General features: G+C 71.1%; 103 protein-coding genes and 1 pseudogene. 54 read left to right on the top strand and 50 right to left on the bottom strand.

Annotated elements, in window-relative coordinates; genetic code table 11:
• The 4 genes from EV684_RS18660 to recA all read right to left on the bottom strand — a co-directional run.
• Positions 1-146: ATP-grasp domain-containing protein (locus tag EV684_RS18660; RefSeq protein WP_310733570.1), on the bottom strand; the 146-nt coding region annotated here is incomplete at its 3' end.
• Complete coding sequence (locus EV684_RS18665; RefSeq protein WP_132648803.1) at positions 143-721, bottom strand: DUF2889 domain-containing protein; 579 nt, start codon at positions 719-721, stop codon at positions 143-145. The genes EV684_RS18665 and EV684_RS18660, both read right to left, overlap by 4 nt.
• Before the next feature lie 124 nt (positions 722-845).
• Entirely contained in the window at positions 846-1,340 is a 495-nt protein-coding gene (gene recX, locus EV684_RS18670; RefSeq protein ID WP_132648804.1) for a recombination regulator RecX, read from the bottom strand.
• An 83-nt stretch (positions 1,341-1,423) separates the two neighbouring features.
• On the bottom strand, positions 1,424-2,470 hold the full coding sequence (gene recA, locus EV684_RS18675; protein ID WP_132648805.1) for a recombinase RecA: 1,047 nt from the start codon (positions 2,468-2,470) through the stop codon (positions 1,424-1,426).
• A gap of 172 nt (positions 2,471-2,642) precedes the next feature.
• Between recA and EV684_RS18680 the strand changes: the two genes are divergently transcribed.
• Positions 2,643-3,314, top strand: a complete 672-nt coding sequence (locus EV684_RS18680) for a response regulator (RefSeq protein WP_009857919.1) — start codon at positions 2,643-2,645, stop codon at positions 3,312-3,314.
• A gap of 104 nt (positions 3,315-3,418) precedes the next feature.
• A complete protein-coding gene (locus EV684_RS18685) occupies positions 3,419-4,891 on the top strand; it encodes a sensor histidine kinase (RefSeq protein WP_132648806.1) in 1,473 nt (490 codons plus the stop codon).
• 87 nt (positions 4,892-4,978) lie between these two features.
• Here the strand turns inward: EV684_RS18685 and rodA are convergent, their stop codons facing one another.
• The 5 genes from rodA to EV684_RS18710 all read right to left on the bottom strand — a co-directional run bounded on the left by rodA (position 4,979) and on the right by EV684_RS18710 (position 10,815).
• On the bottom strand, positions 4,979-6,139 hold the full coding sequence (rodA, locus tag EV684_RS18690) for a rod shape-determining protein RodA (protein ID WP_132648807.1): 1,161 nt from the start codon (positions 6,137-6,139) through the stop codon (positions 4,979-4,981).
• Positions 6,136-8,253, bottom strand: a complete 2,118-nt coding sequence (mrdA, locus tag EV684_RS18695) for a penicillin-binding protein 2 (protein ID WP_132648808.1) — start codon at positions 8,251-8,253, stop codon at positions 6,136-6,138. The genes rodA and mrdA overlap by 4 nt, the downstream gene beginning before the upstream one ends.
• Entirely contained in the window at positions 8,250-8,771 is a 522-nt protein-coding gene (mreD, locus tag EV684_RS18700; protein WP_132648809.1) for a rod shape-determining protein MreD, read from the bottom strand. Before mreD ends, mrdA begins: the two co-directional genes overlap by 4 nt.
• Positions 8,768-9,685 (bottom strand): rod shape-determining protein MreC, encoded by a 918-nt coding sequence (gene mreC, locus EV684_RS18705; protein ID WP_132648810.1) that lies wholly within the window; start codon positions 9,683-9,685, stop codon positions 8,768-8,770. The genes mreD and mreC overlap by 4 nt, the downstream gene beginning before the upstream one ends.
• An 86-nt stretch (positions 9,686-9,771) precedes the next feature.
• Positions 9,772-10,815, bottom strand: a complete 1,044-nt coding sequence (locus EV684_RS18710) for a rod shape-determining protein (RefSeq protein ID WP_009856758.1) — start codon at positions 10,813-10,815, stop codon at positions 9,772-9,774.
• 174 nt (positions 10,816-10,989) lie between these two features.
• Between EV684_RS18710 and gatC the strand changes: the two genes are divergently transcribed.
• The 3 genes from gatC to gatB are packed head-to-tail and all read left to right on the top strand — an operon-like array spanning position 10,990 to position 14,229.
• Positions 10,990-11,289: an Asp-tRNA(Asn)/Glu-tRNA(Gln) amidotransferase subunit GatC gene (gene gatC / locus EV684_RS18715; protein WP_132648811.1), complete on the top strand. Its 300-nt coding sequence runs from the start codon at positions 10,990-10,992 to the stop codon at positions 11,287-11,289.
• The gene (gene gatA / locus EV684_RS18720; RefSeq protein WP_132648812.1) at positions 11,286-12,773 is read left to right on the top strand and encodes an Asp-tRNA(Asn)/Glu-tRNA(Gln) amidotransferase subunit GatA; all 1,488 of its coding nucleotides are present in this window, start codon (positions 11,286-11,288) and stop codon (positions 12,771-12,773) included. Before gatC ends, gatA begins: the two co-directional genes overlap by 4 nt.
• 4 nt (positions 12,774-12,777) lie before the next feature.
• The gene (gene gatB / locus EV684_RS18725) at positions 12,778-14,229 is read left to right on the top strand and encodes an Asp-tRNA(Asn)/Glu-tRNA(Gln) amidotransferase subunit GatB (protein ID WP_132648813.1); all 1,452 of its coding nucleotides are present in this window, start codon (positions 12,778-12,780) and stop codon (positions 14,227-14,229) included.
• A 14-nt stretch (positions 14,230-14,243) separates the two neighbouring features.
• Here the strand turns inward: gatB and EV684_RS18730 are convergent, their stop codons facing one another.
• Positions 14,244-14,951, bottom strand: coding sequence for a DUF4124 domain-containing protein (locus EV684_RS18730; protein WP_132648814.1), 708 nt, complete (start codon positions 14,949-14,951; stop codon positions 14,244-14,246).
• A complete protein-coding gene (gene pyrE, locus EV684_RS18735) occupies positions 14,952-15,623 on the bottom strand; it encodes an orotate phosphoribosyltransferase (RefSeq protein WP_200222450.1) in 672 nt (223 codons plus the stop codon).
• Between the two features lie 12 nt (positions 15,624-15,635).
• Between pyrE and EV684_RS18740 the strand changes: the two genes are divergently transcribed.
• Together EV684_RS18740 and EV684_RS18745 are read left to right on the top strand one after the other, a co-directional pair.
• A complete protein-coding gene (locus tag EV684_RS18740; RefSeq protein WP_132648816.1) occupies positions 15,636-16,421 on the top strand; it encodes an exodeoxyribonuclease III in 786 nt (261 codons plus the stop codon).
• Positions 16,422-16,630: 209 nt separating this feature from the next.
• Complete coding sequence (locus EV684_RS18745) at positions 16,631-17,356, top strand: helix-turn-helix transcriptional regulator (protein ID WP_132648817.1); 726 nt, start codon at positions 16,631-16,633, stop codon at positions 17,354-17,356.
• A gap of 19 nt (positions 17,357-17,375) precedes the next feature.
• On the opposite strand, the gene EV684_RS18750 is transcribed toward EV684_RS18745, so the two are convergent.
• Together EV684_RS18750 and EV684_RS18755 are read right to left on the bottom strand one after the other, a co-directional pair.
• Positions 17,376-18,302: a M48 family metallopeptidase gene (locus EV684_RS18750; protein ID WP_132648818.1), complete on the bottom strand. Its 927-nt coding sequence runs from the start codon at positions 18,300-18,302 to the stop codon at positions 17,376-17,378.
• A 62-nt stretch (positions 18,303-18,364) separates the two neighbouring features.
• Complete coding sequence (locus tag EV684_RS18755) at positions 18,365-19,942, bottom strand: AmpG family muropeptide MFS transporter (protein ID WP_132648819.1); 1,578 nt, start codon at positions 19,940-19,942, stop codon at positions 18,365-18,367.
• 66 nt (positions 19,943-20,008) lie between these two features.
• Here EV684_RS18755 and trxC point away from each other — a divergent pair, with 66 nt between their 5' ends.
• Positions 20,009-20,443, top strand: coding sequence for a thioredoxin TrxC (trxC, locus tag EV684_RS18760; RefSeq protein ID WP_132648820.1), 435 nt, complete (start codon positions 20,009-20,011; stop codon positions 20,441-20,443).
• Between the two features lie 12 nt (positions 20,444-20,455).
• On the opposite strand, the gene EV684_RS18765 is transcribed toward trxC, so the two are convergent.
• From EV684_RS18765 to EV684_RS18775, 3 genes are all read right to left on the bottom strand, one after another.
• Entirely contained in the window at positions 20,456-21,229 is a 774-nt protein-coding gene (locus EV684_RS18765) for an N-acyl amino acid synthase FeeM domain-containing protein (RefSeq protein WP_132648821.1), read from the bottom strand.
• 233 nt (positions 21,230-21,462) lie between these two features.
• Positions 21,463-23,298, bottom strand: coding sequence for an ABC transporter substrate-binding protein (locus EV684_RS18770; protein WP_132648822.1), 1,836 nt, complete (start codon positions 23,296-23,298; stop codon positions 21,463-21,465).
• 14 nt (positions 23,299-23,312) lie between these two features.
• Positions 23,313-25,130: an ABC transporter substrate-binding protein gene (locus EV684_RS18775; RefSeq protein WP_132648823.1), complete on the bottom strand. Its 1,818-nt coding sequence runs from the start codon at positions 25,128-25,130 to the stop codon at positions 23,313-23,315.
• Between the two features lie 258 nt (positions 25,131-25,388).
• Here EV684_RS18775 and EV684_RS18780 point away from each other — a divergent pair, with 258 nt between their 5' ends.
• From EV684_RS18780 to EV684_RS18790, 3 genes are read left to right on the top strand one after another with little or no spacing between them, the layout of a single operon-like run.
• Positions 25,389-26,327: an ABC transporter permease gene (locus EV684_RS18780; RefSeq protein ID WP_132648824.1), complete on the top strand. Its 939-nt coding sequence runs from the start codon at positions 25,389-25,391 to the stop codon at positions 26,325-26,327.
• An 8-nt stretch (positions 26,328-26,335) separates the two neighbouring features.
• Positions 26,336-27,379, top strand: coding sequence for an ABC transporter permease (locus tag EV684_RS18785; RefSeq protein ID WP_132648825.1), 1,044 nt, complete (start codon positions 26,336-26,338; stop codon positions 27,377-27,379).
• A 26-nt stretch (positions 27,380-27,405) separates the two neighbouring features.
• On the top strand, positions 27,406-29,073 hold the full coding sequence (locus EV684_RS18790) for an ABC transporter ATP-binding protein (RefSeq protein ID WP_132648826.1): 1,668 nt from the start codon (positions 27,406-27,408) through the stop codon (positions 29,071-29,073).
• Between the two features lie 3 nt (positions 29,074-29,076).
• Here the strand turns inward: EV684_RS18790 and EV684_RS18795 are convergent, their stop codons facing one another.
• Positions 29,077-29,550, bottom strand: coding sequence for an SET domain-containing protein (locus tag EV684_RS18795; protein WP_132648827.1), 474 nt, complete (start codon positions 29,548-29,550; stop codon positions 29,077-29,079).
• A gap of 62 nt (positions 29,551-29,612) precedes the next feature.
• Here EV684_RS18795 and mnmA point away from each other — a divergent pair, with 62 nt between their 5' ends.
• Genes mnmA through EV684_RS18820 form a run of 5 tightly spaced genes read left to right on the top strand, consistent with a single transcriptional unit; the run spans position 29,613 to position 35,007 of the window.
• Positions 29,613-30,704, top strand: a complete 1,092-nt coding sequence (gene mnmA / locus EV684_RS18800) for a tRNA 2-thiouridine(34) synthase MnmA (protein ID WP_132648828.1) — start codon at positions 29,613-29,615, stop codon at positions 30,702-30,704.
• Positions 30,705-30,759: 55 nt separating this feature from the next.
• On the top strand, positions 30,760-31,950 hold the full coding sequence (locus EV684_RS18805) for an efflux RND transporter periplasmic adaptor subunit (RefSeq protein WP_132648995.1): 1,191 nt from the start codon (positions 30,760-30,762) through the stop codon (positions 31,948-31,950).
• A complete protein-coding gene (locus tag EV684_RS18810) occupies positions 31,947-32,660 on the top strand; it encodes an ABC transporter ATP-binding protein (protein ID WP_132648829.1) in 714 nt (237 codons plus the stop codon). The genes EV684_RS18805 and EV684_RS18810 overlap by 4 nt, the downstream gene beginning before the upstream one ends.
• A 13-nt stretch (positions 32,661-32,673) precedes the next feature.
• Positions 32,674-33,831, top strand: a complete 1,158-nt coding sequence (locus tag EV684_RS18815) for an ABC transporter permease (protein ID WP_132648830.1) — start codon at positions 32,674-32,676, stop codon at positions 33,829-33,831.
• A gap of 6 nt (positions 33,832-33,837) precedes the next feature.
• Complete coding sequence (locus EV684_RS18820; RefSeq protein ID WP_132648831.1) at positions 33,838-35,007, top strand: ABC transporter permease; 1,170 nt, start codon at positions 33,838-33,840, stop codon at positions 35,005-35,007.
• Here EV684_RS18820 and EV684_RS18825 read toward each other — a convergent pair whose 3' ends face one another.
• From EV684_RS18825 to EV684_RS18840, 4 genes are all read right to left on the bottom strand, one after another.
• Entirely contained in the window at positions 35,008-36,714 is a 1,707-nt protein-coding gene (locus EV684_RS18825) for an AMP-binding protein (protein WP_165908535.1), read from the bottom strand.
• Between the two features lie 144 nt (positions 36,715-36,858).
• Positions 36,859-37,683 (bottom strand): HDOD domain-containing protein, encoded by an 825-nt coding sequence (locus EV684_RS18830; protein WP_132648833.1) that lies wholly within the window; start codon positions 37,681-37,683, stop codon positions 36,859-36,861.
• Between the two features lie 329 nt (positions 37,684-38,012).
• On the bottom strand, positions 38,013-39,626 hold the full coding sequence (locus EV684_RS18835; protein ID WP_132648834.1) for a GMC family oxidoreductase: 1,614 nt from the start codon (positions 39,624-39,626) through the stop codon (positions 38,013-38,015).
• 94 nt (positions 39,627-39,720) lie between these two features.
• On the bottom strand, positions 39,721-40,359 hold the full coding sequence (locus EV684_RS18840) for a MarC family protein (RefSeq protein WP_132648835.1): 639 nt from the start codon (positions 40,357-40,359) through the stop codon (positions 39,721-39,723).
• A gap of 339 nt (positions 40,360-40,698) precedes the next feature.
• Here EV684_RS18840 and EV684_RS18845 point away from each other — a divergent pair, with 339 nt between their 5' ends.
• Positions 40,699-41,202, top strand: coding sequence for an RNA recognition motif domain-containing protein (locus tag EV684_RS18845; RefSeq protein ID WP_132648836.1), 504 nt, complete (start codon positions 40,699-40,701; stop codon positions 41,200-41,202).
• Between the two features lie 178 nt (positions 41,203-41,380).
• On the opposite strand, the gene EV684_RS18850 is transcribed toward EV684_RS18845, so the two are convergent.
• The 4 genes from EV684_RS18850 to EV684_RS18865 are packed head-to-tail and all read right to left on the bottom strand — an operon-like array spanning position 41,381 to position 44,419.
• Positions 41,381-42,166 (bottom strand): SDR family oxidoreductase, encoded by a 786-nt coding sequence (locus tag EV684_RS18850; protein ID WP_132648837.1) that lies wholly within the window; start codon positions 42,164-42,166, stop codon positions 41,381-41,383.
• Complete coding sequence (gene lptC / locus EV684_RS18855; protein ID WP_132648838.1) at positions 42,163-42,852, bottom strand: LPS export ABC transporter periplasmic protein LptC; 690 nt, start codon at positions 42,850-42,852, stop codon at positions 42,163-42,165. The genes EV684_RS18850 and lptC overlap by 4 nt, the downstream gene beginning before the upstream one ends.
• A gap of 6 nt (positions 42,853-42,858) precedes the next feature.
• Entirely contained in the window at positions 42,859-43,428 is a 570-nt protein-coding gene (locus EV684_RS18860; protein ID WP_132648839.1) for a KdsC family phosphatase, read from the bottom strand.
• Position 43,429: 1 nt separating this feature from the next.
• Positions 43,430-44,419: a KpsF/GutQ family sugar-phosphate isomerase gene (locus tag EV684_RS18865; RefSeq protein ID WP_132648840.1), complete on the bottom strand. Its 990-nt coding sequence runs from the start codon at positions 44,417-44,419 to the stop codon at positions 43,430-43,432.
• A gap of 37 nt (positions 44,420-44,456) precedes the next feature.
• Here EV684_RS18865 and EV684_RS18870 point away from each other — a divergent pair, with 37 nt between their 5' ends.
• The gene (locus tag EV684_RS18870; RefSeq protein ID WP_132648841.1) at positions 44,457-46,457 is read left to right on the top strand and encodes a monovalent cation:proton antiporter family protein; all 2,001 of its coding nucleotides are present in this window, start codon (positions 44,457-44,459) and stop codon (positions 46,455-46,457) included.
• Between the two features lie 93 nt (positions 46,458-46,550).
• Positions 46,551-47,090 (top strand): adenine phosphoribosyltransferase, encoded by a 540-nt coding sequence (locus tag EV684_RS18875; RefSeq protein ID WP_132648842.1) that lies wholly within the window; start codon positions 46,551-46,553, stop codon positions 47,088-47,090.
• Positions 47,091-47,112: 22 nt separating this feature from the next.
• Here EV684_RS18875 and EV684_RS18880 read toward each other — a convergent pair whose 3' ends face one another.
• From EV684_RS18880 to rpmH, 6 genes are all read right to left on the bottom strand, one after another.
• On the bottom strand, positions 47,113-49,290 hold the full coding sequence (locus EV684_RS18880; RefSeq protein ID WP_165908536.1) for a prolyl oligopeptidase family serine peptidase: 2,178 nt from the start codon (positions 49,288-49,290) through the stop codon (positions 47,113-47,115).
• A gap of 107 nt (positions 49,291-49,397) precedes the next feature.
• Entirely contained in the window at positions 49,398-50,762 is a 1,365-nt protein-coding gene (gene mnmE, locus EV684_RS18885; protein ID WP_132648844.1) for a tRNA uridine-5-carboxymethylaminomethyl(34) synthesis GTPase MnmE, read from the bottom strand.
• A gap of 82 nt (positions 50,763-50,844) precedes the next feature.
• Positions 50,845-52,503, bottom strand: a complete 1,659-nt coding sequence (gene yidC, locus EV684_RS18890; protein ID WP_132648845.1) for a membrane protein insertase YidC — start codon at positions 52,501-52,503, stop codon at positions 50,845-50,847.
• A 9-nt stretch (positions 52,504-52,512) separates the two neighbouring features.
• Positions 52,513-52,815 (bottom strand): membrane protein insertion efficiency factor YidD, encoded by a 303-nt coding sequence (yidD, locus tag EV684_RS18895; protein WP_132648846.1) that lies wholly within the window; start codon positions 52,813-52,815, stop codon positions 52,513-52,515.
• A gap of 1 nt (position 52,816) precedes the next feature.
• Positions 52,817-53,287: a ribonuclease P protein component gene (locus EV684_RS18900; protein WP_132648847.1), complete on the bottom strand. Its 471-nt coding sequence runs from the start codon at positions 53,285-53,287 to the stop codon at positions 52,817-52,819.
• Between the two features lie 67 nt (positions 53,288-53,354).
• The gene (gene rpmH / locus EV684_RS18905; RefSeq protein ID WP_006299042.1) at positions 53,355-53,489 is read right to left on the bottom strand and encodes a 50S ribosomal protein L34; all 135 of its coding nucleotides are present in this window, start codon (positions 53,487-53,489) and stop codon (positions 53,355-53,357) included.
• Between the two features lie 211 nt (positions 53,490-53,700).
• On the opposite strand from rpmH, the gene dnaA reads away from it, so the two are divergent.
• From dnaA to EV684_RS18935, 6 genes are all read left to right on the top strand, one after another.
• Complete coding sequence (dnaA, locus tag EV684_RS18910; RefSeq protein ID WP_242478723.1) at positions 53,701-55,131, top strand: chromosomal replication initiator protein DnaA; 1,431 nt, start codon at positions 53,701-53,703, stop codon at positions 55,129-55,131.
• A 225-nt stretch (positions 55,132-55,356) separates the two neighbouring features.
• Positions 55,357-56,466, top strand: a complete 1,110-nt coding sequence (dnaN, locus tag EV684_RS18915; protein WP_132648997.1) for a DNA polymerase III subunit beta — start codon at positions 55,357-55,359, stop codon at positions 56,464-56,466.
• Between the two features lie 131 nt (positions 56,467-56,597).
• A complete protein-coding gene (gyrB, locus tag EV684_RS18920) occupies positions 56,598-59,087 on the top strand; it encodes a DNA topoisomerase (ATP-hydrolyzing) subunit B (protein ID WP_132648849.1) in 2,490 nt (829 codons plus the stop codon).
• 415 nt (positions 59,088-59,502) lie between these two features.
• Complete coding sequence (gene fic / locus EV684_RS18925) at positions 59,503-60,597, top strand: protein adenylyltransferase Fic (protein ID WP_132648850.1); 1,095 nt, start codon at positions 59,503-59,505, stop codon at positions 60,595-60,597.
• Positions 60,598-60,642: 45 nt separating this feature from the next.
• Positions 60,643-61,371, top strand: coding sequence for a 7-cyano-7-deazaguanine synthase QueC (gene queC / locus EV684_RS18930; RefSeq protein WP_132648851.1), 729 nt, complete (start codon positions 60,643-60,645; stop codon positions 61,369-61,371).
• Positions 61,372-61,514: 143 nt separating this feature from the next.
• A complete protein-coding gene (locus EV684_RS18935) occupies positions 61,515-62,207 on the top strand; it encodes a hypothetical protein (protein WP_132648852.1) in 693 nt (230 codons plus the stop codon).
• A 28-nt stretch (positions 62,208-62,235) separates the two neighbouring features.
• Here EV684_RS18935 and EV684_RS18940 read toward each other — a convergent pair whose 3' ends face one another.
• The 4 genes from EV684_RS18940 to EV684_RS18955 form a co-directional block, all read right to left on the bottom strand.
• A complete protein-coding gene (locus EV684_RS18940; protein WP_132648853.1) occupies positions 62,236-63,645 on the bottom strand; it encodes an efflux transporter outer membrane subunit in 1,410 nt (469 codons plus the stop codon).
• Between the two features lie 26 nt (positions 63,646-63,671).
• Entirely contained in the window at positions 63,672-66,914 is a 3,243-nt protein-coding gene (locus EV684_RS18945; RefSeq protein WP_132648854.1) for an efflux RND transporter permease subunit, read from the bottom strand.
• A gap of 26 nt (positions 66,915-66,940) precedes the next feature.
• The gene (locus tag EV684_RS18950; protein ID WP_132648855.1) at positions 66,941-68,119 is read right to left on the bottom strand and encodes an efflux RND transporter periplasmic adaptor subunit; all 1,179 of its coding nucleotides are present in this window, start codon (positions 68,117-68,119) and stop codon (positions 66,941-66,943) included.
• 116 nt (positions 68,120-68,235) lie between these two features.
• Positions 68,236-69,126 carry an alpha/beta hydrolase fold domain-containing protein gene (locus EV684_RS18955; protein ID WP_132648856.1) on the bottom strand — a complete coding sequence of 297 codons (891 nt, stop codon included), beginning with the start codon at positions 69,124-69,126 and terminating at the stop codon, positions 68,236-68,238.
• A gap of 148 nt (positions 69,127-69,274) precedes the next feature.
• Here EV684_RS18955 and EV684_RS18960 point away from each other — a divergent pair.
• Positions 69,275-70,171: pseudogene (locus EV684_RS18960) on the top strand (LysR substrate-binding domain-containing protein); the annotation flags it as partial.
• Positions 70,172-70,375: 204 nt separating this feature from the next.
• Here the strand turns inward: EV684_RS18960 and EV684_RS18965 are convergent.
• Together EV684_RS18965 and EV684_RS18970 are read right to left on the bottom strand one after the other, a co-directional pair.
• The gene (locus EV684_RS18965) at positions 70,376-71,239 is read right to left on the bottom strand and encodes a lipase chaperone (protein WP_132648858.1); all 864 of its coding nucleotides are present in this window, start codon (positions 71,237-71,239) and stop codon (positions 70,376-70,378) included.
• The gene (locus EV684_RS18970) at positions 71,236-72,171 is read right to left on the bottom strand and encodes an esterase/lipase family protein (protein ID WP_200222326.1); all 936 of its coding nucleotides are present in this window, start codon (positions 72,169-72,171) and stop codon (positions 71,236-71,238) included. Before EV684_RS18970 ends, EV684_RS18965 begins: the two co-directional genes overlap by 4 nt.
• Positions 72,172-72,346: 175 nt before the next feature.
• Between EV684_RS18970 and EV684_RS18975 the strand changes: the two genes are divergently transcribed.
• The gene (locus EV684_RS18975; RefSeq protein WP_132648859.1) at positions 72,347-72,517 is read left to right on the top strand and encodes a DUF2256 domain-containing protein; all 171 of its coding nucleotides are present in this window, start codon (positions 72,347-72,349) and stop codon (positions 72,515-72,517) included.
• Complete coding sequence (locus EV684_RS18980; protein ID WP_132648860.1) at positions 72,514-74,055, top strand: cryptochrome/photolyase family protein; 1,542 nt, start codon at positions 72,514-72,516, stop codon at positions 74,053-74,055. Before EV684_RS18975 ends, EV684_RS18980 begins: the two co-directional genes overlap by 4 nt.
• Here the strand turns inward: EV684_RS18980 and EV684_RS18985 are convergent, their stop codons facing one another.
• On the bottom strand, positions 74,056-75,360 hold the full coding sequence (locus tag EV684_RS18985) for a glycerate kinase type-2 family protein (RefSeq protein ID WP_132648861.1): 1,305 nt from the start codon (positions 75,358-75,360) through the stop codon (positions 74,056-74,058).
• Positions 75,361-75,443: 83 nt separating this feature from the next.
• On the opposite strand from EV684_RS18985, the gene EV684_RS18990 reads away from it, so the two are divergent.
• Positions 75,444-76,724, top strand: a complete 1,281-nt coding sequence (locus tag EV684_RS18990) for a M16 family metallopeptidase (RefSeq protein WP_207184417.1) — start codon at positions 75,444-75,446, stop codon at positions 76,722-76,724.
• 58 nt (positions 76,725-76,782) lie between these two features.
• Here EV684_RS18990 and EV684_RS18995 read toward each other — a convergent pair whose 3' ends face one another.
• Positions 76,783-77,628, bottom strand: coding sequence for a ProQ/FINO family protein (locus tag EV684_RS18995; RefSeq protein ID WP_132648862.1), 846 nt, complete (start codon positions 77,626-77,628; stop codon positions 76,783-76,785).
• 134 nt (positions 77,629-77,762) lie between these two features.
• On the opposite strand from EV684_RS18995, the gene EV684_RS19000 reads away from it, so the two are divergent.
• The gene (locus EV684_RS19000; protein WP_243651216.1) at positions 77,763-80,423 is read left to right on the top strand and encodes a M1 family metallopeptidase; all 2,661 of its coding nucleotides are present in this window, start codon (positions 77,763-77,765) and stop codon (positions 80,421-80,423) included.
• Between the two features lie 2 nt (positions 80,424-80,425).
• On the opposite strand, the gene EV684_RS19005 is transcribed toward EV684_RS19000, so the two are convergent.
• A complete protein-coding gene (locus EV684_RS19005) occupies positions 80,426-81,916 on the bottom strand; it encodes a diguanylate cyclase (RefSeq protein ID WP_132648864.1) in 1,491 nt (496 codons plus the stop codon).
• Positions 81,917-82,330: 414 nt separating this feature from the next.
• On the opposite strand from EV684_RS19005, the gene EV684_RS19010 reads away from it, so the two are divergent.
• Positions 82,331-83,113, top strand: a complete 783-nt coding sequence (locus EV684_RS19010; protein ID WP_243651219.1) for an alpha/beta hydrolase — start codon at positions 82,331-82,333, stop codon at positions 83,111-83,113.
• A 584-nt stretch (positions 83,114-83,697) separates the two neighbouring features.
• A complete protein-coding gene (locus EV684_RS19015; RefSeq protein ID WP_200222325.1) occupies positions 83,698-84,024 on the top strand; it encodes a hypothetical protein in 327 nt (108 codons plus the stop codon).
• Positions 84,025-84,031: 7 nt separating this feature from the next.
• Here the strand turns inward: EV684_RS19015 and EV684_RS19020 are convergent, their stop codons facing one another.
• The 3 genes from EV684_RS19020 to EV684_RS19030 are packed head-to-tail and all read right to left on the bottom strand — an operon-like array spanning position 84,032 to position 86,224.
• Positions 84,032-84,592, bottom strand: a complete 561-nt coding sequence (locus EV684_RS19020; RefSeq protein ID WP_132649004.1) for a DUF924 family protein — start codon at positions 84,590-84,592, stop codon at positions 84,032-84,034.
• Positions 84,589-85,707, bottom strand: coding sequence for a polyamine ABC transporter substrate-binding protein (locus tag EV684_RS19025; RefSeq protein ID WP_132648866.1), 1,119 nt, complete (start codon positions 85,705-85,707; stop codon positions 84,589-84,591). The genes EV684_RS19020 and EV684_RS19025 overlap by 4 nt, the downstream gene beginning before the upstream one ends.
• A gap of 43 nt (positions 85,708-85,750) precedes the next feature.
• Positions 85,751-86,224: a MaoC family dehydratase gene (locus tag EV684_RS19030; protein WP_132648867.1), complete on the bottom strand. Its 474-nt coding sequence runs from the start codon at positions 86,222-86,224 to the stop codon at positions 85,751-85,753.
• 63 nt (positions 86,225-86,287) lie between these two features.
• Here EV684_RS19030 and EV684_RS19035 point away from each other — a divergent pair, with 63 nt between their 5' ends.
• The 6 genes from EV684_RS19035 (at position 86,288) to EV684_RS19055 (ending at position 90,414) form a co-directional block, all read left to right on the top strand.
• Positions 86,288-86,866: an NnrU family protein gene (locus EV684_RS19035; RefSeq protein ID WP_132648868.1), complete on the top strand. Its 579-nt coding sequence runs from the start codon at positions 86,288-86,290 to the stop codon at positions 86,864-86,866.
• Between the two features lie 216 nt (positions 86,867-87,082).
• Positions 87,083-87,253, top strand: a complete 171-nt coding sequence (locus EV684_RS19040; RefSeq protein WP_242478491.1) for a hypothetical protein — start codon at positions 87,083-87,085, stop codon at positions 87,251-87,253.
• Between the two features lie 124 nt (positions 87,254-87,377).
• Positions 87,378-87,527, top strand: a complete 150-nt coding sequence (locus EV684_RS24080; RefSeq protein ID WP_165908537.1) for a hypothetical protein — start codon at positions 87,378-87,380, stop codon at positions 87,525-87,527.
• Between the two features lie 134 nt (positions 87,528-87,661).
• Positions 87,662-88,549: an amino acid ABC transporter substrate-binding protein gene (locus tag EV684_RS19045; RefSeq protein WP_132648870.1), complete on the top strand. Its 888-nt coding sequence runs from the start codon at positions 87,662-87,664 to the stop codon at positions 88,547-88,549.
• Positions 88,550-88,657: 108 nt separating this feature from the next.
• Positions 88,658-89,947, top strand: coding sequence for a DUF4397 domain-containing protein (locus tag EV684_RS19050; protein ID WP_132649005.1), 1,290 nt, complete (start codon positions 88,658-88,660; stop codon positions 89,945-89,947).
• Positions 89,947-90,414, top strand: a complete 468-nt coding sequence (locus tag EV684_RS19055) for a CreA family protein (RefSeq protein ID WP_132648871.1) — start codon at positions 89,947-89,949, stop codon at positions 90,412-90,414. The genes EV684_RS19050 and EV684_RS19055 overlap by 1 nt, the downstream gene beginning before the upstream one ends.
• A 25-nt stretch (positions 90,415-90,439) precedes the next feature.
• Here EV684_RS19055 and EV684_RS19060 read toward each other — a convergent pair whose 3' ends face one another.
• Positions 90,440-91,300 carry a pirin family protein gene (locus EV684_RS19060; protein WP_132648872.1) on the bottom strand — a complete coding sequence of 287 codons (861 nt, stop codon included), beginning with the start codon at positions 91,298-91,300 and terminating at the stop codon, positions 90,440-90,442.
• A 164-nt stretch (positions 91,301-91,464) separates the two neighbouring features.
• Between EV684_RS19060 and egtB the strand changes: the two genes are divergently transcribed.
• Genes egtB through EV684_RS19080 form a run of 4 tightly spaced genes read left to right on the top strand, consistent with a single transcriptional unit; the run spans position 91,465 to position 94,563 of the window.
• Positions 91,465-92,646 carry an ergothioneine biosynthesis protein EgtB gene (egtB, locus tag EV684_RS19065; protein ID WP_132648873.1) on the top strand — a complete coding sequence of 394 codons (1,182 nt, stop codon included), beginning with the start codon at positions 91,465-91,467 and terminating at the stop codon, positions 92,644-92,646.
• Positions 92,643-93,572 (top strand): L-histidine N(alpha)-methyltransferase, encoded by a 930-nt coding sequence (gene egtD, locus EV684_RS19070; protein WP_132648874.1) that lies wholly within the window; start codon positions 92,643-92,645, stop codon positions 93,570-93,572. The genes egtB and egtD overlap by 4 nt, the downstream gene beginning before the upstream one ends.
• The gene (locus EV684_RS19075; RefSeq protein WP_132648875.1) at positions 93,569-93,850 is read left to right on the top strand and encodes a DUF427 domain-containing protein; all 282 of its coding nucleotides are present in this window, start codon (positions 93,569-93,571) and stop codon (positions 93,848-93,850) included. Before egtD ends, EV684_RS19075 begins: the two co-directional genes overlap by 4 nt.
• Positions 93,847-94,563, top strand: coding sequence for a hypothetical protein (locus EV684_RS19080; protein WP_132648876.1), 717 nt, complete (start codon positions 93,847-93,849; stop codon positions 94,561-94,563). Before EV684_RS19075 ends, EV684_RS19080 begins: the two co-directional genes overlap by 4 nt.
• A 51-nt stretch (positions 94,564-94,614) precedes the next feature.
• Here the strand turns inward: EV684_RS19080 and xdp1 are convergent, their stop codons facing one another.
• Together xdp1 and prsT are read right to left on the bottom strand one after the other, a co-directional pair.
• Entirely contained in the window at positions 94,615-95,445 is an 831-nt protein-coding gene (gene xdp1, locus EV684_RS19085; RefSeq protein WP_132648877.1) for an exosortase-dependent surface protein XDP1, read from the bottom strand.
• A gap of 170 nt (positions 95,446-95,615) precedes the next feature.
• Complete coding sequence (gene prsT, locus EV684_RS19090; RefSeq protein ID WP_132648878.1) at positions 95,616-98,393, bottom strand: XrtA/PEP-CTERM system TPR-repeat protein PrsT; 2,778 nt, start codon at positions 98,391-98,393, stop codon at positions 95,616-95,618.
• 186 nt (positions 98,394-98,579) lie between these two features.
• On the opposite strand from prsT, the gene EV684_RS19095 reads away from it, so the two are divergent.
• From EV684_RS19095 to EV684_RS19115, 5 genes are read left to right on the top strand one after another with little or no spacing between them, the layout of a single operon-like run.
• On the top strand, positions 98,580-100,133 hold the full coding sequence (locus tag EV684_RS19095) for a thioredoxin family protein (RefSeq protein ID WP_132648879.1): 1,554 nt from the start codon (positions 98,580-98,582) through the stop codon (positions 100,131-100,133).
• 27 nt (positions 100,134-100,160) lie between these two features.
• Complete coding sequence (locus tag EV684_RS19100; RefSeq protein WP_132648880.1) at positions 100,161-100,526, top strand: glutaredoxin; 366 nt, start codon at positions 100,161-100,163, stop codon at positions 100,524-100,526.
• Entirely contained in the window at positions 100,523-101,968 is a 1,446-nt protein-coding gene (locus EV684_RS19105; RefSeq protein WP_132648881.1) for an alpha/beta hydrolase, read from the top strand. The genes EV684_RS19100 and EV684_RS19105 overlap by 4 nt, the downstream gene beginning before the upstream one ends.
• The gene (locus tag EV684_RS19110) at positions 101,965-102,729 is read left to right on the top strand and encodes an ABC transporter ATP-binding protein (protein WP_132648882.1); all 765 of its coding nucleotides are present in this window, start codon (positions 101,965-101,967) and stop codon (positions 102,727-102,729) included. Before EV684_RS19105 ends, EV684_RS19110 begins: the two co-directional genes overlap by 4 nt.
• Entirely contained in the window at positions 102,726-103,901 is a 1,176-nt protein-coding gene (locus tag EV684_RS19115; RefSeq protein WP_132648883.1) for an ABC transporter permease, read from the top strand. The genes EV684_RS19110 and EV684_RS19115 overlap by 4 nt, the downstream gene beginning before the upstream one ends.
• On the opposite strand, the gene EV684_RS19120 is transcribed toward EV684_RS19115, so the two are convergent.
• The 3 genes from EV684_RS19120 to EV684_RS19130 all read right to left on the bottom strand — a co-directional run bounded on the left by EV684_RS19120 (position 103,902) and on the right by EV684_RS19130 (position 105,134).
• Positions 103,902-104,093, bottom strand: a complete 192-nt coding sequence (locus EV684_RS19120) for a YgaP family membrane protein (RefSeq protein ID WP_132648884.1) — start codon at positions 104,091-104,093, stop codon at positions 103,902-103,904.
• 82 nt (positions 104,094-104,175) lie between these two features.
• Positions 104,176-104,868: a Crp/Fnr family transcriptional regulator gene (locus tag EV684_RS19125; protein ID WP_132648885.1), complete on the bottom strand. Its 693-nt coding sequence runs from the start codon at positions 104,866-104,868 to the stop codon at positions 104,176-104,178.
• Positions 104,865-105,134 carry a YkgJ family cysteine cluster protein gene (locus tag EV684_RS19130; protein WP_132648886.1) on the bottom strand — a complete coding sequence of 90 codons (270 nt, stop codon included), beginning with the start codon at positions 105,132-105,134 and terminating at the stop codon, positions 104,865-104,867. Before EV684_RS19130 ends, EV684_RS19125 begins: the two co-directional genes overlap by 4 nt.
• Positions 105,135-105,225: 91 nt before the next feature.
• Between EV684_RS19130 and EV684_RS19135 the strand changes: the two genes are divergently transcribed.
• The 5 genes from EV684_RS19135 to EV684_RS19155 all read left to right on the top strand — a co-directional run bounded on the left by EV684_RS19135 (position 105,226) and on the right by EV684_RS19155 (position 109,652).
• Entirely contained in the window at positions 105,226-105,420 is a 195-nt protein-coding gene (locus EV684_RS19135) for a DUF2061 domain-containing protein (RefSeq protein WP_132648887.1), read from the top strand.
• Between the two features lie 13 nt (positions 105,421-105,433).
• The gene (mnmG, locus tag EV684_RS19140) at positions 105,434-107,386 is read left to right on the top strand and encodes a tRNA uridine-5-carboxymethylaminomethyl(34) synthesis enzyme MnmG (RefSeq protein WP_132648888.1); all 1,953 of its coding nucleotides are present in this window, start codon (positions 105,434-105,436) and stop codon (positions 107,384-107,386) included.
• Positions 107,383-108,006 (top strand): 16S rRNA (guanine(527)-N(7))-methyltransferase RsmG, encoded by a 624-nt coding sequence (rsmG, locus tag EV684_RS19145; RefSeq protein ID WP_132648889.1) that lies wholly within the window; start codon positions 107,383-107,385, stop codon positions 108,004-108,006. The genes mnmG and rsmG overlap by 4 nt, the downstream gene beginning before the upstream one ends.
• Positions 108,007-108,118: 112 nt before the next feature.
• Positions 108,119-108,883, top strand: coding sequence for a ParA family protein (locus EV684_RS19150; protein ID WP_310733569.1), 765 nt, complete (start codon positions 108,119-108,121; stop codon positions 108,881-108,883).
• Positions 108,876-109,652 carry a GNAT family N-acetyltransferase gene (locus tag EV684_RS19155; RefSeq protein WP_132648890.1) on the top strand — a complete coding sequence of 259 codons (777 nt, stop codon included), beginning with the start codon at positions 108,876-108,878 and terminating at the stop codon, positions 109,650-109,652. Before EV684_RS19150 ends, EV684_RS19155 begins: the two co-directional genes overlap by 8 nt.
• Before the next feature lie 45 nt (positions 109,653-109,697).
• Here EV684_RS19155 and argC read toward each other — a convergent pair whose 3' ends face one another.
• Positions 109,698-110,636: an N-acetyl-gamma-glutamyl-phosphate reductase gene (gene argC, locus EV684_RS19160; RefSeq protein ID WP_132648891.1), complete on the bottom strand. Its 939-nt coding sequence runs from the start codon at positions 110,634-110,636 to the stop codon at positions 109,698-109,700.
• A 54-nt stretch (positions 110,637-110,690) separates the two neighbouring features.
• On the opposite strand from argC, the gene EV684_RS19165 reads away from it, so the two are divergent.
• Both EV684_RS19165 and EV684_RS19170 read left to right on the top strand, forming a co-directional pair.
• Entirely contained in the window at positions 110,691-111,242 is a 552-nt protein-coding gene (locus EV684_RS19165) for an RBBP9/YdeN family alpha/beta hydrolase (RefSeq protein ID WP_132648892.1), read from the top strand.
• 11 nt (positions 111,243-111,253) lie between these two features.
• Positions 111,254-112,138, top strand: a complete 885-nt coding sequence (locus tag EV684_RS19170; RefSeq protein WP_132648893.1) for a ParB/RepB/Spo0J family partition protein — start codon at positions 111,254-111,256, stop codon at positions 112,136-112,138.
• Positions 112,139-112,387: the final 249 nt, after the last annotated feature.

The raw sequence follows: 112,387 nt of genomic DNA on the forward strand, positions 1-112,387 counted from the left end.
ATCTGGGCCTTGACCACCCACACCGAGCCGCCGAGCTTCTGCGCCGCCTCCAGCGCCTCCTGCACCGTGAACGCCGCATAACCCCGCGGCACGGGTACTCCGTGCGCGCGCAGCAGTTCCTTGGCCTGGTATTCGTGGATCTTCATTCGGGACTCCCGGAAGTGTCGAGAACCGCGCCGGGCCGACGGAACCAGCGCGGGTAGTGGAGGCGGGCGACCTCGCCGTCGCTGCGCAAGGCATGACAGCGGTCGAGCTGGAAGGGTTTGACGCCGCTGTCGCCGCGCGTGTCGATGACCTCGCCGGCGAAGGCCTGGATGACCGCCGTCGGCAGCACCTGGGCGAGTTCGGTGATGTGGGTGCAGCCGAGCACGCCACCGACACGCTCCTGCAGCCCCTTGCGGAAGCCGCGCGCGAGGTTCAGGCCGATCAGCGAGCGGTAGGCTTCGCCGTGGTCGTCGCAGTGGCCGGCGTAGGGCATCCAGCGTGTCCTGGCGCCGGCGTCGACGACGTTCAGCGAGGTGTCGACGACGAGCCGGATCAGCATGTCGTGGATCGGCGTGCCGGCGGTGCGCACTTCGCTGGCCAGGCGGGCGTCGCGCGTCTTGGTGTCGACGAGCGTCGCGTCGACCTCCCACAAACCGTCGTCCCGGGCAAAGACCTGCACGTCGATCTGACGACGGTGCTTGAGCTGGCGTCGGGCCGCGGCGGGAGGAAGACTCATGGAGGAGGACAGGGCCGGCGGCTGGCCGCTGAAAAAGCGGCGGCAATGTAGCACGCGGCGGCGCAGCCGGCAGGCGGCGGCTGGACAAGCCCTGGACGGCGCTCGGATGCGCGCCGCCGGCACCTCAGTCGAGGTCGATCTCGGTCTCGCCGTCGTCGGCGGCGCCGATCGAGGGCACGACACGCCGGATCACCTCGCCGTCGAAACCCCGGCCGGCGAGGAAACGCATCTGCTTGGCTCGTTCGGCAGCATCGGCGGGCGCGGCGCCGAAACGCCGGCACCAGACCTCGCGGGCGCGCTGCTGTTCGGTGGTGCGGGCCTGTTCGAGCGCCTGGGAGACCAGTTCGGGCGCCAGGCCCTTGGACTGCAGGGTCTGGCGCAGGCGACGGCTGCCGAAACGCGCGCCCTGCGCGAGCACCGATTCGGCGACCCGCGCCTCGCTCAGCAGCCCGGCGGCCTGCAACTCGTCGAGTGCACGCGCGATCTGATCGGCGGCACTGGCCTCGGGCTGGTCCTCGGCGTGGCGCGCGAGCTTGCGTTCGAGTTCGGCGCGCGAATGCTCACGCTGCGCCAGGAAACGCAGCGCGCGGCCTTTCAGCGAGGGGGCGGCGAAAGCCATCGGGGTGCTGGCAGGGCCGGGCAACAGGGTGTCACCCGGCCTCGCAAAGCCACCGGAGCGCGCTCACGCCCCGGCGGCCGGCATCAGGCGCCGGCTTCGGCGCCGTCTGCGGGAGGCAGTTGCGGGATGCCCAGCGAATCACGCACCTTGTTCTCGATGTCGCGCGCGATGTCGGGGTTCTCGCGCAGGAACTCGCGTGCGTTGTCCTTGCCCTGGCCGATCTTCTCGCCGTTGTAGGCGTACCAGGCACCGGACTTCTCGACGAGGCGCGCGTTCACACCCATGTCGATGATCTCGCCTTCGCGGCTGATGCCTTCGCCGTAAAGGATGTCGAACTCGGCGGTCTTGAACGGCGGCGAGACCTTGTTCTTGACGACCTTGACCTTGGTCTCGCTGCCGATGACCTCGTCGCCCTTCTTGATGTTGCCGGTGCGGCGGATGTCCAGGCGCACCGAGGCGTAGAACTTCAGCGCGTTGCCGCCGGTGGTCGTTTCGGGGTTGCCGAACATGACGCCGATCTTCATCCGGATCTGGTTGATGAAGATGACCATCGTGTTGGTCTTCTTGATCGTCGCCGTCAGCTTGCGCAGCGCCTGGCTCATCAGCCGCGCCTGCAGGCCGGGCAGCGAGTCGCCCATCTCGCCTTCGATTTCGGCCTTGGGCGTCAGCGCGGCGACCGAGTCGACGACGATCAGGTCGATCGAGCCCGAACGCACCAGCGCGTCGACGATCTCCAGCGCCTGCTCGCCGGTGTCGGGCTGGCTGATCAGCAGGTCCTGCAGGTTGACGCCCAGCTTCTGCGCGTACTGGATGTCCAGCGCGTGTTCGGCGTCGATGAAAGCGCAGGTGCCGCCGGTCTTCTGCATCTCGGCGATGACCTGCAGCGTCAGCGTCGTCTTGCCCGACGATTCAGGGCCGTAGATCTCGACGACGCGGCCACGCGGCAGACCGCCGACACCGAGCGCGACGTCCAGGCCCAGCGAGCCAGTGGACACGACCTGGATGTCCTCGATCACCTCGCCTTCGCCCAGGCGCATGATCGAGCCCTTGCCGAACTGTTTCTCGATCTGGGCAAGAGCGGCCTGCAGGGCCTTGGCTTTCTCGGCGTTCAGCGGTTTCGGGGCATCCATCGGGTTCTCCTTGATTGGCGCCGATTATTGCAGAAACTGGATATTCGTACAGTTCTTCCGGGGGCCCTCGCCTTGGGGTTGCCGGGCTGACACCCTGCCCCGTATCAACGCGGCGGGCCGCTAAAATCCCGCCCGCCAGAGCCCCGCGACGGGCCCGCCGACGGAGACAGTCATGCGCATCCTCATCGCCGAAGACGACCAGGTCCTGGCCGACGGCCTGCTGCGCTCCTTGCGCGCCTCGGGTTACGCGGTCGACCAGGTCGGCAGCGGCACCGAGGCCGACGCCGCACTGTCGGCGCACGAGTTCGATCTCGTCATCCTCGACCTCGGCCTGCCCAAGCTGCACGGCTTCGACGTGCTCAAGCGCCTGCGGGCACGCGGCGCCTCGGTGCCGGTGCTGATCCTCACCGCGGCCGACAGCGTCGAGCAGCGTGTCAAGGGCCTGGACCTGGGCGCCGACGACTACATGGCCAAGCCCTTCTCGCTGCAGGAACTGGAGGCACGTGTGCGCGCGCTCACGCGCCGCGGCCTGGGCACCGCCTCCAGCGTGATCAAGCACGGCCCGCTCACGTTCGACGCCACCGGCCGCGTGGCCTACCTCAACGACCAGATGATCGAGCTGTCGGCACGCGAGCTGTCGCTGCTGGAGGTGCTGCTGCAGCGCTCGGGACGCCTGGTCAGCAAGGACCAGCTCGTCGAGCGCCTGTGCGAGTGGGGCGAGGAGGTCAGCAACAACGCGATCGAGGTCTACATCCACCGCCTGCGCAAGAAGATCGAGCAGGGCCCGGTCAGGATCGCCACGGTTCGCGGCCTGGGTTACTGCCTGGAGAAGATCGCGGCCTGACGGCACGCGTCCCGCCCCAGCCCCTCGAGGGGGCGACGCCAGTGAACCGGCAGAGCCGGATCCTCGGCGTCCGCCTGGGAAGACCAGCGGTATCCTGAAGACGCATGGCGACGCGCGACCAACGCTCCCTTTTCGGCGAAATCCTCGACTGGATGCTCGCGCCGCTGCTGCTGCTGTGGCCGATGAGCGTCGCGCTGACCTGGCTGGTGGCGCAGAACATCGCCAACCGTCCCTACGACCGCGAGCTGGGCGTCATGGTGCGCGTGATCGCGCGTCAGGCCGCGGCCGAGCACACGATGCCGGCGCGCGCCAGCGACGCGGCGCGCCGCAGCCTGGAGCAGGCGGCCACGCAGCTGCTGCGCCCGGACGACAACGACAGCCTGTTCTTCCAGGTGCGCGGCGCGCGCGGCGAACTCGTCGCCGGCGACGCCGACCTGCCGGTGCCCAACGACGGCCCGCCGACCGTGGAGCCGCGGTTTCGCGACGACGTGATCCGCGACGAGCCGGTGCGCGTGGCCTACCTCTGGACCGGCGAGGACGCCGGCGGCAACGCCGGGCTGATCCAGATCGCCGAGACGGTGGACAAACGTTCGCGCCTGGCCACCGAGATCATCAAGGGCGTGATCCTGCCGCAGTTCGTCATCCTGCCGGTGGCGGTGCTGCTGGTGTGGCTGGCGCTGGCGCGCGGCATCCGGCCGCTGTCGGACCTGCAGCAGCGCATCCGCCAGCGCGAGAGCACCGACCTGTCGCCGATCGAGGACCGCCACGTGCCCGAGGAGGTGGCGCCGCTGGTCGGCGCGATCAACGACCTGCTGGGCCGGCTCGACCAGTCGATCGCCGCGCAGCGCCACTTCCTCGCCGACGCGGCGCACCAGCTGAAGACGCCGCTGGCGGGGCTGCGCACGCAGGCCGAACTGGCCGAGCGTGAACTGGACGGCGGCCAGGGCGACACGCTGTCGATGAAACACTCGCTGCGCCAGATCGCGCTGTCGAGCCAGCGCGCCGCGCACATGGTCAACCAGCTGCTGTCGATGGCGCGTGCCGAGGACAAGGAGCAGGCGCTGCGCAAGCAGGACGTGGACCTCGCCGCCACGGTGGTCGAGACGGTGCGCGACTTCGTGCCCAAGGCGATGGAGAAGCACATCGACCTGGGCTACGAGGGCCCGGAACCGGGCGTCGAAGGTGCGCGCCTGTGGGGCCAGCCGGTGCTGGTGCGCGAGATGGTGCGCAACCTCGTCGACAACGCGCTGCAGTACACGCCCGCCGGCGGCACCGTCACCGCCCGCGTGATGCCCGACCCCTTCGGCCAGGTGCTGGTGCTGCAGGTCGAGGACACCGGCCCCGGGATCGCGCCGGCCGAGCGCGAGATGATCTTCCAGCCCTTCTACCGCGCGCTGGGCACCGACGTCGACGGCAGCGGCCTGGGCCTGGCGATCGTGCAGGAGATCGCCAACGTGCACGGCGCCGAGATCGCCGTCACCGACGCCGAGCTGCGCCCCGGCAGCACGCAGGGCACGCCGGGCGCGGTGTTCACGGTGCGGTTCCCGCTGGGCAGCGAGGAGCCGCCGCAGAGCTGATGCGTCCCCTCGGGGGACCGGTCGCCGCAGGCGACCAGCGGAGACGGTGCGCGTGCCGGGCCGCCAGGCGGCCGGGGCTGCGGCCCTTCAGCTCATCATGAGCCGTCGGCTGCGCGCCACGGACATCAGGATCCCCAGCCCCAGCCCCAGCGTCACCATCGCCGTGCCACCGTAGCTGACGAAGGGCAGCGGCACGCCGACCACCGGCAGGATGCCGCTGACCATGCCCATGTTGACGAAGGCGTAGGTGAAGACGCTCAGCGACATCGCGCCGGCGAGCAGGCGCGAGAACACCGTCGGCGCCTCGCCGGCGATCATCAGGCCGCGGAAGATCAGGAAGACGAAGGCGAACAGCAGCAGCAGCACGCCGGCGAGGCCGAACTCCTCGCAGAAGGCGGCGAAGATGAAGTCGGTCGTGCGCTCGGGGATGAACTCCAGGTGCGTCTGGGTGCCGTTCATGAAGCCCTTGCCGGTGACGCCGCCGGAGCCGATGGCGATCATGCCCTGGATGATGTGGAAGCCCTTGCCCAGCGGGTCCTGGGTCGGGTCGAGCAGCGTGCAGACGCGGTGGCGCTGGTACTCGCGCAGGATCGGCCACTCGACGCCGGGCTGGCAGATCGTCGGCTCGGCGACGACCAGCGCGACGATGCCGACGACGCCCAGCGCCAGCACCGGCAGGATCAGCTTCCACGACAGCCCGGCGAAGAAGATGACGTACAGGCCGCCGGCCAGGATCAGCAGCGAGGTGCCGAGGTCGGGCTGGTGCATCACCAGCAGCACCGGCACACCCAGCAGCGCGGCGGCGACGAGGAAGTCGGGCACGCGCAGCAGGCCTTCGCGCTTCTGGAACCACCAGGCCAGCATCAGCGGCATCGCGATCTTCAGGATCTCGCTGGGCTGGATCACGATGCCCAGGTTGAGCCAGCGCGTCGCGCCCTTCTTCGTGATGCCGATGCCCGGCAGCGCGGTCATCAGCAACAGCACCACGCCGATGACGTACAGCGGCACCGCGATCTGCTGCAGACGCTGCGGCGGCACCTGCGCCACCGCGAACATGACGAAGAAGGCCAGCAGCATGTTGCGGCCATGGTCGACGAAACGCGTGCCATGGTCGTAGCCGGCGGAGTACATCGTCACCAGGCCGATCGTCGCCAGCAGCAGCAGCGCCGCGGCCAGCGGGCCGTCGAAGCCGCTGAAAACGCCGCGCAGGCGCTGCCACAGCGAGGGCCGTTCGAACACCGCGTTCATCGCCGGGCCACCTTCTGGGCCTGGACGTCGGAGGCGGCGCCGACCGGGGGCGCCAGGGCCGGCACCGGGTCGCGCCGTGACGGCGTGGACGGGGGCGGGGCGGCGGGCGTCGCCACGACCGTCGCAGCCGCGGAGGCCGCGAGTTCGGCGGCGCTCGGTGCCTGGCCCGGCAGCGGCACGTCGACCGCACGGCGCGGGGCGCCGATCGGCGGCCCGGCGCGGCCGATGCGTACCGCGGCCAGATCCTCCTCGCTCGGGTACTGGCCCAGCAGCAGGTAGTCGATGACGCGGCGCGCGATCGGCGCCGCCGACGCAGCGCCGAAGCCGGCGTTCTCGACAACCACCGCCAGCGCGACACGCGGCTGATCCATCGGCGCCACCGCGGTGTACAGCGAATGGTCGCGCTTGTGCTCCTCGAGCTTGGCGGCGTTGTACTTCTCGTTGGCGCGGATCGTCACCGCCTGCGCGGTGCCGGTCTTGCCGCCGCTGGTGTACGGCGCGCCAGCGAAGACTCCGGCGCCGGTCCCCTCGAGCACGACGCCCTGCAGCGCGCGCATCACCACCGCCACGTTCTCGGGCTTGAGCGGCAGCGGCTCGCGCGGCCGGGCCGCGATCTGGCGCCGCTCACGCGAGATCACGTCCTCGACCTCGCGCACCAGGTGCGGCGTGTAGCGCTGGCCGCCCGAAGCCAGCGTGGCCATCGCGCTGGCCATCTGCAGCATCGTGAAATGGTTGTAGCCCTGGCCGATGCCCAGGGAGATGGTTTCGCCGGCGTACCAGCGCTGCTGCTCGGCACGCTTGTAGGCACGGCGCTTCCAGTCGGTGGACGGCAGCACGCCGGTGACCTCGCCTTCCAGGTCGATGCCGGTGCGCTGGCCGAAGCCGAAGGGCGCCATCAGGTCGTGGATCAGGTCCACGCCCATCTCGTTGGCGAGCGAATAGAAGTAGACGTTGCTCGACTTGACGATCGCCCGGTGCATGTCCACCGGCCCGAGCGCGATGTCGCCGTGGCTGCGGAACGTGTGGTTGCCGAAGGTCCAGCTGGCGTTGTCCTGGATGATCGTGGAGGCGCTGCGTTTGCCCGACTGCAGCGCGTTGATCGCCATGAAGGGCTTGTAGGTCGAGCCCGGCGGATAGGTGCCGCGCAGCGCGCGGTTGAGCAGCGGCCGGTCGAGGCTGTCGTTGAGTTCGCGCCAGCTCTCGACGTCGATGCCGTCGACGAACAGGTTGGGGTCGAAGGTCGGCTTGCTGACGAAGGCCAGGATCTCGCCGCTGCGCGGGTCGATCGCCACCAGTGCGCCGCGGCGCTCGCCGAACATCTGCTCGACCAGCGCCTGCAGCTTGATGTCGATGGACAGCACGAGCTTGTTGCCCGGCGTCGGCGGGTGGCTCGCGAGGCGGCGCACGGCGCGCCCGTTGGCGCCGGTTTCCACCTCCTCGAAGCCGGTGGTGCCGTGAAGCTCCTGTTCGTAGCTCTGTTCCAGGCCGAGCTTGCCGATGTACTCGGTGCCGCGGTAGTTGTCCTGCCGCTCCTCGGGCCAGTCGGACATCGCCTTCTTCTCGGCCTGGTTGATGCGGCCGATGTAGCCCAGCAGGTGGCTGCCGACCTCGCCCAGCGGGTACTGGCGGAACAGCCGCGCCTTGACGTCCACGCCAGGGAAGCGGAAACGCTGCGCCATGAAACGCGCCACCTCCTCGTCGCTGAGCTTGGTGCGGATCGGCAGCGACTCGAAGCCCTTGCTCTCCTCGAGCTGGCGCTTGAAGCGGCGGCGGTCGCGCGTCTGGATCTCGACGTAGCGGCCGAGCTGGTCGATCAGCGCATCCAGGTCGACCTCGCCGATGCGCGAAGGCGTGATCTCCAGCGTGTAGGCCGAGTAGTTGGTGGCCAGCACCACGCCGTTGCGGTCGACGATCAGCCCGCGGTTGGGCACGATCGGCACGATGGCGATGCGGTTGTTCTCGGCCTGCGTCGCCAGCTCGTCGTGGCGCACGACCTGCAGGTACACCAGGCGTGCCGCCAGCAGCCCGAAGGCGATGAGCACGAAGGCCGCGGCCGCGAACAGCCGGGCGCGGAAACGCCCGAGCTCGCGTTCGAGGTCCTTGATCTCGGTCACAGCGGCCGATTCTCGTCCGGATCCGGGGCGCGGCGCTGCGGCGCCAGCAGCACGATCGTGACGAGCGGCCAGGCCAGCGCCTCGATCACCGGCGCGAGCAGCAGCCACCAGCCGGGGAACATGCCGCCGGCGGCCAGGCGCACGACGAGCGCGACGAGGTGCGCGGCGAAGAACAGCGGCGCGATCTGCACGGCCTGCTCGACGACGCCGAACCACAGCAGGCGGCGGTGCACGATGATCGCAGCGTAGGCCAGCAGCGAGTACGCCAGCGCATGCTGGCCGAGCAGCGCCCCTTGGTGCACGTCCAGCAGCAGGCCGAACACGAAGCCGACGCCGACGCCGACACGCCGCGGCTGGTGCACCGCCCAGAACACCAGCACGACGGCCAGCAGGTCCGGGATCGCCGGATGCCGCCCCAGCGGCAGCAGCATGAAGGCAAACGCCAGCAGCAGCGTGAGCGCGATGAAGAAGGGGTTGACCGGCAGCAGCAGCTGGTCGGAACCGCGCGGCATGATCATCGGCGACCGCTCCCCTTGCGCCGTGCGATCTCCGGCGCCACCGGCACCGGTTCGGGGCGCGGCGGCAGCAGCGCGGCCAGCGGCTCGAGCACCAGCACGTGGCGCACGCCGTCGCTGCGCGCCGTCGGCGCCAGCGCGATGCGCGCGAAACCCGACTCCGAGCGCCGCTCGACCGACACCACGCGCGCCACCGGCAGGCCCGGCGGGTAGACGCCGTCGACGCCGCTGGTCTGCAGCTCGTCGCCGGCGCGCACGTCGTCGTTGGCCGAGGTGAAGCGCAGCTCCATGCCGCCGGCGACGCCGAAGGCCGCGCCGCGCTGCTGCGTGCGCATGTTGAGCACCGGGATCGCCGCGTCCTTGTCGACGAGCAGCGTGACCTCCGAGGTCAGCGCGAACACGCGCGTGACCTGGCCGAGCACGCCGTCCTGGTTGACGACCGGCGAGCCGGCGACGACGCCCTGGGTCTGGCCGCGGTCGATGAAGATCTTGCGCGAATACGGGTCGGCGGCTTCGTACAGCACCTCGGCGGCCTGCGAGCGCACCGCCAGCGCGGGCTTCAGCTCCAGCAGCGCACGCAGCTGCGCGTTCTCGGCGGCCAGCGCGCCGGCACGCGCGAGCTTGTCGGCGCTCTGCGCGAGCTGGCGCAGCGCGTCCTGCTCGGAGGCCCGTGCCGCCTCCAGGCCGCGCAGGTAGTCGGCGCCGCCGAACACCAGGTCCACCGGCACCGCCAGCGCGCGCTGCAGCGGCAGCAGCACGATCGCGACCGCCTCGCGCAGCGGCCCGGCGATGCGCAGCCGCGCGTCGGCGACCATCAGGAAGAAGGCCAGCGCGGCGAAGAAGACGAGCTTGGTGAGCGCCGAGGTGCCCTGGCGGAAGAAGGGCGGCGGCGTGCGGTCGAGCGTACCGAGCGGCATGGCGGCTCGCGGCGGGTCAGGACAGGCGGCGCGCGCCCACCGGCCGGCCGGCCGTGCTCGGGCACGCGTCGCAGCGGTTCACGCCGTCACTCGGACGTGAAGATGCTTCCCAGGCGCTCCATGCGCTCCAGCGCCATCCCGCAGCCGCGCACGACGCAGGTCAGCGGGTCTTCGGCGACGAGCACCGGCAGGCCGGTCTCCTCGGCGAGCAGGCGGTCCAGGTCGCGCAGCAGCGCGCCGCCGCCGGTGAGCATCATGCCGCGCTCGGCGATGTCGGCGCCCAGTTCCGGCGGCGTCTGCTCGAGCGCGTTCTTCACCGCGCTGACCATCTGGTTCAGCGGGTCGGTCAGCGCCTCGAGGATCTCGTTGGAGCTGATCGTGAAGCTGCGCGGCACGCCTTCGGAGAGGTTGCGGCCCTTGACCTCCATCTCCTTGACCTCGGAGCCGGGGAAGGCGCTGCCGATGTTCTTCTTGATCGCCTCGGCCGTGGGCTCGCCGATCAACATGCCGTAGTTGCGGCGGATGTAGTTGATGATCGACTCGTCGAACTTGTCGCCGCCGACGCGGATCGAGCCCTTGTAGACCATGCCGCCGAGCGAGATGACGCCGACTTCGGTGGTGCCGCCGCCGATGTCGACGACCATCGAGCCCGAGGCTTCGGACACCGGCAGGCCGGCGCCGATGGCCGCGGCCATCGGTTCTTCGATCAGGTAGACGTCCGAGGCACCGGCGCCGAGCGCCGACTCGCGGATCGCGCGGCGCTCGACCTGGGTCGAGCCGCAGGGCACGCAGATGATGATCCGGGGGCTGGGCCGCGTCATCGAACGCGGATGGACCATCTTGATGAACTGCTTCAACATCTGCTCGGTCACCGTGAAGTCGGCGATCACGCCGTCCTTCATGGGCCGGATGGCCTCGATGTTGCCGGGCACCTTGCCGAGCATGGCCTTGGCTTCGGCGCCGACGGCCTGGATGGTCTTCTTGCCATTCGGGCCGCCTTCGTGGCGGATGGCGACGACGGACGGCTCGTCGAGCACGATCCCCTTGCCGCGCACGTAGATCAGCGTGTTGGCGGTGCCGAGGTCGATCGCGAGGTCCGTCGAGAAATAGCGACGCAGGGAGGCGAACATGTGGGGAGACGGCGGTCGGTAGGCGGCTGGATCGAAGGGCTCGAGCCCGGCGCCTGGAGCGCGGGCGACGCATCGCTCGGCCGGCTACCGACGAGGCATGTGGGGTAACCATAGATAATACCTGATCGCCCCCCGCGCTTGCCCTTGGGCAAGCGCCCATTTGCACCTGTTTCCATGGCCCTCACACCGCAGGACGTGAGCCGCATCGCGCATCTGGCGCGGCTCGAGCTTCAGCCCGACGAAGAGCAGCGCATGCTCGCGCAACTCAACGACTTCTTCGGCATCGTCGAGAAGATGAGCGCGGTCGACACCAGCGGCGTGGAGCCGCTGTACACGCCGCTGTCGGCGGTACAGGAGGTCGCGCTGCGCCTGCGCGAAGACCGCGTCACCGAGACCGACGAGCGCGAGGCCAACCAGCGCAGCGCCCCGGCCGTCGACGACGGCCTGTTTCTCGTGCCGAAGGTGATCGAATGAGCGCCGCGCTGCACCGGCTGGGCGTGGCCGAAACCGCCCGCGCGCTGCGCGCCAGGGACTTCTCCAGCGTCGAGCTGGTGCAGGAACTGCTGGCCCGCGCCGACGCCCACCGCGCGCTCGGCGCCTTCCTGTCGCTGGACGCCGAGGGCGCACTGGCCACCGCCCGCGCCGCCGACGCCGCGCTCGCCGCCGGCGGCGCCCCGGCGCTGGCCGGCGTGCCGATCGCGCACAAGGACATCTTCGTCACGAAGGACCAGCCGAGCACCGCCGGCTCGAAGATGCTGGCCGGCTACGCGAGCCCCTTCGACGCCACCGTCGTCGCCCGGCTGAAGGCCGCCGGCACCGTGACGCTGGGCAAGCTCAACTGCGACGAGTTCGCGATGGGCTCGGCCAACGAGAACTCGGCCTACGGCGCGGTGCACAACCCCTGGGACACGACACGTGTGCCCGGCGGCTCGTCGGGCGGCTCGGCCGCCGCGGTCGCCGCGCGCCTGGTGGCCGCCGCCACCGGCACCGACACCGGCGGCTCGATCCGCCAGCCGGCCAGCTTCTGCGGCATCACCGGCATCAAGCCGACCTATGGCGTGTGCTCGCGCTACGGCATGATCGCCTTCGCCTCCAGCCTGGACCAGGCCGGCCCGATGGCGCGTTCGGCCGAGGACTGCGCGCTGCTGCTGTCGGCGATGAGCGGCTTCGACGAACGCGACGCGACCAGCGCCGAACGCCCGCCGCAGGACTACCACGCGCAGATGCTCGCGCCGCGCGACGGCGCCAGCGCCACCCGCCCGCTCGAGGGCCTGCGCATCGGCCTGCCGCGCGAGTTCTTCCCCGAAGGCCTGTCGGCCGACGTCGACGCCGCGGTGCGCGGCGCGCTCGCCGAGCTGGAAAAGCTGGGCGCGACGCTGGTCGACGTCAGCCTGCCGCGCACCGAACTGGCGATTCCCGTCTACTACATCATCGCCCCGGCCGAAGCGAGCTCCAACCTGTCGCGTTTCGACGGCGTGAAGTTCGGCCACCGCGCAGCGGACTACGCCGACCTGCTCGACATGTACAAGAAGACGCGCGCCGAAGGCTTCGGGCCCGAGGTCAAGCGCCGCATCATGATCGGCACCTACGTGCTCAGCCACGGCTACTACGACGCCTATTACCTGCAGGCGCAGAAGCTGCGCCGCATGATCGCCGACGACTTCCAGGCCGCCTTGCGCGACTGCGACCTGATCGCCGGCCCGGTGGCGCCGACCGTCGCCTGGCAGCTGGGCGAACAGGGCGACCCGCTGCAGGCCTATCTGGCGGACATCTTCACGCTGCCCGCCAGCCTGGCCGGCCTGCCCGGCATGAGCGTGCCGGCCGGCACCGGCGCCCACGGCCTGCCGGTGGGGCTGCAGCTGATCGGCAACTACTTCGATGAAGGCCGGCTGCTGCACGCCGCGCACGCGCTTCAGCAAGCGACCGACTTCCACACCCGCGCCCCGGCCGGGATCTGATCCGATGGCGACGTTCCCCCTCATCCGCGGCTACGAAGTCGTCATCGGCTTCGAGACCCACGCCCAGCTCTCCACCGAGAGCAAGATCTTCAGCGGCGCCTCGACGCGTTTCGGCGCCGCGCCCAACACCCAGGCCTGCCCGGTGGACCTGGCGCTGCCCGGCACGCTGCCGGTGGCCAACCGCGGCGCCGTCGAACGCGCGATCCGCTTCGGCCTGGCCGTCGGCGCCAAGGTCGCGCCGCTGTCGATCTTCGCGCGCAAGAACTACTTCTATCCCGACCTGCCCAAGGGCTACCAGATCAGCCAGTACGAGATCCCGGTGGTGCAGGGCGGCAGCGTTTCCTTCCTGCTCGACGGCGAGAAACGGTCGGTGCGCCTGACGCGCGCCCACCTCGAGGAAGACGCGGGAAAAAGCCTGCACGAGGACTACCACGGCCAGACCGGCATCGACCTGAACCGCGCCGGCACGCCGCTGCTGGAGATCGTCTCCGAGCCCGACCTGCGCAGCTCGGCCGAGGCGGTGGAGTACGCCAAGGCGCTGCACGCGCTCGTCGTCTGGCTCGGCATCTGCGACGGCAACATGCAGGAAGGCAGCTTCCGCTGCGACGCCAACGTCTCGGTGCGCCGCCCCGGCGAGCCCTTCGGCACGCGCCGCGAGATCAAGAACCTGAACAGCTTCCGCTTCCTGCAGCAGGCCATCGACTTCGAGGTCCAGTGGCAGATCGACCGGCTGGAAGACGGCCTGGCGATCGAGCAGGCCACGGTGCTGTTCAATCCCGACACCGGCGAGACGCGGGCGATGCGCAGCAAGGAAGACGCGCACGACTACCGCTACTTCCCCGACCCCGACCTGCCCCCGCTGGTCATCGCGCCCGACTGGGTGGAGCGTGTGCGCGCCGCGATGCCCGAACTGCCGGCGGTGATGGCCGAGCGTTTCCAGCGCGACGACGGCCTGCCGGCCTACGACGCGGCGATGATGACCCAGAGCCTGGCCTTCGCGCGCTACTACGAGGCGGCGCGCGACGGCTGCGGCCAGCCCAAGCTGGTCGCCAACTGGCTGATGGGCGAGATCAGCAAGCGGCTGAACGCCGAAGGCGTGACGATCGACACCGCGCCGGTCGGCCCGCAGACGCTGGCCAGGCTGATCGGCCGCATCGCCGACGGCACGGTGTCCAACAACGGCGCGCGCCAGGTCTTCGAGGCGCTGTGGAGCGGCGAGGCCACCGAGGTCGACGCCGTCATCGAGGCCAGGGGCCTCAAGCAGATGAACGACAGCGGCGCGCTGGAGAAGATCGTCGACGAGGTGCTGGCCGCCAACGCCAGGTCGGTCGAGGAGTTCCGCGCCGGCAAGGACAAGGCCTTCAACGCGCTGGTCGGCCAGGTGATGAAGGCCAGCAAGGGCAAGGCCAACCCGGCGCAGGCCAGCGAACTGCTGCGCCGCAAGCTCGGCGGCTGACGGGGCGCGGCGCCTCAGCGCGCCGGCGCCGACGAGGTTTCGGCCGGGATCGGCCCGAGCGTTCCGGGCCGCGCACCGGCCCACAGGCGGCGCAGGCGGTCGAGTTCGGCGTCGTAGAGCCTGTTGATGCGCACCAGCTCGGCTTCCTGGTTGGCCATCGCCGCGCGCTGCGCCTCGGTCGCCGCGTCGTTGGCGTCGAGCGACTGGCGCAGCTTGGGCGGCAGCGGCTTGCCGGGATAGAACTCGGCTTCGTCGAGCATCGGCTTGCGGTCTGACGCGAGCAGCTTCAGGCGCTGCTCGGACGCCCGGATCGCGACGCGCACGGTGTCCAGTGCCGCCTCGCGGGCCCGCTGGTGCGCTTCTTCGTTCGGGTAGCGCGCCATGAGGTTGCGGTCGCGCCGCGCGGCGTCGGCCTGGGCGGCGCGGGCCTCGGCGGCGCGGCGCTCGCGCGCCTCGATCTCGGCGCGCTCGTCGGCCGTCGGCGTCGGCGGCACGACCCGGCGCAGCGAGCCGTCGCGGTTGAGCAGGCGCTGCTCGCGTGCGACGCATTCGGGGATCGGGCGGTCCGAGGTGATCTTGCGGCCGTTGTCGTCGATGCAGGTATAGATGCCGTCGGCACTGCGCGACGAGGGCTGCGGCGTGGCGGCCAGCACGCCACCGGCCAGCGACGCGAGGGCCGCGATCAGCCAGCGTGCGGGGGCAAGAGGCCCGGGCCCCGCCATTCAGACCCCGTAGCGCTCGCGATAGGCCTGCACGGCCGGCGCGTGCTGCTCGAGCGCGGGGTCGGCGCCGGAACGCAGGTAGGCCAGCAGGTCGGCCAGCGTGGCGACCGCGACGACCTCCAGCCCGAGTTTCGAACGCACCGCCTGCACGGCCGACAGCTCGGCGTCGCGGCCGTCGGCGTCGGTCGCCTTCTCCTGGCGGTCCAGCGCGATCGCGACGCCGCAGGGCGTCGCGCCGGCGGCGCGGATCATCGCGATCGACTCGCGCACCGAGGTGCCGGCGGAGATCACGTCGTCGACGATCAGCACGCGCCCGGCGACCGGCGCGCCGACCAGCGTGCCGCCTTCGCCATGGTCCTTGGCTTCCTTGCGGTTGTAGGCGAAGGGCAGGTTGCGGCCTTCGCGCGCGAGCTCGATGGCGATCGCCGCGGCCAGCGTGATGCCCTTGTAGGCCGGGCCGAAGAGCATGTCGAACTCGAGCCCGCTGGCCAGCAGCCGGCGTGCATAGAATGAAGCGAGACGGCCCAGCTTGGCGCCGTCGTCGAACAGCCCGGCATTGAAGAAGTAGGGCGACAGCCGCCCGGCCTTCGTACGGAACTCGCCGAAGCGCAGCACGCCGGCCTCGACCGAGAACTTCACGAAGTCTTGTGCCAGGGCGTCGGGGGCGTTCATGGAGGTCATCCTTTGGGTTTTCGGCTGGTCACTCTCAACCTGAACGGCATCCGTTCGGCGGCGAACAAAGGTCTTCTCGATTGGGCCGACGCAGCGGCCGCAGATTGTATGGGGGTGCAGGAAGTCAAGGCGCAGGCCGCCGACGTGGCCGGACGCTTCGAACGGGTGGGGGGCCTGGACGGACACTTCCACTTCGCCCAGAAGAAGGGCTATTCGGGTGTCGGCCTGTACACGCGCCACGAGCCGAGCGACGTGCTCGCCGGCTTCGACGGTGGCGAGTTCGACACCGAGGGGCGCTGGATCGAACTGCGCTTCGACAAGCCAGGGCGGCGGCTGTCGATCATCAGCTGCTACTTTCCCAGCGGCTCCAGCGGCGAGGAACGCCAGGCCGCGAAGTACCGTTTCCTCGACGCGCTGCAGCCGCACCTGATGGCGCTGAAGGCCGAACGCGAGTTCATTCTCGTGGGCGACGTCAACATCGCGCACAAGGAAATCGACCTGAAGAACTGGCGCGGCAACCAGAAGAACAGCGGCTTCCTGCCCGAGGAGCGCGCCTGGATGACGAGGCTGCTGGACAGCGGCGTCGTCGACGTCTTCCGACGCCTGAACCCGAACCCCGAGCAGTACACGTGGTGGAGCAACCGCGGCCAGGCCTGGGCCAAGAACGTGGGCTGGCGGCTGGACTACCACCTGGCCACACCGGCGCTGGCCGAGACCGCGCGGCGCGAGCAGATCTTCCTCGCCCAGCGTTTCTCGGACCACGCGCCGCTGACGATCGACTACGACTTCACGCTCTGAGTCCGTACGTCGACCCCATAAACGCTCATTCGGGCGGTGGATACGATGTAGGTCAAACACACTGACAGGTCCACGGGCAGAATGTAAAGCGCGAACAGAGGCAGGAGGCGGGCACGCAGAGCCCGCAGCATTACCCGCCCATCCGCGCCGTACCCAGGGGAGGAAGTCACCGCCGACCCGCCATCGTTTCAAACGACTGACGAAAGGCGATGACCATGCTTGAACGGCAGCCTGCCGCACGCTCCGCCACGCCGCCGCTGTTGCCGCGCTCGATGACCGAGCGCACGCCGACCGGCGGATGGGCCCGTTGTCTGGGCCTGATGCTCGACGAGATCGACTACGGCCTGCTGCTGCTCGACGCCAACGGCATCGTGCGCTGGCGCAACGACCGCGCCCAGGCCGAACTCGACGACGCCCATCCGCTGCAGATCAGCGCCGGCCATCTGGGCGCCCAGCTGCCCGAGGACGCCGCACGGCTGGCCGCGGCGGTGGCCGACGCCGCCCAGCGCGGCACGCGCGAGATGCTGACGCTGGGGGCCGGCCGCCAGCGTGTCACGCTGGCTGTCGTGCCGCTGGCTCCCGATGCGCTCGACGGCCACCCCGCGACGATGCTGCTGCTGGGCAAGCGCCAGGTCTGCGAGGATCTGTCGGTGCGCGGCTTCGCGCGGGCGCACCGGCTGACGCCGGCCGAGACGCGGGTGCTCGAAGCCCTGTGCGCCGGCGTCGCGCCGCAGAAGTTCGCCGAACACCAGGGCGTGCGCATCTCCACCGTACGCACCCAGATCGGCAGCATCCGCGAGAAGACCGGCGCGCGCAGCATCCGTTCGCTGGTACGCATGGTCGCGCTGCTGCCGCCGATGGTGCCGGCGCTGCGCGGGGTGGTCTTCGAGCCGATGGAGCGCTGGCCGCTGGAGCGGACCACCGACGCCGCCTGAAGGCGGCGGGCCCGGCGCGTCAGCCGCGCGCCGGCGGCCCGTACTGGCGCGCGGGCTTGGCCGCGCGCTCGTACAGCGGCATCACCTTGGGCAGCTTGGCCTCGATGTCGGCGATGCGTGTCGGGCCCGACGGGTGCGTCGACATGAACTCCGGCGGCGCGTTCTTGTTCGCCTCGATCATCTTCTTCCACAACGAGACGCCGGCACGCGGGTCGTAGCCTGAACGCGCCGCGAGATCCATGCCGACGATGTCGGCCTCGGACTCGTCCTCGCGGCTGAACTTCAGCGTCAGCAGCTGGCCGCCCATGTTGAGCAGCGTGTCGCCGGCCTGACCCAGGCCGAGCAGCGCGCTGACCAGGCCCGCGCCGATGCGCGTGGCCGCCGTCTTGCCCATGCGCTCGCGGGCGTGTTCGCGCAGCGCATGCGCGACCTCGTGGCCCATGATCGTCGCGACCTCGTCGTCGCTGAGCTGCAACTGCTTGAGGATGCCGAAGTAGAAGGCGATCTTGCCGCCCGGCATGCAGAAGGCGTTGAGCTGCTTGCTGCCGATGAGGTTGATCTCCCACTTCCAGTTCGCCGCGCGCCGGTTCCACGGCTGGGCGTAGGGAATGATGCGGTCGGCGATCGAACGCAGGCGCACGAGCTGCGGATGGTCGGCCGGCGCCAGCGCCTTGGCCGCACGCGCCTCGCGCAGCATCTGCTCGTATTGCTGGGCGGCGGCCTGCTCGACGTCTTCGGCCGGCACGAGCTTGGTGAACTTCGACTCGCTGCCGACGTCGCCACGCACGCCCTCCTGCGCCAGCGCCGGGCCGGCGATCGCCACGCCGGCGCCCGCGGCAAGCGCGCCGGTGAACAGGCGGCGGCCGTGCAGCGGGCAGCGGCAGCCCATCGCGTGCAGCATCGGCGGCAGCTCGATGCGGGCGTCGGTGTCGAAGGTGTTCTGCATGGGGCGTCGGACCCGGCTGCCAGCGCCGGGGTTCCGCGTGCGGATTCTAGGAGGCGGCCAGGTCAGTCGTCGGCAATGCCGGCGATCGTGGGGTCGACCTCCAGCGCCCGCACGCTGTCGCGCAACCAGATCAGCATCAGCAGCGCCGGCGCGGCCAGCACCGTGCTCAGCACGAAGAAACTCGGCCAGCCGATGCTCTCGGCCAGTACACCCGCCAGCGGCCCGACCCAGACGCGGCCAACGGCGGCGAAAGCCGACAGCAGCGCGTACTGCGTCGCCGTGAAACGCTGGTTGCACAGGCTCATCAGGAAGGCGACGAAGGCCGCGGTGCCCATGCCGCCGGAGATGTTCTCGAAGGCGACGACCATCAGCAGCCCGCCGTCGACCGGCGTCGGCTGCGCCAGCTGCACGAAGCCCCAGTCGAAGGCCGGGATCAGCAGCCCGGGCAGCGCGCCCTTGCCGTGCACCGCCAGCCACCAGAAGCCGAGGTTGCTCGCCATCTGCAGCACGCCGAAGACGAGCAGCGAGCGCCACAGCCCCAGGCGCAGCATCAGCGCGCCGCCGACCAGGGCGCCGGCGATCGTCAGCCACAGCCCAATCAGCTTGTTGACGACGCCGACCTCGGCCGAGCCGAAGGCCATGGCCTTCAGCAGGAAGGGCGTCATCAGCGAGCCGGCGAAGGCGTCGCCCAGCTTGTAGAGCACGATGAACAGCAGGAAGGCCGCCGCGCCCCGCTGCGAGAAGTAGCTGCGCAGGCCGCCGAGCAGGGTCTCGAAACGCGCCGCCCGGGCCGCCCAGCCGGCCAGCGGCAGCGTGAAGGCCAGGCCCATCATCAGCACGGCGAGCTCGAGCCAGCGCGTCTGCAGCGTCGGCGCCATCGCGCTGGCGGCCAGCAAGGCGCCGAACAGCGCCTGCGCCACCGCGGCGCCGAAACGGTCGGTCAGCAGGACACCGGCAGCCACCGCCGCCAGCACGGCGACGAAGCCGACAAGGTCGTTGCGCGCGAGCGTGGTCTGCCGCGGCGCCGACTTCAGCCGCGGCAGCGCCAGCGCCGACAGCACGGCCAGCGCCACCATCAGCCCGGCCATGAAGCGGTAGACCTCGGGCCAGGTCCAGCCGCCGCCCTGGCCGGGATCGGTCCAGATCAGCGCGATGCCACCCGACAGGATCATCGCCAGCCGGTAGCCCATGACGTTCAGCGACGCACCCAGGCCGCGCTCGCGATGCTCGAGCAGGTCGGTCCGGTAGGCGTCGATGACGACGTCCTGGGACGCCGACACGAACGCCACCAGCACGGCCAGCAGCGCGAAGGCGCGGATCGACGCCGAAGGCGAGGTGGTCGACAACGCGTACAGCACGCCGCCCAGTCCCAGCTGCGTCAGCACCAGCCAGCCGCGCCGCCGCCCCAGGCCGGGAAGCTCGAAGCGGTCCATCAGCGGCGCCCAGAGGAACTTGAAGGTGTAGGGCAGCCCGACGAGGCTGAGGAAACCGATGGTCGCCAGGTCGATGCCGTCGGTCGTCAGCCAGGCCTGCATGGCCTGGCCGGTCAGGGCCAGCGGCAGGCCCGAGGCGAAACCGAGCAGGGTGACGACGAGCAGGCGCTGCAGCGCGGCGGCGCGCTGCGCCAGCGGAGAAGGCATCGGCGGATTCTAGGAGGCGGCCACGCGGGCCTTGATGGGGCGGCGGCCCGCCCTCAGATCGTGAACATGGACCACCCGATCCACCTGCGCTGCCCGCATTGCGAGGCCATGAACCGCCTGCCCGCCGCCCGCCTGGGCGAGGCGCCGAACTGCGGCCGCTGCGGCCGGCCGCTGCTCGACGGCCGCCCGGTCGAACTGGGTGACGCCGACTTCGACGCCGCCGTCGGCGCCCACCCGCTGCCGGTGCTGGTGGACTTCTGGGCGCCCTGGTGCGGGCCCTGCCGGGCGATGGCGCCGGCCTTCGAGCAGGCCGGGCGGGCGCTTGCCGGGCGGGCGCTGCTGGTCAAGGTCAACAGCGACGAGAACCCTCAGTTGGCGGCGCGCTTCGGCATCCGCAGCATCCCGACGCTGATCCGGCTGGAGAACGGGCGCGAGACCCACCGCCACAGCGGCGCGATCCCCGCGCAAGCGATCCAGCAGTTCGCACGCGCGGCCCTGTAAGCCGCGGCGGAATCAGTTGATGGCCGGCGAGACCGGCGTCTGCGCGTTCATCAGCCGGGCGATGATGCCCGTCTCCTCGCGCGGCGAAAACGCATAGGGATAGAGCGAGCGCTCGTCGGCGTCGAGGTCGACACGGCCGCCGAAGGCTTCGATCTGGTCGCGGATGTAGGCGAAGTCGATCGTCAGCAGCACCGCCGGTGCGTTGACGAAACGGTTGGTGCGCTCCTCGCCGATGACACGCGCGCCGAGCATGCGCTCGTAATAGCGCACGTGGCGGGGATTCACTTCCATCACCAGCGCGTCGTAGCCGCGCAGGCGGTGGGCGACGATGTAGGCGACGTGGAACAGCGCGGCCAGCACACGCTTGCTGCCCGAGATGGGGTCGATTGCCAGCTTGGTGAACTCGCACACACGCAGGTTCTGCGCGCGCAGGGCTTCCATCTCGGCGGGAAACGCGTCCTCCGCGCCCAGGCCTTCGGCGCTGTCGAGCGCGACGGTGATCGTGCCGATGGTGTCGTCGTTCTCGGTGGCCGACAGCGTGATGCGGTTGGTGGTCTGGTCGCTCGGCAGCGACACGGCGTGATAACCACGCCAGGCGTAGCGGTCCTTCAGCAGCGAGTTCGCGCGCTGGCGGCAGACATAGGAGTCGGCGGAGCGGATGCGGAACACGCGCTCGGGCAGCTCGGCGGACGGCGCGCGCGCGGGCATCGCACGCCCGTCGGACACCGGGCGCCGCACGGTGCGCTGACCGCCGATCGGCGCCACGATGATCGTGTCAGTCGTCATTACTGGTCTCTTTGGTACCCAACGAGCGGCCGAGTCTGCCGAAGCGACTGCAGCGCGACTGTGAGAAAGGATTACCAGTCTGCCCGAGGATCGTGAGATCACTCACGATTGCGCCCGCAAGTTGTAACAGCCAGTTTACGGGGCGCCATTTGTAGCGTATCGGGAAACACTCGGCGTCGCGCCGGCGCCCCACTCACGTAAGCGCTCGTATCTGACCTGACGCGCCAGTTCGTTCAATCGAGCTTGATGCCGGCCTCGACGCGCATCGCCGGGTCGACGTCGACCAGGTGCCACCACTCGCTCCAGAACACCGGGCGACGGAAGCCGCTGACCCAGGGATGCCACATGTCGGTGCTGATGCGGTGCACCGTCGGCTTGTAGGGCATGTAGGCGACGGCCAGCATCTTGGCCTGGCGGAAGAGGTCGTCGCGCTCCGGGCCGTCCGGCAGCACCGACATGCGGTCGTACAGCGCATCGAACGCCGGAAGGTTGAAGCGAGCCAGGTTCTGGCCGCCGGCCTGCGGGCCGTGCAGGCGGTCGAAGGAACTCTGGCCATCGCGTCCGGAGGCCGAGGACCCGAGCGTCCAAATCTGCAGCTTGCCGGCGCGGGCCAGTTTCAGCTGCTCGGGCCACTGCCCGGTCTGGAAGGTGGTGCGCACACCGATGGCCTGCAGGTTCTTGCGCCAGAGTTCGTCGAACTGGCGGCTGATCTGCGTCGGCTGGGTGGCGTAGACCAGCACCAGCGGTTTGCCGTCGGGCAGTTCGCGCCAGCCGTCGCCGTCGCGGTCGACGTAGCCGTACATGTCCAGCAGCGCGCGCGCACGCGCCGGGTCGTAGTCGCCGGACTCGCTCTTGAACTTGGGGTCGTAGCCCGTCGTGTGCGGCACCACCTGCGACTGCGCCGGGATCGCCTGGCCCTTGCGCGCGACCCGGATCTCGCGCTCGACGTCCATCGACAGCGAGATCGCCCGGCGCAGCGCCACCTTCTCCGGCGTGTAGCCGCCGACCACCGGGTCTTCCATGTTGAAGTAGGTGATCGCGATGTCGGAGTTGACCTGCTGCGCCGCCTGGATGCCTCTGCGCTCGAGGTTGGGCGCCACCTTGCCGTTGGGCATCGCGACGTTGATGAACGAGCCGGGCCCCGCGCTGTACTGGCCGGCGAGCATGTCGATCTGGCCGTTGAGGAAAGCCAGCCAGCGCGGCTGCTCCTCTTCGATGATCGAGATGCGCACCTCGTCGATCATCGGGATGCGACGTCCCTTGAAGCGCGCCAGGATCGCCTGGCCTTCGGTGTCGTCGGCCGCCGGCTCGGCGTCGTAATGCATCTCGCGGAAGTCGGGGTTGCGCTCCAGCACGATCAGCGAGCTGCGCCGCCACTGCTTGAGCTTGAACGGCCCGGTGCCGACCGGATGCTCGGCGATCTTGTCGCCGTAGAACTCGACGACCTCGCGCGCGATGCCGCCCAGCAGGTCCGACGCCGCCAGGTTCTCCAGGAAACGCGGCGAGGGCTCGGACAGCGTGAAGCGGATCGTGTGGCGGTCGAGAGCGCGGAGGCCCTGGATCGGGTGGTCGTAGTCGAAGCGCTTCTTCTGCGCCACGACCTCGCGGCGGTAGTCGGCCAGGCCGGCGATGTTGAAGGTCTCGATCCAGCTCCAGAGCTGGCTGCGGTTGGCCGGGTCGGCGGTGCGCAGGAAGGCGTAGACGTAGTCCTGCGCCACCAGCTCGCGCTTGCGGCCCTTGAACGCCGGGTCGTCGGCGTAATAGATGCCAGGCTGCAGCTTGACGGTCCAGACCTTGTAGTCGGGCGAGACCTCGGGCATGCCGGCGGCCGTCAGCGGCCGGATCTTCACCGGCCGCGCGAGATGGTCGTAGCGGTACAGGGCCTCGAAGATGTGCGGTGTGACGGTGCGCGAGTACAGGTCGCTGATCTGCGACGGGTCGAAACCGGTCTCGGCCGTGGTGAACGCGACGCGCAGGATCTTGCGGCCGCCGTCGGCCGCGGGTTCGGCGGCGTGCACAGCGGTGGTGCAGGCCAGCAGCACGCCGGCCAGGAATGAATAGAACTTCATCGTCTCGGATTCGGTCAGGAACCGCGGCGCGTCTGCGCCTCGGGGTCGAGGTCCACGTACTTCCAGAACTCGCGCACGAAGATGTTGCGGCTGTAGCCCAGCACCCAGGGATGGGCGAGGTCGGTCCAGATGCGGTGCACGGTCGGCTTGTACGGCGCGTAGGCCACGAGCAGCTTCTTGGCGGCGTCCATCGCCTCGCGGCGCTCGGGGCCGTCGGGCAGGCGGGCCTGCTTCTCGTACAGCGCGTTGTAGGCCGGCAGGTCGAAACGCGGGTGGTTGGACTGGCCCTTGTTCGGCCCGTAGCCCAACGCCAGGAAGGTGTCGCCGTCGGGCAGCTCGGCGCTCCAGGCCACGCCCCACAGCATCAGCTTGCCGGCGCGCGAGGCCTTCAGCTGCTCGGGCCACTTGGCGGCCTTGAACACGATGCGCAGGCCGACCGCGTCCATGTTCTTCTTCCACAGCTCATTGAGCTTGCGGCTCACCTGGTCCGGCTGGGTGGAGTACTCCAGCTCCAGCGGGCTGCCGTCGGGCTGCTCACGCCAGCCGTCGCCGTCGCGGTCGACGTAGCCGTACATGTCCAGCAGCGCCCGGGCACGCGCCGGGTCGTAGTCGCCGCTCTCGCTCTTGAGCGCCGGGTCGTAGCCCTGGACCTCGGGGCCGATCATCGACTGCGCCGGGATCGCCTGGCCGCCGCGCACCAGCCGGATCTCGCGCTCGACGTCGACCGCCAGCGCGATCGCCCGGCGCAGCGCCACCTTCTCCGGCGTGTAGCCGCCGACGACCGGGTTCTCCATCGCGAAGTAGGTATAGGCGACGTCGGCCTTGGCGTAGCGCAGCATCAGCACGCCGCGCTTGGCGAGGTTGGGCGCCAGCTCGTTGTTCGGGAAGGCGACGTTGGCGAACTCCGCCGGCACCTGCTCGGCGACGTCCTGCTCCTCGTTCAGGAAGGACAGCCAGCGCGGCTGCGGCTCCTCGATGATCGAGATCTTCACGCGGTCGACGAGCGGCAGGCGCCGGCCCTTGAACTCGCGCGCGACGGCCTGCAGCCGCGCGTCGCCCTCGGGCGCCTGCTCGTCGTAGAGCACGCTGCGGTAGCCCGGGTTGCGGTCGAGCTCGATGCTCGAGCTGCGCTTCCAGGCGCCGAGCTTGAACGGGCCGGTGCCGACCGGGTGCTCGCCGATGCGGTCGCCGTAGAACTCGACGACCTCGCGCGCCACCGCGCCGGTCAGCGAGGCGTCGGCGAAGTTGTAGACGAAGCGCGGCGCCGGCTCGGCCAGCCGCACCTGGAAGGTGTAGCGGTCCAGCGCACGCAGGCCCTCGACCGGCGTGTCGTAGTCGAAGGGCTTGCGCTCTTTCAGCGCCCGCGCGCGCAGCTCCGACAGGCCGAGGATCTTGTTGCTCTCCAGCCGGTAGAGCCGCCCGGCGCGCCAGCGCGGGTCGTAGAAGCGCTTGATCGAGTAGACGTAGTCCTCGGCGACCAGCTCGCGCTTCCTGCCCTTGAACGCCGGATCGTCGGCGAAGTAGATGCCGGGCCGGATGCGGAAGGTGAAGGTGCGGAAGTCGTCCGAGACCTCGGGCATGGCCGCAGCCGTGTTCGGCCGCATGCGCACCGGGCGCTCGAGGAAGGCGTATTCGAGCGGCGCCTCCAGGATGCCGGCGACGACGGTGATCGAGTACAGGTCGCTGATGGCCGCCGGGTCGAAGCCGGTCTCGGCGATCGGGAACGCGTAGCGCAGCGTCTTCGGCGACGAGCCGGCCGTCTGCGCGAAGCCGGCGAGGGCCGTCGCGAGCAGGCAGGCGGCCAGCGCAGCGGACCGGACCAAGCGTTTCATCGGGCAGAGGTTTGGTTACGAAAGCGGCGGAGTCTACGGCGCAGCCGCCCCGCGCGGAGCGTCGCCACCCCGCACGACGGCGGGGATCCGGACGGCTCGCAAGCTCCGTGCCCCGGCCGCGGCTGGCCCGCGTCCTGCTTGCCCCGCCCCGACGCGGGGGAATGACCCGGCGGCGGCACTGCCGCGACGCCCCTACACTCGCGCATCCTGTAACACGGGCGCCGGCACGAGCGGCGCCCGCTTTTCGTTGATTCCCAGATGGCGGCTTACCTGATACGACGCCTGTGGCAGATGATCCCGACGCTTGCCGGGGTGGTGCTGCTGGTGTTCCTGCTGTTCAAGTTCTTCGGCGGTGACCCCGCGGAAATCCTGGGCGGCCTCAACGCGACCCCCGAACAGATCGCGGCGATCCGCCAGGAGCTGGGCCTGGACCAGCCCTGGTCGGTGCAGCTGTGGATCTTCGTGAAGTCGATCCTCACCTTCGACTGGGGCCACAGCTGGGCGACCAACGAGCCGGTGTCCAGCCTGTTCGCCAGCCGGCTGCCGGCGACGCTGACGGTGATGGTGCCGATCCTGATCCTGGACACGCTGCTGGCGCTGCCGATCGCGATGTGGGTGGCCTACCGCCGCGGCTCGCTGACCGACCGCACGATCATGGTCGTGACGACGGTGGCGCTGTCGATCAGCTTCCTGGTCTACGTCATCGTCGGCCAGTACTTCTTCGGCTTCCGCCTGGGCTGGTTCCCGGTGCAGGGCTGGAGCGACTCGACGCTGACCAACCTCGTGACCTACGCGCCGCTGCCGGTGCTGCTGGCGGTGGCCGTCGGCATCGCGCCGCAGACCCGGCTGTACCGCAGCTTCCTGCTCGACGAGCTCGGCCAGGACTACGTGCGCACCGCACGCGCCAAGGGCATGGGCGAAGGCACGGTGCTGTTCAAGCACGTGCTGCGCAACGCGATGATCCCGATCCTGACGAACATCGGTCTGGCCCTGCCCAGCATCTTCGTCGGCTCCTTCCTGATCGAGGTCTTCTTCTCGATCCCCGGCCTGGGCCGCGAGGTCCTGCTGGCCGTCAACCGCAGCGACTACCCGGTGATCCAGGCGGTCACCGTGTACCTGGCCGTGCTGACGATGCTGATCAACCTGCTGACCGACCTGATGTTCAAGGTCGTCGACCCGCGCGTGGTGCTGAAGTGAGTGCCGTCATGTCTTCCCCGGCCGCCGTCGACTCGGCCCAGCAACGTTCCGAAGGCGTCTGGCACGCCGCCTGGCGCCGCTTCAAGGGTGACCGCGTCGGCGTCACCTCGCTGGTCGTCGTCGTCGCCTTCCTGCTGCTGATCCTGCTGTCCTGGGCCGGCGTCGTCGCCGGCGACTGGCAGCGCGAAGTGGGCGTGGCCAACGCGCCGCCGACCTTCGTCGGCCCGGCCGCCGCCACCGAGAAGATGGCGATCGCCGCGCCCAAGGGGCCGAACGTCGACCTGTCCGACGTCGACCCGCTGGCGCCGCGTTATGCCGAGTGGGCCGAACGCGCCGCCAAGCTGAAGACCGAGGAGACGCCCAAGGCCGAGACGCTGCCGCTGGGCGGCGACCGCCTGGGCCGCGACGTGCTCGAGAAGGCCGTCAAGGGCACGCAGATCTCGGTCTTCGTCGGCGTGCTGGCGGCCGTCGTCGCGACGACGATCGGCACGCTGCTGGGCGCCTTCAGCGGCTTCTTCGGCGGCAAGATCGGCGACGCGCTGGAGTGGCTCTACAACGTCTTCGAGTCGGTGCCGGGCATCCTGCTGATCTTCGCCTTCGCCGCGGTGCTGGGCCGGGGCATCGACACCGTGGTGCTGATCCTGGGCCTGACCGGCTGGACCGGCATGTACCGCCAGGTGCGCGCCGAGTTCATCAAGCACGCCAGCCGCGAGTACGTGCGCGCGGCCGAGGCCATCGGCGCGTCGCGCATGTCGCGCATGTTCCGCCACATCCTGCCCAACGTCAGCCACGTCGTGCTGGTGCGCATGGGGCTGCTGGTCGTCGGCTTCATCAAGGCCGAGGTCATCCTGTCCTACCTGGGCCTGGGCGTGCCGGTCGACCAGGTGAGCTGGGGCACGATGCTCGCCGAGGCGCAGAGCGACCTGATCCTGGGCTACTGGTGGCAGCTCGCCGCGGCCACCGGCTTCATGGCGGTGTTCGTCACCGCGTTCTCGCTGATGGCCGACGCCGCGCGCGACGCGCTCGACCCGAAGCTGCGGGGGCTGGAATGAACGCCCCGCACGACACCGCTGCGACGATGACTCCGCTGCTTTCCATCCAGGACCTCAAGGTCGAGTTCCGCATGGGCCAGGGCCAGCGCGCCCAGGCCGTCAAGGGCATCTCTTTCGACGTGCCGGAGAACACCACCGTCGCGCTGGTCGGCGAGTCGGGCTCGGGCAAGAGCGTCACCGCGATGTCGGTGCTGAACCTGCTGCCCGAGAACGCCGAGCGCAGCGGCCGCATCCTGTGGCGCGGGCGCGACCTGCTGAAGAGTTCGCTGAGCGAACTGCAGGCCCTGCGCGGCAAGGAGATCGCCTGCGTCTTCCAGGACCCGATGAGCTCGCTGAACCCGGTGTTCAACGTCGGCCAGCAGCTCGCCGAACCGCTGATGCGCCACCTGGGGCTGACGCGCCGCCAGGCCTGGGCGCGCGCCGAGGAGCTGCTCGGCGAGGTCGGCATCCCCGAGCCCAAGCGCCGCCTGCAGGCCTACCCGCACGAGATGTCCGGCGGCCAGCAGCAGCGCGTGATGATCGCGATGGCGCTGGCCTGCGAACCGAAGCTGCTGATCGCCGACGAGCCGACCACGGCGCTGGACGTGACGATCCAGCGCCAGGTGCTGGAGCTGCTGGGCAAGCTGCGCGAGCGCCACCGCATGAGCCTGCTGTTCATCAGCCACGACCTGGGCGTGGTCGGCGAGATCGCCGACCGCGTCGTCGTGATGCGCCACGGCGCGATCCGCGAGAGCGGCCCGGTGGCGCAGATCTTCGCCGCGCCGCAGGACGCCTACACCAAGGCGCTGCTCGCCTGCCGCCCGGCGCTGGACACCAACCCGGGGCGGCTGATGGTCATCGACGACCACATCGCCGGCCGTGGCGCGGCCGCCGCCGCCCAGGCCAAGGACCCCGAGGCGCCGGTGGTGCTGGAGGTGCGCTCGCTGGCCAAGAGCTTCTGGCTCAAGGAAGGGCTGTTCGGCAAGCGCGAGTTCAAGGCGGTGCGCGACGTCAACTTCAAGCTGCGCCGCGGCCACACGCTGGGCGTGGTCGGCGAGTCGGGCTCGGGCAAGACGACGATGGGACTGACGCTGCTGCGCCTGCACGAGCCGACCGGCGGCGAAGTCATCTTCGACGGCAAGAATCTGCTGAAGCTGAGCGACCGCGAGCGCCAGCTGATGCGCCGGCGCATCCAGATCGTCTTCCAGAACCCGTACGCGAGCCTGAACCCGCGCTTCACGATCGGCCAGGCGCTGATCGAGCCGATGACCATCCACGGCATCGGCGCCGACACCGCCGAGCGCGAGCAGCGTGCGCGCACGCTGCTGGAGAAGGTGGGCCTGGACGGCCGCGCCTTCGGCAAGTACCCGCACGAGTTCTCCGGCGGCCAGCGCCAGCGGGTCGCGATCGCGCGCTGCCTGACGCTGGAGCCCGAGGTGCTGGTGCTCGACGAGGCCGTCTCGGCGCTGGACGTCAGCGTGCAGGCCCAGGTGCTGAACCTGCTGAAGGACCTGCAGGACGAACTCGGCCTGGCCTACGTCTTCATCAGCCACGACCTGTCGGTGGTGCGCTTCATCAGCGACGAGGTGATGGTGATGAAGGACGGCCAGGTGGTCGAGCAGGCGAGCGCCGAACAGATCCTGCTGGCGCCGCAGCAGGACTACACGAAGCGGCTGCTGGCGGCGATCCCGCGCGGGTATCGGCCGGCGGCCTGAGGCTCAGCCGCGCCGGCGCGCCTTCTTCGGGGGCGGCGGCGCGGCCATCGTTCCCCGGCAGCGGGGCGCGCCGCAGCGGCACTCGAAGTCCGCCGGGTCTTCGTCGCCGATGTCCAGCGAGTAGTCGATGAACAGCTCCTCGCCGGCGCGGATCGCGCGCTTGGCCTCGATGGCGATCTGCAGCTTGCCGTCTTCGTCCTCGACCTCGTAGGCCGCGCAGTTGGGCGCGCACGAGTGGTTGAAGTGGCGCGTGCCGTTGCCGCCTTCGCGGCCGTCGATCATCGAGCCGTCGGACAGGCCGAAGAAATAGGTCAGCGCGTTGTCCCAGTCCAGGCGCTCGATCTCCGCGGCGCTCCAGCGCCGGCCGGCGTAGAGCCCCAGGCGCTCGCCGCGGCGCAGGTCGCGCGTGGCGAAGGCGCCGAGGCCGTGCACGTGGCTGTCGCGGACCTCGAAGGCCGGGGCGGGGGCGTCGTTCATCGGCGCGCATTGTGCCGGTGGGCGCAAGGCGGCCGTCCGGGGCGCCGCGGATAATCCACCCCATGCAGGACAAGCGTCGCGTGGTGGTGGGCTTGAGCGGCGGCGTCGACTCCGCGGTCAGCGCCTGGCTGCTCAAGCAGCAGGGCTACGAGGTCGTCGGCCTCTTCATGAAGAACTGGGAGGACGACGACGACAGCGAGTACTGCTCGTCGCGCCAGGACTTCCTCGACGCCGCGGCGGTGGCCGACGTCATCGGCATCGACCTCGAGCACGTCAACTTCGCCGCCGAGTACAAGGACCGCGTCTTCGCCGAGTTCCTGCGCGAGTACCAGGCCGGCCGCACGCCCAACCCGGACGTGCTGTGCAACGCCGAGATCAAGTTCAAGGCCTTCCTCGACCACGCGATGCGCCTGGGCGCCGAGCGCATCGCCACCGGCCACTACGCCCGCGTGCGCGAGCGCGACGGCCGCTTCGAGCTGCTCAAGGGCCTGGACCCGGCCAAGGACCAGAGCTACTTCCTGCACCGCCTGAACCAGGCGCAGCTCTCGCGCACGATGTTCCCGGTCGGCGAACTGCCCAAGACCGAGGTGCGCCGCATCGCCGCCGAGATCGGCCTGCCGAACGCGAAGAAGAAGGACTCGACCGGCATCTGCTTCATCGGCGAGCGCCCGTTCCGCGAGTTCCTCAACCGCTATCTGGCGCAGGCGCCGGGCGACATCGAGGACGAGCGCGGCCGCGTCGTCGGCCGCCACGTGGGCCTGAGCTTCTACACGCTGGGCCAGCGCCAGGGCCTGGGCATCGGCGGGCTGAAGACCGGCGGCGGCGAACACGCGCCCTGGTACGTGGCGCGCAAGGAACTCGAGCGCAACGTGCTGCGCGTCGTGCAGGGCCACGACCACCCCTGGCTGCTGTCGCGCACGCTCAGCGCCGGCGACTGCGCCTGGGTCGCCGGCACGGCGCCGGCCGACAGCGCGCTGGCCGCCAAGACACGCTACCGCCAGGCCGACGCCGCCTGCACGCTGCGCCGCGACGGCGAGGGCGTCGTGCTCGCGTTCGCCGAGCCGCAGTGGGCGGTCACGCCCGGCCAGTCGGCCGTGGTCTACGACGGCGAGGTCTGCCTCGGCGGCGGCGTCATCGAATCATCCGAACCTTGAGGCAGGCCACCCAGGCCCGCAGCGCATGACCGACCCCCAAGCCCCGGCCCGCCCGATGCTCACGCCGCTGACCGCTGCCCGCGGCGCGGCCCCCCGGCGCCGCGGCCGACGCTGGATCTGGCTGGCCGCCGCCGGCATCGCCGCGGCGCTGGCCGTCGCGGCCTGGAGCCGGCGCGCGCCCGAGGTGCAGGCCACCAACGTCGCCAGCGCCTATCCGTCGGCCCGTTTTGCCGAACTCAACGCCTCGGGCTACGTCGTCGCCCAGCGCCGCGCCGCGGTGGCGAGCAAGGCCACCGGCCGGCTGGTCGAGCTGGCGGTGCGCGAAGGCAGCGTCGTCAAGGCCGGCGACCTGATCGCGCGCATCGACGCCGCCGACGTGCTGCCCACGGTGCTCGCCGCCGAAGCCGGCGTGCGCCAGGCCGAAGCCACACGGCGCCAGGCTGCCGTCGAGCTCGACAACGCCCGCGCCGAGCTGGAGCGCACGCTGGGGCTCAAGGAGCAGGGTTTCGTCTCGCCGCAGGCGGTCGACGCGGCGCAGCGCCGCACCGACGCCGCCGCCGCCGCGCTGGCCGCCGCCGACGCCGCAGTCGCCCAGTCGCGCGCCCAGCTGAGCGTGCAGCGTGTCGCCCGCGACAACACCGAGATCCGCGCGCCCTTCGACGGCGTCGTGCTGATCAAGAACGCCAACGTCGGCGACCTGATCACACCGCTGTCCAGCGCCACCGGCGCGCTGGGCGCCGTCGTCACGATGGCCGACATGTCGACGCTGGAAGTCGAGGCCGACGTGTCGGAGGCCAACGTCGGCCGCATCCGCATCGACCAGCCGGTGGAGATCGCGCTCGACGCGCTGCCCGACAAACGTTTCGCCGGCAGCGTGGGGCGCATCGTGCCCACCGTCGACCGCGCCAAGGCGACGGTGATGACCAAGATCCGCTTCGAGCAGCTGGACCCGCGCATCCTGCCGGAGATGGCGGCGCGCGTGGTCTTCCTGTCGCAGGCCGCGACCGAGGCCGACCGCCAGCCGGTGATGGCGCTGAACCCCAAGGCCGTCGTCGAACGCGACGGCCGCCGCGTCGTGCTGCGCATCGCCGCCGACGGCCGGCTCGAAGCGGTGCCGGTGACGGTCGGCCGCACGCTGGGCGACGTCGTCGAGATCACGCCCGGCACGCTGAAACCCGGCGAGCGTGTCGTGCTCGCCCCGGCCGACACGCTGGCCGCCGGCACGCGCGTGACGGTGGCCAAGTGAGCACCACGCCCGGCGCCGGCGCGGCGCCGCTGATCCGCATCCAGGGCCTGCGCAAGACCTACCGCCGCGGCGAGCAGGACATCCCGGTGCTCGAAGGCATCGACCTGGACGTGCACGCCGGCGAGTTCGTCGCGCTGATGGGCCCCAGCGGCTCGGGCAAGAGCACGCTGCTGAACCTGGTGGCCGGCATCGACAAGCCGAGCGCCGGCACGATCGAGATCGCCGGCACCGACATCGCGACGCTGGACGAAGGCCAGCTCGCCGACTGGCGCGCCGCCAACGTCGGCTTCATCTTCCAGTTCTACAACCTGCTGCCGGTGCTGACGGCGGCCGAGAATGTCGAGCTGCCGCTGCTGCTGACCAACCTGTCCGCGCGCGAGCGCCGCGAGCGTGTCGCCCAGGCGCTGGCGCTGGTGTCGCTGGCCGACCGCGCCGCGCACTACCCGAACGAACTGTCCGGCGGGCAGCAGCAGCGCGTGGCGATCGCGCGCGCGCTGGTCGGCGACCCGACGCTGATCGTCGCCGACGAGCCCACCGGCGACCTCGACCGCCACACCGGCGAGGAGGTGCTGTCGCTGCTGGAACAGCTGGTCGACGAACTCGGCAAGACCATCGTCATGGTCACCCACGACCCCAAGGCCGCGGCGCGTGCGCACCGCCTGGTGCACCTGGAAAAAGGCGTGCTGGTCGACGAGGCCGCGGCCGGCTGAACGGGGCGACGCGGTGTTCCTGCTGCGCCTGCTGCTGAAGAACGCGTTCCGCCACCGGCTGCGCACGCTGCTGACCATCGTCGGCCTGATGGTCGCGGTCTGCGCCTTCGGCCTGCTGCGCACCATCGTCGACGCCTGGTACGCCGGCGCCAACGCGAGTTCCAGCACGCGGCTCATCGTGCGCAGCGCGACCTCGCTGACCGTGCCGCTGCCGCTGGCCTATGCCGAGCGGCTGCGCGCGGTCGACGGCGTCACCGCGGTCAGCTGGTCGAACTGGTTCGGCGGCGTCTACATCACCGAGCGCAACTTCTTCCCGCAGTTCGCGGTCGACGGCGCGAGCTATCTGCCGCTGTACCCGGAGTTCGTCGTCGCCGACGCCGAACGCACGGCCTGGCTGCGCGACCGCCGCGGCGTGCTCGTCGGCCGCACCCTGGCGGCCAAGTACGGCTGGCAGGTCGGCGACACGGTGCCGCTGCGCGGCACGATCTACAGCGGCACCTGGAACTTCACGATCCGCGGCATCTACCGCGGCGCCGACCCCGGCGTCGACGAGAACCAGATGCTGATGCACTGGGGCTACGTCAACGAGATCCAGCGCCAGCGTTTCCCCGGCCGTGGCGACTCGGTCGGCGTGTTCGTCGTCGGCATCCGCGACCCGAACGACGCCGCGCTCGTCGGCCAGCGCATCGACACGATGTTCCGCAACTCGCTGGCCGAGACGCTGACCGAGACCGAGAAGGCCTTCCAGCTCGGCTTCGTGTCGATGAGCGAGGCGATCCTCGTGGCGCTGCAGGCGGTGAGCCTGATCGTCATCGTCATCATCATGGCGGTGATGGCCAACACGATGGCGATGACCGCGCGCGAGCGCCTGGCCGAGTACGCGACGCTGAAGGCGCTGGGTTTCCCGCCGGAGTTCGTCGTCAAGCTGCTGTTCGGCGAGAGCCTGCTGATCGCCGCGATCGGCGGCGTGCTCGGCGTGCTGGTGACGCTGCCGCTGGCCTCGGCCTTCGCCAACGCCGTCGGCACGCTGTTCCCGGTGTTCCGCGTCGCGCCCGAGACGATCGCGCTGCAGCTGCTGGCGGCGCTGGCGGTCGGCGTCGCCGCGGCGGCCTGGCCGGCGTGGCGCTCCAGCCGCATCGACATCGTCGACGGCTTGAGACACGTGGCCTGAGCCCCGATGCGCCGCGCCGTCCCGCTCGCCTACATCGCACGCAACCTCTGGGTGCGGCGCGTGACGACGGCGCTGACCGCCGGCGGCATGGCGCTGGTGGTCTTCGTCTTCGCCACCGTGCTGATGATGACCGAGGGCATCCGCGCGACGCTGGTGGCCACCGGGCAGCCGGACAACGTGGTCGTGCTGCGCAAGGGTTCCAACGCCGAGATCACGAGCACGATCACGCGCGAGCAGGCCGGCGTCATCGAGAGCCTGCCCGGCATCGCGACCGACGCGCTCGGCCAGCCGCTCGTCAGCCGCGAGCCGGTGGTGCTGAACAGCCTGGTCAAGCGCAACGGCAAACCCGGCAACGTGACGCTGCGCGGCACCTCGGCCACCGGGCTGGCGCTGCGGCCGCAGGTGCGCATCGTCGAAGGCCGCTTCTTCCGCCCCGGCAGCGCCGAGATCGTCGTCGGCCGCGCCGTCGCACGCGGCTACGACGGCGTCGCGCCGGGCTCGACGCTGCGTTTCGCCGGCCGCGACTGGACCGTCGTCGGCATCGTCGACGCCGGCAGGACCGGCTTCGACTCCGAGATCTGGGGCGACGCCGAACAGCTGATGCAGTCCTTCCGGCGCCTGGCCTACTCCAGCGTCGTCTTGCGCCTCGCCGACCCGGCGGCCTTCGAGGCGGTGCGCACTCGGCTGGAGGACGACCCGCGGCTGACGCTGGAGGCCAAGCCCGAGATCCGCTTCTACGCCGAGCAGAGCGAGCAGCTGGCCAACTTCATCAGCATCCTGGGCACAGCGCTGGCGCTGATCTTCTCCACCGGCGCGATCGTCGGCGCGGCGATCACGATGTTCGGCGCGGTCGCCTCGCGTGTCGGCGAGATCGGCACGCTGCGGGCGCTGGGTTTCCGCCGCGAGGCGGTGCTCGTCGCCTTTCTCGGCGAGTCGCTGCTGCTGGCCTTCGTCGGCGGTGTCTTCGGGCTGGCGGCGGCCAGCCTGATGCAGTTCGTCGACGTCTCGACGACCAACTTCGCGACCTTCTCCGAACTCGCCTTCCAGTTCCGGCTGACGCCCGTCATCGGCGCCAAGGCCATCGGCTTCGCGCTGGCGATGGGGCTGATCGGCGGCTTCGTGCCGGCCTGGCGCGCGGCGCGGCTGAAGATCGTCGACTGCCTGCGCGCGGCCTGATCAGGCGCCGCCGCCGTCGTACCAGACGACCGCCCGGCCGCCAGCGGTCCATTCCTCGTAGCGGCGCGCGAACAGCGCCTCGATGCGCCCGCGCTTGACCTTGAAGGTCGGCGTGACGAGGTCGTTGCCCACCGTCCAGGCGTCGCGCATCGCCACCAGGCAGACCAGGCGCTCGTGCGGGTCGAGCAGCGAGTTGACGGTGGCCAGATGGTCGGCCAGCGAACGCTCCAGCGCGGCGCGGCCTGCGGCGTCGGCGGCCTGCGCCGCGGCGGCCGGGTTCAGCATCACCAGGCCCAGCGGCTGGTGCAGATGGGCGCCGCTGACGCAACAGGCTTCGACCGCCGGGTGCATCACCAGCTTGTCCTCGATCGGCGCGGGCGCGACGTACTTGCCCTTGCTGGTCTTGAACAGGTCCTTCACGCGGCCGGTGATGCGCAGGTTGCCGCCGTCGTCGAGCTCGCCCTGGTCGCCGGTGTGCAGCCAGCCGTCGGCGGTGAAGGCTTCGCGCGTGAGTTCGGGCTCGCGGTAGTAGCCGGTCATCAGCGCCGGGCAGCGCATCTGGATCTCGCCGCTCTCCGGGTCCAGCCGCGACTGCACGCCGTCGTAGGGCAGGCCCACGGTGCCGGGGTGCGGATGGCCGGGCAGGGTGGCGTGGCTGATGCCGCAGTTCTCGGTCATGCCGTAGACCTCGACGACGTCCAGCCCCAGCCGGCCGTACCAGCGCAGCAGGTCGGGCGGCATCGGTGCCGCACCGCCGGCGGCGAAACGGCAGGCGTCCAGCCCCAGGCCTTCGAGCACCTTGCGCCGCACGATCCGGCCCAGGCCCGGCACGGCGAGCATCGTGTTCAGCTTGGACGGCGGCATCCTGGCGTGCACGCCCTGCTGGAACTTCAGCCACAGCCGCGGCACCGAGAAGAACACCGTCGGCCGCGCCCGGCGCAGGTCCTCGGTGAAGGTCTCCAGCGTGTCGGCGAAATAGACGCGCATGCCGCTGGCGAGCTGGCCGTGTTCGACCAGCGTGCGCTCGGCCACGTGCGACAGCGGCAGGTAGCTCAGCATGCGCGCGTCGGCGTCCAGCCCGCCGATGCGCCGCAGCCCCGACTGCAGCGCCCAGGCGAAGTGCGAGAAGCGGTGCATCACGCCCTTGGGCGCGCCGGTCGTGCCCGAGGTGTACATCACGGTGCAGAGCTCGTCGCCCGGGCGCACCGGCTCGCCGGCCAGCGGCGCGGTGGCGGCAACGATGTCGTCCCAGCGCGGCGCGCCGCTGCCCGGGCCCAGCGGCAGCTCGACACAGGGCAGGCCGTCGGGCACGCCGGCCTTCATCTCGGGCCAGACGTCGAGCTTGCCGACGAAGAGCAGGCGCGCACCGCTGTGCTCCAGAACCTGGCGCACCGTGGCCGCGGCCAGCGTCGGGTACAGCGGCACCGAGACGTGGCCGGCCATCCAGATCGCCCAGTCGGCCATCAGCCAGTGCGCGCTGTTCTTGCCGAGGATCGCGATGCACGAGCCGTGCGGCAGGCCGAGCGACTTCAGATGCGCCGCCATGCGCCGCGCCTGGCCGACGGCCTCGCTCCAGCTGATGTCGCGCAGCGTGCCGCCGCCCGGCTGGGTGAAGGCGATGCGCCCGGGCGCGCTCTTCTCCCAGTGCCACAGGCGCTGCAGCGCGAGCGCGTCGTCGGGCACGGTGTCGGGGATCGTGTCGGACATGGCGGCCACCCGGCGGGCCGCGACTCGGCCCGGACGCGGCCAGACTAGCCGCGCTGCACGCGCACCGGCTCAGGGCTTACGACGAGGCGGCGCCAATGCACGAACGCGTCATCCCGCGAACGCGTGACCGGGACGACCCTGGGGTCAGCGGCCGTGGCTCAGCGCGTCGGCGAGCTGTTCCTGCACCTGGCGCACGCTGCGCAGCGCCAGCGTGACGTCGAGCTCGGCCAGCGGCGCGATCGTCGCGATGACTTCGTCGACGGTCCCGGGCTCGTTGATCAGCGCGTGCGCGATCACCGAGACGGCGCCGATCGCACGCCGGTTGGGCGGCATCTGCGGCGGGAACTCCAGGCCGAACTGCAGCAGCACGTGATGGCGCACGCAGGCCACGGCGGCCTGGCCCAGGCCCCAGCTCTCGCACAGCGCGGCGCCCAGCGCGTCGTGGCTGACGCCGAAGCCGGCGTGTTCCAGCGTCAGCAGCTCGGTGTCCGAACGTGCGGCACGCAGCATCGCGCGGTAGTGGTCGGCCGCGTGGCGGAACAGCACCGCCTTGCCGCACTCCTCGAACAGCCCGGCCGAGTGTGCGGCCCAGGCGTCGAGCGACAGCTTGTGCGCGATGCGCCCCATCACCAGGCCGCGGCGGGCGGCGCGCGACCACATCGGTTCGAGTTCGGCGGCCGGCGGGAAAGCGGCCCGCAGGCCGATCTCGAAGGTGATGGCCGCGATCTCGCGCATGCCCAGGTAAGTGATCGCCTGCTGCACGCTCTGCACGCGCCCGCGCAGGCCGTACAGCGACGAGTTCACCGCCTTCAGCACCGCGGCGGCCAGCGCCATGTCGGCTTCGATCAGCGAGGCGGCGGCCGTGAGGTTGACCTCCTCCTCGGCGAGCAGCAGCGAGAGCTTGACGAGCGCCTCGGGTTGCGCCGGGATGTCGATCTCCAGCGTTCGCAGTTCGGCGTTGACGGACATGGGCGGCTCGAAAGAGGCAGAGGAAGGACGCGGCGATCGTAGTCCCCTGGCCCGGCCGGGCATCACGACAACAGCGGGCGCATGACCACGTTTCTCCGCCGCGCCGGGCGGCGGGAAAACGAAAAAGGGCGCCACCGGAATCGATGGCGCCCCTTCGTGCTGTGGTCCTTGACCCTGGTCGCCATCTTCGTTTGATGTGCGGCGACCCGGTGCCAGGCGTCTGTTTGTCTCCTCGACCCCCCGCTGGCCGCGTTGGTGGTCCCTAGGGGCAACCGATGCGGCGCGAGTGAAGACACTGTAGCGGCGCGTATCCGCCCGGACATCGGGACTTACCCGTCACGGGCCATCCACTCCGCTGCACGTTCGGCGATCATCAGGGTCGGAGCGTTGGTGTTCCCGCTGGTAATCGTCGGCATCACGCTCGCATCGGCGATGCGCAGCGCCGCGAGGCCGCGAACACGCAGCTGCGAGTCGACGACCGCCAGAGCGTCGTCGTCCCGCCCCATGCGACACGTTCCCACAGGATGGAAGATGGTGGTGCCGATGTCGCCGGCCAGACGCGCGAGTTCGTCGTCGCTCTGGTACTGCGGCCCGGGCTTGACCTCACGCGGGCGATAACGCGCCAGCGCCGGCATCGAGGCGATGCGGCGCGTGAGCCGCAGCGAATCGGCCGCGACCTGGCGATCCTCGGACGTCGACAGGTAGTTGGGCACGATGCGCGGCGCGTCCTCGGGCCGCGGCGACGCCAGCCGGACCTCGCCGCGTGCGCTGGGGTTCAGGTTGCAGACGCTGGCGGTGAAGGCATCGAAGCCGTGCAGCGGCTCGCCGAAGGCCTCCAGCGACAGCGGCTGCACGTGGTACTCGATGTTCGCCGCCGCATACGCCGGCGACGAGCGCGTGAAGGCCCCCAGTTGCGACGGCGCCATGCTCATCGGGCCGCTGCGCCGAAGCGCGTATTCGGCGGCGATGCGCGCCTTGCCCAGGGCGCTGGCCGACAAGGTGTTCAGCGTGCGCGTGCCCTCGACGGCGTAGACGGCACGGATCTGCAGGTGGTCCTGCAGGTTGGCGCCGACGCCGGGCAGCTCGTGCCGCGTCTGGATGCCCAGCGGCTGCAGCCAGTCACCGCGGCCGATGCCCGAGAGCTGCAGGATCTGCGGCGTGCCGATCGCGCCGGCGGCGAGCACGACCTCCTGGCGCGCCCGCGCCACCAGCGGCGCGCCGCCGCCCAGCGGGCGCACCTCGACGCCGGTCGCACGGCCGCCGTCGAGCAGCACGCGGGTCACCGTCGCGCCGGTCCAGACCTGCAGGTTGGGCCGCCCCAGCGCCGGACGCAGGAAGGCCTTGCTGGTGTTCCAGCGGATACCGGAACGCTGGTTGACCTCGAAGTAGCCGACGCCTTCGTTGTCGCCGCGGTTGAAGTCCTCGGTCGGCGGGATGCCGGCTTCGCGGGCCGCGGCGGCGAAGGCGTCGAGGATGTCCCAGCGCAGGCGCTGGCGCTCGACGCGCCACTCGCCGCCGCTGCCGTGCAGCGCGTCTCCGCCGCGCCAGTGGTCCTCGTGGCGGCGGAAGTACGGCAGGCAGTGCTCCCAGCGCCAGTTGGCGTCGCCCGTCGCCGCGGCCCAGCCGTCGTAGTCGCGCGCCTGGCCGCGCATGTAGATCATGCCGTTGATGCTGGAGCAGCCGCCCAGCACCTTGCCGCGCGGGTAGCGCAGGCTGCGGCCGTTGAGCCCGGGGTCGGGCTCTGTGCGGTAGAGCCAGTCGGTGCGCGGGTTGCCGATGCAGTAGAGGTAGCCGACCGGGATGTGGATCCAGTGGTAGTCGTCCCTGCCGCCGGCCTCGACGAGCAGCACGCGGCGCGAGGCCTCCGCCGACAGGCGGTTGGCGAGCAGGCAGCCGGCGGTGCCGCCGCCGACGATGACGACGTCGTACTCGGCGGCACTCACCGCGTGGACGGCGGCAGGCGGCGGGGAGCGGGTTCGGGGCGGGCGGGGTGCATGCGTGTCTCCTGTCGTTGTCGTTCGAATGGCCCGCCGGCGTTCAGGTCAGCGGGCTGGCCAGCACCGGGAAGAGCTTGAGCAGGCCCTCGGCCATGATCTCCACGGCCAGCGCCGCGAGGATCAGGCCCATCAGCCGGGTCATCACGTTGATGCCGGTGCGCCCCAGCCAGCGCGCGATGCGCTCGGAGGCCGAGAAGGCGACAAACGTGGCGATTGCGACCACCACGCCATAACCGACGAGCACAGCCAGCTGCCACCAGTGCCGCGTGCGCTCGGCGTAGATGACCATCGTCGAGATCGTCGCCGGCCCGGTGAGCAGCGGGATCGTCAGCGGCACGACGGCGATGCTGGCGCCGGCGTCCACACGCTCGTTGCCGTCGCTGACGTCGGTCGGCTTGGTCTCCGCCGGCTGGGCGTTGAGCATCGCCACGGCGCTGAGCATCAGCAGCAGGCCGCCGCCGACCTGGAACGAGGCGATCGAGATGCCGAAGAACTCGATGATCTTCAGGCCGGCCAGCGCGCTGGTCGCGATCACGACGAAGGCGGTGAAGGCGCTGATGCGGATCGTGCGCCGGCGCTGCTCGGGCGAGAAGTTCTGCGTGAAGTGGATGAAGAAGGGGACGACGCCGAGCGGGTTGACGATCGCCAGCAGCGCGATCAGCGGCTTGAGAAGATCCATTGCGGCGATGGTAGCGGGCGAGGCCCGGCAGACCGCCGAGGGATGCTCCGGACAGGCCGGCGGCGCAGCGCCCGTGCGCGACGCCCGGAGCCGGCGCACAGGGCTTGCGCCAGCCCCCTCCGGCGGCATCGGATTCTCAAATTAGGGGGCTGAACCCCGGTTTTGGGGTTTGCATGGGGGATCGAAAACAACATTTGGCGGCCGCCCTCTTTACAGGCCGCGGCCGGCGGCACCCATAATAGGCCGGTCTGTGTCTGGTAGCCGCGCCTTTGAAATGAATGGTTCACGCAAGGGTAGAAGCTCCGCATGGCTCCTTGGTTCTAGATAGAGGGCTTCTCTGTGGGTAACAAACTGTACGTCGGCAACCTTGCGTATTCGGTGCGCGACGACTCTCTGCAACAAGCGTTCGCGCAATTCGGCACCGTCACCTCCGCCAAGGTGATGATGGACCGTGAAACCGGCCGCTCGAAGGGCTTCGGCTTCGTCGAGATGGGTTCGGACGCCGAAGCGCAGGCCGCGATCAACGGCATGAACGGCCAGCCCCTCGAGGGCCGCGCGATCGTCGTCAACGAGGCCCGTCCTCGTGAAGACCGTCCGGGCGGCGGCGGTGGCGGTGGCTTCCGCGGCGGCTACGGCGGCGGCGGCGGTGGCGGCAGCTACGGTGGTGGTGGCGGCGGCGGCTACGGTGGTGGTGGTGGCGGCGGTGGCCGCAGCCCCTACGGCGGTGGCGGCGGCGGCGGTCGTGGCCCGTACGGCGGCGGCAACCGCGGCGGTGGCGGCGGCGGCTACGGCGGCGGCAGCGGTGGTGGCTACGGCGGCGGTGGCCGCAGCAGCGGCTACTGATCCGTAGACCGTTGGCCCGCGCTCATCGCGCGGGTTGAACCGATCACGAGAACAAGGGCACCGGGCGTCATGCTCGGGGCCCTGTTTTGCTTGGTGCGCCGGCCTGCACTGGCGCACCGGCGGGACGGCGCACGGCGTGCCCGCGAGCGCCCAGGGCCCGCCGCCTGCGGCCCGGGACTCAGGAGGCCGTCTCGCCCCGCCGCGGCTTGCGCCCCCGGCCTGCAAACAACCGGTCGAAAAGCGGATTCGGCAGCAACCGCATCAGTTTGGCCACAACGCCCATCTGCCAGGGGATCACCCGGTAGCTGGCGCCGCTTGAAATCGCGCGAAACGCGCGTTCGGCGAACTGCTCGGCAGACAGCAGGAATGGCATCGAGTACGGGTTGCGTGCCGTCAACGGGGTGGCGACATAACCCGGAAGGATGGTCACCACCCGGACGCCGCTGTCACGGCACTCCCCCCTGAGACTCTCGCAGTACGCGACGACGGCCGCCTTGCTGGCGCAGTACGCGCCGTGGCCGGGCAGTCCCCGGATGGCCGCGACGCTGGCGATGCCGACCAGCGTGCCGGCGCGCCGCGCGCGCATCGCGCCCACGAACGGGTGGAAGGTCGCCGCCAGGCCCACGTTATTGATCGCCAGCGTCTCCTGCAGCACGCCGAGATCCTCGCGGATCGCCGTGTCCATGCCGATGCTGATGCCGGCGCTGGCGACAACGACGTCCGGCAGCCCCTGACGTTCGATGCACAGCCGTCCCGCCTCCGCGATGGACTCGAGGTCTGCGACGTCCGCCCGGTAGACCTGCACACGTTCGGCGTCCAGCCCCTGCGCCAGCACCCACGCCTGCAGTTCGTCGGCGCGGCGCGCGACCAGCGCCAGACGCCAGCCGGCTTGCGCGTAACGCCGCGCCAGCGCCTGACCGATGCCGCTGGAGGCCCCGGTGATGAAGACCAGCGGCGCGTTCATCGCGGCGCCCGCGGCGGGAACACGCCGCGCATCGGGCCGGACAGATCGAGCTTGCGCAGGCCGTGGTCGTACTCCAGCCCGCGGGCATCGAACACCCCGCCGTCGGCGGCGGTCACACGCACCGGCAGGTGGCTGCGTACGCGCTCGGTCGCCAGGAACGCATGGAGAAACTCCCCGTCCATCCGGATCGTCTGGCCGCGGTCGTCGGTGGTGGTGACGTGCGCGGAGCCCAGCAGCTGCACCTCGCTGGCGTCACCGGTGGCCAGCGCACGACGTGCGTCGGCCAGGGTGATCCGGCCATCGGGCGTGACCGCGCGGATGCGCACGTGTTCGATCTCGATCTGGTCGGTGGCGGGATAGTGGCGCATCAGCTCGCCCTCTATGCGAACCTTCAGCCGGCCGTCGGCGGCGAAACGCTCGAGCGAGAAGCCGGTCATCGTGTAGTCGGGCTCCTGGCGCAGCTGCGTCTGCTCCGGCGCGCGCGGCGCGGACGGCGTGTTCTTGACCAGCCACCAGGTGGCCAGCGCGAGCAGCGCCATCAGCAGCAGCGGCAGGTAGGCCGAGACCGCCTCGCGCAGGCGCAGCGACCAGGGCATTCGCGGGCGAGCGTCGCCGGGCGGCAACGGCGCCTGGCCGACGCTGATCGGCACCTCGGGCAGGTCCGGCAGATGGAGCTCGACGCTCATCGCCGCTCAGGCCGTGTCCAGCGACTGGAGATGGCCCCGCAGCAGCGCCTCGTAGCGGCCGCAGGCGACGAGCAGCAGGTCGCAGAACTCGCGTGCCGCCCCGTGGCCGCCCCCGGCCGTGGTGACGTGCTGCGCCACCGCCTTGACCTCGGCGTGCGCGTTGGCCGGCGCGCAGGCGAAGCCGGCACGCACCATCAGCGGCAGGTCGGGCCAGTCGTCTCCGATGGCGGCGACCTGCGACCACTGCCAGCCGCGGCGGGACAGCAGTTCGTTCGCCGCGACCAGCTTGTCGTGCACGCCGTAGACCGCTTCGGCCAGCCCCAGGTCGGCGACGCGGCGGCGAACCGCCGGCGAATCGCGCCCGGTGATCACCACCGGCTCGATGCCCGCCTGGCGAAGAAGCTTCAGGCCGTGGCCGTCGAGCGTCGAGAACGCCTTGACCGTCTCGCCCTCGGCGCCGATGTAGATGCGGCCGTCGGTCAGCACGCCATCGACGTCGAAGATCGCGGCCTTCAGGCCGGTGGCGCCGCCTTGTGCCTTCAGCAGCAATGCCGGGGCGAAGTTCAGGGCCGGCATCTCAGATGACTTTCGCACGCATCAGGTCGTTGGAGTTCAGCGCGCCGACCAGCCGCCCGTCGGCGTCGACCGCCAGGACGCTGGTGATGCGGTCGCGCTCCATCAGGCCTGCGGCGTCGACCGCCAGCGCGTCCTGGGAAATCTGCTTGGGCGCCGCGTGCATGACGTCGCCGGCGGTCAGGTTGCGCAGGTCGGCACCACGTTCGATGAGCCGGCGCAGGTCGCCGTCGGTGAAGATGCCGGCCGGACGGCCGTCGGCGTCGACGAGCGCGGTGAAACCCAGCCCCTTGCGCGTCATCTCGCGCAGCACCTCGGAGAAGCTGGCGCCGGTTTCCACGCGCGGCACGGCGTCGCCGCTGCGCATCAGGTCACGCACATGCATCAGCAGCTTGCGGCCCAGGCTGCCGCCGGGGTGCGAACGCGCGAAGTCCTCCTCGCGGAAACCACGTGCGTCCAGCAACGCGACGGCGAGCGCGTCGCCGAGCGCCATCTGCGCCGTCGTGCTGGCCGTCGGTGCCAGGTTCAGCGGGCAGGCCTCCTGGTCGACGGCGCAGGAGAGGACGTGGTCGGCATGGCGCGCCAGCGTCGAACCGGGCTTGCCCGTCATGCCGATGATCGTCACGCCCAGGCGGCGGATGGCCGGCAGGATGGCGGCGAGCTCGTCGACCTCGCCGCTGTTGCTGATCGCGAGCACGACGTCGCCGGAGATCAGCATGCCCAGGTCGCCGTGGCTGGCCTCGGCCGGATGCACGAAGAACGCCGGTGTGCCGGTGGACGCCAGCGTCGCGGCGATCTTGCGGCCGACGTGGCCGCTCTTGCCCATGCCCATCACGACGACGCGGCCGCGGCACTCGAGCATCGCCTGCACGGCGGCGGGGAAGCCCTCGCGCTGGCGTTCGGCCAGACCGAGCAGCGCACGCGCCTCGATCTCGAAGGTGCGGGCAGCCAGTTCGAGCGCACGCTGGGAATCGAAGGGGCGCGGCGAAGTCATGGGGCGTGCGGCGTCGAATAGGATCGAAGGATTCTAGATGGCCACCACCCTCGAACTCGTCCTGCTGTACCTCGTCGCCGCCGTGCTCGGGGTCGTGGTCTGCCGTTCGCTGAAGCTGCCGCCGATGCTGGGCTACCTGGTGGTCGGCGTGTTGATCGGGCCGAACGCGCTGGCGCTGGCGCAGGACAGCGCCGGCGTGAAGTACCTCGCCGAGTTCGGCGTCGTCTTCCTGATGTTCGTGATCGGGCTGGAATTCAACCTGCCCAAGCTGCGCAGCATGCGCACCGTGGTCTTCGGGCTCGGGCTGTCGCAGGTGGCGGTGACGATGATCGGCACGCTCGCCGGCCACCTCGTGCTCGCCGCGTTGTACCAGCGCCTGAGCGGCGAACCCTGGCGCATGTCCTGGCAAGGCGCGGTGGTGCTGGGCGGTGCGATCGCGATGTCGTCGACGGCCATCGTCGTCAAGCTGATGGCCGAGCGCCTGGAACTCGAGAGCGAGCACGGCCGCCGCGTGATGGGCATCCTGCTGTTCCAGGATCTGGCCGTGGTGCCGCTGCTGGTGCTGATCCCGGCACTGAACTCCAGCGGCGAGCAGCTGCTGGTGTCGCTCGCCTGGGCGGTGCTGAAGGCCGCCGGGCTGCTGGCCGTGCTGCTGGTCGGCGGACAGAAGGTGATGCGCTGGTGGCTCACGCTGGTGGCGCGGCGCAAGAGCGACGAGCTGTTCATCCTCAACCTGCTGCTCGTCACGCTGGGCCTGGCCTGGATGACCGAACACGCCGGGCTGTCGCTGGCGCTGGGCGCCTTCGTCGCCGGCATGCTGGTGGCCGAGACCGAGTTCAAGCACCAGGTCGAGACCGACATCCGCCCGTTCCACGACGTGCTGCTGGGGCTGTTCTTCATCACCATCGGCATGAAGCTGGACTGGCGCCCGGTGCTCGACCAGTGGCTGCTGGTGCTGCTGCTGACCACCGTGCCGGTGGCAGCCAAGTTCGCCCTCGTCGCGGCGCTGGCACGCGGCTTCCGCACCGCGCCGGGCGTCGCGCTGCGCACCGGCCTGTACCTGGCGCAGGCCGGCGAATTCGGCTTCGTGCTGCTGACGCTGGGCGCGGACCACGGCCTGGTCGATGCCGAGTGGATGAGCCCGATCCTCGCCAGCATGGTGATCTCGATGCTGGCAACGCCGTTCATCGTCATGCACGCCGACCGCATCGTGATGAAGCTCGCCGCCAGCGACTGGCTGATGCAGTCGGTGCAGCTGACCTCGATCGCCAAACGCGCGATCCGCACCGAGAAGCACGTGATCATCTGCGGCTACGGCCGCAGCGGCCAGAACCTGGCGCGCATGCTGGACACCCAGCACATCCCGTACATGGCGCTGGACCTGGACCCCGACCGCGTGCGCCAGGCCGCCGCCGCCGGCCAGAGCGTGGTCTTCGGCGACGCGGCGCGGCTGCAGAGCCTGATGGCCGCCGGCCTGGCGCGGGCCAACGCGGTCGTCGTCAGCTACCCCGACACGCCCTCGGCGCTGAAGATCCTGCGCCTGGTGCACGAACACGCGCCGGCGGTGCCGGTGATCGTGCGCACGATCGACGACTCCGACCTGGAGACGCTGCGCGCGGCCGGCGCCACCGAGGTCGTGCCCGAGGCGATCGAAGGCTCGCTGATGCTGGCCAGCCACGCGCTGGCGCTGGTCGGCGTGCCGATGCGCACCGTCATCCGCCTGGCGCGCGACGCGCGTGACGCACGCTACAGCCTGCTGCGCGGCTACTTCCACGGCGCCGACGACGACACCGCCGGCGACCTGCAGCAGGAGCGCCTGGCCACCGTGACGCTGCCGCCGGCGGCCGCGGCCATCGGCGAGCGGCTGGCCGACCTGACGCTGGGCACGCTGGAAGTCGGCGTGATCTCGATCCGCCGCGCCTCCGGCCCGCCGGCCAAACCGGCCGACGACACCGTGCTCGGCGCCGGCGACACACTGGTGCTGTCCGGGCTGCCCGAAGCGCTGGCGCTGGCCGAGCAACGGCTGCTTCGCGGCTGACGTCTCGCAGACCCGACGCCGGCGCTTGCTCCACGTCAATCGCCCTCGCGGCAGCAGAAGGCCGCCCGGGGGCGGCGCCTATCATCCCGCGCCATGAGCCCGGAGCAATACATCAAGGCCCACATCCGAACCGTGCCCGACTGGCCGGAACCGGGCGTGCAATTCCGCGACATCACCCCGCTGCTGTCGAACCCGCGCGTGTTCCGCGTGCTGATCGACCAGTTCGTGCACCGCTACTTCGACGTGCGCCCCTCGGCGATCGCCGGGCTGGACGCACGCGGCTTCATCATCGGCTCGGTGCTGGCCTACGAGCTGAACGTCGGCTTCGTGCCGATCCGCAAGAAGGGCAAGCTGCCGTTCACGACGGTCGAGGAAAGCTACGAGCTGGAGTACGGCTCGGCCACCGTCGAGATCCACACCGACGCCGTGAAGCAGGGCGACCGTGTCGTGCTGATCGACGACCTGATCGCCACCGGCGGCACGATGATGGCCGGCCGCAAGCTGCTGGAACGCCTGGGCGCCGAGGTCATCGAAGGCGCGGCCATCGTCGACCTGCCCGAGCTGCACGGCTCGCAGCGGCTGCGCGACTCGGGCCTGCCGCTGTTCACGATGGTCAGCTTCGAAGGCCACTGAGCGCGCACGCCGCGGGCCGCGTTCAGTCGGCCCGCTTCAAGTACTGCCACAGGAAGGCGTAGGTGTCGACGTTCTCCTCGAGCTGCTGCGTGCGCGTGTCGCCGATGCCGTGGCCCGAGGCGTAGTCCAGGCGCAGCAGCACCGGTGAATCGCCCGCGCGCGCGGCCTGCAGCCGCGCGGCGAACTTCAGGCTGTGCCAGACCGCGACACGCGGGTCGTTGACGCCGTGCTTCAGCAGCACCGGCGGGTAGCGCGTGCCGTCGCGCACATGCGCGTACGGGCTCATCGCCAGCAGACCGCGGAAACCTTCTTCGGTCGTCACCGAACCGAACTCGGGGATGTTGGGCGGGCCGTTGGCCTCGAACTCCGCGCGCAGCGTGTCGTGCACGCCGACGCTCGGCACGACGGCACCGAACAGGTCAGGACGTTCGGTCAGCACGCGCCCGGCGAGCAGGCCGCCGGCACTGCCGCCGCTGAAGCCGAGCTGGCGCGGGTTCGTCCAGCGTTCGGCGATCAGGTACTCGGCACAGGCGACGACGTCCAGCCAGGTGTTGCGCTTGTTCAAACCCTTGCCGGCCAGGTACCAGTCGTTGCCGTAGACGCCGCTGCCACGCGGGTTGGCGAAGGCCAGCACGCCGCCCTTCTCCAGCCAGGCCAGGCGCTCGCGGCGGAAGCTCGGGTCGATCGTGAAGCCGTAGGAGGCATAGGCCGTCAGCCAGACCGGGTTGCGGCCGTCGAGCCTGACGTCGCGCCGATGCACGATGCTCATCGGCACACGCGCGCCGTCGTGGCTGGTGACCAGGACCTCGGTCGTCGTCAGCTCGGCCGGTGAGTCGATGGCGGCGAGCACCGGCAGGCCGATCTCGGTGGCGCGGCCCTCGCCGTCGACACGCAGGTGGCGCAGGCCCTGGGTCCAGCTCTGCAGCGCGATCAGCAGACCGTCCTGCTGCACGGCATTCAGGTCGCGGCCCCAGCCCTGGTCGATGTAGATCTGGCCGGCGAAGGGCAGCGCGACCGGCTCGAAATCGGCACCGTCGCGATGAGGGCGGCGCAGCAGCCGGTGCACGTTGCCTTCGCGCACCAGCACGTAGAGCGCGTCGCGTGCGGCGACGACACGCTGCACCACGCGCTCCGACGCCGGCAGCAGAACGCGCGGCGGCTGGCCCGGCTGCGCCAGGTCGTAGGCCAGCACCTGCTGGCGCGGCGCGCCGCGGTGGCTGACGGCGTAGAGCGTCCAACCGCGCACGCTGTAGTCGACGATGCCGTCGTCCATGCCGGCCACCGGCGACCACTGCGCCGCCGGGTCGCGACGCTGCGCCCAGGGGCCGGCGTACAAGGCCATCTCGTTGGCGACACCGTTGCCGAGCGCGACCAGCGCCCGCTCGGTGCCGGGAATGCGGCGCAGCAGCACGTCGCCATCGCGGCCAGGGTCCAGCCCGGGCCAGGCGCGGCCCGGCAGCACCTCGTCGCGCGCCGGCTGGCCGGCCTCGCCGAGCGTGAACAGCACGAGCTCCGAATCGCGGTACTTGTCCTGCGGCCCGCGGCCCGGGCCGGGCGCGTGCTGGCGCAGCATCACCAGGCTGTCTTCGTCCTGCCAGTGCGGGTAGCCGGCGCGCGGCAGCGGGCCGAGCAGCACGCGGCCGCTGGCGACGTCGACGACGAGCAACTGGCCTTCTTCGGAGCCCGCCGCCGAGACGACGACGCCGGCGCGCGTGCCGCCGGGCGAGGCGCTGTAGTAGTTGATCGCCTGGGGCTGGCCGGGCGCCGCGCCGGGCAGGCGGATCGCCATCGGGTCGAAGACCAGGCGCTCGTCGCGGCCGCCGGGCGGGCGCTGCATCAGCCGGAACTGGTTCTCGGCGACACCACGCTTCAGATAGAACAGGCTGCCGTCGCCGCGCAGCTGCCCGCGGGCGACGCTGTCGCTGCCGCTGCGTTCCAGAGCCTCCAGCCGGGCGCGGAAGGCGGCGCGTTCAGGCAGCGCCTTCAGCACCGCGTCGGCGTGCTCGGCCTGGAGCTTCATCCAGGCTTGCACCTCGGGCGAGGTGGTGTTCTCCAGATAGCGGTAGCGGTCGACGACCTGCACGCCGTAGAAGCTCTCCTGCACAGGCCGCACCGGCGCCGCCGGGGGCTCGGCAGCCCCGGCCGGGAGGCTGATCAACAGGCCGGCGGCCCAGGCCGCGGCGCAGCGCGCGATCGACATGCGTTCGTCTTCCGTCTGGGCCCGGTTCGGGCGACGAGGCATTGCACCGACGGCTCGCGCCCGGGTCAACGCCGCGCGCGCGACGTGTCGTCCGGCGGGCGGACGCGCTACTTGCCGATGCAGAAGCGCCCGAAGATCTCGCCCAGCAGATCCTCGGTACCGAACTCGCCGGTGATCTCGCCCAGCGCCTGGTGCGCCAGGCGCAGCTCTTCGGCCAGCAGGTCCAGCGCCGCGTCGCGCTGGCCCGCATGGGCCTGGGCCTGGTTCAGGTGCGCCAGCGTGCGCTGCAGCGCAGCCACGTGGCGCGCGCGGGCGGTGAACAGCCCCTCGGCCTGAGGTTGCCAGCCGGCGCGGCGCAGCAGTTCGCGCCGCAGCACCTCCAGCCCGGTGCCGGCCTTGGCCGACAGCACGACACCCTCGCCCGGCGCCTGGGCCGCGGCGTCGGCCTTGTTGTGCACGTGCAGCAGGTCGGCGCCCTGCAGGCGCGCGGCGATCTCGGCTTCGGCGGCCTCGTAGGCGGCGTCGCCGCGGCGCGTCAGGTCGTGCACGAAGAGCACGGCGTCGGCGCCTTCGATCGCCTCCCAGCTGCGGCCGATGCCGATGCGCTCGACCTCGTCGGCAGCGTGCTCGCGCAGGCCCGCGGTGTCGACAACGTGCAGCGGCACGCCTTCGATCTGGATCGTCTCGGCGACACGGTCGCGCGTCGTGCCCGGGATCGGCGTGACGATGGCCAGCTCGGCACCGGCGAGCGCGTTGAGCAGCGAGCTCTTGCCGACGTTGGGCTGGCCGGCGATGACGACACGCATGCCCTCGCGCAGCAGCGCGCCCTGGCGGGCACGCGCCAGCGCGGCGCCGATGGCGGCTTCGATCGCGTCCAGGCGTTCACGCGCGCGGGCCTTCTCGAGGAAGTCGATCTCCTCCTCGGGGAAGTCCAGCGTCGCCTCGACCAGCGTGCGCAGGTCGACGACGTGCCGGGCCAGCGTGTGGATCTCGGCCGAGAACGCGCCGTCCAGCGAACGCGCGGCCGAACGCGCCGCCGCCTCGGTGCTGGCGTCGATCAGGTCGGCCACGGCCTCGGCCTGCGCGAGGTCGATCTTGTCGTTGAGGAAGGCGCGCTCGGTGAACTCGCCGGCACGCGCCAGCCGCAGGCCGATGCCCGCGCCGGCTTCGAGCACACGCGCCAGCAGCAGCTGCAGCAGCACCGGGCCGCCGTGAGCCTGCAGCTCCAGCACGTCCTCGCCGGTGTAGGACTGAGGCGCCGGGAAGTGGATCGCCAGGCCGCGGTCGAGCACCGAGCCGTCGGCGGCCGTGAACGGCAGCAGCATCGCCGTGCGCGGCGTCAGCGCGCGGCCGAACAGCGCCTGCACCAGCGGCGCGAGGTCGGGGCCGGAAGCGCGCACGATGCCGACCGCGCCGCGCCCGGAGGCGGTGGCGACGGCGGCGATGGGGTCACGCAATCGGGCGAGCAGCATCGGCGGATTCTCTCAGTCAAAAACGAAGCCCCCGCGGCTCGCGCCGGCGGGGGCTTCGGGTACGGCGGGCTTCAGCCGGCCGTCAGGCCACGCCGAGCTTCTTGTTGATGTACCACTGCTGCGCGATCGACAGCACGTTGTTCGTCAGCCAGTACAGCACCAGGCCGGCCGGGAAGAAGAAGAACATGACGCCGAAGGCCAGCGGCATGAACCACATCAGCCGGGCCTGCATCGGATCGGGCGGCTTGGCACCCAGCGCCACCTGCACCAGCGACGAGGCCGTCATCAGGATCGGCAGGATGAACCACGGGTCCTTGGCCGACAGGTCGGTGATCCAGCCGATCCACGGCGCGTTGCGCATCTCGACGCTGGACAGCAGCACCCAGTACAGCGCGATGAAGAACGGCATCTGGATCAGGATCGGCAGGCAGCCGCCCAGCGGATTGACCTTCTCCTCGCGGTAGATGCGCATCATCTCCTGCTGCATCTGCTGCGGCTTGTCCTTGTAGCGCTCGCGCATCTCCATGACGCGCGGGTTGATGGCCCGCATCTTGGCCATCGACTTGTAGGCGCTGGCGTTGAGCCAGTAGAAGGCGATCTTCAGCAGCACCACGAGCGCGACGATCGCCCAGCCCCAGTTGCCGATCGCCGAATAGAGCTTGTCGAGCAGCCAGAACAGCGGCTTGGACAGCGGCATCAGCCAGCCGTAGTCCTTCAGGTACTCCAGCCCCGGCGCCAGCGCGGCCAGCGAGGTCTCGAGCTGCGGGCCGACGAAGAGCTGCGACTCCAGCGCCTTGGTGGCGCCCGGCGCCACCTCGCCCATCGGCAGCACCATCGCGATGGTGTAGAGGTTGTCGCCGATCTTGGCGGTGCGGAACTCGCGCTGGCCGTCGATGTTGACGATCCAGGCCGACGCGAAGTAGTGCTGGACCATCGCCACCCAGCCGTCGTTGGCGCTCTTGTCGTGGCCGGCGTCGTTCTTGGCGATGTCCTTGAAGTCGATCTTCTTGTACTTGCTGGTCGACGTGAACATCGCCGGCCCGGTGAAGGTCGAGTAGAAGTGCGACTCGCCTTCGGGCGCGTTGCCGTCGCGTGCCAGCTGCAGGTACAGCTGCGGCGCGACCGGTGCCGTACCGCCGTTGACGAACTCGTGGCGCACGGCGACGGCGTAGTCGCCGCGCTTGAAGGTGTAGGTCTTGACCAGCGTGCGGCCGTCGACCGGCGCGGACTCGAAACGCAGCGTCAGCGAGTCCTGCCCGTCGGCCAGCGTGCGTTCGCCCGGGGCCGCCGTCATCGGCGTCAGGTGCGTCGGCAGCGCCACGCCGGCCTGGCCGGTGATCAGGCCGGTCTGGGCGACGTACTCGCGCGCGGCGACACGGTCCAGCAGGACGACGTTCTGGTCGGGGTGGTTGGCGTCGCGGTACTTCAGCAGCTCCAGGCGCACGAGCTGGCCGCCGATGCTGTCGAAGGTGGCCTTGACGAGGTCGGTCGTGACGACGACCTGCTCGCCGACGGCAGGCGCCGCGGGCTGCGGCACGGCACCGGCCGGGGCCGTGGCCGCGGAGGCCGTCGGCACGCCGGCGGAGGCGGCGCTGCCGGGCGCGGAGGCTGCCGTCGCGGCCGGGCGGGCCGGGCCGCCGAGCAGCGACGGCTGTCCGTTGTGCTTGTTCCACGCGTCCCACAACAGGAACAGCGAGGTGACGAAGACCACCCAGAGGATGGTGCGGCGGATGTCGGTCATAGGCTCGGTCTACTGGGCGTCGTCCGCGCCGGGGCGGACGAACCGGGTGAACAGTCCCCGCGCGGGGTTCGGAAAGCGCTCGGGCACAGGATCGCAGCCGCCGTCGCACCAGGGATGACAACGCAGCAGGCGCCAGACCGTGAGCGCACTGCCGCCGGCAGCGCCGTAGCGCTGCAGTGCGTCCAACGAATACTGCGAGCAGGTCGGCTCGAAACGGCAGGCGTTGCCCAGCCAGGGCTTGAGCAGCAGACGATAGCCGCGCACCAGCAGCACCAGCAGGCGCTGCGGCAGGCGCGCGAGTTCGTCGCCCATCTCAGTTGCGCCGGGCGCGGCTGAAGAGCTGCTCGAGTTCCGAACGCGCCGCCTGGCGCAGCGCGTCGGAGGCGGCGGACGGGAACTGCGCCGGCGCAAAAGGCGCCCGCAGCCGCACGACCCACAGGCCGGGCGGCAGGGTCTCGGCATGGCGCGCCATGGCGGCACGGATCTGCCGCTTCAGCAGGACCCGCGTGACCGATCGGCGGGCATGCCGCTTGGGCACGACACTGCCCAGCCAGCAGGCTTCGGGAGCCGGCGGGCAGGAGTCATCCACAGGCTGTGCATCGTTCTGTGCGTCGCCTGTGGACAACTTGGGCTGCACGGTGTGCAGCTGCTGCCAGCGGGACGCACAAGGCCAGCCGCTCACGTGGTGAACGGCGAAGTGAGTGCTTCGCGATCGACTGGGCGTCGCGAGCACTCTTTCGAAGTCGGCCTTCTGCACGATCGGTTGAACGACCGGACGCTGCACGGGACCTCGGCTGGCGGATCAGGCGGCGGCGACGCGTGGCGTGCCGAGCCGGCGTGACCCGTGCGCCTTAGACGGCCAGGCGCTTGCGGCCCTTGGCGCGGCGTGCATTGATGACTGCACGGCCGCCGCGCGTCTTCATGCGCACGAGAAAGCCATGGGTACGGGCGCGACGGATCTTGGACGGCTGGTAGGTGCGCTTCATGGTTCAGAGCTCTCTTTGGCGCTAGGGTGAAATTCGGAAAACCCACGATTACAGCAAGAAAAGCTTGCAGCGTCAACCAGTTAGCCGAGATGTCCCCAAGATGCACTCCAGGGGATGGCAGCACAGCCCCCGAAGACGATCTGTGGATAACTGGCTTGAAGAGTGCCGTCCGGTACGTAGAATGCGCCCCCTGCAAAAGAAGATTTCCACAATGACCGTAGATCTCTGGCAACGCGGCTGCGAGCGCCTCGCGACCGAGTTGCCCGAACACCAGTTCAACACCTGGATCCGGCCGCTGCCGCCGGCCCAGCTCAGCCGGGACGAGGCCGACACCGCGGTCGTGTCGGTGCGGGTGCCCAACCGCTTCAAGCTCGACTGGATCCGCGCGCAGTACGCCGGGCGCATCGAGTCGGTGCTCAGTGACCTCGCCGGCAAGCCGGTGCGCCTGGAGCTGACGCTGGCCCCGCGCAGCGAGGCCGCGACCCCGGCGCCGCTGCGCGCCAGCACCGGCTACGCGCACGCCAGCGTGGCGGCGCCGGTGACCAGCGCGGCCGCCGCCGCGGTGGCCGCGGTCAGCGCGCCCCCCCAGCCGCAGGCCGCCGCCCCGGCGCCGGCCGCCAGCCGCAACAAGCTGAACCACTCGCTCACCTTCGACACGCTGGTGCCCGGGCGCGCCAACCAGATGGCGCGCACCGCGGCGCTGCACGTCGCCGGCGCGCCGGGGCAGATGTACAACCCGCTGTTCATCTACGGCGGTGTCGGCCTGGGCAAGACCCACCTCGTGCACGCCGTCGGCAACGCGCTGCTGAAGGACCGCCCCGACGCCCGCGTGCTGTACCTGCACGCCGAGCAGTTCATCAGCGACGTCGTCAAGAACTACCAGCGCAAGACCTTCGACGAGCTGAAGGCCAAGTACCACTCGCTGGACCTGCTGCTGATCGACGACGTGCAGTTCTTCGCCGGCAAGGACCGCACGCAGGAGGAGTTCTTCAACACCTTCGAGGCGCTGCTGGCCAAGCGCGCGCACATCATCATGACCAGCGACACCTACCCGAAGGGGCTGGTGGACATCGACGAGCGGCTGACCAGCCGCTTCGACGCCGGGCTGACGGTGGCCATCGAGCCGCCCGAGCTCGAGATGCGCGTGGCCATCCTGATCAAGAAGGCGCTGGCCGAAGGCGCCGAGATGCCCGAGGACGTCGCCTTCTTCATCGCCAAGAACGTGCGCGCCAACGTGCGTGAACTGGAAGGCGCGCTGCGCAAGGTGCTGGCCTACAGCCGCTTCAGCCAGAAGGACATCAACATCGCGCTGGCGCGCGACGCGCTGAAGGACCTGCTGTCGATCCAGAACCGCCAGATCAGCGTCGAGAACATCCAGAAGACGGTGGCCGACTTCTACAAGATCAAGGTCGCCGACATGTATTCGAAGAAGCGCCCGGCCTCGATCGCGCGGCCGCGCCAGATCGCGATGTACCTGGCCAAGGACATGACCAAGAAGAGCCTGCCCGAGATCGGCGAGCTCTTCGGCGGCCGTGACCATACGACGGTGCTGCACGCGGTGCGCAAGATCGCCGACGAGCGCCAGCGCAACACCGAGCTGAACCAGCAGCTGCACGTGCTCGAGCAGACCTTGAAGGGCTGACGGCACGCCGCCGCCTGCCCGACCCTGGGGAAAACTCCGGGACAAGGTCGGAGTTGTCCACGCCGGCCGCGACGGCCCGCGAGTTGTCCAGAAAACGCATCCGTCCGTCCCTGCCACGACCCACAACGCTGCCCACCTGCTAAAGCGTTGTCGGAAAGGCGGAAAATAACGTTGTCCCCAGAAGTTGCCGTCGCCTACTACGACCACCAAGTTAAAGAGGAAGACATGATTGTTCTGAAGGCCGCCCAGGAAAAGTTGCTCGAGGCCCTCCAGTCGGTGGCCGGCATCGTCGAGCGGCGGCACACGCTGCCCATCCTGGCCAACGTGCTGCTGCGCAAGAACGGCCCGATCGTCGAGCTGACGACCAGCGACCTGGAGATCCAGGTGCGCACCAGCGCCGAGCTCGGCGGCGACGAAGGCCACTTCGCGACGACGGTGGGCGCACGCAAGCTGATCGACATCCTGCGCGCGCTGCCGGCCGAGCAGACCGTGACCCTGTCGTCGGCGCAGAACAAGCTGACGCTGGCCGGCGGCAAGAGCCGCTTCACGCTGCAGTCGCTGCCGGCCGACGACTTCCCGCTGGTCAACGAGGCGGTCGACTTCGGCCCCACCTTCAGCGTGCCGCAGAAGACGCTGCGCCATCTGGTCAACCAGGTGCACTTCTCGATGGCGGTACACGACATCCGCTACTACCTCAACGGCATCCTGTTCATCGCCGAAGGCAAGACGCTGACGCTGGTGGCCACCGACGGCCACCGCCTGGCGCTGGCCCAGGGCACGCTGGAGACCGAGGTGCCCAACCGCCAGGAAGTCATCCTGCCGCGCAAGACGGTGCTGGAGCTGCAGCGCCTGCTGAAGGACGAGGAGACGCCGATCGAGATGCGTTTTGCCGGCAACCAGGCCAAGTTCGCGTTCTCGGGGCTGGAGTTCGTCACCAAGCTGGTCGAAGGCAAGTTCCCCGACTACAACCGCGTCATCCCGCGCAACCACCAGAACGCGCTCGTCGTCGGCCGCGCCGCGCTGCTGGGCAGCCTGCAGCGTGCCGCCATCCTGACGAGCGAGAAGTTCAAGGGCGTGCGCCTGAACCTCGAGCCCGGCGTGCTGCGCATCGCGTCGTCCAACGCCGAGCAGGAAGAGGCCAAGGAAGAGCTCGAGGTCGACTACGCCGGCGACAAGATCGAGATCGGCTTCAACGTCACCTACCTCATCGACGTGCTGGCCAACATGCAGCAGGAGATGGTGAAGATCGAGCTGCAGGACACCAACGCGAGCGCGCTGTTCACGGTGCCCGAGCAGACCGGCTTCAAGTACGTCGTGATGCCGATGCGCATCTGAGCGCCTGTCGGCGCTCGGATGCGGCATCGGCATTTCATGCCTTTCCCTGAGCACCCCCCTGCCCCCCGCCGAGCGGGGGGTTCTGACTTGTTGATGGTCCCGGTCTTTGGGACCGTCTTGCGAAAGCGCCCATGAGCGATTCGAACCAAACCCCGCCGAGCGACTACGGCGCCAGCAGCATCCAGATCCTCGAAGGCCTGGAGGCGGTGCGCAAGCGGCCGGGCATGTACATCGGCGACACCTCCGACGGCACCGGCCTGCACCACCTGGTCTTCGAGGTCGTCGACAACTCCATCGACGAGGCGCTGGCCGGCTACTGCGACGACATCGTCGTCACCATCCACAGCGACAACTCGATCAGCGTCACCGACAACGGCCGCGGCATCCCGACCGGCGTCAAGATGGACGACAAGCACGAGCCCAAGCGCTCGGCTGCAGAGATCGCGCTGACCGAGCTGCACGCCGGCGGCAAGTTCAACCAGAACAGCTACAAGGTCTCGGGCGGCCTGCACGGCGTGGGCGTGTCCTGCGTCAACGCGCTCTCCAAGTGGCTGCGCCTGACGGTGCGCCGCGACGGCAAGGTGCATCGCATCGAGTTCAAGCGCGGCTTTGCGCAGGACCGCGTCATCGAAGTGCGCGACGGCTTCGAGACCAGCCCGATGAAGATCGTCGGCGAGACCGACAAGCGCGGCACCGAAGTCCACTTCCTGCCCGACGACGAGATCTTCACCCACGTCGACTTCCACTACGACGTGCTGGCCAAGCGCCTGCGCGAGCTCTCGTTCCTGAACAACGGCGTCAAGATCCGCCTCGTCGACGAGCGCAACGCGAAGGAGGACAACTTCGCCTTCGCCGGCGGCGTCAAGGGCTTCGTCGAGTTCATCAACCAGGGCAAGAAGATCCTGCACCCGAACGTCTTCCACGCCACCGGCGACAAGCCCAGCGAGCAGGGCACGACGATCGGCGTCGAAGTGGCGATGCAGTGGAACGACGGCTACAACGAGAGCGTTCTCTGCTTCACCAACAACATCCCGCAGCGTGACGGCGGCACCCACCTGACCGGCCTGCGCGCGGCGATGACGCGTGTCATCAACAAGTACATCGAGGACAACGAGCTGGCCAAGAAGGCCAAGGTCGAGATCGCCGGCGACGACATGCGCGAAGGCCTGGCCTGCGTCGTCAGCGTCAAGGTGCCCGAGCCCAAGTTCTCCAGCCAGACCAAGGACAAGCTCGTCTCCAGCGAGGTGCGCGCACCGGTCGAGGACATCGTCGGCCGGCTGCTGGGCGACTGGCTGCTGGAGAACCCCAACGACGCCAAGATCATCTGCGGCAAGATCGTCGACGCCGCGCGGGCACGCGAGGCCGCGCGCAAGGCGCGCGAGATGACGCGGCGCAAGGGCGTGCTCGACGGCGTGGGCCTGCCCGGCAAGCTGGCCGACTGCCAGGAGAAGGACCCGGCGCTGTGCGAGATCTACATCGTCGAGGGCGACTCCGCCGGCGGCAGCGCCAAGCAGGGGCGTGACCGCAAGTTCCAGGCGATCCTGCCGCTGCGCGGCAAGATCCTGAACGTCGAGAAGGCGCGCTACGAGAAGCTGCTGTCCTCGGACTCGATCGTCACGCTGATCACCGCGCTGGGCACCGGCATCGGGCCGGAGGACTTCAACGTCGCCAAGCTGCGCTACCACCGCATCATCATCATGACCGACGCGGACGTGGACGGCGCCCACATCCGCACGCTGCTGCTGACCTTCTTCTACCGCCAGATGTCGGAGCTGGTGGAGCGCGGCCACATCTACATCGCCCAGCCGCCGCTGTACAAGGTCAAGCAGGGCAAGCACGAGCAGTACCTGAAGGACGGGCTGGAGCTCGACGCCTTCCTGCTGAAGGTGGCGCTGGAAGGCGCCGCGGTGCTGCCCGACGGCCTGGCCGAAGGCGGCCGCCCGGTGCTGCAGGGCGCGGCGCTGGAGCAGCTGGCGCGCAAGTACATCGTCGCCAACAACGTCGTCGAGCGCCTGGGCAACTGGATGGACCTGGAGGCGCTGCGCGCCATCGCCAACGGTCTGGAGCTGGACGTCGACACCGCCGAGGCCGCGCAGGCCAGCGCCGCGGCGCTGCAGGCGGCGCTGAAGGACGCGTCGGTGGAGTTCCACACCGACCCGCGCACCGACAAGCCGCTGCTGCGCATCGGCCGCCGCCACCACGGCAACGTCAAGGCCAGCGTGATCACGCAGGAGTTCCTGCACGGCGCCGACTACGCCGCGCTGGCCGAGGCCGGCCGCACCTTCAAGGGCCTGCTGGGCGAGAACGCCGTGGTGCGCCGCGGCGAAGGCGAGAAGCAGAAGGAGCAGAGCGTCGCCGACTTCCGCGCCGCGATGGACTGGCTGATGAACCAGGCCGAAGGCGCCGTCGCCCGCCAGCGCTACAAGGGCCTGGGCGAGATGAACCCCGAGCAGCTGTGGGAGACGACGATGGACCCGAACGTCCGCCGCCTGCTGCGCGTGCAGATCGAGGACGCCATCGAGGCCGACCGCGTCTTCACGATGCTGATGGGCGACGAGGTGGAGCCGCGGCGCGAGTTCATCGAGAGCAATGCGTTGCGGGCGGGGAATATCGACGTTTGAGCGTCGGTGTTGTCGTAGGGCGCCAGAGTTTTTGCGACTGGCGCCACAAATACGCGACTGGCGGTCGAAGTCAGGGCGACTGGCCTACGGCCGGGCGTCTGTAGCTGGCGCCCGGACACCTTGCGGCATAGGCCTCGGCTGGACGACGACGGCAGGGCCCACCGGGAGCGCTAGCTGGCGGCGCACGGGTCCGTGGAGCCCGAGGCGCGATCGACTCGAACCCGCTTTGAAGCGCGTAGCCGTGGCGTGTCTTGAGGGTTGTTCTCCCTCAGCCTGAGCGTTGTCGTAGAAGGTGTCGATCGATGTGTCGACCAATATGTCGATACTCGGCCGCCAGATCGACATGTCCTGGCATCATGTCGATCGGACAAGCATGTCCCTCAGATAGGTCGATTTCCGCGCCAGCGTTCGACACATGACCTTCGACCCCGCCAAGCCCTACAACGAGCTGCCGGCACTTCCGCCGGTGGCGGACGTGGAGTCGCGGCCGGTTCTGAAGGCCTGCATCGCGGCGCGTGCCGCTGTCGCAGAACTCAAGGCGGCCGGGCGGCTGATCCCGAACCAAGGGGTGCTGATGAACTCCATCCCGCTGCTCGAAGCCCAGGCCAGCAGCGAGATCGAGAACATCGTCACCACCACGGATCAGATGTTCCTGTTCGACGGCGTCAACGAGGGCGAGGCGGATCCGGCAACCAAAGAGGCGCTGCGCTACCGGACCGCACTGTGGGAGGGGTATCAGGCGCTGAAGACTCGCCCCCTGTCGACGAACACCGCGGTGCAGATATGCCGCGCGATCAAGGGCGTCGACATGGACATCCGCAGGACGCCTGGCACCACGCTGAGCAACGACCGCACCCGGCAAGTCATCTACACCCCGCCAGAGGGCGAGACCTTGTTGCGCGAGAAGCTGGCCAACTGGGAGCAGTGGATGCATGGCAGCTTGCCAGGCACGGCGGAGATCGACCCGCTGCTGCGCATGGCCGCCGGCCACTACCAGTTCGAGGCGATCCATCCGTTCTCCGACGGCAACGGCCGGACAGGACGGGTCATCAATCTGCTCTACCTGGTCGAGCAGGGCTTGCTCGACATCCCGGTGCTCTACCTGAGCCGCCACATCCTCAGGAACAAGGCCGACTACTACAGCGGGCTGCAGGCCGTCACCGAGACCGGTGCCTGGGAGCCCTGGCTGCTGTACATGCTGGGCGGCGTGACGGAGACGGCACGCTGGACCATGAACAAGATCCTGGCCGTGCGCAGCCTGCTCGAGGAGACCACGGAGCGGATGCGGCGAGACGCCGGCCCCATCTACTCGCGCGAACTGGCGGAGCTGGTCTTCCTGCGGCCGTACTGCCGCATCACGCACGTCGTCGAGGCGGGGTTGGCCAAGCGCCAGACCGCGAGCGTCTACCTGAAGCAGCTCGCGGCGATCGGCATCCTGCGCGAGCACAAGATCGGTCGGGAGAAGATCTTTCTGAACCCGGCCTTCATCGATCTCCTGAAGCGCGACTGAGTGGGCGAGAGCCAGGGCGGCAAGCAGCAATCCGATGAAAACCCGATGAGCCAGACGACGCAACCCACCTCCGCCACCCGCCACGCCCTGGTCCTGTTCTCCGGCGGCCAGGACTCCACCGCCTGCCTGGCCTGGGCGCTGCAGCGCTATGCGCGGGTGGAGACGGTCGGCTTCGACTATGGCCAGCGCCACGCGATCGAGCTGACCCAGCGTCTGGTGGTGCTCGACGAGATCCGGCGCAGTTTTCCGCAGTGGTGCGACCGGCTGGGCGAGGACCACCTGCTGGACCTGAGCATCCTCGGCCAGATCAGCAGCACCGCGCTCACCGACGACCGCCAGATCGAACTGCAGGCCAACGGCCTGCCGAACACCTTCGTGCCCGGCCGCAACCTGCTGTTCCTGACGCTGGCCGCCAGCCTGGCGTACCGGCGCGACATCGACGTGCTGGTCGGCGGCATGTGCGAGACCGACTTCTCCGGCTACCCCGACTGCCGCGACGACACGATCAAGTCGCAGCAGGTCACGCTGGCGCTGGGCCTGGGCCAGCGCATGACGATCGAGACGCCGCTGATGTGGCTGGACAAGGCCGCCACCTGGGCGCTGGCCGAAGCGCTCGGCGGCCCGGCTCTGGTGGCGCTGACCGTGCAGCACACCCACACCTGCTACCTCGGCGAACGCGGCGAGCTGCACCCCTGGGGCCATGGCTGCGGACATTGCCCGGCCTGCGATCTCCGGCGACGCGGCTTCGAGGGCTACCGCGCGAAGATGCCCTGAGGCCGCGGGGCCCCTGCCGCGGTTTCTTGTGGCGCGCCATCGCCCGCTCGGCCAACACCTCCGCTGGCCGCTTGCCGCTGCCACGCCCTGCAGGCACGATCTGCCACGCCGCACCCCCGCCGGCCTTCCTGAAGGAGCTTCGCATGCGCCCGACACTCGTCCCCGAGCCGCTCTCCTTCGGCACGCGCGCCAGACGCTCCCTCGCGGCCTGGGCCTGTCTGGCGGCGCTGACGCCCGCGCTGGCGGCCGGGCCGCAGGCGTCGGCGCGTGCACCGGGCCTGTTCACGGTCTACAACCATCTCGCCGGCGAAACCTTCGTCAACTGGACGACCTGCGGCAACAACGGCAGCGGCAACGGCTGCTGGGGATCGGGCCAGATCGGGCCCTTCGCCCACCCGTGCGCCGTGGTGCGCGTGGACGACCAGGTGATCGTGGTCGACAGCGGCGACCCCGCCCGATCGCTCGGAGCCGCAGTCGTGGTCTACCAGGAGTCGAACGGCAGCACGCCGTCGGTGGACTTCCTCCGCCGGATCGTGCTGGAGGATCTTCCCGCCTCCACCACGGCGACCTGCCGGGCGGCGGCGGTACGCAACCAGCTCTACCTGGGCACCGATCAGTCCGTCCGCTACCAGGTGGTCAACCTGCTCAACGACCGTGTGACGTCCGCCGACTTGTGCGGGAACCCGACCGACAACATCTCGTCGGACGGCGAGTACGTCATCGTGCAGCAGGGCAACTGCGCCGGCTTCTTCTCGCGCAGCGGGCTGCAGATCACGAACGGCACGTACGGCCAGGCGTTCTTCCCGAACGCCCACACGGCGGTCTCGCTTCCCTAGGCGGGCGTTCGACCGCCCGCCTGGCGGCTCACCCCGCCTCCCACCCGCCACCCAGCGCCCGGATCAGGCCCACCGCCCCCTGCAGCTGCGCCCCCTGCACCTGCACCGCCTGGCGCAGGCTGCGCAGTTCGCTGCGGCGGGCGTCCAGCAGGTCGAGCTGGCTGATCTGGCCGTTGCGGTAGCGCGCTTCCGACAAGGCGGTGGCGCGGCGCGAGGACTGCACGGCCTGCGCCAGCGCGTCGGCCTGGCGCTGCAGCAGGCCCAGGCTGCCGAGCTGGTCCTCGACTTCGCGCAGCGCCGTCAGCACCTGCTGGCGGTAGCCGGCCAGCGCGACCTGGGCCTCGGCCGCAGCGCGGTCTTCCTGCGCCTGGCGGCGGCCACCGTCGAAGATCGGCAGCGACAGCAGCGTGCCGACCGACCACGCTCGCGCCGACCAGCGGAAGACGTCACCCAGGTCGGTCGAGGCCTGGCCGCCGCTGGCGGTCAGCGTCAGGTCGGGCAGCCAGGCCGACTGGGCGACACCCAGCCGCGCCTGCGCCGCCATCAGGCTGCGCTGCGCGGCGGCGACGTCGGGCCGGCGCGCCAGCACCGCGCTCGGCAGGCCGGCGGGCACGACCGGCGCACGCAGCGCCCATTCGGCATCCACGGCCTCGGCCAGGCGGAAGCCGCTGGCGGCTTCGCCCAGCAGCACGGCGAGCGCGTTCTCCTGCAGCGCGCGCTGGCGGTCCAGCGCCAAGGCGTCGGCCTCGGTGCTGGCGACTTCGGTGCGCAGCCGCTGCACGTCCAGCTCGCCCAGATCGCCGGCGGCCAGGCGGCGCTCGGACAGGCGCAGCGTGTCGCGGTAGGCGGCCAGCGTCTGGCGCACCAGGCGGCGCTCGGCGTCGCTCTCGCGCAGCGCGAAATAGGCCTGCGCGACCTGCGCCTGCACCATCAGCCGCGTGCTCTGCAGCAGCGCCTCGCTGGCCTGGGCGTCCAGCGCCTGGGCCTGGCTGGCGAGACCCAGGCGGCCGAAGACGTCCAGCTCCCAGGCGAGGTTGAGCCCGGCGGTGCCCAGGCTCACCGGCTGCGTCGTCACGCCGGGGTCGGTGGCGCGCGTCACGCCGGTGCTGGCGTCGACCTGCGGCCGGCGGCGGGCGTCGGCCTCGCGCAGCCCGGCTCGCGCCTGCTGCAGCCGCGCGGCGGCCACCTGCAGGTCGGTGTTGCGCTCCAGCGCCCGCGTCACCAGTTCGTCGAGCACCGGGTCGGCGAAGACCGCCCACCAGGTGCCGCGCTCGGCAGCGTCGGCCGGCGGCACGACGGCCCACTGGCCTTCGGCCGGTGCCGTGCTCTTGAAGGCCGCCGGCGTGGCCGGCAGCGTCGACAGGTCGGGCGCCGGCGCAGTGGCGCAGCCGGCCAGCACCAGCGCGGCCAGCAGCGGCGTCATCGAAACAAGCTTCATTGCGTTCTCCTTCGCGGGGCCGCGGCTCACGCCGCCCCCGGGGTCGTGGCCGGCCGCGGCAGCGCTGCGCCACCGGGCTCCATGTCGGGCTCCAGCGGCGCCTCGACGTCATGCGGCACCTCGCCGTGCAGCTTCAGCGGGCGGTTGCCGGCCAGGCGGCGCAGCAGCACGTAGAACACCGGCGTCAGGAAGATGCCGAAGGCGGTGACGCCGATCATCCCGGCGAACACGGCCACGCCCATCGCCTGGCGCATCTCGGCGCCGGCGCCGCTGGCCAGCACCAGCGGCAGCACGCCCATCACGAAAGCCATCGAGGTCATCAGGATCGGCCGCAGCCGCAGCCGGCTGGCCTCGATCGCGGCCTGCACCGGCGTGCGCCCGGCGAACTCCAGCTCGCGTGCGAACTCGACGATCAGGATCGCGTTCTTCGCCGACAGCCCCACCAGCACCATCAGCCCGATCTGGGTGAAGACGTTGTTGTCGCCGCCGTCCAGCCAGACGCCGGTCAGCGCCGCCAGCAGGCTCATCGGCACGATCAGCAGGATCGCCAGCGGCAGCGTCAGGCTCTCGTACTGCGCCGCCAGCACCAGGAACACCAGCAGGATGGCCAGCGGGAAGATCAGCGTCGCCGAGTTGCCGGCCAGGATCTCCTGGTAGGTGAGCTCGGTCCACTCGTACGAGATGCCCTTGGGCAGGGTCTCGGCGGCGATGCGCTCCACCGCGTCGCGCGCCTGGCCCGACGAATAACCCGGCGCCGGGCCACCGTTGATGTCGGCGCTGAGAAAGCCGTTGTAGCGCATCGCCCGTTCCGGCCCGAAGGTGGTGTTGACCTTCAGCAGCGCCGACAGCGGCACCATCTCGCCGCTCGTCGAACGCACCTTCAGCGCGCCGATGTCCTCGGGGCGGGCGCGGAACGCGGCGTCGGCCTGCACGCGCACCGAGTAGGTCCGGCCGAAACGGTTGAAGTCGTTGGCGTAGAGGCTGCCCAGGTAGATCTGCAGCGTGTCGAAGATCTCCGTCACCGGCACGCCGAGCTGGCGCGCCTTGGTGCGGTCGATGTCGGCGTAGAGCTGCGGCACGTTGACCTGCCAGCTGGAGAACAGCCCCGCCAGCTCCGGCGTCTGGTAGGCCTTGGCCATGAACGCCTTCTGCGCCGCGTCGAGTGCGTCGTAGCCCAGCGAGGCGCGGTCTTCCAGCTGCAGCTTGAAGCCGCCGGTCGTGCCCAGCCCCTGCACCGGCGGCGGCGGGAAGACGGCGATGAACGCGTCCTGGATCTGGCCGAACTGCTGGTTCAGCGCCTGGGCGATGGCGCCGGCCGACAGGGCCGGGTCGCGGCGCTGGTCGAAGTCCTTCAGCGCGACGAAGACGATGCCCGAGTTGGCGCTGTTGGTGAAGCCGTTGATCGACAGCCCCGGGAAGGTGATCGCGTGCTCTACGCCCGGCTGCTGCATGACGATCTGGTCCATGCGCCGCGTCACGGCCTCGGTGCGGTCCAGCGTCGCGCCGTCGGGCAGCTGGGCGAAGCCGATCAGGTACTGCTTGTCCTGCGCCGGCACGAAGCCCTTGGGCACGACCTGGAACAGCACGACGGTGAGCCCCGCCAGCACCGCGTACAGCGCGAGCATCGCCGCCTTGCGCGAGATCGCGCCGCGCACGCCGCTGCTGTAGCGCTCGGCGCCGCGGTGGAACATCCGGTTGAAGCCGCGGAAGAAGCCGCCGAGCACGCGGTCCATCGCGCGCGTCAGCCGGTCGGGCGCCTCGCCGTGGCCCTTGAGCAGCAGCGCGGCCAGCGCCGGCGACAGGGTCAGCGAGTTGATCGCCGAGATCACCGTCGACATCGCGATCGTCAGCGCGAACTGGCGATAGAACTGCCCGGTGAGCCCGGTGATGAAGGCCAGCGGCACGAACACCGCCACCAGCACCAGCGCGATGGCGATGATCGGCCCCGAGACCTCGCGCATCGCGCGGTAGGTCGCCTGGCGAGGGCTCAGGCCGCCCTCGATGTTGCGCTCGACGTTCTCGACCACGACGATGGCGTCGTCGACGACGATGCCGATCGCCAGCACCAGGCCGAACAGCGACAGCGCGTTGATCGAGAAGCCGAACAGCGCCATCACGCCGAAGGTGCCGACCACGGCCACCGGCACCGCCAGCAGCGGGATGATCGACGCGCGCCAGGTCTGCAGGAACAGGATGACGACCAGCACGACGAGCGCGATCGCCTCCAGCAGCGTGTGCACCACCGACTCGATCGACGCGCGCACGAACTGCGTCGGGTCGTAGACGATCTCGTAGGCGACGCCTTCGGGCATCGCCTTGGCGATGTCGGCCATCGTCGCGCGCACGCCGTCGGAGATGGCGATGGCGTTGGAGCCCGGCGCGGCGAAGATCGGCACCGCCACCGCGTCCTTGCCGTCGAGCATCGAGCGCAGCGCGTAGTCGGCGGCGCCGAGCTCGATGCGCGCGACGTCGCGCAGCCGCGTCACGGCGCCGTCGGCGGCGCTGCGCACGACGATGTCGCCGAACTCCTCCTCGGTCTGCAGCCGGCCCTGGGCGTTGATCGGCAGTTGCACGTCGATGCCCTGCAGCCCCGGCGACGCGCCGACGATGCCGGCCGCGGCCTGCACGTTCTGCTCGCGGATCGCGGCCACCACGTCGCCGGCCGACAGGCCGTGCGCGGCCACCTTCTGCGGGTCGAGCCAGATGCGCATCGCGTAGTCGCCCGAGCCGAACAGCTGCACGTCGCCGACGCCCTGCACCCGCGCCAGGCGGTCCTTGACGTTGAGCACCGCGTAGTTGCGCAGATAGGTCATGTCGTAGCGGCCGCTGGGCGACAGCAGGTGCACGACCATCGTCAGGTCGACCGAGGACTTGACCGTCGTGATGCCCAGCCGGCGCACCTCCTCGGGCAGGCGCGGCTCGGCGCGTGCGACGCGGTTCTGCACCAGCTGCTGCGCCTTGTCGGGGTCGGTGCCGAGCTTGAAGGTGACGGTCAGCGTCATCAGGCCGTCGGTCGTGGCCTGGCTGCTCATGTAGAGCATGCCTTCGACGCCGTTGATCTGCTCCTCGATCGGCGTGGCCACCGTCTCGGCGATGACCTTCGGATTCGCGCCGGGGTAGCTGGCGCGCACGACGATCGACGGCGGCACGACCTCGGGGTACTCGGAGATCGGCAGCCCGCGCACCGCGATCAGGCCGCCGAGAAAGATCAGCAGCGACAGCACGCCGGCGAAGATCGGCCGGTCGATGAAGAACTTGGACAGGTTCATCGGAGTTCCTTGTCTTGGGCCGCGGCTCAGGAGCGCGCGCCCATCTCGACGAGCTGCGGCGCGAGTTCGACGCCCGGGCGCACACGCTGCAGCCCGTTGACGACGACCTGCTCGCCGGCCTTCAGCCCCGAGGCGACGATGCGCAGCCCGCCGACCGACGCGCCCAGCGAGACCTCGCGCCAGCTCGCCTTGTGGTCGGCGCCGACGACCCAGACGAAACGTTTGTTCTGGTCGGTGCCGACCGCCCGTTCGTCGACCAGCAGCGCGCTCTGCGCCTTCGGCTGGCCGAGCTGGAGCTGGGCGAACTGGCCCGGCATCAGCGCGCCGTCGGCGTTGTCGAACACGGCGCGCAGGCGCACCGTGCCGCTACGTGGATCGACCTGGTTGTCGACCAGCTGCAGCCGGCCCTGGCGCTCGGCGCCGTCGCCGCTCATGCGCACCGGGATGCGGTCGATCGCGGCCCGTTTGCCCGGGCCGTCGGGCAGCGTGGCCAGCGCGCGCGTCACCGTCGCCTCGTCGGCGTCGAAGCTGGCGTAGATCGGGTCGACCGAGACCAGCGTCGTCAGCACCGGCGCACCCGGGCCGGCGGCGACCAGGTTGCCGACCGTCACCTCGCGCTTGCCGACGCGGCCCGAGACCGGCGCGCGCACCTTGGTGTAGCCGAGGTTCAGCTGCGCCGACTGCAGCGCGGCTTGCGCGGCGCTGAGGTTGGCTTCGGCCTCGCGGGCGGCGTTGTCACGCTCGTCGAAGTCTCGCCGGGCGATGGCCTGCTCGTCCCACAGGCGCTCGGCACGCTCGCGTTCGCCGCGGGCGTAACGCAGCCGGGCCTCGGCCGCCAGCACCTGGGCGCGGGCACGCTCGACTTCGGCGGCGTAAGGCGCCGGGTCGATCGTGAACAGCAGGTCGCCGGCCTTGACCAGCGCGCCTTCGCGGAAATGGCTTTCGAGCACGGTGCCCGAGACGCGGGCGCGGATCTCGACGTGTTCGACCGCCTCCAGGCGGCCGGAGAAGGCGGCCCAGGGCACGACCTCCTGCTGCACGACGGCGGCGACGGTGACCGGCATGGCCGGCATCGCCGCGGGCGCGGCTTCGGCGCCGGCGTCGTGCGTGACGAGCAGCGCCCCGGCGCCGACGGCGATGGCGGCGACGACCGCGGTGATGGCCAGCGGGTGCGGGCGGCGGGAATAGGTGGACAGGAACGACATGGTGGAGTCCTCCAACAGACGACAGGCAGGAACGGCACGGAAAGACCGGCCCCGGCCGCCTCCGTGGAGGCAGCCCGGGATGGGCCACGACGGGCCCGGCGAAAGAGGCGTGAAGCTCAGGCGCTGCGGGCGCCGGGCTCCGGTTCGGCAGGTCCGGCGCGCTTCGTCGAGCGCCGGACGATCGGACAGCAGGCCGCCCGGGTCTCGTCCCGGAAGGCCCGCAAGGCGGCGACCAGCTCGGCCGCCCAGGGGGTTTGCAGCGAAGCCAGGCGCGTCAGCGCCTGCGGCCAGCCGGTCGGGGCGGCCAGGCGTTTCTCGTGCACCGTGACGCCGGCCGAGCGCAGCGCGCCGGCGTAGGCCCGGCCTTCGTCTCGCAGCGGGCAGTCGTCGGCGGTGGCGACGAAGGCCGGCGCGACACGCGCCAGCCGCGCGGCGTACAGCGGCGCCGCGTAGGGGTGGTCGGCGCGGCCGGCCAGGTAGGCGTGCCAGCCGCGGGCGATGCTGCAGTCGGCGCAGCCCTGGCCGGCGGCACGCAGCGAGGCGGTGGCCATGCGCGGGTCCAGCAGCGGCGCCAGCAGCACCTGGCCGGCCAGCGGCAGGCCCTGGTCACGCGCCCACAGCGCCAGGCCGGCGGCGAGGTTGGCGCCGGCTTCCTCGCCGGCCACCCACAGCGTGCTGCCCAGGCCGGCCAGACGCAGGCGCGCCCGGCGCAGCCAGCGCAGCAGCGCCGCGGCGGCCTGCAGCGCGGCCGGGAAGGGCTGCACCGGCGCCTTCGGGTAGTCGAGCGAGGCGACGACACAGCCGCTGGCGGCCAGCAGCTGCGCCGCCGGCAGGCCCGAATCCAGGTCGCCGCCGATGAAGGCGCCCCCCGGCAGGTGCAGCACCAGCGGGCGGCGCCTGGCACCCGCCGCGGCCTCGTGCAACCGCACCGCCAGCGGCGCGGCCAGGCCGGCATCGACCTGGAGGTCGCGCCAGGGCGTCGCGGGGGGCAGGGCAAGGGCGTTCATCGGGGGCGGGTGGTGGTGAAAGCGGTAGAAACAGGTGTTCAGCGTTGGGATGAACGATAGGCGTTGCCGAAGGCGGAATAAACTGCCGGCGCTCAGACATAGTTTTTCAGCGGCTGAAACAATGCCGCGTCGCCGACGGAGCCGGACGATGGACAAACTCAGCGCCATGCAGGCCTTCACGCGCGTCGTCGAGGCCGGCACCTTCACCAAGGCGGCCGACTCGATGGGCCTGCCCAAGGCTGCGGTCACGCGGCTGATCCAGTCGCTGGAAGAGCAGCTGCAGACGCGGCTGCTGAACCGCACGACCCGCCGCGTCACCGTCACGCCCGACGGCGCGGCCTATTACGAGCGTGTCAGCCGGCTGCTCAACGACCTGGACGAGCTCGAGGGCTCGCTGACCCACGCGCGTGTCACGCCCAAGGGCCGCATCCGCGTCGACGTGCCGTCGTCGGTGGCGCGGCTGCTGCTGATCCCGGCGCTGCCGCGCTTTTGCGAGCAGTACCCGGAGATCCAGATCGACCTGGGCGTCAGCGACCGCCCGGTGGACCTGGTCGGCGACAAGGTCGACTGCGTGCTGCGCGGCGGCGAGATCACCGACCCGTCGCTGGTCGCACGCCGCGTCGGCTTCTGGCGCTACGTGAGCGCCGCCTCGCCCGACTACATCCGCCGCCACGGCCTGCCGCGCCACCCGCGCGAGCTGGAGAGCGGCGAGCACAAGGTCGTCAGCTACTTCTCGGCGCAGACCGGGCGCCACTTCCCGTTCGACTTCAACCGCGACGGCGAACGCATCGAGGTGATGGGCCGCTACCGCGTCTCGGTCAACGACGGCAACGCCTACCTGACCTCGGGCATCAACGGCCTGGGCATCGTGCAGATCCCGTACTTCACGCTGCGCCCGCACATGGACGCCGGCGAGCTGGTGCCGCTGCTCTGCGACTGGGACACCGACGCGCTGCCGATGTACGTCGTCTACCCGCCCAACCGCCACCTGAGCACCAAGCTGCGTGTGTTCGTCGACTGGGTGGCCGAGCTGTTCTCGCGCCACACCGACGCCGAGGAACAGCTGCTCGCCGCCTGCAGCCTGGACGCCGACGGCCAACCGCCGGCGAGCTGCGTCGAGCTGTCGGCCTGGTACGAACGCCTGGAGGCCGAGCACCAGGCCTGGAAGGCGGCGCAGGCGGCGACGGCGCAGGCGCTGGCGCCGCTGACGTCTATGGCGGCGACGCTGTCGGCGCCGGCGGCCTGAGCTTCAGCGTCCCAGCAACCCCCGCGCGCGCAGCCGCTCGCGGCCGTCGGCGAACTCGGTGGCCAGCAACTGCTCGGCGGCCAACGAACGCTGCGCCTCGTCCAGCCCGGGCTGATGCTCGAGCCGATCGAGTTCGGCCCGCGCGGCGGCGATGCGTTCGGCCCAGCGCGCCTGCGCGGCCAGCTCGTCGGCCAGGCGCTGGCGTGCGGCCGCGTCCAGGCGGCCGGGGTCGATCAGCGGCTCGGCCCGCGCCGTCTGCCAGCCGGCGGCCAGGCGCGCGCGCAGCGCCGCTTCCTCGTCGCCGTAGAAGGCCCGGGCCCAGGCCTCGCCCAGCCACTGCACGCGCTGGGCATGGCGTTCGTCGAGCGCGGCGGCAATGCTCTCGGGGTCGTCGGCACGCGGCGCCAGGCTGGCCGGCGCGGCGCGCAGGCCCTGGTAGGCCAGCCACAGCCGCTCGACCTCGGCCGCCGCGGCCGCAGGCAGCTCGCGCCGCGCCTGCTCGGTGACCCAGGCGCCGATGGCCTCGGGCGGGGCCTGGCCGTCGAGCTGCAGCGCGTAGTCGAAGCGCCGGCGCAGCGCGGCCGATGGCACGAGGCGGCCGTCGATCACCGGGCCCCAGCCACCATCGGGCGTGGTGCCGCGCAAGGCGCTGTGCTCCTGCACCCAGCGCTCGAACTCCGGCGGCACGGCGAGCGTCGCGCGCCAGCTCGGCGGGTCCGCCACCGGCTGGCCCGCGGCGGGCGGGCGGCCGGGCTCGGCGGCCGACGCCGGCATCGCCGTGGCGTCGCCAGGCGTGCGCCACAGCAGGCCGGCGGCCAGCAGCGCGCCCAGCGCCGCAGCCGCGACCCCCAGCCGCAGCGCCTTCACAGACCCGCCGCCTTCAGACGGTTGGCCTGGCTGCGGTAGAAGGCCACCGGGTCGGACGCGACGAAGTTGCGCAGGCCCAGCGCCTGGTTCACCTCGTCGAGGTGGTTCCAGCCGTAATCGTCACGCAGCACCGTGCCCCAGTGCGACGAGCAGCGGCCCACCAGGCCGTCGTTGGTCTCGCCGGTGAAGAAAGCCGAGGCCAGCATCAGGAAGGCGTCGCCCGGGTCGAGCAGGTTGGTGACGACGCTGGTGCCGCCCACCGAGGCGTAGCGCACGCCGTTGACGACCGAGGGGCCCTGGCCGCAGGCCGAAGTCGGCGCGCCCTGCGGGAAGCGGGTGTTGAAGGCCGCCGCGCCGGGCGTGTTCAGCGAGGCCAGCGCCGCCAGCGCGTCCTGCGGCAGCTGGGGGTTGCCGGAAATCCACGAGATGACGACCCCCAGCGCGTTGACGATCGCGGCCACGACGCCGGTCAGCCCGGTGGTTTCGGCCATGGCCTGGATGCCGTCGGCCACGGGCGAGCCGGTGTGCGGCGAGCCCACCGTCGTCACCGAGGCGACGAGATCCGGCGCGACCGCGGCGACGTAACGCGCCGTCGGCCCGCCATGGCTGTGGCCGACGAGGTTGAACTTGCCGTGGCCGTAGGCCGCCTTCAGCTGGCGCAGCTGGGCCAGCAGCTGTTCACCGCGCGCCTCGGTGCTTTCCAGTGCCGAGACCGAGGGCGTGAAGACCACCGCGCCGCCCGAACGCAGCGCCGCCGGCACGCCGTAGAAGTAGTCGACCGGGCCGATGGCGCCGAAGCCCAGCATGCCGTGCACCAGCACGATGGGGTAACGCGTCTGGGTGTAGGTGTCGGCCTGCGCCGGCAACGGCGTCAGCGTCACGGACAGGGTCAACGCCAGCGTGGCGCAGGCGGCGCGGATGCGTCGGCTCATCTCTCCCTCCTGGACTGATGGACGCCGCTTGGGCGCGGCTGCTGCGCATCTCACCCGAGCGACCGGCCGGTCGGCATCGGGGCTTGCCCGTGGCGCCGGGGTGACTCCCCTGATCGCGGGTGACCAGGCGTCACGCGCGGCACACTCGCGGCCGAACGCGACACGCTGCCCCGCCATGAACACCGGCCGTGCCTTCAAAGGCAACAAACGCTTCCTGCCGAGCAAACCCTGCGCGGTCTGCGGCCGGCCCATGGTCTGGCGCCGCGCCTGGGCGAAGAACTGGGACGAGGTCCGCTACTGTTCGGACGCCTGCCGCCGGCGCAAGAACACGGAGCGCGACGCATGAGGCATCTGGTGCTGGTGCTCGGCGACCAGCTCGACGCCGAGGCCGCGGCCTTCGACGGTTTCGACGCGGTGCAGGACGCGGTCTGGATGGCCGAGGTCGACGAGGAGTCGACCCACGTGGCATCCAGCCAGCCGCGCACGGCGCTGTTCCTCGCGGCGATGCGCCACTTCGCCGCCGCGCTGCAGGCCGCCGGCCGGCGCGTGCACTACACGCGGCTGGACGACGCCGGCAACCGCGGCGGCCTGGCCGCCGAGCTGGACGCCACGATCACGCGCCTGCAGCCGCTGGCGCTGGTGATGACCGCGCCCGGCGACCACCGCGTGCTGCGCGCGCTGCAGGCCGTGGCCGCGGCGCGCGGCCTGCCGCTGGAGCTGCGCCCCGACCGCCACTTCTTCTGCACCGTGCGCGAGTTCGCCGCCCACGCGCGCGCCCGGCGCACGCTGCGGCTGGAGTTCTTCTACCGCGAGATGCGCCGCCGCCACGGCGTGCTGATGGATGGCGGTGAACCCTGCGGCGGGCGCTGGAACTACGACGCCGACAACCGCGAGGCCTTCGGCCGCGACGGCCCGCCGCCGCACGCCGAGCCGCCGCGTTTCGAGCCCGATGCGACGACGCGCGAGGTGCTGGACCTCGTGCGGCGCCGCTTCGCCAGCCACCCCGGGCGGCTGGAGTCTTTCGCCTGGCCGGTGACGCGGGAGCAGGCCTTGCACGCTCTGGAGCGTTTCGTCGCCGAGCGCCTGGCCGGCTTCGGCCGCTGGCAGGACGCACTCTGGCCCGGCGCGCCCTGGCTCTGGCACTCGCAGCTCTCGGCAGCGCTGAACCTGAAGCTGCTGAGCCCGCGCGAGGTCGTCGCCGCCGCCGAGGCCGCCTACCGCGCGGGCCGCGTGCCGCTGCAGAGCGCCGAAGGTTTCATCCGCCAGATCCTCGGCTGGCGCGAGTACGTGCGCGGCGTCTACTGGACGCGCATGCCGGGCTACGCCGAGCTCAACGCCTGGGACGCGCATGAACCGCTGCCGGCCTTCTACTGGAGCGGCGAGACGCCGATGGCCTGCCTGGCCGACGCCATCGGCCAGACGCTGGAGCACGGCTACGCCCACCACATCCAGCGCCTGATGGTCACCGGGCTGTACGCGCTGCTGCTCGGCGTCGAACCGAAGCAGGTGCACGCCTGGTACCTGGCGGTCTACGTCGACGCCGTCGAATGGGTGGAGCTGCCGAACACGCTGGGCATGAGCCAGAACGCCGACGGCGGCCTGATGGCCAGCAAACCCTATGTCGCCAGCGGCCGCTACATCGAGCGCATGAGCGCCGGCCGGCTGTGCGCCGGCTGCCGCTTCCGCCCCGGCGAACGTGTCGGCGACACGGCCTGCCCGTTCACGACGCTGTACTGGGACTTCCTGCTGCGCCACGAGGCGACGCTGGCCGCCAACCCGCGGATGGTGATGCCGCTCAAGCACCTGGCGCGCCTCGACGCGGCCGAGCGGGCGCGCATCGGCGAACGTGCGGCGGCGCTGCGTGCCGGCACCGCCGGCGTCTGATCAGACGATCAGCAGCGCCCGGAAGTCGTTGACGTTGGTGTAGGTCGGCCCGGTGACGACCAGGTCGCCCAGCGCTTCGAACAGCGGGAAGCTGTCGTGGCGGTCCAGCTGCTCGGCGGGTTTGAGGCCCGCGGCCGCGGCGCGCGCCAGCGTGTCGGGCGTGACGATGGCGCCGGCGTTGCGCTCGACGCCGTCGATGCCGTCGGTGTCGGCGGCCAGCACGTGCACGCCGGGTTCGCCCTGCAGCGCCAGCGCGCAGCCGAGCAGGAACTCGCCGGCGCGGCCGCCGCGCCCGCCTGGGGTGCGCACGGTGACGGTGGTCTCGCCGCCGGACAGCAGAACGCAAGGCTTGGCAAAGGGCTGGCCGCGGCGGGCGACGGCCCGTGCCAGCGCCGCGTGCACCTTGCCGACCTCGCGGCTCTCGCCCTCGATCTCGTCGCTGAGCACGTGGGCCTCGATGCCGGCCTCGCGCGCCCGCGCGGCGGCGGCTTCCAGGCTCTGCTGCGGCGTCGCGATCAGCTCGACGGTGTGGCCGGCGAAACACGGGTCGTCGGGCTTGGGCGTCTCGAACGCGCCGCCCTCCAGCCCGGCGCGCGCCGCCGGCGGCAGTTCGATCGTGTAGCGCCGGCAGATCGCCAGCGCGTCGGCGCAGCTCGTCGCGTCGGCCACCGTCGGGCCGCTGGCGATGACGCCGGGTTCGTCACCCGGCACGTCGCTGATCAGCAGCGAGTGCACACGCGCCGGTGCGGCCAGCGCCGCCAGCCGGCCACCCTTGATCGCCGAGAGGTGCTTGCGCACGCAGTTCATTTCGCCGATCGACGCACCGCTCAGCAGCAGCGCGCGGTTGACGGCCTGCTTGTCCTCCAGCGTCAGCCCCGGCGCCGGCAGCGACAGCAGCGCCGAGCCGCCGCCGGAGATCAGCGCCAGCACCAGATCGTCCGGGCCCAGGCCCTGCACCAGCGTGGCGATGCGCGCCGCGGCAGCGCGGCCGGCAGCGTCGGGCACCGGGTGGGCGGCCTCGACGACCTCGATGCGGCCGCCGCGGGCGCGGTAGGCCGGCGGCAGGTGCTCGTAGCGCGTGACGACCAGGCCCGACAGCGGCGCATCGGCCGGCCAGGCGGCGTCCAGCGCCGCGGCCATCGCGCCGCCCGCCTTGCCGGCACCGACGACGACGGTGCGCCCGCGCGGCGGCGGCGGCAGATGCGCACCCAGCACCTGCCCGGGCAGCGCCCGCCGCACCGCGGCGTCGTACAGCGCACGCAGGAAGGCGCGGGGGTCCAGGCGGGGGTCGGGCAGGGCAGGCATCACGCCAGCTTATCGGACACGCCGGCAGCGCGGCCGGGCATCGCCTATGCTCGCCGGCCGTTCCTCGAACCCGCATCAGCGCCTTGTTCCCCGCCTCCCACTCCGACGACACCCGCATCAAGCGCCTGCCCAACGGCGTGCGCATCGTGACGATCCGCATGCCGCACGTGCACACCGCCAGCATCGGCGTCTTCGTGCGCAGCGGCAGCGTGCACGAATCGAAGCTGGACAACGGCATCAGCCATTTCGTCGAGCACATGGTGTTCAAGGGCACGCTGATGCGCGACGCCCGCCGCATCAACCTCGACGCCGAGCGCCTGGGCGCCGAAGTCAACGCCCACACCGACAAGGACCACACCGGCTACACGATGCACGGCCGGCCGGCCGACGTGCCGCAGTTGGTCGAGATGCTGGCCGACCTGGTGCGCCACCCCACCTTCCCGGCCGAGGAGCTGGAGCGCGAGCGCCAGGTGCTGCTGCACGAGTGCACCGAGGACGAGGACGACCCGCTGTCGACTGCGTTCAAGCTCTTCGACAAGGCCTGCTGGGGCAGCCACGCGCTGGCCCAGTCGGTCATCGGCCCGCGGCGCAACATCGAACGTTTCGGCCGCGACGCGCTCGTGGACTACCTGCGCCGCCAGTACACCGGCGCCAACGTCGTCGTCGGCGCCGCCGGCGACATCGACGTGCCGGCCTTCGAGGCGGCGGTCGAAGCTGCCTTCGGCACGATGGACGCCGGCCACGAGAACCTCGTCGCCGCGCCGGTCTATGCCGGCGGCGTGGCGACGAAACGGCTGGCGGGCAGCAGCCAGGCGCACCTGGTGCTCGGTTTCCCGCTGCCCGGGCTGTCGGCGCAGGACCCGGCCGGCGTGCTGGCCGCGGCGGTCTTCGGCGAAGGCATGAGCTCGCCGCTGATGGACCGCATCCGCGAGCAGCGCGGCCTGGCCTACTACACCGCCTGCTCGGCCGACGTGCTCGACGTGGCGGGCCAGTTCGTCGTCGAGGCCTCGACCTCGCCGCAGCAGATCGACGAGCTGCTGGCCGAGACGCTGGCGCTGCTGAAGGCCCAGGCCGCCCAGGTCGGCGACGAGGATCTGGAGCGCGCCAAGGCCCAGCTCGCGGTTCGCCGCCTGCGCGCCCACGAGCGCCCCTATCGGCGCCTGGAAGACGCCGTGCTGGACCTCTACGCCACCGGCAACGTCTGCGACACGCGCACCTGGTGCGCGAGGATCGACGCGGTGCCGGCCGAGACCGTACGGGCGGCTTTCGCGCGTTTGCTCGCCGCGGGGCCGACCGTCGCCTTGTCGGGCGAGCTGCCGCGCGCCGCCGGCGAACGCGTGCGTTCGCTGCTCGCGGCGGCCTGAACCCGCCCAGGCGCGACGCCGGGGCGGCGCCGCGGGGGGTGGGCCGCCGGCCGGCCGGTCAGCGCTTGGGCGGGCGGCCCTGGCCTTCGGGGCGCGGGCCGCGCGGGCCCGGGCCACGTTCACCGTCACGCCGCGGGCCACGGTCGGGCCGCGGGCCGTCGCCACGGGCGCCGTGTTCCCGCCGGTCACGGCCTTCCGGGCGCGGGCCCGGGCGGTTCTCCCGCGGCGGCATCGGCGGACGTTCGGCACGTTCGCGCCGCGCCTGTTCCAGCACCGCGTCGAGTTCGGCCTCGCCGATGCCTTTCAGCGCGCAGAAGTTGGCCGGCGTCAGCGTTGTCGTCTCGAAGGCGCGCAGCAGCCCGGCGCGGTCGCGGCGGGCGTCGTGGTCGGCCTGCTGCTGGCGGCGTGCGTCGACGTCGGCAGCGCGTGCGGCCGCACGTTCGGCGGCGCGGCGCTGCTCGTGCACGCCGCGGCGGCGGGCGATCTCGGCCGCGGCCAGTTCACGGTGCTCGGCGCTCAGCTCGCCGGCCGGCTGGCCGTCGAGGTCGTAACGCTGCTCGGACTTGACCAGCGCCGACAGGTAGGCGTTGGACGTCGTGTAGCGGTGCAGGAAGACCGACAGCGTGCGCCGCGTGAAGACACCCGGCACACGCGCCTGGATGTCGGCCTGGATGCGCAGCTTCAGCGGCTTGGGCGGCGGCGCGAACAGCGCCGGGAAAAGTTCGGCCAGGCGCGCGGCGCATTCGGCCGGCGACAGCTCCGCCGCACGCGGGGCGGCCTCGGCGGGCTCGACGGCCGCGGCCGCCTCGACGGGCTCGGCCACGGGCTCGACGGCCGTCTCGGGCGTCTCGGGAGGAACGGACTCCGCGCCGGGTTCGGGCAGGGTTTGATCGTCGTCAGGCATGGAACACAGCGCGGAAAAGGTTCGGGATTGTCGCCGCTGCAGAGGACGTGTGGGAGCCGGTGGCGCAAGCCGGCGCAATTTCGCCCACCGGGGCGTCGCTACAGTCGCCGTTGCGTCTTCCGGAGCCCATGATGATGTCGTTGCGTTTCCTCCGTACGTTCGCCGCGGCAGCCGCGCTGGCTGCCGGTGCCGCCCTCGCGCAGCCGCGTTTCGATTTCGACCGCACCCCGGGCACGCTGCCCAAGACGGTGCTGCCATCTCGTTACACGATCACGCTGGATCTGGACCCGGCGGCCGAACGCTTCAGCGGCCAGGCGTCGATCGCGCTGCGCCTGCGCCGGGCGGTGCCCGAGATCGTGCTGCACGCCTACACGCTGCAACCACGCGGGGCGACGCTCAAGGCCGGCGGCCGCGACCGCGCGCTGACCGTGACGGCCGACGAGGCGACGCAGACCTGGCGCCTGGTGCCCGCCGACGGCCGGCCGCTGCCGGCGGGCACGGCAACACTGGAGCTGGCCTGGGACGGCACGGTGCAGCGCAGCGGCTCGGGCCTGTACCGCGCGCCCTACGGCGGCGGCCGCGCGGGCGCGATGCTGGCGACCCAGCTCGAAGCGGTCTTCGCGCGCATGGTGTTCCCGGCCTTCGACGAACCCTCGTTCCGCGCGGTGTTCGAGCTCGCGGTGCGCACGCCGGTAGGCGTGGAGGTGGTGTCCAACACGGCCGAGCGCAGCGTCGTCGACGACGGCGGGCGCCGGCTGCACCGTTTCGAGCCGACGCCGCCGATGCCCAGCTACCTCGTGGCGCTGGCGGCCGGGCGCTTCGACACGCTGGCCGGACGCGCGGCCGGCGTGCCGCTGCGCATCCTCACGGCCCCCGGCAAGGCGGCGCAGGGCGCCTACGCGCTGGAGGTCACCGAGCGTGTGCTGCCGTTCTACAGCGCCTACTTCGGCCAGCGCTACGCGCTGCCCAAGCTGGACCAGCTGGCGGTGCCGAGCACGCGTTTCGGCGCGATGGAGGACTGGGGGCTGATCTCCTACGCGGAGAACACGCTGCTGTTCGACCCCGCGCACAGCGACACCAACACCCGCCGGCGCATCTTCTCGATCGTCGCGCACGAGGTCGCGCACCAGTGGTTCGGCAACCTCGTGACCGCTGCGTCCTGGGAGGAGATCTGGCTCAACGAGGCCTTCGCCACCTGGATGGCGGAGAAGGCGACCGAGCGCTTCAACCCCGAATGGAACATCGCGCTGCGCCGCCGCGGGCCGATCGACGACGCCATGACGCGAGACGCCGGCGACTCGACGCGCGCGATCCGTTCCGGCCCGGTGCCCGAGGACCGCGTGTTCGACGTCTTCGACGACATCACCTACGTCAAGGGCGGGGCGGTGCTGGCGATGCTCGAGCAGTGGATCGGCCCGAAGGCCTTGCGCAACGGTCTGGCCGGCTACATGGCCGAGCGGCGGCTGTCCAACGCGACGGCAGGCGATCTCTGGCACCACATCGGCCGCGCCTCGGGCCGCAACGTCGCCGCGGTGGCCACGAGCTGGACCGACCAGCCGGGCTTTCCGCTGGTGCAGGCCGAAAGCCGCTGCGAGCACGGACGCACCCGGCTGGAGCTGAGCCAGCGCCGCTTCACGCTCGACGGCCACGACGCGCCGGGGCTCTGGAAGCTGCCGCTGGTGGTGCAGCACGGCGGCCGCACGAGTTCGCTGCTGCTCGACGGCGTGCGCACGAGCACCACGCTGGCGGGCTGCCCGGCGACACCGACGCTGCTGAACCCGGGCGGCCAGGGCTTCTACCGCGTCGCCTACGCGCCGGACTGGCACGCCGCGCTGGCGGCGCGTTTTGCCGAGCTGCCCGGCACCGCCCAGGCGACGCTGCTGGCCGACACGCTGGCGCTGGCGCAGTCCGGGCGGCTGCCGATGGCCTCGCTGATCGAGCTGCTGGCGCAGCTGCCGTCGGTGCAGGGGCCGACACGCCCGGCGCTCTACGCCCAGGCGCGGCGGGCCTTCGAGTTCCTCGACGAGAGCCTTCACGACAGCCCGGCGCAGGCGCCGCTGCACGCCGCGGCCCGCGCGCTGTTCGCGCCGGAACTCGCGACGCTGGGCTGGACACCCCGTGCCGGCGAAGGCAGCGAAGCCGAGCAGCTGCGCAACGGCCTGATCGCCGACCTCGCGGCCTACGGCGACGAGGCGGTGATCGCGCGCGCGGGCGAACTCTTCGACGCCGAGCTCGCCGGCCGTGCGCCGCTGCCGCCGGCCATCCGCCAGGGCGTCGTCAGCGCCGTCGGGCGCCATGCCGACGAGGCGCGTTTCGCGGCGCTGCTGGCGCGGCTGGACGCCGCGGCCAGCGAAGAGGAGCGCTGGCTCTACGCGTCGGCGATCGCCGAAGTGCCGGATGCGGCGCTGGCGCGCCGGCTGCTGGCACGGACGCTGGACGGCACGCTGCCGACGAACATCGCGACCACGCTGCCGCAGATGGTCGGCCAGGCACCCGGCCACGAGCAGCTGGCCTACGACTTCGTCGTTGCCGAGTTCGCACGACTGGGTGAACTCGCCGGGCCGATGTTCGGCGCCCGCGCCTGGCTGCTGCCAGGCACGGTGGCCGCCTCGGCCGATGCCGGCGTCGCCAGGCGCATGCTGGCCGACCAGCAGCGCCTGGTGGGCACACCCGGCGCCGCGACGGCGGCCCGAGCGGCCGCGCGCATCACGCTGCGTGCCCAGGTGCGCGCCGCCGAGGCACAGCGCCTGGCGCCGGCGCTGCAGGCACTGGCCTCGCGCCTGGCACCGGCCTGAGATCAGGTGGCCGCGTCGTCGAGCACGACGCGGTTCTTGCCGGCCGCCTTGGCATGCAGGCAGGCGCGCCCGGCGCGGTCGACCAGGGCGACCGGCGAATCGCCGGGTGCGGCGATCATCGCCACGCCGACGCTGACGGTGACCGGGATGCGGCGGCCGTCGGTGGCTTCGAAGCCGTGCGCACCGACGGCGCTGCGGATGCGCTCCATCACGCTCACCGCGGCCTCGGCGCCGGTGTCGGGCAGCACGACGCAGAACTCCTCCCCGCCGTATCGCGCCAGCCAGTCCACCAGGCGCACGTTGCCGCTGGCCAGCGCGGCGAAGTCGCGCAGCACGCCGTCGCCCGAAGGCCAGCCGTAACCCGCGTTGACGCCGTGGAAGTCGTCGATGTCCAGCAGCGCCAGCGCCAGCGGACGGCCGCTGCGCTGCGCCTGCGCGACCTCGCGCGCCAGGCGCTCGTCGAAGTAGCGCCGGTTGTGCGCGCCGGTCAGCGCGTCCTGCAGCGCCTGGCGGCGTGCCCCTTCGACCAGGCGCCGCCCCATGTCGCCGACGATGCGTGCCAGGCGGTCGCTGAACACCTTGGTCACTTCGTTGAAACGCTCCAGGTCGGCGTCGATGTCGGGCACGACGTAGCCGCCGGCAGCGGTCTCGAAGCACATCAGCCGGTTGCGCCCGGCACCCTTGGCCTCGTACATCGCCGCGTCGGCCTGGCGCATGACCTCGGCCTCGCTGAACCGCGGCTGCAGCACCGTCATGCCGGCGCTGGCGGTCAGCACGATGCCGCGGCCGATCGAGGGCACCTGGATCGGCACGGACAGGCGCTTGAGCAAGCCCTGGGCGTCGTTGACCAGCGTCTGCAGGTCGTAGCGCGCCATCAGCAGCGCGAACTCGTCGCCCGAGACGCGGCCGATGCAGTCTTCGGGCGATGCGCCCGCCGCCAGCATCTCGGAGGCACTGCGCAGCAGCTGGTCGCCGACGGCGTGGCCGAACTCGTCGTTCAGGCGCTTGAAGTGGTCCAGGTCGACCAGGACCAGGCCACGCACCTCGCCCGGCAGCATCTCCTCGAGCACCTTGCGCAGCCGCTGGCCGAAGGCGCGCCGGTTGAGCAGGCCGGTGACGACATCACGATGCAGCCAGGCCGAGTCGCGGTCGCGACGCGTCAGCCGCTCCAGCCGCGCAGCGACGTGGTGCGGCGACTGCGGCAGGCGCACGACTTCGTCGCGCAGGTCGCAGACCTGGAGCGCGATGGCCTCGGCGTCCCCGTCGTGAGCGAGCACCAGCGTCGGACGCCGGTCGGCGGCGCAGGCAGCCCGCAGCGCGGCGGGATCGGCCAGCGAGGCGGTCGGCAGCACACGCAGATCGGCGGCCAGCCGGGGCGCCATGGCGAGCGTCTGTTCGATGACCGCGTAGCCCGCCTTGCGTAGCGCGTCCGCGCCCGGGTCGGCGTCGCGCGCGTCGTCCGGAACGATCCAGACGATGGTTTCCAGTCCCAATCTGTCCTCCCGGGACGGCGCCAACGGACAAACGACGCGTCCGCCTCCGGGTGATCCGTCCCCGGCTGGATTCTGCCGAGGCAGGCCGTGGGCGCGCCTTGCGCCAGCACCGGGTAGGCAGCGGATCTTCCCCCCACGTCGGTGAGCGTTCTGGCGTCCTCGTGGATCAGTTCACACCGCCGCGCGCAGATGAGACTCGTGCGGCGAGGGGAAAAGCCGATCAGGACAATCTGGAATTCAAAACCCCCTAGCGCCACCGTGACCCGCGCCATCGACACCGCTTCCGGGAACCGGGCTTGCCTCGGGCCGCTGCCGGTGCCCGCCCAGGCATCGACAGGAAGGCACGGCGAGATGTCTCAGCTCAGGCGTTGGCTCGTACGCAGTCTGACCGTCGGACTGACCGGCTGCGCCAGCGTGCCCGGGCCGACCACCGGCGGCATCACCGCCGCGCCGGCACTGGACATCGGTGGCCGTTCCTACAACGCCGAATGGGCCCTGCCAGCGGGCGAGCCGAGTGCACTGCTGGTGCTGCAGCACGGCTTCACGCGCAGCTGCGCCAACCTGCGCGAGACGGCACGCCGCATCGCCCGCCAGGGCCTGGCGACCTTGTGCATCGACGCCGACATGACGGGTGGCAACCCGGCGCTGGCCGACACCATGGCGACCGCGCTGCTGCAGACGATCCGCCTGCCCGATGGCCAGGCGCTGCCGCAGCGCATCGTCGTGGGCGGGCACTCGGCGGGCGCGGCCTTCGCCGCGCGCCTGGGCTGGCGGCTGGACGCCATGGCGCCGCAGAGGCTGGCCGGAGCCCTGTTGCTGGACCCGGTGCCGGTGCGAGGTTTCACCGAGCAGCTGCGTGCGGTGTCGCAGGGCGGCCAGCGGCCCGTGCTCGCGATCGAAGCCGCCCCCAGCGGCTGCAATGCCGAGCAGCGCGCCGCGCCGGTGCTGGAGCTGCTGCGTGACGAGGCCCTGGCCGCCGGCCGCGACAGCGTGGTCGGCGTTCGCATGGGGGAGGGCTCGACCCACGTCGATGCCGAAGGCGAGGACAGCGACTGGGTCGGCCGCAGCTTCTGCGGCACACCGCGTGCGGCGAACGTCGAACGGGTGCGCACGCTGGCCTCCGGCTGGGCCGCCGAAGTTGCTGCGGGACGGATCCCTGCTCCCGAAGCCCGGGCCGCGGTCGAACCTCTTCGCTGAACGCAGTTCGTGGCGCCGCGCACGGCAGGTGCAGGCCCGCACGCGGCGCGACTGTTATTCAATAGCAATGCTGTATATCTCAGTAGTGGTCGTAGTAGAGGCCGCCCCCGTCTGGGGACAAGCCTCGAAAGCGTTTGAAGATCAAGGGCTTGCACGCTCGTGAACGCTGTGGGCCACCCCCCGTACGGCGGCGCACGCGTTTCTGGACAACCTGCCGGCGCTTGTCGGAACTGTGGATAAGTGCCTGCTTGCGCAAAAGTTATCCCCAACGTTGTCCACGGCGTGGGTTTTGTTGTGGACAGCTTGTGAGCAAGCGGCAGCGGCCCGCGGCGCAGGGCGTCTCGCGGGGGGACCAGGCTTGTCGGGGGGGCGGAAAAAACGGCTGTCGAGGCTGACGGCGCATCGGACCCGGCGCCCCATCCGTGGGTAGCGGGCGGTGGCAGGCGCCGTGCGGCGCTGGGGTCAGTCGCTGACCTTAGCAGGCTTTGGCCCCTTGGGCGAGCCTTGATGCCACGGGGCGCTCGGACACCTTGCGCGGCTACGCGCGAGGTTCAGAATGGGTTCGTCGAAGAGGAGTACGAACGATGAAAGCGCAAGTCCAGACCCCAGCACGATTCGTGGCCCCGAAGCTCGAGGAGGACCTGTCGCTGGATGCCACGCCGCCCGGCGATGGCGAGATCGTTCAGCGTCCGGATGGCTGGTACTGGCTGGCCGCGACGGGCCGCCAGGAGTTCGGCCCCTACGACAGCGAGGACGACGCGCTGCAGGCGATGGAAGCGGCCTGTGACGGCGAGATCGAACCCGGCGAGACGCTCTTCGAGGCCGAGCAGGAGCTCGGCATCGCCGACTGGCTGGATCCGGACACCGGTGAGCCCGCCGAAGGCGTGCACACCCGTCTCGAGGATCACTGACCCGGGATCAGAAACCCGCGCCTGGCTGGGCCAGGTACTCCTGTTCGGCGGCCGTGCTGGCGCGGCCGAGCACCGCGTTGCGATGGGGGAAGCGGCCGAAACGCTGGATCACGTCGCGATGGCGGTGCGCATAGTCGAGGGCGTCGGCCAGCCGTTCGTCCTCGGCGGCCAGCAGGCTGAACAGGCGAACCGATTCATCCTGCATCGCCAGGCTCTCGGCGTGTTCGAACGGCAGGTAGGCGAACCAGCGTTCGATCGTCGTCAGCGCCCGGTCGGCGCCGCTGGCGACCAGCGCCTGTGCCAGCGCCAGGGCTCTCGCGTCGCCGGCAAAGGCACGCGGCTGGCCGCGCAGGGCGTTGCGCGTGAACTGGTCCAGCAGCAGGATCTCCGCCAGCGGCACGGCTGCCCACTCGGCCGGCAGCGTGCCGGCGAGCGCCGCCTCGATGTCGGCGCCGAAACGCCCGGCGACGAGGCGGTCGAAGGCGTCGCTCTTGCGAAACCAGTCGGCCCGCACCGCATGCGGCGGCGGGCCGAACCAGAACTCGAGCGTGGCGGCCGGGGTGTTTATCGCGACCCCGCCTTGAAGGCCGTGAAGATGCGCGTCTGCACGCGGCGGATGTCCTGCGGCACGGCGTCCGGCGAGCTCAGCTTCTTCATGTCCTCGGCCGACAGGAAGACCGTCGGGTTGGACGCCACTTCCTTCTTCACGAACTTCTTCGACGCCGCGTTCGGGTTGGCGTAGAAGACCTTGTTCGTCAGGCTGGCGTGCACCTCGGGGCGCAGGATGTAGTTGATGAAGAGGTGCGCGTTCTTCGGGTGCTCGGCGTCCTTGGGGATGGCCATCGAGTCGAAGAACATCGTCGCGCCGCTCGGCGGGATCAGCACCTGGATGTCGACGCCGGTCTTGCTGTCGATCGCACGCTGGCGTGCGATGTTCATGTCGCCGGCGTAGCCCATCACCAGGCACAGCGAGCCGTTGGCCATCTCGTCGATGTAGCCCGACGAGGAGAAGCGCGTGATGTTCGGGCGCGCCTTGGCGAGCACCTCGCGCGCGGCGTCATAGTCCTTGGCGTTCTTGCTGTAGGCCGGCTTGCCGGCGTAGATCATCGCCACCGGCATCACTTCGGAGGCCGAATCGAGCATGCTGACGCCGCAGCCCTTCAGCTTGCTGGCGTACTCGGGCTTGAACAGCAGGTCCCAGGCGTTGGCCGGCATCGGCGTCGCGCCCAGCGCGGCCTTGACCTTCTTGACGTTGATGCCGACGGTCACGTAGCCCCAGAGCCAGTCGACGAGGTACTGGTTGCCCGGGTCGACCTTGGCCATCTGCTCGAGCACCGCCGGGTCCAGGTTCTTCCAGTTCGGCAGCAGCGACTTGTCGAGCTTCTGGAACAGGCCGCCTTCGATCTGAGCCTTCGCGAAGTGCGCGCCCGGCACGACGATGTCGTAGCCCGTCTTGCCGGCCACCAGCTTGGCGTGAAGGATCTCGTTGCTGTCGAAGATGTCGTACCGGACCTTGATGCCGGTTTCCTTCTCGAAGTTCTTGAGCGTGTCTTCGGCGATGTACTCGGCCCAGTTGTAGATGTTCAGGACCTTGGGTTCGGTGTTCTGCGCGCCCGCGGCGAAAGCCACGGTGGCGGCGCCGACGGCGAGCAGCGAACGCAGGACACGGGAAGTGCGGGACATGAGGGCTTTCCTCCGGAGCGGGTGAGGGCCAGACGGGAACGGTTCAGGCCGGATTTTGGCCGACCGCCGGCTCGCGCCTCTTGAACATCGCCCAACCTTCCATGGACATCACCGCTTCGTCGCGCTGGTTCGACACGGTCCAGGTCGATCGCACCAGGCCGACCGTCGGCCGGCTGGCCATCGGGCGGGCCTCGGTGACTTCCATGCGCACCTTCAGCGTGTCGCCCGGGTAGACCGGCTTCATCCAGCGGATGTTCTCCAGCCCGGGCGAGCCCAGGCTGGCGGCGTCGAGCAGGTACTCGTCGCACATCATGCGCATCGTCATCGCCGCGGTGTGCCAGCCGCTGGCGCACAGGCCCTTGAACAGCGAGTGTTTTGCCGCCTCCTCGTCGAGGTGGAAGGGCTGCGGGTCGAACTGGCGCGCGAACTCGACGATCGCCTCGCGGCTGACGGTGGTGGCGCCGAACTCGCGCACGGTGCCGGCGGGGAAGTCTTCCCAGTGATAACGCTTGTCCATGCGGGGCAGGATAGCGGCCGTGGGGCGACAATGCCGCCGCCTTTCGACTCTCTCCTGTCACCCATGACGCAACTGATCCTGGGCCTCGTGCTGTTCCTGGGCGCGCATTCGGTGCGCATCTACGGCGAAGACTGGCGCACGCGTTTGCGTGCGCGGCTGGGCGAGAACGGCTTCAAGGGCCTGTACTCGGTGCTGTCGCTGCTCGGCCTGGTGCTGATCGTGCGTGGCTACGGCGACGCTCGGCTGGACCCGGTGGCGCTGTGGACGCCGATGCTCTGGACGCGCCACCTGGCCTCGCTGCTGGTGCTCGTCGCCTTCATCCTGAACTTCGCCGCCTACGTGCCCGGCAACCAGATCAAGGCGAAGCTGCACCACCCGATGATCCTCGGCGTCAAGGTCTGGGCCTTCGCCCACCTGCTGGCCAACCACACGCTGGCCGACCTGGTGCTGTTCGGCAGCTTCCTCGTCTGGGCGCTGCTGGACTACCGCGCCGCGCGCCGGCGCGACGCCCGCACGGGCACGGTCTACGCGCCCGGCCGGCTGTCGATGACGCTGGTGACGGTGGCCGTCGGCGTGGCCGGCTGGGCCGTGTTCGCGTTCTGGCTGCACGCCTGGCTGTTCGGGGTGCGGCCGCTGGGCTGAAGCGCGCCTGCCGGCGGCGGGGTGACCGCCGTGTGAACAATTCACCACCCGTTCGGGGGGCCGGGCCGCTCAAAGCGCGGTATCCGGACTTCCGGGTGATGGCCGCCAGGGCCTCGTCGCGTCACGATGCGTGTGTACGAATCGCTTGAGGGGGCGACGATGTCCACGGGCTTCTTTCCTCGCCGGCGCGGCCGGTCGGCGGACCTGCCGAACTCGTTGAACGAACTGCCGGCCCGGGGGGCTGCGCCGGCCTGCGGCTGGTACGAGTCCAGTCTGGAGCTGATGCAGGGGCTGGCGGTCACCGAACACGCCGGTCTCGACGAGCTCTTCCCGCCAGAGGCGCCGGATCCGGCCGCATCGGCCCGCCCGGCGGCCACCGGCGGCTGACGCTTCGTCGCTGCGGCAGGCAGTTCGTCGCCTGCCGGTGCCGGCCGTCGCACGGCGCTCGCGGCGCCTGGGGGCGCTGCCTACAGTGGACTCCATCGCAGCACGTCACCCCAAGGAGCCCACGATGAACACCCGCTTCGCCCCCCGCCTGATCGCGCTGGCCAGCGCGGCCTTCTTCACCGTCGTGATGCTCTCGGGCATCGACTCGCTGGCCGCCGCCGACGGCGCCTCGGCCTACATCGCGCAGAGCGCTGCGGCCGCGCCCCGCGCCTGAGCCTGCGCCCCTCGGCAACGCCCGGCCCCGGCCGGGCGTTCGTCTTTCCGGGGCCCGATCTCCGCGTTCGTGCGGAGCGACAGTGGCCGGCGCTTTGCTTAGCCTGGGCTCCACCCCGTCAAGGAGCCTCGTCCATGCCCCAGATCGTGCGCCCGCTCGCCGTCCTCGCCCTGGCCCTCGCCGCGTCGGCCGCTTCCGCCCAGTCCACGCTGGACAAGGTCAAGGCCAGCGGGGCGATCGGCGTCGCCTACCGCGAGTCCTCGATCCCGTTCTCCTACCTCGACGACAAGGCGCAGCCGGTGGGTTTCGGCTTCGAGATCTGCGGCCGCATCGTCGACGAGGTGAAGAAGGCCACCGGCCGTCCCGACCTGAAGCTCAACCTTCAGTCGGTGACCAGCGCCAACCGCATCCCGCTGCTGGTCAACGGCACGATCGACATCGAGTGCGGCTCGACGACCAACAACAGCGACCGGGCGAAGCAGGTCGCCTTCGCGATCAACTACTTCTACACCGGCACGCGTTTCCTGGTGCGCAGCGATTCGGGCATCAAGTCGCTCGCCGACCTGCACGGCAAGGTGCTGGTGTCGACCACCGGCACCACCAATTTCCGCATCCTGCGCACGCTGATCAGCGAGAACAAGCTGCCGATCGAGCTGATCGGCGCCAAGGACCACGCCGAGGCCGCGCTGCTGGTGCAAAGCGGCCGCGCCGCGGCCTTCGGCATGGACGACATCCTGCTCTACGGCTTGCGCGCGAGTTCGGCCAACCCGGCGGAGCTGGCGGTCGTCGGCGAGGCGATCCAGGTCGAGCCCTACGCGATCATGCTGCGCAAGGACGACCCGGCGTTCAAGCAACTGGTCGACGGCGTGCTCGCCGGGCTGATGAAGAGCGGCGAGTTCGAGAAGCTCTACCGCAAGTGGTTCCTGTCGGCGATCCCGCCCAAGGGCATCGTGCTCAACGCACCGATGGGCAAGGAACTGCAGGACAACCTGAAGGCGCTGTCGGACAAGCCTGCCACCTGAACCCTGCGGCGCCGACACCACGGCGTTACCGGCGTTCGCATGCCGGCAACGCGGCTGGGCGATGATGTCGCCCTGGCCGGCCGTGGCGCCGGCGCCCAGGAGAACTCGATGCAGCAGATCAACCGCCGGCGCTGGATCACGCTGGCGCTGTCCTCGCCGGTGGTGCTCGCCGGTTGCGGTGGCGGGACGGACACGAGCAAGGCCCATGTCCGGTTCATCAACGCCAGCTCGTACGACGCGCTGACGCTGGAGGTCGACGGCGATGACCTGTTCAGCTCGGTCGCCTATGGCGACGAGACCAAGTACAAGGACGTCGACCCCGGCGACTGCGACTCGACGATCTCGCGCAGCAGCTCGGCCACCGCGCTGATCTCGACCTTCACGCCCGATCTGTCCGAGGACGACGACTACACCATCCTCGCCTGGGGCCCGGTCGGCGACCTCGGCTGGCAGCTGCTCGACGAGAACACCTCCGACCCGGACGACGACAAGACGAAGGTGCGTGTGTTCAACGGCGCCACCGACGCCGGCGAGCTCGACGTCTACGTGACGGCCGAAGACGACACGCTGTCGGATTCGGTGGCGATGCAGTCCGCGGCGGCCGTCGGCACGCTCAACGACTTCGTCACCATCGACAAGGGCACCTGGCGCGTGCGTGTCACCGCCGCCGGCAGCAAGACCGACGTGCGGCTGGACGTCTCGGGCGTCGTCTTCGGTGGTGGAAACGTCTACACGCTGACGCTCGCCGCGGCCTCCAGCGGCGTGCTCGTCAACGCCATGCTGCTGCGCGAGGAGAAGCAGGCGCTGACGCGCATCGACGTCACTGACGCACGGGTTCGCATCGCCGGGGCCGCCGCGGCCAACGCCACCGTCACCGCGACGGTCGACGGCACCGAGTTGCTGTCCTCGGGCTCGCCGGTGGTCAGCGACTACGCCCTGGTCGACGTCGGCACGCCGACCGTCACCGCGGCCATCGGCACCACCGACGTCAGCAGCGCCGTGGCCTCGCAGGCGCTGGAGGCCGGTGTCGACTACACGCTGGTCATCTACGGCAGCGCGGCCTCGCCGGTGGCGGTCTGGGTCGAGGACGACAACACGCTGTCGTCCAGCAGCAGCAAGGCCAAGATCCGCCTGATCAACGCGATCAGCGACCTGGGCTCGACGCTGGCGCTGAAGCTCGGCTCGTCGCCGCTGGCCTCCGGCGTCGCGGTGGGCGCGGCCTCCTCGTATGCCGAGGTGTCGGCGACGACCAGCGGCACGCTGACCGTCACCTCGCCGGCGCTGAGCGGCTCGGTGCTGACGCTGAGCGAGCAGATCATCGAGGCCGGCAAGGTCTACACGGTGCTTGTCGGCGGCGCCAGCGGCGCGGCCGACGGCGGCCTGGTGGAGGACCACTGATGCGGCGAGCGGTTCTGGCGGCGGCGCTGCTGGCCGCCGGCACGGTTTCGGCCGAGCCGGTCGGCGAGGTCGACACGGTCTTCAAGCTGATCGGCCCGGACCACAAGATCGTCGTCGACGCCTACGACGACCCCGGCGTCAAGGGCGTGACCTGCTACGTCTCGCGCGCCAAGACCGGCGGCATCAAGGGCGGGCTCGGGCTGGCCGAGGACAAGTCGGACGCCTCGATCGCCTGCCGCCAGACCGGGCCGATCTCGTTCCCCAAGCCGCTGCCGCAGCAGGAAGACATGTTCAGCGAACGCATCTCGCTGGTCTTCAAGCGCCTGCACGTGGTGCGCATGGTCGACGCCGGACGCAACACGCTGGTCTACCTGACCTATTCCGACCGCGTCATCGAAGGCTCGCCGCAGAACGCGGTGACCGCGGTGCCGGTGGACCGCGCGACGCCGATCCCGCTCAAGCGCTGAGCGGGCGCGGCGCCGCGTCGTGTGATCAGGCCAGGCGGCCGGCGCGGAAGTCCTCGACGGCCTCGAAGATCTCGCGGTTGCTGTTCATCACGAACGGCCCGTACTGCGCGATCGGCTCGCCCAGCGGCCGGCCGGCGACGAGCAGCAGCCGTGCGCCGGCGGCACCGCCGGTGACGGCGATGCCGTCGCCGCGGTTGGCGAGGATGGCCATCGGCCCCGGCTCCAGCTTCTGGCCGCCGAGCTCGACGGCGCCGTGCACGACGACGACGAAGGCGTTGTGCGCCGCCGGCAGCGGCTGCTCGAAACGTGCGCCGGGCGCGAGTTCCAGGTCGACGATCAGCGGCTCGGTCGTCTCGCGTTCGACGGCCCCGGCGACGCCGTGCGTGCGGCCGGCGACGACGCGCGCGCGCACGCCGGTCGCTCGCCACTCGGGCACCTGGCCGGCCTCGATGTCGCGGTACCAGGGCTCGCGCATCTTCTCGCGCGCCGGCAGGTTCAGCCAGAGCTGGAAGCCGTCCATGCGGCCGTCTTCCTGCTCGGGCATCTCGCTGTGCACCAGGCCGCGGCCGGCGGTCATCCACTGCACGCCGCCGGGGCCGACGCGGCCTTCGTGGCCGGCGCTGTCGCGGTGGCGCATGCGGCCTTCGACCATCACCGTGACGGTCTCGAAACCGCGGTGCGGGTGGTCGGGGAAACCGGCGATGTAGTCCTCGGCGCGGTCGGTCGCGAAGCGGTCGAGCATCAGGAAGGGGTCGAGCCGGCGCTGCAGCTCGTGCGTCAGCAGGCGCACGAGCTTCACGCCGGCGCCGTCCTGCGTGGGCTGGCCGGCGACCAGGCGTTCGATCGGGCGCGGGTCGAGCAGGGTGGGGGCGAGGGTGCTGTCCATGCTCTCCAATGTAGGAACGGGTGCGCGTTCCGGGGTTCAGTCGCTCTGCATGCAGCGTTCGCCAGGCTTACCTGCGCTCACCCGGAACGGGGCTTGCCCGGGTGGCGGCCGACCCACCCATGACCAGAATGCGCCGGACACCCGCCGCCGCAGGAGAGCGCCGAATGCCCGACGCCGTTTCCGACCTGAGTGCCCGCTTCCGCGCGGTGCGCGCCCACAGCGAGGCGCTGGCCGCGCCGCTGTCGGCCGAAGACCAGCAGTTGCAGGCCATGCCCGACGCCAGCCCGACGAAGTGGCACCTGGCGCACACCAGCTGGTTCTTCGAAGCGGTGGTGCTGGCGCCGCACGCACCGGGCTTCCGGCCCTACGACGAACGCTGGGCGCGGCTGTTCAACTCCTATTACGAGAGCCTGGGCCCGCGCCACCCGCGGCCGCAGCGCGGCCTGCTGTCGCGGCCTTCGCTGGACGAGGTGCTGGCCTGGCGGCGGGTGGTCGACGCCGGCGTCTGCACCTTCATCGCCGAGGCCGACGCCGATACGCGTGCCGCGGCCTTCCCGCTGGTCGAGCTGGGCCTGCAGCACGAGCAGCAGCACCAGGAGCTGATGCAGACCGACATCCTCGCCGCGCTGGCGCTGAACCCGCTGGCGCCGGCGGCCTTCCCCGGCGAGCCGCCACCGTGGCCGGCCGCAGTCGACGGCTGGCTCGGCTTCGACGGCGGCGAGGCCGAGATCGGCCACGCCGGCACGGGATTCGCCTTCGACAACGAGACGCCGCGCCACCGCGTGCGGCTGGAGGCGCACGAGATCGCACGCCGCCTGGTGAGCAACGCCGAGTACCAGGCCTTCGTCGACGATGGCGGCTACCGCCGTGCGGCGCTGTGGCTGTCCGACGGCTGGGCGGTGGTGTCGGCGCAGGGCTGGACCGGCCCGCTGTACTGGCGCGAAGACGGCACGGAGTTCACGCCGCACGGCCCGCGCCCGCGCGCGCCGCAGGCGCCGGTGCGCCACCTGTCGTACTACGAGGCCGCGGCCTATGCCGAATGGGCCGGCGCGCGGCTGCCGACCGAAGCCGAGTGGGAGCACGCGGCCGGCTCGGCCACGCCGCCGTCGCAGTGTTTCGGCGCCCTGTGGCAATGGACACGTTCGTCCTACGAGCCGTACCCGCGCTACCGGCCCTGGGCCGGTGCGGTTGGCGAATACAACGGCAAGTTCATGGTCGGCCAGATCGTGCTGCGCGGCAGTTCGTTCGCCACACCGCCCGGCCATGCACGTGCGAGCTATCGCAACTTCTTCCCGCCCGGAGTCCGCTGGCAGTTCAGCGGCCTCAGGCTGGCGCGCGACGCATGAATTTCGCTGCCGACTTCGTGGCCGGGCTGCGCGAACGCCGCATCGCGCCCAAGTGGTTCTACGACGCCGAGGGGTCACGCCTGTTCGAGCGCATCTGCGAACTGCCCGAGTACTACCCGACACGCACCGAGCTGGCGCTGCTGGACCGTCACGCCGACGAGTTCGCGGCGCGCATCGGGCCGGGTGCCGAGATCGTCGAGTTCGGTGCCGGCGCCAGCGTCAAGGTGCGGCGGCTGCTGCAGGCGCTCGCGGCGCCGCGGCGTTTCGTGCCGATCGACATCTCGGGCGAGCACCTGGTCGAGGCGGCGGCGGCGCTGCGCGCCGACTTCCCCGGGCTGGCCGTCGAGCCGCTGGCGGCCGACTTCACCGCGGCGCTGGCGCTGCCGCCGCCTGTGGGCCGGCGCATCGGCTTCTTTCCCGGCAGCTCGATCGGCAATTTCGAGCCCGACGAGGCCTGCGCGCTGCTGGCGCGCTTTCGTCGCTGGCTGGATGGCGGCGCGCTGCTGATCGGCGTCGACCTGATCAAGGAGCCGGCACTGCTGCACGCGGCCTACAACGACGCCCAGGGCGTGACCGCGGCCTTCAACCTCAACCTGCTGGCGCGCGCCAACCGCGAACTCGGGGCCGACTTCGATCTGTCGGCCTGGTCGCACGCGGCGTTCTACCATCCGGCTTTGCGCCGCATCGAGATGCATCTGGTCAGCCGCCGCCGCCAGGCGGTGCGTGTCGCCGGCGAGGTCTTCGAGTTCGACGAAGGCGACAGCCTGCACACCGAGAACTCGTACAAGTACAGCGTCGACGGCTTCCGGGCCCTCGCGCGGCGCGCCGGTTTCGAGCCGGGCCCGGTCTGGACCGACGCGGCGAGGCGTTTCTCGCTGCACTGGCTGGAGCCGGCCGGCGGCGTCAGCGAGAGGACATCGACATGAAAGCGATCTGGAAAGACACCGTCATTGCCGAGAGCGACGACACGGTGATCGTCGAAGGCAACCACTACTTCCCCGCCGCGGCGGTGAAGTCGCAGTACCTGCTGCCGAGCAACACGCGCACGATGTGCTCGTGGAAGGGCGAGGCGCGTTACCACACGCTGTTCGTCGACGGTGACGCCAACCCCGACGCCGCCTGGTACTACGCCGATCCGAAGGAGGCCGCGGCCAACATCCAGGGGCGCATCGCGTTCTGGAAGGGCGTCCAGGTCGTCGAGTGAGCCCGGCGCTGGGCGCCGTGCACCGGCGCCGTCTGCGCGAGATCTGGCGCTCCGCCGGCTGGCCCTGCCGCGACGCCATCGAGATCGACCTGCTGGCCGCCGGGCTGCTGCAGCGCCGCTGGGACGAGGCCGGGCGCGAGACGCTGCTCGTCAGCGAGGCCGGCATCGGGCTGCTGGCGGCGACGCTGACGCGCAACCGGGCCGCCTTCGACGCCCACGAGGCGCTGGTCGCGCGGGTCGCACGCGAGATGCAGCGCGCCGGGCGCATCGTCTGGCGCGGCCTGGCGCTGCGTGCGCCGCTGGCGGCCGGGGACGGCGGCACACGCTGGGCGACCGCGATGCCCGACGTCTTCTCGATCCGCCACACGACGGTCGAGGACTACGCCGAGCCGGTGGTGCACGAGATCAAGGTGCGGCGTGCCGACCTGCTGGCCGAGCTGCGCCGCCCCGACAAGGGCGCCGCCTACCGCGCGCTGGCCAGCCAGTGCTGGTACGTCTTCAGCGAAGGCATCGCCACGCCCGACGAGGTGCCCGAGCCGTATGGCGTGATGCTCGCCTGCGCCGACGGCCGGCTGGAGGTGGCGCGGGCCGCGCCGCGCCGTGCGGCGCGGGTGCCGTTTGCGGTCTGGATGGCGCTGGCGCGCGCCAACGCCGAGCCGCCCGACGAGGACGACGGCCAGGCGGGGCTGGCCGTCGCCGATCCCGGGGCCTGAAAAAAAACGGGCCGGCATGGCCGGCCCGACGGACGAAGTCGTCTCTGTGTGTCAGGCCGTACGGGCGCGACGGCGCTTGGCGCCGACGATGCCGGCGAGCGCCAGGCCGGCGAGGGCGAGCGTGCCCGGTTCGGGGACGCTGCCGCCACCGCCACCGCCGCCGCAGCTGTTGGTCGTCTTGCAGCCGGTGCCGGAGAAGGTCTTCAGCTTGAAGAAGTCGTCGCCGGTGTCCAGATCGGTGCCCTTGCTCGTCGTCGTGCTGTTGCCGAAGTAGGCGCTGATCAGCCACCAGCTCGAATAGCCGGCGCTGGAGACGCTGGTCGAGTAGCTGGAGTACAGGTCGTAGCTCGACACCAGCTCCCAGCCCTTGGCGATCAGGCCGCCGGTGCCGGTGGAGGTCATCTTGGTCAGGTCGGGCGGGTCCTCGCCGGTCCAGCGCAGCACGCTGATGTCGGCGTCGCCGGAGCGCCAGCCGATGGACAGGCCGTCCAGCCGCGTCGCTTCGCTGAAGCCCACCATCAGCAGCTCGGTGTAAGCCCCGTAGCTCGTCGAGCTGTTGCGCGGGCCGCCGTAGTTGTCGATCGCGTGGTTCTTGTTGTCGCCGGTGTACTCGGTCTTGCCGCCGTACGAACTCGTCACGCCGACACCGCTGGTGCTCTGGTCGGTGATCGTCGCCGCAACGAACTGGCCGGCGCTTCCGCCGTTGCCCCAGGCGGTGACGGTGGCCGTCACGCCCCCCACCGTGCAGCCCGCGGCACCCGGAGGCTGACCGTAGGGGTCGCAGCTGCTGGTCGACAGATCCCAGGTGCTCTGCGCAAAGGCGGCGCCGCTGAAGCCGATGCCCAGCGCCAGCAGCGCTGCAGTCGTGATCTGTTTGCTCATCGTCTTCATGGATCTTCCTTCGATTCCTTCGGCCTCAGCCGCCGCTCCCGCCCCAAGACCCTAAGCAATCACCGCGCCAGCGGCAGTTGTCCTTTTTTATCAAGGACTTGCGAGCCATCGTCGCAGAAATCGATGGCGGATGTAAGAACTTGCGACACCCGCACGGCCCCTTACTTGAGGGTCTGGAGCAGCGCACGCGCGTCGGCGGCCTCGGCGAAAACGGGACCGCTCAGAGCGGTCTGCAGTTCCTCGCGTGCCTCGGCCGGCCGGCCGGCCCTGGCCAGCGCCGCGGCCAGGTAGTAGCGGGTGGTCGGATTGCCAGGGTCGCGCAGGCGTGCGTCGCGCAGACGCTGCAGCGCCTTGTCGTTCTGGCCGGCCTGGAACGCCGCCCAGCCGGCGGTGCCCAGGATGTGCGGCACGCCGGGCTTCAGGGCCAACGCACGTTCGGCGTTCGCCAGGGCCGCGCCGTCCTTCTGCCGGATCTGGATCTGGGCGAGGTTGTTCAGGACCTCCGGGTCCTCGGGTGTCTGCTTGAGCAACTGCTCGTAGGCGCCGCGGGCCGCGGCCCACTGGCCGGCCCGGGCGTGGGCGTCGGCCAGCGCACGGCGAGCCACCTTGTCGCCTGGATTCGACGCCAGCCATTGCTCCAGCAGTTTCTGCGCGCCGGCCGGATCACGCGCGGCGGTGGCGTTGGCCAGGCGCAGCAGCGTCTCGGTGGACGGCTGCAGGCGCTGTGCCGTGCGATACGCGTCGATGGCCGGCGCGGTCTGGCCGCGGGAGGCGGCGATGTCGCCCAGCAGCGAATGGCCGACGGCCAGCTTGGGGTGCTGGGCGACGATGGCGCGCGCGCGTTTTTCGGCGGCGGCGCCGTCGCCGCCACGCAGCTCCGCCTCGACCATCAGCGCCTGCACCGGGAGCGATTCGGGGCGCTCGGCGAGTGCCTTGCCGAGCGTGTGCAGCGCGCCGGGAGGATGGTTGGCAGCCAGTTGCAGCATGGCGATGCGCACCAGCGCACCGACGTCCGGCCCGGCCAGCGTCGACGCGCGCGTGAGCGAGCTGCGTGCCGCTGCGGGGTCGCCGTTGGCCAGCGACACCCGGGCCAGCGTCATCAGCACCGGCACCGCCTCGGGGGCGCGCGATGTCATGCGTTTGGCGGCTTCACGCGCTTCGGCCGGCTGCTCGCGGCGCAGCAGGTAGTCGACGAGTTCGATCGCCGCGTCGAAGCGGTTCGGGCCGGCGACGTCGTCGGCCTTCTCGTACCAGCGCCGTGCTTCGTCGAAGCGGCCGCGGCGTTCGGCCAGCGCCGCCATCTCGAGCGTCGCCTCCTGCGACTTGTCGTCCTGCGCCAGCACCTGCTGCAGGCGCTGTTGCGCGGCGTCCGGCTTGCCGGTCATCGCATCCAGACGGGCGAGCTGCACCTGGGGCGAGACGAAACGCGGATCGGCGGCCAGCGCCTGCTCGAAGGCCTGGCGTGCCCCGGCGGCGTCGCCGGCGCGCAGCCTGGCGCTGCCCAGCAGGTTCAGCACGCCCGCATGCTTCGGGTAGTGCTGCAGCAGCGTCTGCAGGATCTGCGTCGCGCGTCGTGGGTCGCCGGCCTGCAGGCGGATCTGGGCCAGCGCGATGCCCGGCGCGAGCTGCTTGGGATCGGCCTTGAACGAGGCTTCCAGCGCGTCGACCGCGTCGGGCACCTTGCCACTGGCCGCCAGGCTCAGGCCGAGCAGGCCGCGCATCTGCGCTGACTCGCCCGAACGCAGCGCCTGTTCGGCGATGGCCGTGGCGCGGGCGTTGCGTCCCTGCGCGATCTGCGCTGACGCCAGCAGCAGCGTCGCCTGGGTGTCCTGAGGATGGCGGCGCAGATAGGCTTCCAGGGACTCGATGGCCTTGTCCAGGTTGTTCTGCGACAGCTGGATCTGCGCCGCGAGCTTGGCCGCACCGCTGCCCGGCTGCATGCGCTGCACGGCTTCAAGGTAGGGCAGCGCCTTCTCGCGCTCGCCCAGCCCGTAGTGCGCCAGGCCGCCGAGCATCAGCAGCTGGGGCCGATAACGCAGGAAGTCCAAGGGCACCGGGTCGAGCAGCCCGGTGACGTCGCGCAGCGCGCTGCGTGCGTCGGCCGCGCGCCCGGCCTTTTCGGCGAGCAGCGCCTGCAGATAGGCGCCGCGCGGATCGTCGGGGGCCTGTTGGCGAAGCCGGGTGACATCGCGCTGGGCGTCGGCGTCACGCCGCAGGTCCATCAGCAGCCCTGCGCGCGACACCAGCGAGTCGACGTGCCGCGGTTCGAGTTCCAGCGCCCGGTCGTACGCGCCCAGCGCTGCCTGAGGCTGTCCCCTGGAATGGGCGACGGTGCCCTTCAGGTAGTGGGCCTCGGCCAGCCCCGGGGCCAGCGCCAGAGCCTTGTCGACGGCCAGCTGAGCTTCCTGCGGCTGCCCGTTGCGCAGGCGCAGCTTGACTTCGGCCAGCCACGGCCCCGGGTCGCGCGGCGCGAGTGCACGCGCCTCGTCGAGCAGTTGCAGGGACTGGCGCGCGTCGCCCAGGTCGGCCGCGGCCGTCGAGCGTGCCAGCAGCAGGCGCGCGCGCACCTCGGCAGGCAGGCCCGCCGGAGCGAAACGCGGGTCTTCGAGCAGCACCTGGGGCTTGCCTTGCAGGCTCAAGGTCTCGGCCAGCGGCAGCACGACTTCGGCCCGGTTGACGCCCAGCCTGAGCGCCTCGTTCAGCGCGACTTCGGCGCCGAGCACGTCGCCGTTGGCCAGCAGCGCCTTGCCCAGCAGCACGTGCACCGGCAGCTGCGTCTTGTCGATCTGCAGCGCGTTCTTCAGCTGCACCACGGCGCCGGCGTAGTCCCGCTTCTCGTAGCGCTGCAGCGCGTCTTCGTAGAAGCGCGCGGACTTGACGTCGGCGGCCTGCGCCGCGAAGGCGGCCGCCAGCGTGGCGACCAGGGCCAGCCGTCGCATCGGGAGGGAGGCGTTACGAATGTTCACCAGCGGATCGTAGAAGACCCTGACCGGCGCCGGCACCCCGCGCGTGGGGCGGCGTGACTTCGTTCATCGACCGGGGCCGCAGGACGACGTTTTCCCCCGCGTTCCGGGGAGCTGCCGCGGCCGGCTCACAATCGGCCGATCGTCTTGCCCGTTGCCGCCATGAAGCTCCGCCTCGCCGCCTGCTGTTTCGCCGCCTGCCTTGCCTGGGGAACCGCCGCCGCGGCGCCCGGGCTGCCGTCGAAGAACGTCGCCTGGGTGGCGGCCGCCGCCGACGCCGATGTCGACCGCGCCTTCGTGCGCGCCCGCGCCGAGAACAAGCCGCTGCTGCTGTACTGGGGCGCGACCTGGTGCCCGCCGTGCAACCAGCTCAAGGCGACGCTGTTCAACCGCCAGGACTTCGCGCTGCAGGCACGCGACTTCGTCGCCGTGCACGTCGACGGCGACCGGCCGGGCGCGCAGAAGCTGGGCAAACGGTTCGGCGTCAGCGCCTACCCGACGATGGTGCTGTTCTCGCCCGACGCCCACGAGATCACGCGCCTGCCCGGCGAGGCCGAGCCCGAGCAGGTGCTGGCCCTGCTGCAGCAGGCGCTGGCCGGCGGCCGGCCGGTGAAAGCGCTGGTGGCCGACGCCACCGCCGGCCGCGCGCTGTCGGCACACGAATGGCGTGCGCTGGCCTTCTACGCCTGGGACGTGGACGATGGCCGTGTCGTCGCGCCGGCCGAACGCGCCACGCTGCTGGCGAAGCTGGCCGCCGCGGCGCCGGCCGCCGACGACGAGACCGTCACCCGGCTGTGGTTGAAGGCGCTGGTGGCCGACGAAGGCCAGGGCCGCGTCAAGCCCGACGCCGCGCTGCGCGAGCGTGTGCGTCGCGTCGCTGCCGAGCCGGCGCTGGCGCGCCGCCACGCCGACGTCTTCGCCGCCAGCGCCGCCGAGCTGCTGCGTGCGCTGGCCGACGGAACACCGGAGAAGTCGCCGCTGCTGCCGGTGTTCGACGCTGCGCTGCAGCGCCTGGCCGCCGATGCGACGCTGTCGCGTGCCGACCGGCTCGGTGCCCTGGGCTCGCGCGTCGAGCTGGCGCGCCTGGGCGCGCCCGAGGACGCGGTCAAGGTCGAGCTGCCGGCGGCGCTGCGCCAGGCGGTGCGCGAGCATGTCGCACGCGACGACCGCGAGATCAGCGACGGCTACGAGCGCCAGGCGGTGATCACCGGCGGCGCCTACGTGCTCGCGCGTGCCGGGCTCTGGGACGAGAGCGACGCGCTGCTCAAGGCCAACCTGGCGAAGAGCCATTCGCCCTACTACCTGATGAGCCAGCTTGGCGGCAACGCGCGCAAGCTCGGCCGCAGCGATGAGGCGCTGGGCTGGTACCGCCAGGCGTTCGAGAAGAGCGAAGGCCCGGCGACGCGGCTGCAGTGGGGCGGCGGTTACCTCGCTGCGCTCGTCGACCTGGCGCCGACCGACGGCGCGCGCATCGAGAGCACGGCGGCGACGCTGATCGACGAAGCCGGCCGCGATGCCGGCGCCTTCCAGGCCCGCAGCGTGCGCTCGCTTCAGCGCATGGGCACGAAGCTCCTGGCCTGGAACGACGGCGGCCGCCACGCCGCGGCGATGAAGCGGCTGCAGGCGCGGCTGGACGGCGTCTGCCGCAAGGTGCCGGCGGCCGACGGCGCGCGCGACACCTGCCGCACGCTGCTGAAGCCGCACACCACCGGCTGACGCGGGGCTTTGATAACCTCGCCGCCCATGCCGCGCGCCATCCTCGACGACGAGCACCTGCACCCCGCGATCCGCGACCGTGTCGCGGCCCACCACGCCGACCTCGTCGACGAGGTGCGCCGGGCGGTCGCCACCCATGCGGTGGTCGTCGTCGGCATGGGCTGGAACCCGTTCCCGCGCAAGGCGCGGCGCCTGCTCGACGCCGCCGGCATCGCCCACCACGACCTGGACTACGGCCACTACCTCGGCCAGTGGCGGCGACGCAATGCGCTGAAGATGTGGACCGGCTGGCCGACCTTCCCGATGGTCTTCGTGCGCGGCGTGCTCGTCGGCGGCCACGACGATCTGAAGCGCCTGCACGACAGCGGCGAACTGCGCCGGATGCTGGCGTGAGCGGCCGCGTGCTGCGACGCGCGGCGGCGCTGGCCAGCTTCGTGCTGGCCGCGCCCGCCTGGGCCGCCACCCAGCCCTGCCGCCTGCCCGGCGTCGAACACGAGGCCCGCTGCGGCATCGTCAAACGCGCCCTGGACCCGGCGCGACCGGACGGCCCGGCGGTCGACGTCCACTACGCCGTGCTGCCCGCGGTGGCGCGCCGGCCCAAACCCGATCCGGTGCTGTTTCTCGCCGGCGGCCCGGGGCAGGGCGCGATCGACATCGCCGGAGCGGTGCAGCGCCTGATGGGACGCCTGGGCAGCCGGCGCGACATCGTGCTCGTCGACCTGCGCGGCAGCGGCCGCAGCGCGCCGCTGGACTGCGCCGAGAGCGACCCGCTGGGCCCGCTGGCCGCCGGCGCCGACCCGGCGCAGCGCCTCGCGGCGCTGCAGCGCTGCCGCGAACGGCTGCAGCAGCTGCCCTACGGCGACCTGCGTCTGTTCACGACGACGCTGGCGGTGCAGGACGTCGACGCGGTGCGGCGCGCCGTTGGCGCCGAGCGCATCGACCTCGTCGGCGTCTCCTACGGCACGCGCGCGGCGCTGGAGTACCAGCGCCAGTTCCCGCAGGCGGTGCGCCGGCTGGTGCTCGACGGCGTCGCGCCGCCGGACATGGTGCTGCCGGCGGCGGTGTCGGTCGACGCCCAGGCGGCGCTGGACGGCCTGCTCGACGCCTGCGAGCTGGACGCCGCCTGCCGCGCGCGGTTCCCGACGCTGCGCGCCAGCTGGAGCACGCTGCTCGCGTCGCTGCCGCGCGAGGTGGAGCTCACGCACCCGTTCACCGGCCGGCGCGAGACGCTGGCGGTGTCGCGTGAACTCGTCGCCAGCCTGGTGCGACAGGCGCTGTACCTGCCGGCCTGGACCTCGGCGCTGCCGGCGGCGATCGCCGAGGCCGCGGCCGGACGTTTCGACGGCCTGTTCGCGCTGGCCGCCAGCGGCCTGGACATGCGCGGGCGCGGCATCGCGCAGGCGCTGCACTTCTCGGTGATCTGCGCCGAGGACGCGCCGCGTGCGGCCTCGGGCGAAGCGCCGGGGCGCGACTTCGGCAGCACCTTCGCCGACGAATACGCCGCGGCCTGCCGCGACTGGCCTCGTGGCGAGGTGCCGCCGGCCTTCTACCGCGTCGGCCGCAGCCCGGTGCCGGCGCTGCTGCTGTCCGGCGGCGCCGACCCGGTGACGCCGCCTCGCCACGGCGCCCGAACGGCCGCGGCGCTGGGGCCGAAGGCGCGTCACGTCGTCGTGCCCGGCGCCGGCCACGGCGTGCTGGCCGTGGGCTGCATCCGCGACGCGGTGTTCCGCTTCATCGACGCCGAGACCGAGGCCGACGCGCTGGCGGTCGACTTCGGCTGTGCCGCGACGCTGCCGCGGCCGGCCGTCTTCGTGCCGCCGGGAGGGCCGCGATGATCGAGGTGCGTGGGCTGCGCAAACGTTTCGTGCAGGGCCGCGGCAAGGCCGCGCGCAGCGTGCAGGCCGTCGACGGCGTCGAGTTCCGCGCCGACGACGGCCGCATCACCGGCCTGCTGGGCCCCAACGGCGCCGGCAAGACGACGACGCTGCGCATCCTGTCCGGGCTGATCCCGGCCGACGAAGGCGTGGCCGAGGTCGACGGCATCGACGTCGCGACGCGCACGCGCGAGGCCCAGTCGCGCCTGGGCGTGCTCGGCGACTCGCGCGGCCTGTACCCGCGGCTGACGGCGCGCGAGAACATCGCCTACTACGGCCGGCTGCACGGCCTGGACGCGGCGGCTGCCGACGCGCGCGCCCAGACCCTGGCCACGCTGCTGGAGATGCAGCCGCTGCTGGACCGCCGCACCGACGGCTTCAGCCAGGGCGAACGCATGAAGACCGCGCTGGCGCGCGCGCTGGTGCATGACCCGGCGAACATCGTGCTCGACGAACCCACCAACGGCCTGGACGTGCTGGCCACGCGGGCGCTGCGCGACACGCTGCGCCGGCTGCGCGACGAGACCGGCAAGTGCATCGTCTTCTCGACGCACGTGATGCAGGAGGTCGAACGCCTGTGCGACCGCGTCGTCGTCGTCGCGCATGGCCGTGTGGTCGCCGACGGCAGCGTCGACGAGCTGCGCGAACGCGCCGGCACCGCCGATTTCGAGGAAGCCTTCGTGCGACTGGCCTTCGGCGCCGAGGCGCAGGCGGCACGATGAGCGCACTGCTGAAGTCCACCTGGACCGTGTTCCGCAAGGAGCTGGTCGACGCGCTGCGCGACCGGCGCACGCTGCTCACCGTGCTGCTGAGTTCGGTGGCGATGGGGCCGCTGGTGCTGGTGCTGCTGTCGGTGCTGGTGTCGTCGATGGAGGAGCGCGCCGAGGCGCGCGAGCTGCTGGTGCGCGACATCGCCGCGGCGCCGACGCTGCGCAACTACGTCGAGCGCCAGGCCTGGACGCTGAAGGAGGCGCCGCCCGACTACGAGGCGCAGCTGCGTGCGCGCACGCTGGGCGACCCGGTGCTCGTCGTGCCGCAGGACTTCGAGAAGCGCCTGGCGCGCGGCGAGCCGGTCGAGCTGGAACTGGTGGCCGACAGCGCGAACACCCGCTCGGCCGTCGGCAGCCGGCGTGTCGAGCGCCTGGTCGAAGGTTTCGTGCAGGAGCAGGCCTCGCTGCGGCTGGCGCTGCGCGGCGTCGCGCCGCAGCTCGTGCAGGTGGCGCGGGTCGAGAACCGCGACCTGGCCGACCCCGCTTCGCGCGCGGCGCAGCTGCTGGGCATGCTGCCGTTCTTCGTGCTGATGGCCGTGGTCTACGGCGCGCTGAACGCGGCGCTGGACACCACGGCCGGCGAACGCGAGCGCGGCTCGCTGGAGCCGCTGTTGTGCAACCCGGCGCCGCGCTGGGCGCTGGTGCTGGGCAAGTGGGGCGCGGTGGCCGCGGTGGGCGTGGCGATCGCGGTGCTCAGCGCCGCGAGTTTCCTGCCCGGCCAATGGCTGTTGCGCAACGACGCGCTGGCGGCGCTGTTCCGCTATGGCGCCTACGAGGCCGGTGCCTTCGTCATGCTGCTGCTGCCGCTGGCCGCCGCGGTGGCCGCGGTGCTGATGGCCGTGGCCATCCGCTGCCGCAGCTTCAAGGAGGCGCAGGCGAGCTCGACGGTCGTCGTGCTCGCCGTGTCGCTGGCGCCGCTGGTCTCGGTGTTCAACCAGGAAGGCGACGCGGCCTGGTTCACCTGGGTGCCGGCGCTGGGCCAGGTGACGCTGATGAACCGCGTGCTGCGCGGCGAGACGCTGGACGCGGCGGCGCTGTTGCCGCCGGTGCTGGTCTGCGCCGCGCTCAGCGCCGTGGCGCTGGCCTACGTGGCGCGCACGCTGCGCAGCGCGGCGCTGAAATGATCAGCGCTTGACCGGGCAGGTGCTGAAGCCGAACAGCGGGTACAGCGGGCAGAAGCCGACGGCGCCGGTGAGCAGCGGCACGACGCCGACCCAGCCCCAGACGCCGATGAACCCGGCGAGCGTCATGCCGATCAGCGCCAGGCCGAGGACGATGCGGAGAACGCGGTCGATGCCGCCGACGTTGGATTTCATGGCTCACTCCTGACGATGTGACGGCGGGAATGCCGTGAGTCGAAGTGTGCGCGGGGGCGTGGCGCAGCGTCGGTGACTGCGGTCACACGGGGCGGGGTGCTTCTCCTGCGGCCAGCGTGCGCAGCGCGGTGCTGTCGAGCACGTCGATGCGCTCGCGGCCGACGGCGATCCAGCCCTGGCGCTCGAAGCGCTTGAGCAGCCGGCTGACGATCTCGCGCACCGTGCCCAGCTCGTCGGCCAGGCTCTGGTGCGTGGCGCGCAGCACCGCGCCGCGGCCCAGCAGCGCGGCGGCCAGGCGCTGGTCCAGGCGCTGGAAGGCCACGGCCTCGGCCAGCGCCATCAGGTCGGCCAGGCGGTCGGCGAAGATGCCGAAGACGTACTGGCGGAACGGCGCGTGCGTGCACCAGCGCTCGAAGCCGGCCGGGTTCAGCAGCACGAGTTCGGTGTCTTCGGCGGCGACGCCGTGTGCGCTCATGGCCGCGTGGCCGAACAGGCACGAGGCCGAGACGACACAGAGTTCGCCCGGCGTCACGCGGTACAGCTCCAGCGAACGCCCGCCCGGCGAGCCGCGGGCGACACGCACCGCGCCGGCCAGCACCATCGGGAAGCCGCCGCAGGGCGCGCCTTCGTCGAACAGCAGCATGCCGGTGGGTGCCTTCAGGTGCATCGCGTCGCGCGCGAGCACGGCTTGCGCTTCCCCCGCGGGCAGCGCGGCGAGCATCGGGTAGTGCGCGAGCAGGCGCTCGTGCAGCGAGGGGGCGGCGGCAGGGTTCACGTCGGCGAGGTCGCGGTTTCGAGGCGGGTGAGCCAGGCCAGGGCGTGGCCGCGCGACGTGCCGCACATCTCGTCGGAGGGGTCGAGCCCGCCGCAGACGGCCGGGCGCTCGGGGCGGCCGAAGAGCCTGCAGCGGTCGGCCTCGTCGAGCTGGATGCAGCGCACGCCGGCGGGTTTGCCGTCGGGCATGCCGGGAATCGCGCTGCTGATCGACGGCGCGATGCAGCAGGCGGCGCAGCGTTCGCGGCAGGGCAGGGGCTCGGGCATGGGGCGCATGCTATCGCGGTGATGCCGACAATCGATCCCGTGGCGGGCGGCGGGTCTTCAGAATGAGAGCCATTCTCAAATGGAGCCCGACATGGCCAAGTCCGCCGCCTTCGGTGTCCTGCACGTGGGCATCTCGTTCACCATCGGCTACCTGCTCACCGGCAGCATCGCGATCGCCGGGGCGATCACCTTGATCGAGCCGGTGGCCAACACGATCGCGCACTACTTCTTCGATCGCTGGTGGGATCGTCGCCGTGAAGCCGCCCGGGTGAGCGTGGCCTCGTAAAATCCGCGGCCTCATGCTGCATCCCCAAGCGTTCGACGTCATCGTCGTCGGCGGCGGTCACGCCGGAACGGAAGCTGCGCTCGCTGCCGCCCGCATGGGCTGCACGACGCTGCTCTTGACCCACAACATCGAGACGCTGGGGCAGATGAGCTGCAACCCGTCGATCGGTGGCATCGGCAAAGGCCATCTCGTCAAGGAGGTCGACGCGCTCGGCGGCGCGATGGCCGAGGCCACCGACGAGTCGGGCATCCAGTTCCGCATCCTCAACGGCAGCAAGGGCCCGGCGGTGCGCGCCACACGCGCCCAGGCCGACCGCGTGCTCTACAAGGCTGCGATCCGGCGCCGGCTGGAGAACCAGCCGAACCTCTGGCTGTTCCAGCAGGCCTGCGACGACCTGATCGTCGAAGGCGACCGCGTCACCGGCGTCGTCACCCAGATCGGCCTGCGTTTCAACGCCCGCGCCGTCGTGCTGACCGCCGGCACCTTTCTCGACGGGCGGGTGCACGTCGGGCTGGAGAACTACCGCGCCGGCCGCGCCGGCGACCCGGCGGCGACGACGCTGTCGGGCCGGCTGAAGGAGCTGAAGCTGCCGCAGGGCCGGCTGAAGACCGGTACGCCGCCGCGCATCGACGGCCGCTCGATCGACTTCTCGCGCCTGGAAGAACAGCCCGGTGACCTCGACCCGGTGCCGGTGTTCGGTTTCCTCGGCACGCCCGAGATGCACCCGCGCCAGCTGCCGTGCTGGATCACGCACACCAACGAGCGCACGCACGAGATCATCCGCAGCGGCTTCGACCGCAGCCCGATGTTCACCGGCATCATCGAAGGCGTCGGCCCGCGCTACTGCCCGAGCATCGAAGACAAGATCAACCGCTTCGCCGACAAGAGCTCGCACCAGATCTTCCTCGAGCCCGAGGGCCTGACGACGCACGAGTTCTATCCGAACGGCGTGTCGACTTCGCTGCCCTTCGACGTCCAGCTCGGCGCGATCCGTTCGATGCCGGGCCTGGAGAACGCGCACATCCTGCGCCCCGGCTACGCGATCGAGTACGACTACTTCGACCCGCGTGAACTGAAGCCCAGCTTCGAGACCCAGGCCATCGGCGGGCTGTTCTTCGCCGGCCAGATCAACGGCACGACCGGCTACGAGGAGGCTGCGGCGCAAGGCCTGTTCGCCGGCGCCAACGCCGCGCTGCAGGCCCAGGGCCGCGAGCCCTGGACGCCGCGGCGCGACCAGGCTTACCTGGGCGTGCTCGTCGACGACCTGGTCACCAAGGGCATCACCGAGCCCTACCGCATGTTCACCAGCCGCGCCGAGTACCGGCTGCAGCTGCGCGAGGACAACGCCGACCTGCGGCTGACGGCGATCGGCCGCGAGCTGGGCCTCGTCGGCGACGCGCGCTGGGACGCCTTCTGCCGCAAGCGCGAGCGCCTGGAGCGCGAGCAGCAGCGCCTGAAGAGCACCTGGGTGCGGCCGGCGACGCTGGCCGCGGCCGACGCCGAACGTTTTATCGGCAAGGCGCTGGAGCACGAGTACAACCTGGCCGACCTGCTGCGCCGGCCGGGTGTCGATTTCGATGCAGTCTGGGGCGCGGCCGCTGCGGCCGGTGTTCCCGACGCTGTTTCACGTGGAACATTGCAGGCCGAGTACGGCGCTCGCGAAGCCGACGCGGTGATCGAGCAAGCCGAGATCACGATCAAGTACGCCGGCTACATCGACAAGCAGGTCGACGAGGTGCAGCGTGCCGCGCACTACGAGCAGATGAAGCTGCCCGAGGACCTGGACTACGCCCAGGTCACCGCGCTGTCCTTCGAGGTGCGCCAGAAGCTGGCGCGCCACCGGCCCGAGACGCTGGGCCAGGCCTCGCGCATCTCCGGCGTGACGCCGGCGGCGATCTCGCTGCTGCTGGTGCACCTGAAGAAGGGGCGCTTCAAGGGCTTCACCGCCGACGAGGCCACGGCATGACGGCTGCGACACCGGCCGCGGTCTGCGCGGCGCTGGGGCTGGAGCTCACGCCCGCCCAGGTCGAAGCCTTGGAGCGTTACCTGGCGCTGCTGCAGCGCTGGAACGCCACCTACAACCTGACGGCGGTGCGCGACCCGGCGCAGATGCTGACCCAGCACCTGGCCGACTGCCTGGCGGTCGTGAAGCCGCTCGCGGCACGTCTGCCGGCCGGGCGTGTGCTCGACGTCGGCAGCGGCGGCGGCCTGCCCGGTGTCGTGCTGTCGATCCTGGGTTGGGACGTGACCTGCGTCGACACCGTCGGCAAGAAGGCGGCGTTCATCCGCCAGGCTGCGGCCGAGTTGCGGTTGTCACGGCTGCAGGCGGCGCACTCGCGGGTCGAGCAGCTGAAGGCGCCGCCCTTCGACGTCGTCACATCCCGCGCTTTCTCGTCGCTGGCCGACTTCGTCACGCTGACCTCGTCGCTGCTGAAACCCGACGGGTGCTGGATGGCGATGAAGGGCAGGGTGCCGGACGACGAGATCGCCGCGCTGCCGGCCGGCGCCGAGGTGTTCCACGTGGAACAGCTCAGCGTGCCGGGCCTGGACGCGCAGCGCTGCCTGGTGTGGATGCGAAAAGCCTGATGGCCTGCGGCGCTGTGGCGCCGATTCTGCGCTACGCTCGGCCGCCCTTCGTGGTCGCCACCGGCGGCCGCGACCGCGCGACATCCCCTCCCGAATCCCGCGCCCAGGCGCGATGAGCATGCGCATTTTCTGTATTGCCAATCAGAAAGGCGGCGTCGGCAAGACGACGACCACCGTCAACCTTGCCGCCGGCCTGGCCCAGGTCGGCCAGCGCGTGCTGGTCGTCGACCTCGACCCGCAGGGCAATGCGACGATGGGCTCGGGCGTCGACAAGCGGTCGTTGCCGCTGTCGGTCTACGACGTGCTGCTGGAGAGTGCGACGGTCGCCGAGGCCTGCCAGCGGGGTGTCGCAGGCTACGATGTGCTGGGGGCAAACCGCGAACTGGCCGGTGCCGAGGTCGAACTCGTGGAACTCGAGCGCCGCGAGCGACGCTTGAAACATGCCCTGGCCGCGGCGCAGGCCGACTACGACTTCGTGCTGGTGGACTGCCCGCCGTCGCTCAGCCTGCTGACGCTCAACGGTTTGTGCGCGGCGCATGGTGTTGTCGTGCCGATGCAGTGCGAGTACTTCGCGCTCGAAGGCCTGTCGGACCTGGTCAACACGATCAAGCAGGTGCATGCCAACCTGAACCCCGAGCTGAAGCTGATCGGCCTGCTGCGCGTGATGTTCGACCCGCGCATCACGCTGCAGCAGCAGGTGGCCGAACAGCTGAAGTCGCACTTCGGCGACAAGGTCTTCAACACGGTGATCCCGCGCAACGTTCGCCTGGCCGAGGCGCCCAGCTACGGCCAGCCGGGTGTCACTTTCGACCCGTCGAGCAAGGGCGCGCAGGCTTTCGTCGAGTTCGCGCGCGAGATGGTGGCCCGGCTTGCTTGAGACGCTGACCGCCCGTGCCGAAGACGCCGGCCTGAACGCCGCCGCGCCGCGCGAGCAGCGCTGGATTGATGGCTGGCTGGTGCGTTATTCGCCCGGCAAGGCCAAGCGTGCGCGCTGCATCAACGCCGTGGCCGACGGCCGTCTGTCGCTGGACGAACGCCTGGCGCTGGCGGCTGCGGTCTACCGTGACGCCGGCCTGCCGATGTTCGTGCGCATCACGCCGTTCACGCGCCCGGCGACGCTGGATGCCGAACTGGCGGCGCGTGGCTGGGCGCGCATCGACGACACGCGGGTGATGCTGGCACCCGAACTGGCTCCGGCGCTGCAAGCGCATGCCGGGCTGCCGGCGCCCCAAGGTTTCACGTGGAACATCGTCGACAGCGCGGCCTTCGCCGCGACCGTCGGCGCGCTGCGCGGCTCTCCGCTCGAACAGCGCGAGGCCCACGCGAAACGCCTGGCCGGTGCACCGGTGCCGCACACCGCGCTGACACTGGTGCACGAAGCCGACGGCGCCGTGCTGGCCTGCGGCCAGGTCGCCGTCGAAGCCGATCTGGCCGGGCTGTACGACGTCTTCACGGCGTCCCAAGCCCGCGGCCAGGGCCACGCGGCCCGGCTGTGCCGGCGGCTGCTCGGGCTGGCGATGGAGCAGGGCGCTCGCGCCGGCTATCTGCAAGTGGAAGCCGACAACTCGCCCGCCCGCACGATCTACGGCCGGCTCGGTTTTGCCGACGCCTTCGCCTACCACTACCGCCAGGCGCCCGAGGCCTGAAAAAAAAGCGCCCCGAAGGGCGCCGTTGTCATCAGGGCCGGGGCCTCAGAGCCCCAGGCCTTCGTCCAGCCCCAGGTGCAGGTTCATCGCCTGCACCGCGGCGCCGCTGGCGCCCTTGCCGAGGTTGTCCAGCCGCGCGACCAGCAGCACCTGGCTGTCATTGGCGAAGACGAAGACGTCGATGCGGTTCGTGTCGTTGGCCGCCTGAACGTCGAGGAAACCATGCTCCAGCGTCGCAGCATCACGCAGCGGCATCACGTGGATGAAACGTTCGCCCGCGTAATGCGCCGTGTAGGCGGCGTGGATCGCCTCGGCCGTCACGCCGGGCAGCTGCGCCAGATGCAGCGGCACCGACACCGCCAGACCCTTGTAGAACGGCCCGACCACCGGCACGAACAGCGGCGCGGTGGCCAGCCCGGTGTGAGCCGCCATCTCGGGCAGGTGCTTGTGCGCCAGACCCAGCGCGTAGGGGCGCGGCGCGTCCAGTTCCGGGTTCCCGCCGGCCTGGTACTGCTCGATCATCTTCTTGCCGCCACCGGAGTAGCCGGTGATCGAACTCGCGCTGACCGGCAGCGTCGCCGGCACCAGAGCGGCGTCGACCAGCGGGCGCAGCAGCGCGACGAAGGCCGTCGCGTGGCAGCCCGGGTTGCTGATGCGCTTGGCGGCACGCAGCGCGTCGCGCTGGCCGGGCGCCAGTTCGGGAAAACCGTAGGCCCAGCCCGGCGCGGTGCGGTGCGCGGTGCTGGCGTCGATCAGGCAGGTCTTCGGGTTGGTCACCAGCGCCGCCGCCTCGCGCGCCGCGGCGTCGGGCAGGCAGAGGAAGGCGACGTCCGCGGCGTTGAGCAGGCGCGCGCGTTCGGCGGCGTCCTTGCGCAGGTCCGGCGCGATCTTCAGCAGCTCGATGTCGGGGCGGCTTGCCAGGTACTCGTGGATGCGCAGGCCCGTCGTGCCTTCCTGTCCGTCGACGTAGACCGTGTAGTTCATCTCTGCCTCTCGCGCACAATTCGTGGGGTGAACGGTCGAGGATAAGGCAAGGTGATGACCTTGGACGAACGCGTGCTGGTGCTGCCCGGATGGCTGGGCTCGGGCCCGGAGCACTGGCAAAGCCGTTGGGAGGCGCTGCACGGCTTTCAGCGCGTGCAGCAGTCGGATTGGCAATGGCCGCTGCGCGGGGACTGGATGGCGCAGCTCGAAGAAGCGGTGCTCGCCGCGCCGGGCCGCGTGCGGCTGGCCGCCCACAGCCTGGGCTGCCACCTCGTCGCCGCGTGGGCGGCGCATTCATCGCATGCCGATCGGGTCGCCGGCGCCTTGCTCGTCGCGCCACCCGATCTGGAGCAGCCCGACACGCCGCCGCCGGTGGCCCGCTGGCGGCCCGTCGTGCGCCGGCCGCTCCCGTTTGCCGCGCTCGTGCTCTACAGCGAGGACGATCCCTTCGCCTCGCCGGCGGCGTCTCAGGCGCTTGCCGCCGACTGGGCCGTGCCGGCCGAGAGCCTGGGCGCACGCGGTCATTTGAACGCCGAGTCGGGCCTCGGCGACTGGCCCGAAGGCGTCGCCAGGCTCGCCGCGCTGGGCCGGGTCGCCGCTCGGTGACAATCACGCCCATGGCGACCAAAAAACCGAAGGGGCTGGGCCTGGGCCTCGAAGCGCTGCTGGGCCCCAAAGTCTCCGAAACGCCGGCCGGCGACGGCCAGCCGACGACGCTGCGCCTGGAGCAGCTCGAGCCGGGCCGGTATCAGCCGCGCACGCGCATGGACGAGGGCTCGCTGTACGAGCTGGCCGAGAGCATCAAGGGCCAGGGCGTGATGCAGCCCATCCTCGTGCGCCCGGTGGCCGAAGGCCGCTGGGAGATCATCGCTGGCGAGCGCCGCTTCCGCGCCGCGAAGATCGCCGGGCTCGACCGCGTGCCGGTGCTCGTCAAGCCGGTGCCCGACGAGGCCGCGGCGGTGATGGCGCTGATCGAGAACATCCAGCGCGAAGACCTGAACCCGCTGGAAGAAGCCCAAGGCCTGCGCCGGCTGGTGCAAGAGTTTGGGCTCACTCACGAACAGGCGGCGCAGGCCGTGGGGCGTTCACGCAGCGCCGCCAGCAACCTGCTGCGCCTGCTGAACCTGGCCGAGCCCGTGCAGCAGATGCTGCTGGCCGGCGACCTGGACATGGGCCACGCCCGTGCGCTGCTGGCGCTGGAGGCTGCGCCGCAGGTCATGGCGGCGCACGAGATCGCCTCGCGCAAGCTGAGCGTGCGCGAAGCCGAGAAGCTGGTGCAGCGCCAGTCGCGGCCCGAGCCGACGCCGCGCGAGAAGGCCGCGGCCGGCAAGTCACGCGACGTGCTGAGGCTCGAGGAGCGCCTGGCCGACACGCTGGGCGCCGGCGTCGAGATCCGTCTGCGCGGGCGCGGCAAGAAGCAGTCCGGCGAGCTCGTCATCTCCTTCGGCTCGCTTGACGAACTCAACGGCCTGCTCGAGCGCCTGGGCATCACGCAAGAGTAGAAGCCCGGCGCACCGCCAAGGTGCGCTGCCGGCGACGATCCGGCCGGCTGCCCCCACGAGCTTCATGCCCAAAGCGCCGGCAGGCTTTTCGCCGTCGTCGCATGATGGCTGGGTGGACGACGCAGGGCGTGATATCCGCCACGCTGCGCGTCCTGCAGGACGGCCTGCAGCCTGGCCGGTGGCCGAGAGGGCACACCTCTTGCAAAGCAGGGCTGACGCGGGATCCTCCGAACAGGCGGCCGATGACAG

The sequence above is a fragment of the Rubrivivax gelatinosus genome, from assembly GCF_004340905.1.
GTDB classification, from domain to species: Bacteria; Pseudomonadota; Gammaproteobacteria; order Burkholderiales; family Burkholderiaceae_C; genus Rubrivivax; species Rubrivivax gelatinosus.

Coding starts and splice junctions, on each gene's coding strand:
- EV684_RS18665 (WP_132648803.1), bottom strand. CDS start 721: ATGAGTCTTCCTCCCGCCGCGGCCCGACGCCAGCTCAAGCACCGTCGT.
- recX (WP_132648804.1), bottom strand. CDS start 1,340: ATGGCTTTCGCCGCCCCCTCGCTGAAAGGCCGCGCGCTGCGTTTCCTG.
- recA (WP_132648805.1), bottom strand. CDS start 2,470: ATGGATGCCCCGAAACCGCTGAACGCCGAGAAAGCCAAGGCCCTGCAG.
- EV684_RS18680 (WP_009857919.1), top strand. CDS start 2,643: ATGCGCATCCTCATCGCCGAAGACGACCAGGTCCTGGCCGACGGCCTG.
- EV684_RS18685 (WP_132648806.1), top strand. CDS start 3,419: ATGGCGACGCGCGACCAACGCTCCCTTTTCGGCGAAATCCTCGACTGG.
- rodA (WP_132648807.1), bottom strand. CDS start 6,139: ATGAACGCGGTGTTCGAACGGCCCTCGCTGTGGCAGCGCCTGCGCGGC.
- mreD (WP_132648809.1), bottom strand. CDS start 8,771: ATGATCATGCCGCGCGGTTCCGACCAGCTGCTGCTGCCGGTCAACCCC.
- mreC (WP_132648810.1), bottom strand. CDS start 9,685: ATGCCGCTCGGTACGCTCGACCGCACGCCGCCGCCCTTCTTCCGCCAG.
- EV684_RS18710 (WP_009856758.1), bottom strand. CDS start 10,815: ATGTTCGCCTCCCTGCGTCGCTATTTCTCGACGGACCTCGCGATCGAC.
- gatC (WP_132648811.1), top strand. CDS start 10,990: ATGGCCCTCACACCGCAGGACGTGAGCCGCATCGCGCATCTGGCGCGG.
- gatA (WP_132648812.1), top strand. CDS start 11,286: ATGAGCGCCGCGCTGCACCGGCTGGGCGTGGCCGAAACCGCCCGCGCG.
- gatB (WP_132648813.1), top strand. CDS start 12,778: ATGGCGACGTTCCCCCTCATCCGCGGCTACGAAGTCGTCATCGGCTTC.
- EV684_RS18730 (WP_132648814.1), bottom strand. CDS start 14,951: ATGGCGGGGCCCGGGCCTCTTGCCCCCGCACGCTGGCTGATCGCGGCC.
- pyrE (WP_200222450.1), bottom strand. CDS start 15,623: ATGAACGCCCCCGACGCCCTGGCACAAGACTTCGTGAAGTTCTCGGTC.
- EV684_RS18745 (WP_132648817.1), top strand. CDS start 16,631: ATGACCATGCTTGAACGGCAGCCTGCCGCACGCTCCGCCACGCCGCCG.
- EV684_RS18750 (WP_132648818.1), bottom strand. CDS start 18,302: ATGCAGAACACCTTCGACACCGACGCCCGCATCGAGCTGCCGCCGATG.
- EV684_RS18755 (WP_132648819.1), bottom strand. CDS start 19,942: ATGCCTTCTCCGCTGGCGCAGCGCGCCGCCGCGCTGCAGCGCCTGCTC.
- trxC (WP_132648820.1), top strand. CDS start 20,009: ATGGACCACCCGATCCACCTGCGCTGCCCGCATTGCGAGGCCATGAAC.
- EV684_RS18765 (WP_132648821.1), bottom strand. CDS start 21,229: ATGACGACTGACACGATCATCGTGGCGCCGATCGGCGGTCAGCGCACC.
- EV684_RS18770 (WP_132648822.1), bottom strand. CDS start 23,298: ATGAAGTTCTATTCATTCCTGGCCGGCGTGCTGCTGGCCTGCACCACC.
- EV684_RS18775 (WP_132648823.1), bottom strand. CDS start 25,130: ATGAAACGCTTGGTCCGGTCCGCTGCGCTGGCCGCCTGCCTGCTCGCG.
- EV684_RS18780 (WP_132648824.1), top strand. CDS start 25,389: ATGGCGGCTTACCTGATACGACGCCTGTGGCAGATGATCCCGACGCTT.
- EV684_RS18785 (WP_132648825.1), top strand. CDS start 26,336: ATGTCTTCCCCGGCCGCCGTCGACTCGGCCCAGCAACGTTCCGAAGGC.
- EV684_RS18790 (WP_132648826.1), top strand. CDS start 27,406: ATGACTCCGCTGCTTTCCATCCAGGACCTCAAGGTCGAGTTCCGCATG.
- EV684_RS18795 (WP_132648827.1), bottom strand. CDS start 29,550: ATGAACGACGCCCCCGCCCCGGCCTTCGAGGTCCGCGACAGCCACGTG.
- mnmA (WP_132648828.1), top strand. CDS start 29,613: ATGCAGGACAAGCGTCGCGTGGTGGTGGGCTTGAGCGGCGGCGTCGAC.
- EV684_RS18805 (WP_132648995.1), top strand. CDS start 30,760: ATGCTCACGCCGCTGACCGCTGCCCGCGGCGCGGCCCCCCGGCGCCGC.
- EV684_RS18820 (WP_132648831.1), top strand. CDS start 33,838: ATGCGCCGCGCCGTCCCGCTCGCCTACATCGCACGCAACCTCTGGGTG.
- EV684_RS18825 (WP_165908535.1), bottom strand. CDS start 36,714: ATGTCCGACACGATCCCCGACACCGTGCCCGACGACGCGCTCGCGCTG.
- EV684_RS18830 (WP_132648833.1), bottom strand. CDS start 37,683: ATGTCCGTCAACGCCGAACTGCGAACGCTGGAGATCGACATCCCGGCG.
- EV684_RS18840 (WP_132648835.1), bottom strand. CDS start 40,359: ATGGATCTTCTCAAGCCGCTGATCGCGCTGCTGGCGATCGTCAACCCG.
- EV684_RS18850 (WP_132648837.1), bottom strand. CDS start 42,166: ATGAACGCGCCGCTGGTCTTCATCACCGGGGCCTCCAGCGGCATCGGT.
- lptC (WP_132648838.1), bottom strand. CDS start 42,852: ATGAGCGTCGAGCTCCATCTGCCGGACCTGCCCGAGGTGCCGATCAGC.
- EV684_RS18860 (WP_132648839.1), bottom strand. CDS start 43,428: ATGCCGGCCCTGAACTTCGCCCCGGCATTGCTGCTGAAGGCACAAGGC.
- EV684_RS18865 (WP_132648840.1), bottom strand. CDS start 44,419: ATGACTTCGCCGCGCCCCTTCGATTCCCAGCGTGCGCTCGAACTGGCT.
- EV684_RS18870 (WP_132648841.1), top strand. CDS start 44,457: ATGGCCACCACCCTCGAACTCGTCCTGCTGTACCTCGTCGCCGCCGTG.
- EV684_RS18875 (WP_132648842.1), top strand. CDS start 46,551: ATGAGCCCGGAGCAATACATCAAGGCCCACATCCGAACCGTGCCCGAC.
- EV684_RS18880 (WP_165908536.1), bottom strand. CDS start 49,290: ATGTCGATCGCGCGCTGCGCCGCGGCCTGGGCCGCCGGCCTGTTGATC.
- mnmE (WP_132648844.1), bottom strand. CDS start 50,762: ATGCTGCTCGCCCGATTGCGTGACCCCATCGCCGCCGTCGCCACCGCC.
- yidC (WP_132648845.1), bottom strand. CDS start 52,503: ATGACCGACATCCGCCGCACCATCCTCTGGGTGGTCTTCGTCACCTCG.
- yidD (WP_132648846.1), bottom strand. CDS start 52,815: ATGGGCGACGAACTCGCGCGCCTGCCGCAGCGCCTGCTGGTGCTGCTG.
- rpmH (WP_006299042.1), bottom strand. CDS start 53,489: ATGAAGCGCACCTACCAGCCGTCCAAGATCCGTCGCGCCCGTACCCAT.
- dnaA (WP_242478723.1), top strand. CDS start 53,701: ATGACCGTAGATCTCTGGCAACGCGGCTGCGAGCGCCTCGCGACCGAG.
- dnaN (WP_132648997.1), top strand. CDS start 55,357: ATGATTGTTCTGAAGGCCGCCCAGGAAAAGTTGCTCGAGGCCCTCCAG.
- gyrB (WP_132648849.1), top strand. CDS start 56,598: ATGAGCGATTCGAACCAAACCCCGCCGAGCGACTACGGCGCCAGCAGC.
- fic (WP_132648850.1), top strand. CDS start 59,503: ATGACCTTCGACCCCGCCAAGCCCTACAACGAGCTGCCGGCACTTCCG.
- queC (WP_132648851.1), top strand. CDS start 60,643: ATGAGCCAGACGACGCAACCCACCTCCGCCACCCGCCACGCCCTGGTC.
- EV684_RS18935 (WP_132648852.1), top strand. CDS start 61,515: ATGCGCCCGACACTCGTCCCCGAGCCGCTCTCCTTCGGCACGCGCGCC.
- EV684_RS18940 (WP_132648853.1), bottom strand. CDS start 63,645: ATGAAGCTTGTTTCGATGACGCCGCTGCTGGCCGCGCTGGTGCTGGCC.
- EV684_RS18945 (WP_132648854.1), bottom strand. CDS start 66,914: ATGAACCTGTCCAAGTTCTTCATCGACCGGCCGATCTTCGCCGGCGTG.
- EV684_RS18950 (WP_132648855.1), bottom strand. CDS start 68,119: ATGTCGTTCCTGTCCACCTATTCCCGCCGCCCGCACCCGCTGGCCATC.
- EV684_RS18955 (WP_132648856.1), bottom strand. CDS start 69,126: ATGAACGCCCTTGCCCTGCCCCCCGCGACGCCCTGGCGCGACCTCCAG.
- EV684_RS18970 (WP_200222326.1), bottom strand. CDS start 72,171: ATGAGCCGACGCATCCGCGCCGCCTGCGCCACGCTGGCGTTGACCCTG.
- EV684_RS18975 (WP_132648859.1), top strand. CDS start 72,347: ATGAACACCGGCCGTGCCTTCAAAGGCAACAAACGCTTCCTGCCGAGC.
- EV684_RS18980 (WP_132648860.1), top strand. CDS start 72,514: ATGAGGCATCTGGTGCTGGTGCTCGGCGACCAGCTCGACGCCGAGGCC.
- EV684_RS18985 (WP_132648861.1), bottom strand. CDS start 75,360: ATGCCTGCCCTGCCCGACCCCCGCCTGGACCCCCGCGCCTTCCTGCGT.
- EV684_RS18995 (WP_132648862.1), bottom strand. CDS start 77,628: ATGCCTGACGACGATCAAACCCTGCCCGAACCCGGCGCGGAGTCCGTT.
- EV684_RS19000 (WP_243651216.1), top strand. CDS start 77,763: ATGTCGTTGCGTTTCCTCCGTACGTTCGCCGCGGCAGCCGCGCTGGCT.
- EV684_RS19015 (WP_200222325.1), top strand. CDS start 83,698: ATGAAAGCGCAAGTCCAGACCCCAGCACGATTCGTGGCCCCGAAGCTC.
- EV684_RS19025 (WP_132648866.1), bottom strand. CDS start 85,707: ATGTCCCGCACTTCCCGTGTCCTGCGTTCGCTGCTCGCCGTCGGCGCC.
- EV684_RS19030 (WP_132648867.1), bottom strand. CDS start 86,224: ATGGACAAGCGTTATCACTGGGAAGACTTCCCCGCCGGCACCGTGCGC.
- EV684_RS19035 (WP_132648868.1), top strand. CDS start 86,288: ATGACGCAACTGATCCTGGGCCTCGTGCTGTTCCTGGGCGCGCATTCG.
- EV684_RS24080 (WP_165908537.1), top strand. CDS start 87,378: ATGAACACCCGCTTCGCCCCCCGCCTGATCGCGCTGGCCAGCGCGGCC.
- EV684_RS19045 (WP_132648870.1), top strand. CDS start 87,662: ATGCCCCAGATCGTGCGCCCGCTCGCCGTCCTCGCCCTGGCCCTCGCC.
- EV684_RS19050 (WP_132649005.1), top strand. CDS start 88,658: ATGCAGCAGATCAACCGCCGGCGCTGGATCACGCTGGCGCTGTCCTCG.
- EV684_RS19055 (WP_132648871.1), top strand. CDS start 89,947: ATGCGGCGAGCGGTTCTGGCGGCGGCGCTGCTGGCCGCCGGCACGGTT.
- EV684_RS19060 (WP_132648872.1), bottom strand. CDS start 91,300: ATGGACAGCACCCTCGCCCCCACCCTGCTCGACCCGCGCCCGATCGAA.
- egtB (WP_132648873.1), top strand. CDS start 91,465: ATGCCCGACGCCGTTTCCGACCTGAGTGCCCGCTTCCGCGCGGTGCGC.
- egtD (WP_132648874.1), top strand. CDS start 92,643: ATGAATTTCGCTGCCGACTTCGTGGCCGGGCTGCGCGAACGCCGCATC.
- EV684_RS19075 (WP_132648875.1), top strand. CDS start 93,569: ATGAAAGCGATCTGGAAAGACACCGTCATTGCCGAGAGCGACGACACG.
- xdp1 (WP_132648877.1), bottom strand. CDS start 95,445: ATGAGCAAACAGATCACGACTGCAGCGCTGCTGGCGCTGGGCATCGGC.
- prsT (WP_132648878.1), bottom strand. CDS start 98,393: ATGCGACGGCTGGCCCTGGTCGCCACGCTGGCGGCCGCCTTCGCGGCG.
- EV684_RS19095 (WP_132648879.1), top strand. CDS start 98,580: ATGAAGCTCCGCCTCGCCGCCTGCTGTTTCGCCGCCTGCCTTGCCTGG.
- EV684_RS19100 (WP_132648880.1), top strand. CDS start 100,161: ATGCCGCGCGCCATCCTCGACGACGAGCACCTGCACCCCGCGATCCGC.
- EV684_RS19110 (WP_132648882.1), top strand. CDS start 101,965: ATGATCGAGGTGCGTGGGCTGCGCAAACGTTTCGTGCAGGGCCGCGGC.
- EV684_RS19115 (WP_132648883.1), top strand. CDS start 102,726: ATGAGCGCACTGCTGAAGTCCACCTGGACCGTGTTCCGCAAGGAGCTG.
- EV684_RS19120 (WP_132648884.1), bottom strand. CDS start 104,093: ATGAAATCCAACGTCGGCGGCATCGACCGCGTTCTCCGCATCGTCCTC.
- EV684_RS19130 (WP_132648886.1), bottom strand. CDS start 105,134: ATGCCCGAGCCCCTGCCCTGCCGCGAACGCTGCGCCGCCTGCTGCATC.
- EV684_RS19135 (WP_132648887.1), top strand. CDS start 105,226: ATGGCCAAGTCCGCCGCCTTCGGTGTCCTGCACGTGGGCATCTCGTTC.
- mnmG (WP_132648888.1), top strand. CDS start 105,434: ATGCTGCATCCCCAAGCGTTCGACGTCATCGTCGTCGGCGGCGGTCAC.
- rsmG (WP_132648889.1), top strand. CDS start 107,383: ATGACGGCTGCGACACCGGCCGCGGTCTGCGCGGCGCTGGGGCTGGAG.
- EV684_RS19150 (WP_310733569.1), top strand. CDS start 108,119: ATGAGCATGCGCATTTTCTGTATTGCCAATCAGAAAGGCGGCGTCGGC.
- argC (WP_132648891.1), bottom strand. CDS start 110,636: ATGAACTACACGGTCTACGTCGACGGACAGGAAGGCACGACGGGCCTG.
- EV684_RS19165 (WP_132648892.1), top strand. CDS start 110,691: ATGACCTTGGACGAACGCGTGCTGGTGCTGCCCGGATGGCTGGGCTCG.
- EV684_RS19170 (WP_132648893.1), top strand. CDS start 111,254: ATGGCGACCAAAAAACCGAAGGGGCTGGGCCTGGGCCTCGAAGCGCTG.